General features: G+C 60.4%; 124 protein-coding genes and 8 pseudogenes (1 of these 132 cut by a window edge). 61 read left to right on the forward strand and 71 right to left on the reverse strand.

All coding sequences use genetic code 11. The annotated features are described in order from the left end of the window. Positions 1-379: 379 nt before the first annotated feature. The 11 genes from J2X43_RS00005 to ccoN all read right to left on the reverse strand — a co-directional run bounded on the left by J2X43_RS00005 (position 380) and on the right by ccoN (position 10,286). On the reverse strand, positions 380-1,069 hold the full coding sequence (locus J2X43_RS00005; protein ID WP_112389757.1) for a CBS domain-containing protein: 690 nt from the start codon (positions 1,067-1,069) through the stop codon (positions 380-382). A 114-nt stretch (positions 1,070-1,183) separates the two neighbouring features. Further along, on the reverse strand, positions 1,184-1,900 hold the full coding sequence (locus J2X43_RS00010) for a response regulator (RefSeq protein ID WP_112389758.1): 717 nt from the start codon (positions 1,898-1,900) through the stop codon (positions 1,184-1,186). Positions 1,901-2,024: 124 nt separating this feature from the next. Then, complete coding sequence (gene ccoS, locus J2X43_RS00015; RefSeq protein ID WP_112389759.1) at positions 2,025-2,183, reverse strand: cbb3-type cytochrome oxidase assembly protein CcoS; 159 nt, start codon at positions 2,181-2,183, stop codon at positions 2,025-2,027. Beyond that, entirely contained in the window at positions 2,180-4,468 is a 2,289-nt protein-coding gene (locus tag J2X43_RS00020; protein ID WP_112389760.1) for a cation-translocating P-type ATPase, read from the reverse strand. Before J2X43_RS00020 ends, ccoS begins: the two co-directional genes overlap by 4 nt. Beyond that, positions 4,465-4,950 carry a FixH family protein gene (locus tag J2X43_RS00025; RefSeq protein ID WP_112389761.1) on the reverse strand — a complete coding sequence of 162 codons (486 nt, stop codon included), beginning with the start codon at positions 4,948-4,950 and terminating at the stop codon, positions 4,465-4,467. Before J2X43_RS00025 ends, J2X43_RS00020 begins: the two co-directional genes overlap by 4 nt. Next, positions 4,947-6,515 (reverse strand): cytochrome c oxidase accessory protein CcoG, encoded by a 1,569-nt coding sequence (ccoG, locus tag J2X43_RS00030; protein WP_112389762.1) that lies wholly within the window; start codon positions 6,513-6,515, stop codon positions 4,947-4,949. Before ccoG ends, J2X43_RS00025 begins: the two co-directional genes overlap by 4 nt. A 181-nt stretch (positions 6,516-6,696) precedes the next feature. Beyond that, entirely contained in the window at positions 6,697-6,882 is a 186-nt protein-coding gene (locus J2X43_RS00035) for a hypothetical protein (RefSeq protein WP_112444340.1), read from the reverse strand. 11 nt (positions 6,883-6,893) lie between these two features. Then, positions 6,894-7,757: a cytochrome-c oxidase, cbb3-type subunit III gene (ccoP, locus tag J2X43_RS00040; protein ID WP_112389763.1), complete on the reverse strand. Its 864-nt coding sequence runs from the start codon at positions 7,755-7,757 to the stop codon at positions 6,894-6,896. A 1-nt stretch (position 7,758) separates the two neighbouring features. Next, complete coding sequence (locus J2X43_RS00045) at positions 7,759-7,911, reverse strand: cbb3-type cytochrome c oxidase subunit 3 (protein WP_112389764.1); 153 nt, start codon at positions 7,909-7,911, stop codon at positions 7,759-7,761. 9 nt (positions 7,912-7,920) lie between these two features. Then, entirely contained in the window at positions 7,921-8,655 is a 735-nt protein-coding gene (gene ccoO, locus J2X43_RS00050) for a cytochrome-c oxidase, cbb3-type subunit II (protein WP_112389765.1), read from the reverse strand. An 8-nt stretch (positions 8,656-8,663) separates the two neighbouring features. Then, on the reverse strand, positions 8,664-10,286 hold the full coding sequence (gene ccoN, locus J2X43_RS00055) for a cytochrome-c oxidase, cbb3-type subunit I (RefSeq protein WP_112444342.1): 1,623 nt from the start codon (positions 10,284-10,286) through the stop codon (positions 8,664-8,666). A gap of 240 nt (positions 10,287-10,526) precedes the next feature. Between ccoN and J2X43_RS00060 the strand changes: the two genes are divergently transcribed. From J2X43_RS00060 to J2X43_RS00090, 7 genes are all read left to right on the forward strand, one after another. After that, positions 10,527-11,258: a Crp/Fnr family transcriptional regulator gene (locus tag J2X43_RS00060; protein WP_112386738.1), complete on the forward strand. Its 732-nt coding sequence runs from the start codon at positions 10,527-10,529 to the stop codon at positions 11,256-11,258. A gap of 18 nt (positions 11,259-11,276) precedes the next feature. Then, a complete protein-coding gene (locus J2X43_RS00065) occupies positions 11,277-13,199 on the forward strand; it encodes a PAS domain S-box protein (RefSeq protein ID WP_112386737.1) in 1,923 nt (640 codons plus the stop codon). A gap of 114 nt (positions 13,200-13,313) precedes the next feature. Then, positions 13,314-13,760 carry a pseudoazurin gene (locus J2X43_RS00070; RefSeq protein WP_112386735.1) on the forward strand — a complete coding sequence of 149 codons (447 nt, stop codon included), beginning with the start codon at positions 13,314-13,316 and terminating at the stop codon, positions 13,758-13,760. A 158-nt stretch (positions 13,761-13,918) separates the two neighbouring features. After that, positions 13,919-14,356 carry an adenosylmethionine decarboxylase gene (gene speD / locus J2X43_RS00075; RefSeq protein WP_310289838.1) on the forward strand — a complete coding sequence of 146 codons (438 nt, stop codon included), beginning with the start codon at positions 13,919-13,921 and terminating at the stop codon, positions 14,354-14,356. Beyond that, positions 14,356-15,459 (forward strand): fused MFS/spermidine synthase, encoded by a 1,104-nt coding sequence (locus tag J2X43_RS00080; RefSeq protein ID WP_112386734.1) that lies wholly within the window; start codon positions 14,356-14,358, stop codon positions 15,457-15,459. The genes speD and J2X43_RS00080 overlap by 1 nt, the downstream gene beginning before the upstream one ends. A gap of 3 nt (positions 15,460-15,462) precedes the next feature. Continuing rightward, entirely contained in the window at positions 15,463-16,296 is an 834-nt protein-coding gene (locus tag J2X43_RS00085) for a hypothetical protein (RefSeq protein ID WP_112386733.1), read from the forward strand. 10 nt (positions 16,297-16,306) lie between these two features. Then, positions 16,307-16,660, forward strand: a complete 354-nt coding sequence (locus J2X43_RS00090; protein ID WP_310289844.1) for a hypothetical protein — start codon at positions 16,307-16,309, stop codon at positions 16,658-16,660. A gap of 404 nt (positions 16,661-17,064) precedes the next feature. Here the strand turns inward: J2X43_RS00090 and J2X43_RS00095 are convergent, their stop codons facing one another. Continuing rightward, complete coding sequence (locus J2X43_RS00095; protein ID WP_112386731.1) at positions 17,065-18,864, reverse strand: IlvD/Edd family dehydratase; 1,800 nt, start codon at positions 18,862-18,864, stop codon at positions 17,065-17,067. 247 nt (positions 18,865-19,111) lie between these two features. Here J2X43_RS00095 and J2X43_RS00100 point away from each other — a divergent pair, with 247 nt between their 5' ends. From J2X43_RS00100 to J2X43_RS00150, 11 genes are all read left to right on the forward strand, one after another. Continuing rightward, complete coding sequence (locus tag J2X43_RS00100; RefSeq protein WP_310289849.1) at positions 19,112-20,638, forward strand: adenylate/guanylate cyclase domain-containing protein; 1,527 nt, start codon at positions 19,112-19,114, stop codon at positions 20,636-20,638. 7 nt (positions 20,639-20,645) lie between these two features. Beyond that, entirely contained in the window at positions 20,646-21,437 is a 792-nt protein-coding gene (locus tag J2X43_RS00105) for an E2 domain-associated cysteine-rich protein (protein ID WP_310289852.1), read from the forward strand. 3 nt (positions 21,438-21,440) lie between these two features. Further along, positions 21,441-22,007 (forward strand): Pycsar system effector family protein, encoded by a 567-nt coding sequence (locus J2X43_RS00110; protein WP_310289855.1) that lies wholly within the window; start codon positions 21,441-21,443, stop codon positions 22,005-22,007. 11 nt (positions 22,008-22,018) lie between these two features. Further along, a complete protein-coding gene (locus J2X43_RS00115; protein WP_310289857.1) occupies positions 22,019-22,717 on the forward strand; it encodes an adenylate/guanylate cyclase domain-containing protein in 699 nt (232 codons plus the stop codon). A gap of 5 nt (positions 22,718-22,722) precedes the next feature. After that, positions 22,723-23,637, forward strand: a complete 915-nt coding sequence (locus tag J2X43_RS00120) for a TIR domain-containing protein (RefSeq protein WP_310291241.1) — start codon at positions 22,723-22,725, stop codon at positions 23,635-23,637. 586 nt (positions 23,638-24,223) lie between these two features. Then, positions 24,224-25,405, forward strand: a complete 1,182-nt coding sequence (locus J2X43_RS00125; RefSeq protein WP_310289859.1) for a hypothetical protein — start codon at positions 24,224-24,226, stop codon at positions 25,403-25,405. A 120-nt stretch (positions 25,406-25,525) separates the two neighbouring features. Then, the gene (locus J2X43_RS00130) at positions 25,526-25,726 is read left to right on the forward strand and encodes a DUF4238 domain-containing protein (RefSeq protein ID WP_310289862.1); all 201 of its coding nucleotides are present in this window, start codon (positions 25,526-25,528) and stop codon (positions 25,724-25,726) included. A gap of 105 nt (positions 25,727-25,831) precedes the next feature. Next, a complete protein-coding gene (locus J2X43_RS00135) occupies positions 25,832-26,047 on the forward strand; it encodes a hypothetical protein (RefSeq protein WP_310289864.1) in 216 nt (71 codons plus the stop codon). Further along, complete coding sequence (locus J2X43_RS00140; RefSeq protein WP_310289868.1) at positions 26,037-26,522, forward strand: DUF4238 domain-containing protein; 486 nt, start codon at positions 26,037-26,039, stop codon at positions 26,520-26,522. Before J2X43_RS00135 ends, J2X43_RS00140 begins: the two co-directional genes overlap by 11 nt. Before the next feature lie 93 nt (positions 26,523-26,615). Further along, positions 26,616-27,101, forward strand: a complete 486-nt coding sequence (locus J2X43_RS00145) for a hypothetical protein (protein WP_310289870.1) — start codon at positions 26,616-26,618, stop codon at positions 27,099-27,101. 97 nt (positions 27,102-27,198) lie between these two features. After that, a complete protein-coding gene (locus J2X43_RS00150) occupies positions 27,199-28,122 on the forward strand; it encodes a hypothetical protein (protein ID WP_310289873.1) in 924 nt (307 codons plus the stop codon). Here the strand turns inward: J2X43_RS00150 and J2X43_RS00155 are convergent. The 6 genes from J2X43_RS00155 to J2X43_RS00180 form a co-directional block, all read right to left on the reverse strand. Then, complete coding sequence (locus J2X43_RS00155) at positions 28,082-29,581, reverse strand: hypothetical protein (protein ID WP_310289876.1); 1,500 nt, start codon at positions 29,579-29,581, stop codon at positions 28,082-28,084. The genes J2X43_RS00150 and J2X43_RS00155 overlap by 41 nt on opposite strands. 186 nt (positions 29,582-29,767) lie before the next feature. Next, positions 29,768-30,043: a hypothetical protein gene (locus tag J2X43_RS00160; RefSeq protein ID WP_310289878.1), complete on the reverse strand. Its 276-nt coding sequence runs from the start codon at positions 30,041-30,043 to the stop codon at positions 29,768-29,770. Between the two features lie 22 nt (positions 30,044-30,065). Beyond that, a complete protein-coding gene (locus tag J2X43_RS00165) occupies positions 30,066-31,787 on the reverse strand; it encodes an AAA family ATPase (RefSeq protein WP_310289881.1) in 1,722 nt (573 codons plus the stop codon). A gap of 155 nt (positions 31,788-31,942) precedes the next feature. Then, positions 31,943-32,380 (reverse strand): hypothetical protein, encoded by a 438-nt coding sequence (locus J2X43_RS00170; RefSeq protein WP_310289885.1) that lies wholly within the window; start codon positions 32,378-32,380, stop codon positions 31,943-31,945. Positions 32,381-33,051: 671 nt separating this feature from the next. Further along, a complete protein-coding gene (locus J2X43_RS00175; protein WP_310289888.1) occupies positions 33,052-33,477 on the reverse strand; it encodes a BLUF domain-containing protein in 426 nt (141 codons plus the stop codon). 9 nt (positions 33,478-33,486) lie between these two features. Beyond that, a complete protein-coding gene (locus J2X43_RS00180) occupies positions 33,487-34,935 on the reverse strand; it encodes an EAL domain-containing protein (protein WP_310289890.1) in 1,449 nt (482 codons plus the stop codon). Between the two features lie 310 nt (positions 34,936-35,245). On the opposite strand from J2X43_RS00180, the gene J2X43_RS00185 reads away from it, so the two are divergent. Then, positions 35,246-35,488, forward strand: coding sequence for a hypothetical protein (locus J2X43_RS00185; protein WP_310289891.1), 243 nt, complete (start codon positions 35,246-35,248; stop codon positions 35,486-35,488). Here the strand turns inward: J2X43_RS00185 and J2X43_RS00190 are convergent. The 4 genes from J2X43_RS00190 to J2X43_RS00205 form a co-directional block, all read right to left on the reverse strand. Continuing rightward, on the reverse strand, positions 35,485-35,865 hold the full coding sequence (locus J2X43_RS00190; protein ID WP_310289894.1) for a response regulator: 381 nt from the start codon (positions 35,863-35,865) through the stop codon (positions 35,485-35,487). The genes J2X43_RS00185 and J2X43_RS00190 overlap by 4 nt on opposite strands. A 110-nt stretch (positions 35,866-35,975) precedes the next feature. Continuing rightward, positions 35,976-36,158, reverse strand: a complete 183-nt coding sequence (locus tag J2X43_RS00195; RefSeq protein WP_112387863.1) for a hypothetical protein — start codon at positions 36,156-36,158, stop codon at positions 35,976-35,978. A 189-nt stretch (positions 36,159-36,347) separates the two neighbouring features. Beyond that, positions 36,348-36,614 (reverse strand): hypothetical protein, encoded by a 267-nt coding sequence (locus J2X43_RS00200; RefSeq protein WP_112445199.1) that lies wholly within the window; start codon positions 36,612-36,614, stop codon positions 36,348-36,350. A gap of 57 nt (positions 36,615-36,671) precedes the next feature. After that, the gene (locus J2X43_RS00205) at positions 36,672-37,145 is read right to left on the reverse strand and encodes an Hsp20 family protein (RefSeq protein ID WP_310289899.1); all 474 of its coding nucleotides are present in this window, start codon (positions 37,143-37,145) and stop codon (positions 36,672-36,674) included. Positions 37,146-37,389: 244 nt separating this feature from the next. Between J2X43_RS00205 and J2X43_RS00210 the strand changes: the two genes are divergently transcribed. Together J2X43_RS00210 and J2X43_RS00215 are read left to right on the forward strand one after the other, a co-directional pair. Further along, positions 37,390-37,722 carry a hypothetical protein gene (locus J2X43_RS00210; RefSeq protein ID WP_310289902.1) on the forward strand — a complete coding sequence of 111 codons (333 nt, stop codon included), beginning with the start codon at positions 37,390-37,392 and terminating at the stop codon, positions 37,720-37,722. Next, on the forward strand, positions 37,719-38,021 hold the full coding sequence (locus J2X43_RS00215; RefSeq protein WP_112515526.1) for a hypothetical protein: 303 nt from the start codon (positions 37,719-37,721) through the stop codon (positions 38,019-38,021). Before J2X43_RS00210 ends, J2X43_RS00215 begins: the two co-directional genes overlap by 4 nt. A 282-nt stretch (positions 38,022-38,303) precedes the next feature. Here J2X43_RS00215 and J2X43_RS00220 read toward each other — a convergent pair whose 3' ends face one another. The 5 genes from J2X43_RS00220 to J2X43_RS00240 form a co-directional block, all read right to left on the reverse strand. After that, positions 38,304-38,942, reverse strand: coding sequence for a glutathione S-transferase (locus J2X43_RS00220; RefSeq protein WP_310289906.1), 639 nt, complete (start codon positions 38,940-38,942; stop codon positions 38,304-38,306). 91 nt (positions 38,943-39,033) lie between these two features. Next, complete coding sequence (locus J2X43_RS00225; RefSeq protein WP_310289907.1) at positions 39,034-40,197, reverse strand: zinc-dependent alcohol dehydrogenase; 1,164 nt, start codon at positions 40,195-40,197, stop codon at positions 39,034-39,036. Positions 40,198-40,240: 43 nt separating this feature from the next. Further along, complete coding sequence (locus tag J2X43_RS00230; RefSeq protein WP_310289910.1) at positions 40,241-41,116, reverse strand: SDR family oxidoreductase; 876 nt, start codon at positions 41,114-41,116, stop codon at positions 40,241-40,243. Positions 41,117-41,780: 664 nt separating this feature from the next. Beyond that, complete coding sequence (locus tag J2X43_RS31010) at positions 41,781-42,038, reverse strand: DUF2934 domain-containing protein (protein WP_405049549.1); 258 nt, start codon at positions 42,036-42,038, stop codon at positions 41,781-41,783. A gap of 137 nt (positions 42,039-42,175) precedes the next feature. Then, positions 42,176-42,388, reverse strand: a complete 213-nt coding sequence (locus J2X43_RS00240) for an acetyltransferase (protein WP_112387758.1) — start codon at positions 42,386-42,388, stop codon at positions 42,176-42,178. Between the two features lie 108 nt (positions 42,389-42,496). On the opposite strand from J2X43_RS00240, the gene J2X43_RS00245 reads away from it, so the two are divergent. Together J2X43_RS00245 and J2X43_RS00250 are read left to right on the forward strand one after the other, a co-directional pair. Continuing rightward, complete coding sequence (locus J2X43_RS00245; RefSeq protein ID WP_112387757.1) at positions 42,497-42,841, forward strand: low affinity iron permease family protein; 345 nt, start codon at positions 42,497-42,499, stop codon at positions 42,839-42,841. Between the two features lie 95 nt (positions 42,842-42,936). Beyond that, positions 42,937-43,385: pseudogene (locus J2X43_RS00250) on the forward strand (DUF421 domain-containing protein). A 118-nt stretch (positions 43,386-43,503) separates the two neighbouring features. On the opposite strand, the gene J2X43_RS00255 reads toward J2X43_RS00250, so the two are convergent. After that, positions 43,504-46,212: a response regulator gene (locus tag J2X43_RS00255; protein WP_405049561.1), complete on the reverse strand. Its 2,709-nt coding sequence runs from the start codon at positions 46,210-46,212 to the stop codon at positions 43,504-43,506. Between the two features lie 93 nt (positions 46,213-46,305). Then, a pseudogene (locus J2X43_RS00260) lies at positions 46,306-47,907 on the reverse strand (sensor histidine kinase); the annotation flags it as partial. A gap of 486 nt (positions 47,908-48,393) precedes the next feature. Between J2X43_RS00260 and J2X43_RS00265 the strand changes: the two are divergent. From J2X43_RS00265 to J2X43_RS00275, 3 genes are all read left to right on the forward strand, one after another. Further along, positions 48,394-48,894, forward strand: a complete 501-nt coding sequence (locus tag J2X43_RS00265) for a DUF3597 domain-containing protein (protein ID WP_112540683.1) — start codon at positions 48,394-48,396, stop codon at positions 48,892-48,894. A gap of 45 nt (positions 48,895-48,939) precedes the next feature. After that, complete coding sequence (locus J2X43_RS00270; protein WP_112387750.1) at positions 48,940-49,443, forward strand: ferritin-like domain-containing protein; 504 nt, start codon at positions 48,940-48,942, stop codon at positions 49,441-49,443. 74 nt (positions 49,444-49,517) lie between these two features. Next, positions 49,518-49,670, forward strand: a complete 153-nt coding sequence (locus J2X43_RS00275; protein ID WP_310291300.1) for a hypothetical protein — start codon at positions 49,518-49,520, stop codon at positions 49,668-49,670. Here the strand turns inward: J2X43_RS00275 and J2X43_RS00280 are convergent. Both J2X43_RS00280 and J2X43_RS00285 read right to left on the reverse strand, forming a co-directional pair. Beyond that, entirely contained in the window at positions 49,657-51,333 is a 1,677-nt protein-coding gene (locus J2X43_RS00280; RefSeq protein ID WP_310289918.1) for an IS200/IS605 family accessory protein TnpB-related protein, read from the reverse strand. The genes J2X43_RS00275 and J2X43_RS00280 overlap by 14 nt on opposite strands. Positions 51,334-51,712: 379 nt before the next feature. Beyond that, positions 51,713-52,252: a response regulator gene (locus tag J2X43_RS00285; protein ID WP_310289920.1), complete on the reverse strand. Its 540-nt coding sequence runs from the start codon at positions 52,250-52,252 to the stop codon at positions 51,713-51,715. Between the two features lie 328 nt (positions 52,253-52,580). On the opposite strand from J2X43_RS00285, the gene glgX reads away from it, so the two are divergent. Beyond that, positions 52,581-54,665 (forward strand): glycogen debranching protein GlgX, encoded by a 2,085-nt coding sequence (glgX, locus tag J2X43_RS00290; RefSeq protein ID WP_310289922.1) that lies wholly within the window; start codon positions 52,581-52,583, stop codon positions 54,663-54,665. 285 nt (positions 54,666-54,950) lie between these two features. Next, positions 54,951-55,289 (forward strand): DUF2934 domain-containing protein, encoded by a 339-nt coding sequence (locus J2X43_RS31015; RefSeq protein WP_405049550.1) that lies wholly within the window; start codon positions 54,951-54,953, stop codon positions 55,287-55,289. 376 nt (positions 55,290-55,665) lie between these two features. Here J2X43_RS31015 and J2X43_RS00300 read toward each other — a convergent pair whose 3' ends face one another. The 5 genes and pseudogenes from J2X43_RS00300 to J2X43_RS00320 all read right to left on the reverse strand — a co-directional run bounded on the left by J2X43_RS00300 (position 55,666) and on the right by J2X43_RS00320 (position 58,700). Further along, positions 55,666-55,926, reverse strand: a complete 261-nt coding sequence (locus J2X43_RS00300; RefSeq protein WP_112387861.1) for a DUF982 domain-containing protein — start codon at positions 55,924-55,926, stop codon at positions 55,666-55,668. A 198-nt stretch (positions 55,927-56,124) separates the two neighbouring features. After that, positions 56,125-56,304 carry a hypothetical protein gene (locus tag J2X43_RS00305; protein WP_310289925.1) on the reverse strand — a complete coding sequence of 60 codons (180 nt, stop codon included), beginning with the start codon at positions 56,302-56,304 and terminating at the stop codon, positions 56,125-56,127. A gap of 60 nt (positions 56,305-56,364) precedes the next feature. Continuing rightward, a complete protein-coding gene (locus tag J2X43_RS00310; RefSeq protein ID WP_112387743.1) occupies positions 56,365-56,724 on the reverse strand; it encodes a response regulator in 360 nt (119 codons plus the stop codon). 45 nt (positions 56,725-56,769) lie between these two features. Then, a pseudogene (locus J2X43_RS00315) lies at positions 56,770-58,403 on the reverse strand (cache domain-containing protein). 69 nt (positions 58,404-58,472) lie between these two features. Further along, on the reverse strand, positions 58,473-58,700 hold the full coding sequence (locus J2X43_RS00320) for a hypothetical protein (RefSeq protein WP_112445239.1): 228 nt from the start codon (positions 58,698-58,700) through the stop codon (positions 58,473-58,475). Here J2X43_RS00320 and J2X43_RS00325 point away from each other — a divergent pair. Continuing rightward, complete coding sequence (locus tag J2X43_RS00325) at positions 58,699-58,944, forward strand: DUF6894 family protein (RefSeq protein WP_310289932.1); 246 nt, start codon at positions 58,699-58,701, stop codon at positions 58,942-58,944. The two genes, J2X43_RS00320 and J2X43_RS00325, sit on opposite strands and share 2 nt — an antisense overlap. Positions 58,945-59,363: 419 nt before the next feature. Beyond that, positions 59,364-61,379, forward strand: coding sequence for a DNA cytosine methyltransferase (locus J2X43_RS00330; protein WP_310289937.1), 2,016 nt, complete (start codon positions 59,364-59,366; stop codon positions 61,377-61,379). Positions 61,380-61,661: 282 nt separating this feature from the next. Here J2X43_RS00330 and J2X43_RS00335 read toward each other — a convergent pair whose 3' ends face one another. After that, entirely contained in the window at positions 61,662-62,420 is a 759-nt protein-coding gene (locus tag J2X43_RS00335; protein WP_310289940.1) for a hypothetical protein, read from the reverse strand. Positions 62,421-62,537: 117 nt separating this feature from the next. Here J2X43_RS00335 and J2X43_RS00340 point away from each other — a divergent pair, with 117 nt between their 5' ends. Continuing rightward, positions 62,538-63,401, forward strand: coding sequence for an SDR family oxidoreductase (locus J2X43_RS00340; RefSeq protein ID WP_310289943.1), 864 nt, complete (start codon positions 62,538-62,540; stop codon positions 63,399-63,401). Between the two features lie 194 nt (positions 63,402-63,595). Continuing rightward, entirely contained in the window at positions 63,596-63,721 is a 126-nt protein-coding gene (locus tag J2X43_RS00345; RefSeq protein WP_112540704.1) for a DUF2177 family protein, read from the forward strand. A 236-nt stretch (positions 63,722-63,957) separates the two neighbouring features. On the opposite strand, the pseudogene J2X43_RS00350 reads toward J2X43_RS00345, so the two are convergent. From J2X43_RS00350 to J2X43_RS00365, 4 genes and pseudogenes are all read right to left on the reverse strand, one after another. Then, positions 63,958-64,175: pseudogene (locus tag J2X43_RS00350) on the reverse strand (hypothetical protein). Then, positions 64,172-64,972, reverse strand: a complete 801-nt coding sequence (xth, locus tag J2X43_RS00355; protein ID WP_112445246.1) for an exodeoxyribonuclease III — start codon at positions 64,970-64,972, stop codon at positions 64,172-64,174. The pseudogene J2X43_RS00350 and the gene xth overlap by 4 nt, the downstream one beginning before the upstream one ends. 3 nt (positions 64,973-64,975) lie before the next feature. After that, positions 64,976-65,149, reverse strand: coding sequence for a DUF3606 domain-containing protein (locus J2X43_RS00360; RefSeq protein WP_310289948.1), 174 nt, complete (start codon positions 65,147-65,149; stop codon positions 64,976-64,978). A 61-nt stretch (positions 65,150-65,210) separates the two neighbouring features. After that, positions 65,211-65,381 (reverse strand): hypothetical protein, encoded by a 171-nt coding sequence (locus tag J2X43_RS00365; protein WP_310289951.1) that lies wholly within the window; start codon positions 65,379-65,381, stop codon positions 65,211-65,213. Positions 65,382-65,503: 122 nt separating this feature from the next. Here J2X43_RS00365 and J2X43_RS00370 point away from each other — a divergent pair, with 122 nt between their 5' ends. Further along, on the forward strand, positions 65,504-65,758 hold the full coding sequence (locus J2X43_RS00370) for a hypothetical protein (protein WP_310289953.1): 255 nt from the start codon (positions 65,504-65,506) through the stop codon (positions 65,756-65,758). Here the strand turns inward: J2X43_RS00370 and ligD are convergent. Further along, positions 65,740-66,777 (reverse strand): non-homologous end-joining DNA ligase, encoded by a 1,038-nt coding sequence (ligD, locus tag J2X43_RS00375; RefSeq protein ID WP_310289954.1) that lies wholly within the window; start codon positions 66,775-66,777, stop codon positions 65,740-65,742. The genes J2X43_RS00370 and ligD overlap by 19 nt on opposite strands. A gap of 342 nt (positions 66,778-67,119) precedes the next feature. Between ligD and J2X43_RS00380 the strand changes: the two genes are divergently transcribed. Continuing rightward, positions 67,120-67,608 carry a hypothetical protein gene (locus J2X43_RS00380; RefSeq protein WP_310289957.1) on the forward strand — a complete coding sequence of 163 codons (489 nt, stop codon included), beginning with the start codon at positions 67,120-67,122 and terminating at the stop codon, positions 67,606-67,608. A gap of 62 nt (positions 67,609-67,670) precedes the next feature. Here the strand turns inward: J2X43_RS00380 and J2X43_RS00385 are convergent, their stop codons facing one another. Then, positions 67,671-69,395 (reverse strand): HAMP domain-containing sensor histidine kinase, encoded by a 1,725-nt coding sequence (locus J2X43_RS00385; RefSeq protein ID WP_310289960.1) that lies wholly within the window; start codon positions 69,393-69,395, stop codon positions 67,671-67,673. Positions 69,396-69,596: 201 nt separating this feature from the next. Between J2X43_RS00385 and J2X43_RS31020 the strand changes: the two genes are divergently transcribed. Beyond that, entirely contained in the window at positions 69,597-70,682 is a 1,086-nt protein-coding gene (locus tag J2X43_RS31020; RefSeq protein ID WP_405049551.1) for an ArsR/SmtB family transcription factor, read from the forward strand. On the opposite strand, the gene J2X43_RS00390 is transcribed toward J2X43_RS31020, so the two are convergent. Both J2X43_RS00390 and J2X43_RS00395 read right to left on the reverse strand, forming a co-directional pair. Next, a complete protein-coding gene (locus J2X43_RS00390) occupies positions 70,598-71,566 on the reverse strand; it encodes a DUF1236 domain-containing protein (RefSeq protein ID WP_310289962.1) in 969 nt (322 codons plus the stop codon). The two genes, J2X43_RS31020 and J2X43_RS00390, sit on opposite strands and share 85 nt — an antisense overlap. Positions 71,567-71,675: 109 nt before the next feature. Beyond that, positions 71,676-72,074: a DUF1236 domain-containing protein gene (locus J2X43_RS00395; protein WP_112515492.1), complete on the reverse strand. Its 399-nt coding sequence runs from the start codon at positions 72,072-72,074 to the stop codon at positions 71,676-71,678. 200 nt (positions 72,075-72,274) lie between these two features. On the opposite strand from J2X43_RS00395, the gene J2X43_RS00400 reads away from it, so the two are divergent. Together J2X43_RS00400 and J2X43_RS00405 are read left to right on the forward strand one after the other, a co-directional pair. Then, entirely contained in the window at positions 72,275-72,529 is a 255-nt protein-coding gene (locus tag J2X43_RS00400; protein WP_310289965.1) for a hypothetical protein, read from the forward strand. A gap of 298 nt (positions 72,530-72,827) precedes the next feature. After that, positions 72,828-73,052, forward strand: a complete 225-nt coding sequence (locus J2X43_RS00405; RefSeq protein ID WP_310289969.1) for a hypothetical protein — start codon at positions 72,828-72,830, stop codon at positions 73,050-73,052. Between the two features lie 4 nt (positions 73,053-73,056). On the opposite strand, the gene J2X43_RS00410 is transcribed toward J2X43_RS00405, so the two are convergent. Further along, positions 73,057-74,595, reverse strand: coding sequence for a PAS domain S-box protein (locus J2X43_RS00410; protein WP_310289972.1), 1,539 nt, complete (start codon positions 74,593-74,595; stop codon positions 73,057-73,059). 202 nt (positions 74,596-74,797) lie between these two features. Here J2X43_RS00410 and J2X43_RS00415 point away from each other — a divergent pair, with 202 nt between their 5' ends. Next, a complete protein-coding gene (locus tag J2X43_RS00415; RefSeq protein WP_112540664.1) occupies positions 74,798-75,205 on the forward strand; it encodes a helix-turn-helix domain-containing protein in 408 nt (135 codons plus the stop codon). A gap of 50 nt (positions 75,206-75,255) precedes the next feature. Here the strand turns inward: J2X43_RS00415 and J2X43_RS31025 are convergent. From J2X43_RS31025 to J2X43_RS00430, 3 genes and pseudogenes are all read right to left on the reverse strand, one after another. Next, positions 75,256-75,766: pseudogene (locus tag J2X43_RS31025) on the reverse strand (low affinity iron permease family protein). 56 nt (positions 75,767-75,822) lie between these two features. Next, positions 75,823-76,398, reverse strand: coding sequence for a cysteine hydrolase family protein (locus J2X43_RS00425; RefSeq protein ID WP_112387725.1), 576 nt, complete (start codon positions 76,396-76,398; stop codon positions 75,823-75,825). Between the two features lie 3 nt (positions 76,399-76,401). Continuing rightward, a complete protein-coding gene (locus J2X43_RS00430) occupies positions 76,402-76,710 on the reverse strand; it encodes a hypothetical protein (protein ID WP_310289977.1) in 309 nt (102 codons plus the stop codon). A gap of 90 nt (positions 76,711-76,800) precedes the next feature. On the opposite strand from J2X43_RS00430, the pseudogene J2X43_RS00435 reads away from it, so the two are divergent. Continuing rightward, positions 76,801-76,945: pseudogene (locus tag J2X43_RS00435) on the forward strand (DUF892 family protein); the annotation flags it as partial. A 145-nt stretch (positions 76,946-77,090) separates the two neighbouring features. Here the strand turns inward: J2X43_RS00435 and J2X43_RS00440 are convergent. Next, a complete protein-coding gene (locus tag J2X43_RS00440) occupies positions 77,091-78,503 on the reverse strand; it encodes a PLP-dependent aminotransferase family protein (RefSeq protein WP_310289978.1) in 1,413 nt (470 codons plus the stop codon). Between the two features lie 93 nt (positions 78,504-78,596). On the opposite strand from J2X43_RS00440, the gene J2X43_RS00445 reads away from it, so the two are divergent. The 5 genes and pseudogenes from J2X43_RS00445 (at position 78,597) to J2X43_RS00465 (ending at position 81,664) form a co-directional block, all read left to right on the forward strand. After that, the gene (locus tag J2X43_RS00445; protein WP_310289981.1) at positions 78,597-79,016 is read left to right on the forward strand and encodes a cupin domain-containing protein; all 420 of its coding nucleotides are present in this window, start codon (positions 78,597-78,599) and stop codon (positions 79,014-79,016) included. Positions 79,017-79,033: 17 nt separating this feature from the next. Next, positions 79,034-79,489: a carboxymuconolactone decarboxylase family protein gene (locus tag J2X43_RS00450; RefSeq protein WP_310289983.1), complete on the forward strand. Its 456-nt coding sequence runs from the start codon at positions 79,034-79,036 to the stop codon at positions 79,487-79,489. A gap of 13 nt (positions 79,490-79,502) precedes the next feature. Then, entirely contained in the window at positions 79,503-80,165 is a 663-nt protein-coding gene (locus J2X43_RS00455) for an HD domain-containing protein (protein WP_310289985.1), read from the forward strand. Positions 80,166-80,178: 13 nt separating this feature from the next. Beyond that, complete coding sequence (locus J2X43_RS00460) at positions 80,179-80,859, forward strand: HD domain-containing protein (RefSeq protein WP_310289987.1); 681 nt, start codon at positions 80,179-80,181, stop codon at positions 80,857-80,859. A 94-nt stretch (positions 80,860-80,953) separates the two neighbouring features. After that, positions 80,954-81,664: pseudogene (locus J2X43_RS00465) on the forward strand (SDR family oxidoreductase). Between the two features lie 161 nt (positions 81,665-81,825). On the opposite strand, the gene J2X43_RS00470 reads toward J2X43_RS00465, so the two are convergent. Then, positions 81,826-82,464: a dienelactone hydrolase family protein gene (locus tag J2X43_RS00470; RefSeq protein ID WP_310289990.1), complete on the reverse strand. Its 639-nt coding sequence runs from the start codon at positions 82,462-82,464 to the stop codon at positions 81,826-81,828. Positions 82,465-82,572: 108 nt separating this feature from the next. Next, positions 82,573-82,785: pseudogene (locus J2X43_RS00475) on the reverse strand (rubrerythrin family protein); the annotation flags it as partial. 92 nt (positions 82,786-82,877) lie between these two features. On the opposite strand from J2X43_RS00475, the gene J2X43_RS00480 reads away from it, so the two are divergent. The 4 genes from J2X43_RS00480 to J2X43_RS00495 all read left to right on the forward strand — a co-directional run bounded on the left by J2X43_RS00480 (position 82,878) and on the right by J2X43_RS00495 (position 84,318). After that, a complete protein-coding gene (locus J2X43_RS00480; RefSeq protein WP_310289993.1) occupies positions 82,878-83,102 on the forward strand; it encodes a hypothetical protein in 225 nt (74 codons plus the stop codon). A 13-nt stretch (positions 83,103-83,115) separates the two neighbouring features. Further along, positions 83,116-83,790 (forward strand): SOS response-associated peptidase, encoded by a 675-nt coding sequence (locus tag J2X43_RS00485; RefSeq protein ID WP_310289996.1) that lies wholly within the window; start codon positions 83,116-83,118, stop codon positions 83,788-83,790. Between the two features lie 95 nt (positions 83,791-83,885). Next, on the forward strand, positions 83,886-84,083 hold the full coding sequence (locus J2X43_RS00490) for a hypothetical protein (RefSeq protein ID WP_310289998.1): 198 nt from the start codon (positions 83,886-83,888) through the stop codon (positions 84,081-84,083). 61 nt (positions 84,084-84,144) lie between these two features. Beyond that, entirely contained in the window at positions 84,145-84,318 is a 174-nt protein-coding gene (locus tag J2X43_RS00495) for a hypothetical protein (RefSeq protein ID WP_310290001.1), read from the forward strand. Positions 84,319-84,498: 180 nt separating this feature from the next. Here J2X43_RS00495 and J2X43_RS00500 read toward each other — a convergent pair whose 3' ends face one another. From J2X43_RS00500 to J2X43_RS00535, 8 genes are all read right to left on the reverse strand, one after another. Further along, complete coding sequence (locus J2X43_RS00500) at positions 84,499-84,804, reverse strand: hypothetical protein (protein WP_310290004.1); 306 nt, start codon at positions 84,802-84,804, stop codon at positions 84,499-84,501. A 58-nt stretch (positions 84,805-84,862) separates the two neighbouring features. Next, positions 84,863-85,063, reverse strand: coding sequence for a hypothetical protein (locus J2X43_RS00505; protein WP_310290008.1), 201 nt, complete (start codon positions 85,061-85,063; stop codon positions 84,863-84,865). An 87-nt stretch (positions 85,064-85,150) separates the two neighbouring features. Next, positions 85,151-88,414, reverse strand: coding sequence for an error-prone DNA polymerase (locus J2X43_RS00510; RefSeq protein WP_310290010.1), 3,264 nt, complete (start codon positions 88,412-88,414; stop codon positions 85,151-85,153). Next, complete coding sequence (locus J2X43_RS00515; protein ID WP_310290013.1) at positions 88,411-89,922, reverse strand: DNA polymerase Y family protein; 1,512 nt, start codon at positions 89,920-89,922, stop codon at positions 88,411-88,413. The genes J2X43_RS00510 and J2X43_RS00515 overlap by 4 nt, the downstream gene beginning before the upstream one ends. Beyond that, a complete protein-coding gene (locus J2X43_RS00520; RefSeq protein WP_310290015.1) occupies positions 89,843-90,595 on the reverse strand; it encodes an ImuA family protein in 753 nt (250 codons plus the stop codon). The genes J2X43_RS00515 and J2X43_RS00520 overlap by 80 nt, the downstream gene beginning before the upstream one ends. Before the next feature lie 793 nt (positions 90,596-91,388). After that, positions 91,389-91,595, reverse strand: coding sequence for a hypothetical protein (locus J2X43_RS00525; protein ID WP_310290016.1), 207 nt, complete (start codon positions 91,593-91,595; stop codon positions 91,389-91,391). A 1-nt stretch (position 91,596) separates the two neighbouring features. Beyond that, on the reverse strand, positions 91,597-91,797 hold the full coding sequence (locus J2X43_RS00530) for a hypothetical protein (RefSeq protein WP_310290019.1): 201 nt from the start codon (positions 91,795-91,797) through the stop codon (positions 91,597-91,599). Positions 91,798-92,619: 822 nt separating this feature from the next. Beyond that, positions 92,620-93,468, reverse strand: a complete 849-nt coding sequence (locus J2X43_RS00535) for a hypothetical protein (protein ID WP_310290021.1) — start codon at positions 93,466-93,468, stop codon at positions 92,620-92,622. A 228-nt stretch (positions 93,469-93,696) separates the two neighbouring features. Between J2X43_RS00535 and J2X43_RS00540 the strand changes: the two genes are divergently transcribed. The 3 genes from J2X43_RS00540 to J2X43_RS00550 all read left to right on the forward strand — a co-directional run bounded on the left by J2X43_RS00540 (position 93,697) and on the right by J2X43_RS00550 (position 95,488). Continuing rightward, positions 93,697-93,897, forward strand: coding sequence for a hypothetical protein (locus tag J2X43_RS00540; protein WP_310290023.1), 201 nt, complete (start codon positions 93,697-93,699; stop codon positions 93,895-93,897). 142 nt (positions 93,898-94,039) lie between these two features. After that, complete coding sequence (locus J2X43_RS00545; protein ID WP_310291243.1) at positions 94,040-94,570, forward strand: GXWXG domain-containing protein; 531 nt, start codon at positions 94,040-94,042, stop codon at positions 94,568-94,570. 471 nt (positions 94,571-95,041) lie between these two features. Continuing rightward, the gene (locus J2X43_RS00550) at positions 95,042-95,488 is read left to right on the forward strand and encodes a pyridoxamine 5'-phosphate oxidase family protein (protein WP_112388979.1); all 447 of its coding nucleotides are present in this window, start codon (positions 95,042-95,044) and stop codon (positions 95,486-95,488) included. 555 nt (positions 95,489-96,043) lie between these two features. On the opposite strand, the gene J2X43_RS00555 is transcribed toward J2X43_RS00550, so the two are convergent. Beyond that, complete coding sequence (locus tag J2X43_RS00555) at positions 96,044-96,583, reverse strand: response regulator (protein ID WP_310290026.1); 540 nt, start codon at positions 96,581-96,583, stop codon at positions 96,044-96,046. Between the two features lie 577 nt (positions 96,584-97,160). On the opposite strand from J2X43_RS00555, the gene J2X43_RS00565 reads away from it, so the two are divergent. From J2X43_RS00565 to J2X43_RS00575, 3 genes are all read left to right on the forward strand, one after another. Further along, positions 97,161-98,078: a Ku protein gene (locus tag J2X43_RS00565; RefSeq protein ID WP_310291246.1), complete on the forward strand. Its 918-nt coding sequence runs from the start codon at positions 97,161-97,163 to the stop codon at positions 98,076-98,078. A 12-nt stretch (positions 98,079-98,090) separates the two neighbouring features. After that, positions 98,091-98,903, forward strand: a complete 813-nt coding sequence (locus J2X43_RS00570; protein WP_310290029.1) for a Ku protein — start codon at positions 98,091-98,093, stop codon at positions 98,901-98,903. 156 nt (positions 98,904-99,059) lie between these two features. Continuing rightward, positions 99,060-99,254, forward strand: coding sequence for a hypothetical protein (locus tag J2X43_RS00575; RefSeq protein ID WP_310290032.1), 195 nt, complete (start codon positions 99,060-99,062; stop codon positions 99,252-99,254). Positions 99,255-99,269: 15 nt separating this feature from the next. On the opposite strand, the gene J2X43_RS00580 is transcribed toward J2X43_RS00575, so the two are convergent. The 4 genes from J2X43_RS00580 to J2X43_RS00595 form a co-directional block, all read right to left on the reverse strand. Then, positions 99,270-99,686: a low affinity iron permease family protein gene (locus tag J2X43_RS00580; RefSeq protein ID WP_112388973.1), complete on the reverse strand. Its 417-nt coding sequence runs from the start codon at positions 99,684-99,686 to the stop codon at positions 99,270-99,272. Between the two features lie 554 nt (positions 99,687-100,240). Beyond that, positions 100,241-100,534 (reverse strand): hypothetical protein, encoded by a 294-nt coding sequence (locus tag J2X43_RS00585; protein ID WP_310290039.1) that lies wholly within the window; start codon positions 100,532-100,534, stop codon positions 100,241-100,243. Further along, a complete protein-coding gene (locus tag J2X43_RS00590; protein ID WP_310290042.1) occupies positions 100,534-100,716 on the reverse strand; it encodes a hypothetical protein in 183 nt (60 codons plus the stop codon). The genes J2X43_RS00585 and J2X43_RS00590 overlap by 1 nt, the downstream gene beginning before the upstream one ends. Positions 100,717-100,945: 229 nt before the next feature. Further along, positions 100,946-101,353, reverse strand: coding sequence for a hypothetical protein (locus J2X43_RS00595; protein ID WP_310290045.1), 408 nt, complete (start codon positions 101,351-101,353; stop codon positions 100,946-100,948). Between the two features lie 442 nt (positions 101,354-101,795). Here J2X43_RS00595 and J2X43_RS00600 point away from each other — a divergent pair, with 442 nt between their 5' ends. Then, a complete protein-coding gene (locus J2X43_RS00600; protein WP_112518528.1) occupies positions 101,796-102,047 on the forward strand; it encodes a hypothetical protein in 252 nt (83 codons plus the stop codon). Positions 102,048-102,127: 80 nt separating this feature from the next. Beyond that, complete coding sequence (locus J2X43_RS00605) at positions 102,128-102,661, forward strand: DUF4142 domain-containing protein (RefSeq protein ID WP_310290048.1); 534 nt, start codon at positions 102,128-102,130, stop codon at positions 102,659-102,661. Between the two features lie 347 nt (positions 102,662-103,008). Here J2X43_RS00605 and J2X43_RS00610 read toward each other — a convergent pair whose 3' ends face one another. The 5 genes from J2X43_RS00610 to J2X43_RS00630 form a co-directional block, all read right to left on the reverse strand. Further along, positions 103,009-103,824, reverse strand: coding sequence for a helix-turn-helix transcriptional regulator (locus J2X43_RS00610; protein ID WP_310290051.1), 816 nt, complete (start codon positions 103,822-103,824; stop codon positions 103,009-103,011). Between the two features lie 186 nt (positions 103,825-104,010). Then, on the reverse strand, positions 104,011-104,424 hold the full coding sequence (locus J2X43_RS00615) for a carboxymuconolactone decarboxylase family protein (RefSeq protein ID WP_310290053.1): 414 nt from the start codon (positions 104,422-104,424) through the stop codon (positions 104,011-104,013). Positions 104,425-104,564: 140 nt separating this feature from the next. Next, positions 104,565-105,131 (reverse strand): nucleotidyltransferase domain-containing protein, encoded by a 567-nt coding sequence (locus J2X43_RS00620; RefSeq protein ID WP_310290055.1) that lies wholly within the window; start codon positions 105,129-105,131, stop codon positions 104,565-104,567. 771 nt (positions 105,132-105,902) lie between these two features. After that, entirely contained in the window at positions 105,903-106,487 is a 585-nt protein-coding gene (locus J2X43_RS00625; protein ID WP_310290056.1) for a hypothetical protein, read from the reverse strand. An 86-nt stretch (positions 106,488-106,573) separates the two neighbouring features. Then, on the reverse strand, positions 106,574-106,765 hold the full coding sequence (locus tag J2X43_RS00630; RefSeq protein ID WP_310290059.1) for a hypothetical protein: 192 nt from the start codon (positions 106,763-106,765) through the stop codon (positions 106,574-106,576). A 108-nt stretch (positions 106,766-106,873) separates the two neighbouring features. Here J2X43_RS00630 and J2X43_RS00635 point away from each other — a divergent pair, with 108 nt between their 5' ends. Next, positions 106,874-107,485, forward strand: a complete 612-nt coding sequence (locus J2X43_RS00635) for a hypothetical protein (RefSeq protein WP_310290060.1) — start codon at positions 106,874-106,876, stop codon at positions 107,483-107,485. A gap of 148 nt (positions 107,486-107,633) precedes the next feature. On the opposite strand, the gene J2X43_RS00640 is transcribed toward J2X43_RS00635, so the two are convergent. After that, entirely contained in the window at positions 107,634-108,092 is a 459-nt protein-coding gene (locus J2X43_RS00640) for a hypothetical protein (RefSeq protein WP_310290062.1), read from the reverse strand. Between J2X43_RS00640 and J2X43_RS00645 the strand changes: the two genes are divergently transcribed. The 4 genes from J2X43_RS00645 to J2X43_RS00660 all read left to right on the forward strand — a co-directional run. After that, positions 108,091-108,549 carry a hypothetical protein gene (locus J2X43_RS00645; protein ID WP_310290063.1) on the forward strand — a complete coding sequence of 153 codons (459 nt, stop codon included), beginning with the start codon at positions 108,091-108,093 and terminating at the stop codon, positions 108,547-108,549. The genes J2X43_RS00640 and J2X43_RS00645 overlap by 2 nt on opposite strands. Before the next feature lie 11 nt (positions 108,550-108,560). Continuing rightward, positions 108,561-108,746 carry a hypothetical protein gene (locus tag J2X43_RS00650; RefSeq protein ID WP_310290067.1) on the forward strand — a complete coding sequence of 62 codons (186 nt, stop codon included), beginning with the start codon at positions 108,561-108,563 and terminating at the stop codon, positions 108,744-108,746. A 115-nt stretch (positions 108,747-108,861) separates the two neighbouring features. Further along, a complete protein-coding gene (locus J2X43_RS00655) occupies positions 108,862-109,614 on the forward strand; it encodes a hypothetical protein (RefSeq protein WP_310290069.1) in 753 nt (250 codons plus the stop codon). Continuing rightward, positions 109,611-109,630, forward strand: the 5' portion of a protein-coding gene (locus J2X43_RS00660; protein WP_310290072.1) for a hypothetical protein. 2,341 nt of this gene lie beyond the right edge of the window; only the first 20 of its 2,361 coding nucleotides appear in the window; its start codon is at positions 109,611-109,613; its stop codon lies off the right edge, out of view. The genes J2X43_RS00655 and J2X43_RS00660 overlap by 4 nt, the downstream gene beginning before the upstream one ends.

Here is a 109,630-nt window from a genome sequence, read left to right on the forward strand (position 1 = left end):
AATCCTAGAGCGAAAGACTTCGTCGCCTGCAGCGCCGCCGCCCTCGTTCAGTGACGCGGCTTATACGGCTAACCCCCGCAAACAGTCAACAGCACTCCGCAAAGAATTCCAATGTTTCTCGTAAGTAATTGTAATTGTACGATAATTCGAAATTGGTGTTCAGGAGCTCGAAGTCAGGCTGTCCGGCACCCCTTCTGGGAAAGCTGTCTCGTTGATTTCGATCAATGAAGGGGCCGGTGTCATCGCTAGGTTTGGCGCGCGGGCGAACGGTACCCGTGTCAAGTGGGGCAACTTGGCAGAGACTTGGCCGGTCCAGGGGCATAGCGCCGGGCAAGTCTCCCATGCCCTGGACCCTGACGGCACATCATCGATCCCGTTCCTAGATTGCCAGCCGCTCGGTTTCCAATATCGGCATGACGACCCGCAGCTGATCCCGGTAGGCACCGAGACCGAGGCCTTCGATCAGTGCGCGCACGGCCTTCCGCTTCAGCTCCGACTCGACCTGGCCGTTCAGGGTGATCTGGCCGTTCGTCACCGATACCTGCACCGTCTGCGGCGTCAGACCAAGATCGGACCGCAGACGCGTCCGGAGCGCAAGCCGGATCGCGCCATCCTCGCGCGGCAGCGCCGTCACAGGCGCATCGACGATCATGCCGAGAATATCCCGGCGGCTGACGATGCCGACCAGCCGGCCATCCTCGACGATCGGCAGGCGCTTGATGCGATGGGCTTGCAGGCTTTCGGCAATGTCGGAGACTTCGCTATCCGGCCGCGCGACGATCACATCGGTTGACATGACATCGCGGACTGACCAGCCATGGCTGCTGATGTAGCGTTCGAGTTCGAGCTCGGAGAGTACGCCGGAGGCACGAACCTGGTTCGGCTGCGGACGGATCTCGCGGCGCAGCAGCAGATCGCCCTCCGTCAGCATGCCGCAGATCCGGCCTTCGTCATCGACGACCGGCAGTCCGCTGATCTTGCCCTGCATCATCACCGCAACAGCGTGGCGGATGCCGGCGGCCGGGCTGATCGAAACCACGTCGGTGGTCATTATGTCTTTTGCCTGCATCGGCCTGCCTCATTCGTGCGGATAGCGACGTTCGGGGAAGGTTAGCGGTCGTCAAGCAGACACGCATTGATCTCCGTCAAAGATCGACAACCACAACGCGGCGAACGGGCAGCGCTACCGCTGCCTGCCGGTAAAGACATAGCCGACACCGCGCACCGACTGGATCAGCGCCGGTTCGCGCGGATCAGCCTCGATCTTCTTGCGCAGGCGAACGATCTGCGCGTCGATCGCGCGGTCGAACGCTTCGAGGTGACGGTTGCGGGTGAGATCCATCAACGTCTCACGCGACAAAACCCTGCCGCGATTGCGGACGAAGACCACCAGCATATCGAACTCGCCGGTCGTCATCGTCACGTCGCCGCCATCGGGAGAAGTGAGCCGCCTGCGGGAGACGTCCAGTGTCCAGCCGTCGAACAACAGGGTTTCATCGGCATCAGAGGCTGCGGATGGATGATCGGACACGGTTCGCCGCCGCAGAATGGTTCTGAGGCGGGCCAGCAGTTCGCGCAGGTGGAAGGGTTTTGCGATATAGTCGTCGGCGCCGATCTCGAGACCCACCACCTTGTCGGTGACGTCGTCCTGGCCTGTCAGCATCAGGACCGGAACGTCGGATGTGTTGCGGATTTCGCGCAGCAGTTCCAGACCGTTTTCGCCGTTCGGCAGAACGAGATCGAGGAAGACGGCAGCGTAGTGGCCCTTGGCCAGCTCGCTGCGCATCGCGGCGCCGTTTCCGACGGCATTCACCCTGTAACCATTGTCCTCGAAATAGCGAACAAGCATTTGTCTGATCCGGGCGTCGTCATCGACGACCAGAATGCGATCTGCTTCCATGTCACCCGTTCGTCCTGCTTTCTTCGTTTTCGTTAGAGATAACGCAGGTTTGTGGGCAGCGCTACCATTGCGGCCTTCGTCCACAATCTTCCGATCGAGATGATTTCGACCGGCGGCCGCCCGATCAGGAGCCTGGCGGATCCAGATCGTCATCAGCGATCGCCCGCCATGCCGCACCCTGCAGGTCATCGTACTGGCCGCTCTTCAGCGACCAGAGAAACGCTGCCAGTCCGATACCACCCATAAAAAGCGCGATCGGAATGAGATAGATCAGCATGTTCATGCCGTTCGCGCCTCGCTGGCTTTGCCGGCGGGACGCGCGATCGCGCCGGCGAGGATCGACTTGCCGAAGGCATTCAGCCTCAGCGCGTTCGAGACGACGATGATCGACGAGGTCGACATGGCGACGGCGGCAATCAACGGGGTTGCCAGCCCGGAAATGGCGATCGGAACCGCCAGAATGTTGTAGCCGATCGCCAGCGCGAAATTCTGGCGGATCAGCGCTGCCGAGCGGCGGGCGACGGCGATCGCCAGCGGCACGGCATCGAGGCGCTCGTTGAAGAACACCAGGTCTGCAGCCTGCCGGCCGATATCGGATGCAGTCGCTGGTGCCATCGACACATGGGCGGCGGCCAGCGCCGGTGCGTCGTTGATGCCATCGCCGATCATGAAGACCCGGTGGTTGCTACTGTTGAGTGCCTGGCATTGATCGACCTTCTGCTTCGGTGTCAGGGCGCCCAGCGCCCGGGGGATTCCGAGTTCGCGCGCCGTGTTGCCGGCAACGCGCTGGCGGTCGCCCGATATCATCACCGTCCAGAATCCAGCAGCATGAAGCGTAGCGACGGCCTCGCGCGCTCCCGGCCGCAGCGTGTCGTCGAAGAAGAACCGCGCGGAAACGACGCCATCCTGCGACAAGACGACTTCCGAGAACGGACAGTCCTCGGCCGGCTGAGTTGCCAGACCACGGCAGGCGAAGGATTCGCTGCCAAGGCGATAGAGCGTTCCGCAGCTGACGGCTTCGAGACCACCACCGGGGATTTCGGTGACGCGATCAAAGGGCACCGGGGTTGTACACGCGCTATGCATCATTGCCTGCGAGAGCGGGTGGCGCGAGTGGGCTGCGAGACCGGCCGCGATCGAGAGAAGGCGGCCTTCCGGCGGCTCGGCTTTCACCAACCGGGGCCTGCCCATGGTCAGGGTTCCTGTCTTGTCGAAGGCGACGGTGTCGATCTCCGCCAGCCTTTCGAGCGCCGAGCCATCCTTGACCATGATGCCGTTGCGGAACAGTTCGCCTGCCGCCACGACCTGGACGACGGGAACGGCGAGGCCGAGCGCGCAGGGGCAGGTTATGATGAGAACGGCGACCGCGACGAGCATCGCCTGCTTCCAGTCGCCGCCGATAAAACCCCAGCCGAGAAACGACGCCAGCGCCAGAAGATGAACGACCGGCGAGTAAAGGGCCGCCGCCCGGTCGGCGATCCGGCGGTAGCGCGCCCTGCCCCCTTCGGCGGCCTCCATCAGGGCGATGATTTCAGCAAGTAGCGACTCGCCTGCGCGTTTGCTGGCGCGCAGGATAAGCGAGCCGGTGAGGCTCATCGAACCCGAGCTGACCGGACTGCCGGCGTGAAGCGGAACAGTGCTGCTTTCGCCTGTGACGATCGAAAGGTCGAGATCGCTCTCGCCGCTGACGACAACGCCATCGACAGGGATACGCTCACCGGCGGCGACCGCAATCTCGTCACCGACCGAAATTTCCTCGACTGCCACATAGCGCCGCGATCCATCGGGCTGGATGAGCAGCGCGCCGCGCGGCGCGATCCGCGCCAGACCGTTGATCGCAGCCCGCGCCTTTTCACGCATGACATGATCCAGCGTCCGGCCGATCAACAGGAAGAACAGCAGCGAGACGGTGGCGTCGAACCAGGCATGTTCGCCGTGATGCATCGTCTCCCAGAGCGAGACGGCATAGGAGAGCGTCACGGCAAGCGAGATCGGCACGTCCATGTTGGTACGGCCATGCTTCACTGCATTCCACGCCGACTGAAAGAAGAAGCGGCCCGAGTAGATCAGCGCCGGGGCAGCGATCATCGCCGATATCCAATGGAACATGTCGCGCGTTGCGGCATCGGCGCCCGACCAGACGGAGACCGAGAGCAGCATGATGTTAGCCGCGGCAAAGCCGGCGACGCCGACGGCGAGCAGCAGCTGGTTGCGGGTCTTGTCGCCCTCGGCGGCAAGCGGCGCGTAGAGATGCGCGCGGTATCCCGCGCCCGCGACGGCGGCGATGATTTCGGCCGGATCCGTCGCCTGTGCGCCGATCTTTTCGTCATAGATGCAGGTGACGCGCCGCGAGGTCAGGTTGACGCGCGCCTTGCTGACGAAGGGCAATGCTGTCAGCGCCCTCTCGATCGTCGAGATACAGGCGCCGCAGTGGACATCGGGGACACTGAGATCAAGCTGATGCAAGCCGCCACCGAGCGGATGGCTGGCAAGCGCAATCTCCTCGGCACTGAAGGCCGTGGTGCTCATCGCCATCACCCCCTCGGCATCGATCGCACAGCAGGTCATCGAACGAACTCCGTAGTGTCGAACCGGATCGCCTCGTGCATGACGAGCCTGCCGGCCTTCTTCGAGATGAACTCGACGATCCAGTCGCCGGCCGGGACATGGCGATCCGTTTCAAACGCCCCCTCACCGCGATTGTCCAGCGCAACGGAAAAGTCCTCGTGGTCGCCGACCGGCCGCTTGAAAATGGCCGTCACGGTATCGACCGCCGCCGGCGATCCGTCCGGATTGGCAATCCGGTAGATGAAGCGGTCATCCTTCAGCGAGATATGCCCCGCGATGCCCGATGCGGTCATCGCCTTCATCTCGGCGGCGCGGTGATTGAACTCCTGGCTGGCGACATAGGTGTTTTCGACCACGAGGCCGCTCCAGCTTGAAGACGCGAACCAGGCCATCGTGACGTTGACGGTGATGACCACGGCAAAGAAGGAGGTGATGACGAGCAGCATGTGGCGGCCGGTGAAGCCTTGGACGCGGGTGGTCATTGCGGATCTCCAGGTGCGTTGAATGCTGCGCGATAGCTCGCCCGGTCGCTGCCGCCGGACTCCTCGATGGTGAAGAGGAATTCGTCGACAGCAGCCGTGGACGGCTTGCGGGTGACAAAGACCTTGATCGTGGTTGCCGCATCCGGTGCCGCGTCCAGCGTGAAGCTGCGGACATCGTCCTTGCTGAGTTCGGGGATGCGCATAGTGGCGCCATCGAGGCCCGACAGCGTCAGCGCGATCTGCCGCGGCCGCGGCACCATGTTGAGAATGCGGATCGTGTAGCCGTTGCGGATCGAGCCGTCGCTTTCCATGACGAATTGCGGATTGCGGTCGTGGACGACGTTCAGTTCCAGACGGCCGCGAATCGACAGATGGACGAGCATGCCGATGCCGATCACCGCCCATACGGCGGCGTAGAATACGACGCGCGGGCGAAAAATGATGCGCCAGTTGAAATGCCGGATGCCATCGACGAAGGAGCCACCCTCATCGCGCACCTTGGCCGGCTGCACCGCCGTGCGCCCGCTATCGGTGGCAATCGCCATATTGGCAGCATATTCGCTGAGCGTCGCATAGGCGATCAGGCCGCGCGTTTTGCCGATCTTGTCCATCACGCCATCGCAGGCGTCGATGCAGAGGGCGCAGGTGATGCACTCCATCTGCTGGCCATCGCGGATATCGATGCCCATGGGACAGACGGCAACGCAGGCATTGCAATCGACGCAATCGCCGACCGGAAGCCCATCCGCCTGCGCCTTCTTGCTGTGTCGCGAACGTTGCTCGCCGCGCCAGTCGTTATAGGTGACGACAAGCGAATTCTCGTCCAGCATGGCGCCCTGGATGCGCGGCCAGGGACACATGTAGGTACAGACCTGCTCGCGCAGCAGCCCGCCGAAGACGTAGGTGGTGGAGGTCAGGATGGCGACAGTGGCATAGGCGACGGCGGGTGCCGCGCCGGTTGCGAGTGCCACTGCCAGAGACGGCGCGTCGGCGAAATAGAAGATCCAGGCGCCACCCGTCGCAACGGCTATCGCCAGCCAGATGGCATGTTTCAGGGCGCGCTTCCGCAGCTTGCTCAAGCTCCACGGCGCGGCATCGAGCTTGATCCGGGCGTTGCGGTCGCCTTCTATGGCGCGTTCGACGACGAGAAAGAGATCGACCCAGACCGTCTGCGGACAGGCGTAACCGCACCAGGCCCGGCCGACCGCCGAGGTCACGAGGAACAGCCCGAACCCGGCCATGAGGAGCAGCCCAGCGACGTAGTAGAATTCCTGCGGCCAGATCTCGATGAAGAAGAAGTAGAAGCGGCGCGAGGCGAGATCGACGAGGATTGCCTGGTCCGGCGCGTAGGGTCCGCGATCCCAGCGGATCCAGGGGGCCAGATAGTAGATGCCGAGTGTAACAAGCATCACGATCCATTTGAAACGGCGGAACTGCCCCTCGGCGCGCTTTGGAAAAATCTTCGTTCGCGCCGCATAAAGCGGCTGACGGTTACGGCGGGCGTTCACAGGCTCGACATCGAGCCTCTCCACGCTCTTGGGATCGGGGGCTGTGAAAAGGTTCATAAGTAATGTCTTTCGCGTTCGATACGCCTGTTCTCCTCCGGGGGCCGTCGAGCGTCCTTGATAAAGATCAACAAGGATTAACCGGCCGCCTGCCGTAAAAAGACGGGCGGCGCTTCGAGACGAAGGCGCGGCCCCGGAAAGCAGTGGGAGAGAACGCCGCCTGGGTGTCCTCTCCCAATTTCTAGTGGCTCGACGGCTCGTCATCCCTGAGCGAGGTCAAGCTGACAATCGCGCTACCGATCTTCTCCGGCGCGTCGCCCTTGCAGCCGGGCGGCAGGGATTTGCCACGGACCGAGACACGGGAACGCACGATCGAGCGCGGCATGCCGTAAATCCGGAGGAGCGGATTGTTCCCGTGTGCCGTCACCGTCCCTCTCCTTACTGACCGCCGCCGAGCGAATGGACGAAGACCGTCAGTTCCTTGACCGTCGTATCGCCGAGGCGCGCCGACCATGCCGGCATCACGCCATGCTTGGGCGCCGTGACCTGGCGAATGATCGCCTCCTCGCCCCGGCCCTTCAGCCAGATCGCGTCGGCGAGATCGGGCGCGCCCATCTCTGCCTTGCCCTTGGCGTCCTCGCCGTGGCAGGCGGCGCAATTGTCGAGGAAGATCTGCTTGCCGGCAGTGGCCAAAGCCGGATCGGAAGGCGTGTTGGTCAGCCCCCAGACATAGGCGGCCACTTCCTTCGTTTGATCCTTGCTGAGGATATCGCCGAAGGCAGGCATCTCCGAGACATGCGTATCCGCATCCTCGTCGAAGCGGATACCGTGAGCGATCGTCGTCTGGATCGATTGCAGGTCGCCGCCCCAGAGCCAGTCGTCGTCATTCAGGTTCGGAAAGCCCGGTCCGCCGCTGGCGCCCGATCCGTGACAGGTGGCGCAGTTGACCTTGAAGGCCGAGGCACCACCGGCAATAGCGAATTCGCGCAGTGCCGGATCGGCGTCGATCTCTTCGACGCTCTTTGCCGCGATCATTTCGTGGAACTTCGCCTGGCCGGCCTTCGCGTGATCGAGATCCTGCTGCAACTCGGCGCGGCTGGAATAGCCGAAATAACCCTTCGTCGCCGAGGTTACCATAGGGATGGCGGGATAGACGACGACGTAGCCGATCGCCCAGAGGATCGTCACATAAAAGGTCCAGACCCACCATCGCGGCATCGGATTGTTCAGTTCGCGAATGCCGTCCCATTCATGCCCGGTGGTTTCGACGCCGCTGACTTCATCAATATGCTTTTCCGACATCTCAATCGTCCTTCAGGGGAATGTCAGCGGCCTCCTTGGCCGTCTGCTTGCTGCCGGGGCGGAGCGTGTAGGCGACGGCGCAGACGAAGAATGCCGCCATCGCCAGAAGCCCCCAGCTGTCGGCGAAGTGCCGCATTGCCGTGTATGTTTCCATGAGATCACCTCACCGGTAGCCGGTGGCATCGTCATAGGTCGAGAAATCGACCAGCGTGCCGAGCATCTGCAGGTAGGAGACCAGCGCATCCATCTCGGAAAGACGCTGCGGATCGCCGTCGAAATCGCCGGTCTTTGCCTTCGGGTAGCGCTGCAGCAGCGCCGAGGTGTCGGCGTTGGGATCGGCCTGCGCCTTCATGTCGGCTTCCGCATTGGCGAGCATGTCGTCCGTGTAGGGCACGCCGACATCCTCGTTGGCTTTCAGGTCCATGCCGATGTCCTTGACGGTGACCTCCTGCGTCTTCAGGAACGCGTATCTCGGCATGATCGATTCAGGCACGGCCGCCCGCGGATCGGACAGATGCTGAACATGCCACTCGTTCGAATAGCGGCCGCCGACGCGCGCGAGATCCGGCCCGGTGCGCTTCGAGCCCCATTGGAACGGGTGGTCGTACATGGATTCCGCCGCCAGCGAATAATGGCCGTAGCGCTCGACTTCATCGCGGAACGGCCGGATCATCTGGCTGTGGCAGAGGTAGCAGCCTTCGCGGATGTAGATGTTGCGGCCTGCCAGTTCGAGTGGTGTGTAGGGGCGCATCCCCTCCACTTTCTCGATGGTATTCTGCAGATAGAAGAGCGGCGCGATCTCTACGATGCCGCCGATCGAGACGACCAGCAGCGAGCCGACGAGCAGCAGCGTCGCGTTCTTTTCGAGGATCTTATGTTTGTCCAGTATCGATGCCATGGTTCACCTCACTCGGCAGGCTGTGCCTGAGGCACATAAGCGGTCGGGATAGCGGCTTCGTCGCGCAGGCGTCCGCGGATGGTCATGAAGACGTTCCAGGCCATGACGAGGCCACCGGCGAGATAGAGCGTGCCGCCCAGCGTGCGCAGCACATAATAGGGGAACATCGCCGAGACGGTTTCTGCGAAGGAATAGACGAGGAAGCCCTGCGAATTGTATTCGCGCCACATCAGGCCCTGCTGGATGCCGGCGACCCAGAGCACGGCGGCGTAGACGACGATGCCGAGCGTGGCGAGCCAGAAATGCCAGTTGACCATCCGCAGGCTGTAGAGCCGCTCGCGGCCCCAGAGCTTCGGCGTCAGGTAATAGATCGCCCCGAAGGTGATCATACCGACCCAGCCGAGCGCGCCCGAATGCACGTGACCGATGGTCCATTCGGTGTAGTGGCTCAGCGAATTGACGGTTTTCACCGACATCATCGGCCCTTCGAAGGTCGACATCCCGTAGAAAGCGATGGCGACGATCATCATGCGGATGATCGGATCGGTGCGGATCTTGTCCCAGGCGCCCGAAAGCGTCATCAACCCGTTGATCATGCCGCCCCACGACGGCATCCAGAGCATGATCGAAAACACCATGCCGAGCGTCTGGGCCCAATCGGGCAGAGCCGTGTAATGCAGGTGGTGCGGACCAGCCCAGATATACATGAAGATCAGCGCCCAGAAGTGGATGATCGACAGGCGGTAGGAATAGACCGGGCGGTTGGCCTGTTTCGGAACGAAGTAGTACATCATCCCCAGGAAGCCTGCGGTCAGGAAGAAGCCGACGGCGTTATGGCCGTACCACCACTGCGTCAGCGCATCCTGGACGCCGGAGAAGACCGAGTAGCTCTTCGATCCCAGGAACGACACGGGCACGGCGAGATTGTTGACGACGTGCAGCATGGCGATGGTGACGATGAAGCCGAGATAGAACCAGTTCGCCACATAGATATGCGGCTCGCGACGCTTCAGGATCGTGCCGAGATAGACGACGAGATAGGCGACCCAGACGATGGTCAGCCAGATATCGACATACCATTCCGGCTCGGCATATTCGCGGGCCTGAGTGATGCCGAGCACGTAGCCGGTCGCCGCCATGACGATGAACAGCTGGTAGCCCCAGAAGACGAACCAGGCGAGACTGCCGCCGAAGAGCCGCGCATGACAGGTGCGCTGTACGACATAGAACGAGGTCATGATCAGCGCATTGCCGCCGAAGGCGAAGACAACGGCCGATGTGTGAACCGGCCGCAGCCGCCCGAAATTCAGGTAGGGTGCCAGATTGAGATCGGGACATGCGAGCTGCGCGGCAATGATCACGCCGACGAGGAAGCCGACGACACCCCAGAAGACGGTGGCGATCAGCCCGTAGCGGATGACCTCATCGAAATAACCGGATGCCTCCGGCTTCGGCTGACGTCCCGCCGGCGAGAAATCGACGCGGCGTATTAAGATCACCGTTCCGGCAAACAGGCAGAAACACAGGATCCCCATATGGGCGGCAAAGAGCTGATCGTGGGCGAAGGCTGCTCCTAGCAAGGCTAGGAACGCTGCGACCGCGACCATCACGGTCTCGGTTGTGTAGTTCATGGTATCGTCCCCAGTGCGCAGCAGGCCGCGTGACGGCGCGCTTTCTCGTACTTTGCAGCAAGGACTGTCATGGAGCTCTCCGGCACTCCTTGATTTACATCAACGAACCGAACGGCTTAGCCGGTGATACCCAGCCTGTTACAAACTGTTACGCAGTCTCACCATTTGGCACCGTCCGCTCATCCTCGTGTGACGCAGCGGCTGTCTATTCCCTCGCGTGCAAACGAGGGGACTACGACGATGCTGATGCAGAACCACCAGGCGTTCGAACATGGAAAGCCCGCCGGTGAAGCGGCAAAGACGGGGCGCTCGCTGTCGTCGGTGTTTCATCTCTCGGCACTCGAACCGGTCGCCGCCGGCAAGGCGCTCTGCTGGGAAGGCGATGCGGCAAAGCATCTGTTTCAGGTGGTCGAAGGCGTTGTCCGCCTGCAACGCATCATCGGCGAGGGCCGCCGGGTGATCACCGGGTTTCATTTTGCCGGAGAAATCGTCGGCGCCTTCCTGCAGGGCGACTTCCTGTTCACTGCCGAGGCTGTCACCGATTGCAAGATCCGCCGCGTCTCGCGCAAGACCTTCCAGGACGAGGTGGCGCGCTCGGATGCGCTACGCCCCGAATATATCGCACTCCTCTGTCACGAGACGGCAGCGGCCCATGATCAGATGGTGCTCCTGTCGAAGAAGAATGCCGAGGAGCGGCTGTGCAGCTTCATCGCCACGCTCGCCGCCCGCCCCGGCGCCCAGCCGCGCCCGGGATTACTGCGCGTGCCGATGAACCGGCAGGATATCGCCGACTATCTCGGCCTGACGATCGAGACGGTTTCACGCACGATCACCAAGCTCTCGCAGCGCAACGTCGTGGTCCCCGAAGGCCGTCATGACTTGAGGATTCTCAGCAAGGGCAAGTTGATCCAGCTCTCGGGTAACGCAGATGATTTTCCGGAGAAAAACTGCCATAGGGTCAGCGTTCACTGATCGCAGCAGGAAGCAGCCATGCCCCATCGCCTGATCTCGCCGCGCACGGCCTCCCCCCAGGAACTGGACGCGCTTGTGCATGTTCTCGATGGCGCCGATATCATCGTGCATCGCCTCGAAGGCACGATCACCCATTGGTCGATCGGCTGCGAGAACATGTATGGCTGGGCGCGCGAGGAAGCGGTCGGCGAAAAGGTCGATGTACTGCTCGCCACGCGGTTTCCGGAGCCGGTCGAAGATATCCACGCACACCTGAGGTCACGCGGTTTCTGGCAGGGCGAGATCGTCCACCGCCACAAGAGCGGCTACGACCTTCACGTCGCCACCCGCTGCGTGCTCGTCAACCTTCCGGATGGTGAACCAGCTGTCATTCAGGCGAACAGCGACGTCAGCGCTCTCCGGAAAGCCGAAGAGGCCGTCAGCGCAAGAGAGGCGCATCTGAGCTCGATTCTCGAGACGGTGCCCGACGCGATGGTCGTCATCGACCAGAAGGGCAAGGTTCTCTCCTTCAGCACAGCAGCGGAAAAGCTGTTCGAGATGACCTCGGACCAGATCTGCGGCAGGAATGTCAGCAATCTCATGCCCTCGCCCTACCGCAGCGCCCATGACGGCTATATCGGCCGTTACCTGGAAACCGGCGAGAAGCGGATTATCGGCTACGGCCGCGTCGTCACCGGCCAGCGCGCCGATGGCTCGCAGTTTCCTATGGAACTGCATGTCGGCGAAGCGACCGCGAATGGCGAGCGGATTTTTACCGGTTTCGTCCGTGACCTGACCAGCCGCTTCAAGATAGAGGAAGACCTGCGCCAGGCGCAGAAAATGGAAGCGGTCGGCCAGTTGACCGGTGGCCTCGCACACGATTTCAACAACCTTTTGACTGTGATCAGCGGCAATCTCGAGATGATCGAAGACAAGCTGCCGCCGGGGCCACTGCGCGATATGCTGCGTGAAGCGCAGGGTGCGGCGACAGACGGAGCGAAGCTGACGGGACAGTTGCTTGCCTTCGGCAGGCGCCAGCCGCTCAATCCCCGGCATGCCGATCTTGGCCAGCTTCTCACCGGCTTTTCGGATCTGCTGCGGCGGACGCTCGGAGAAAATATCAAGCTCTCGACCATTCTCTCCGGATCCGAATTCAATGTGCTTGTCGATAGCTCGCAGCTCCAGAACGCCATTTTGAACATCGCTCTCAACGCCCGCGACGCGATGCCGAAGGGCGGCAGTCTGACAACCGAGATTTCGTCCGTGCATCTGGATGCCGACTACGCCAAGATGTATCCCGAAGTCCGCAGTGGAAACTTCGTGCTGATCTCGATGACCGACACCGGTTCGGGGATGACCGAAGACGTGAAGAAACGTGCCGTCGAGCCGTTCTTCACCACCAAGGAAACCGGCTCCGGCACTGGGCTCGGATTGAGCATGGTCTATGGCTTCGTCAAGCAATCCGGCGGCCATCTGCAGATCTACAGCGAGGACGGCCGGGGAACGACGATCCGCATCTACCTCCCGGCAATCGGCCCGACGCCGAAAGCATCCGCTGAGGACGGATCGGCCGTCGAAAGCCCGATGCCGCGCGGTCACGAGCAAATCCTGGTGGCCGAGGACGACATTCGCGTCAGACGCGTTGCCGTCGCAAGGCTTTCCGGCATGGGATACGCGGTGCTCGAAGCCGACAATGGCCGGCGGGCGCTTGAAATCCTCAAGGACAATCCGGAGATTGCCCTGCTCTTCAGCGATATCGTCATGCCCGGCGGAATGACCGGCGATGAGGTGGCACGCGCCGCCCGCGCTATCCGGCCCGATATCGCCGTGCTCTTCACCTCCGGCTATTCGGAGCCGGCGCTGGCGGCTAACGAGGTGATCCCCGGCGCCCAATGGCTGCGAAAACCCTATACGGCCCGCGAGCTCGCCGCGAAGATCCGCGACCTTCTCGACGCCAGATGATCCTGGGGCGAAACGCCGATTCCGCACCTGAAGTTTGACCGGCATCAAAGAGCATCTCTGGTGGATGACTTAGAACGTCTCGGGGCGAACGGCCCGCAAAACAGGAGACGTGCGATGAATTTGAAATACGGCCTGATCGCCGCAACGGCGGCCATGATCGCCTCGCCAGCACCGCTGATGGCAGCCGATCACCAGGTCCAGATGCTCAACAAAGGCACTGATGGCGCCATGGTCTTCGAGCCGGACTTCATCAAGATCGCTCCCGGCGATACCGTGACCTTCGTGCCGACCGACAAGAGCCACAATGTCGAGACCTTCAAGGGTCTGATCCCGGATGGCGCTGCGGAATTCAAGTCGAAGCCGAGCGAGCAGTTCCAGACGAAATTCGATATCCCCGGCGCATATGTCGTCAAGTGCACGCCGCATTTTGCCATGGGCATGGTAGCGCTGATTCAGGTGGGCGACCAACCCGCCAATCTCGACGCCATCAAGACGGCCAAGGTTCCGAACCTGGCACGCAAGCGCCTGGATGGCGAACTTGCGAGGGCCGCCGCGCAATAAGGCGCCGATCGTCGGACGGAGCGCGGGTTGCAATCCCTGGATGCGGCCCGCCTCTGGCTCCCGGCAATATATGTTGTCTGGCTAATATTTTGTGGCATGCTCATTACAAACTCCGTTCGATGTTGGGTTCCATGGGTGGAAGAGCGGCCGGGGACGCCATGACGGTGTCCGTTCATCGCAAGTCTGCAGCCTGCTACATGCCACCCATGCCCGTTGGCAGCGTGGTTCATGCGGGCAGGACCAATGGCGAACTTCCCGGCCGGCATCTCATCGCCGATTTCAGCGGCGCCACACAACTCGGTGACGTCGCACATATCGAGGCAGCGTTCCGCGCAGCCGTGAAAGCTGCGGGCGCCACCCTTCTCGGTATGAATTTTCACGTCTTCGACCCCGGCGGCGGCGTGACAGGAACCGTCTCGCTGGCGGAAAGCCACATGTCCATCCACACATGGCCCGAGCACGCGTATGCAGCGCTCGATATCTTCATGTGCGGCGCCTGCGATCCGCTGAATGCCCTGCCGGCACTGGTCGAGGCGCTCTCGCCTGCCCTGGTGGAACTGCGCCAGATCATTCGGAGAGAGGCAACGGATCTGTAATGGTCATTGTCATTTCGGACGATCCGGAAGAAACCGCACTGGAGCCGCTGCCAGCGATTTCGCGGCCCTACCCTCTGCCGGAGCTGCCGCCAGGCCGGGTCTTTGTCGAAGGGCTGGATACCGACGTGCCGCCGCGGAGCGGCAGCGTCTTCGTTCTCGAGGACGCCGATATCTTCGACGAGTATCACTATCGCGCCCAGTCCATCGTCTGCTCGTTTCGAACGCCGTTTCAGAACGTCACGATCGCCGATACCTACAGCTTCGGCCGTGCGCTGTTCCTCGACGGCGCCATCCAGAGCGCGGAGGACGACGAGGCGCTGTATCACGAACTGCTCGTGCATCCGGCCATGCTGATGCATGACAACCCGCGTCAGGTGCTGATCATCGGCGGCGGTGAAGGCGCAACGCTCCGCGAAGTGCTTGCCTATCGCGACGTGACGCGCGCCGTGATGGTCGATATCGACCGGGATGTGGTCGATTGCTGCCGCGAACATCTTGGCACCTGGAACTACGGCGCTTTCACCGATCCCCGGGCGGAATTGCATTATCGCGACGGCCGGGACTATTTGGAGACGACCGACGAACTCTTCGATATCATCATCATCGACGTCGTGGACATGCTGGATAACGGCCCGGCCCAGCACCTCTACACCAAGGAGTTCTATCGCTCGCTGCGCGGCTGCCTGCGCGACGGCGGCATTCTGGTCGTGCAGGCGCTCGAATTTTCGTCCTGCAACTACAAGGGCCACACCGCACTTCGCCGGACGCTGCAGACGGCCTTCACCAAGGTCAGCAGCTATCAGGTGCCGATCCCGTCGTTTCTCGCCGTGTGGGGCTTCATTCTGGCGTCAGACTGGCTCGACCCGGAAGAGGAGAATGCTGTCCGCCTTGACCAGCTGATCGATGCCAGGCTCGGCGATGACTGGCTCGATCACGCGACTGGCGCCTTCATCATGTCGCGCTTCTGCTTCGACAAGGAGACCGGCTTTCTGCTCGGCCTTGCCGGCCCGGTGCTGGAAGACGGCGTGGCATTCATCCCGCCTCCCGATGTCCATACGGTCGATGACGGCATGCGGCAGCTGCCCGCGCTGGCGGACGAGTAGCCGATGGCTGCGAACGGCGCTCAGCATTGCCGGCTGTTCCTGCTTCCTCCGGGTGAAGCCAGCCGCGCCGACGCTCCCCTCCTTTGCAGCCTCTCATATCCACGTCCGGTTTCGCTGCATGCATCGATCACGCCGATCGAGAGCGAGACCGTTCCGGGTGCGCCATTTCCCGATACCAATGATCAGCAGTTTGAAGTCATCTTGCTGCCGAGCGGCTCCCAGACCTCCTTTGCTCTACAGGAAGCGGCAGCAGACTGGCTGCGCAACGCAGCCGCGCAAGACCGATTCGAAAGCCTGTCCGCCGATCTCAAACTTCGCAACGGGCAGATCAGCATCCGCGGTCACCGCGTCGTCATCCAGTCCGCGCCGGAGCTTTTCAGAGACCTGCTCATAGGCATCGGGGCATTCGGCTGGCTCTGGCTTGGTATCGAGGATACCGAGCGGGCATTCGAGACCGCCTGGGATGGGCAATATCGCGATGCCGCGCTTCTTGAGCGCCGTACCTACAGCCGCCAGATCAGCCGTGAGCTCTCCGCCAAGGCGGCTGAAACCGCACGGCTTCGGCAGTGGTTTCTGAAGACCACGCTGCTTCTGGAGCGCGGCGACCGCGGCCTTCCAGCCGCCTCCCGCCGCAGCTTCTTCGAACTTTGCCAGCAGATGGACTTCGGCCGCCGGCTTCAGTTGATCGGCGAGGCGGTCGAAGCGCGGGAGACGCTCTACGGAACCGCTGCCGAACGCAGTTTCGAATACCGCATGTTCCTGGTGTCATGCGTGATCGAAGCGGCCATCCTGGCCGGTATCCTGATCGAAATCGCAATCATGCTCTACGATCTTTGAGGAGGGGTAGATGAGATTCCGCATAGTCCTGGCCGCCATGGCCATAGCAACGCCGGCGCTTGCCCAGGAGGCATCGCTGTCCGGGGCGCAGATCAAGGCCGCCTTCGCCGGCAGGACGGTCTCTGGAACGGAAGATGGCGCAGCCTATCAGGAGAAACTTCTTGCCAACGGTTCGATTCAGGGGCGCTCCAGCCTTGACGGGAGCTATACCGGGGAATGGGAAGTCGATGGCAACGAGATCTGCTTCTACTACGACGATGATGACGAAGACGACGATGAGGATTGCTCGCGCGTCATCCTGAAGGGAGCCAGTGTCACCTTTATCAACGAGGACGGATCCCGTTCGAGGGCGACCTTGCGATAGAGCGGCTGGGCGGCTCAGACGGGCACGGTTTCGCCTTTCCTCTCAAGCTTTTGCACCGCCGGGGCCGTGTCACGCCGATGTCACGCGACGATGATCCGAGGTTGTGATTAGCTTTTTTCCGAGGGGCTGGGGGGCCGCTCATGAAACGGCTTCGCCAGAGTTCGAGTAGCGAAGCGTCCTGTTCAGGAGACCCGCCTTTTTAGGCGGGTCTTTCAATTCGAGGGACCTAAATTGACCAAAATCCATATTTCATTCGGAATAGCTTTTCTCGTGGCGCTGACATCGCTGATCCTGGCACTTCTCGGCTCGCCACTGCCTTTCTGAGCGGCCGCCGCCTGGCCGCCAAAACAAAAATGGCACGGGCGAGCCCGTGCCATTTTTGTTTCATCGCAGCTGATTTCAGCTCAGTGGTTGTCGCGCGGCACGCCCTTGGTCTGGGCAATGCGCTGATACTTGACCGCCGGTTCGAGCACCGCGCCGGTTTCCAGCTGGCCGACGACCGAGCGCTGGATTTCCTGCCATGGCGTCTGGTGGTCGGGATAGCGGTAGCCACCATCGGCCTTGAGAGTCGCATGCCGCTCGGCAAGCTCGGCGTCCGAGATCAGAATATCGGCGCGGCCCTGGCCAACGTCGATACGCACCCGGTCGCCAGTCTTCAGAACCGCGAGCCCGCCGCCCGCGGCGGCTTCCGGCGAAGCGTTGAGGATCGACGGGCTGCCTGATGTGCCAGACTGGCGTCCGTCGCCGATGCAGGGCAGCGACGAGACGCCCTGCTTCAAGAGGTAGTCGGGCGCACGCATGTTGACGACCTCTGCGGCACCCGGATAGCCGATCGGACCGGCGCCGCGCATGAAGAGGATGGTATAGGCATCGATCCCGAGCGACGGATCGTCGATCCGCTTGTGATAATCTTCGGGACCATCGAAGACGACCGCCCTGCCCTCGAAAGCTTCCGGATCCTTGGGATTGGAGAGGTAGCGTTCGCGGAACTCCGGCGAGATGACGCTGGTCTTCATGATCGCCGAGGAGAACAGATTGCCGCGCAGCACGCGGAAACCGGCACGTGGCTTCAGCGGTGTCTCGTAGCGGCGGATGACCTTTTCGTCCTGGATCGTCTGCCCGCGACAGTTGTCGCCCATCGACTTGCCGTTGACCGTCAGCGCGTCTTCCTTGATCAGGCCCTGGCCCATCAGCTCATTCACCACGGCGGGAACGCCGCCAGCGTGATAATAGTCTTCGCCGAGATATTCACCGGCCGGCTGCAGGTTGACGAGCAGCGGCACTTCCTCGCCATAGGTCTGCCAGTCGTCGACCGTCAGCTCGACGCCGATATGGCGGGCCAGCGCGTTGAGATGGATCGGTGCATTGGTCGATCCGCCGATCGCCGAATTGACGCGGATGGCGTTGATGAAGGCATCCTTCGTCAGGATATCCGATGGCTTGAGGTCTTCGCGGACCATATCGACGATGCGCAGGCCGGTGCGATAGGAAATCTCCTGACGGTCGCGATACGGCGCCGGAATGGCGGCCGAACCCGGAAGCTGCATGCCGAGGGCTTCGGCCAGCGAATTCATCGTCGTCGCCGTGCCCATGGTGTTGCAATAGCCGGTCGAAGGGGCCGACGACGCAACAAGCTTCACAAAGCCCGCATAATCGATCTCGCCCTTTGCCAGTAGCTCGCGGGCCTTCCAGACGATGGTGCCGGAGCCGGTGCGCTCGCCGCGGAACCAGCCGTTCAGCATCGGCCCGACGGAGAGCGCGATCGCCGGAATATTGACGGTGGCCGCCGCCATCAGACAGGCCGGCGTGGTCTTGTCGCAGCCGATGGTCAGCACCACGCCATCGAGCGGATAGCCGTAGAGCACTTCGACGAGGCCGAGATAGGCAAGGTTGCGGTCAAGGCCCGCGGTCGGACGCTTGCCGGTTTCCTGGATCGGATGAACCGGAAACTCGATGGCGATGCCGCCGGCTTCGCGAATGCCTTCGCGCAGGCGATTGGCGAGCTCAAGATGATGCCGGTTGCAAGGCGACAGATCGGAGCCTGTCTGGGCAATGCCGATGATCGGCTTGTCCGACTGCAGCTCTTCCTGGCTGAGGCCGAAATTCATGTAGCGCTCGAGATAAAGCGCCGTCATGTCGGCATTATCAGGATTGTCGAACCAGGCGCGGGAACGAAGGCGGGGCTTGCTGTCGTGTTGGGTCATTGCGCTATCCACGTTGTTTATTGACATGCAAATATCCTAAGGCAGGCGGATTGTATAATACCGTTCTTGTGAGATGACAGTCATTTTGTCATCTCGACACTCAGTGTGTCGTAAAACGGCATCGGCAGACCATAAGCGAAAAATCCGGGCACCAAGGTGCCCGGAAAATGCCTGAAGGAACAAATAGTGAAACAATCGCATCGGTGGACTGAGGCCCTCGACGCACCAGTTTGGAGTTGAAACGCACATGGCGAATGAATGGAAGCATGATCGGGCGAAGGCAGCGATCGACGCACGCATCAAAGATGTTGAAACCGTTACGGTCGTCGACTACACGCGCGACACCTCACTGACGTCCATTCCGACGAACAAGGCGTACCGCGTGGATGGCGTTCATATCTATGTAGAGATCGTCAACTTCGACGATATGCTCTGGTCGACCGAAACCGAAGGCGAGACCTGTCACAAGCGAGCGCTCCGGTTTCTGAACTTGCACTATCGCGCTGTCCATCGGATCCTGGCCGATGCCAATGCCATCCGGGTCGACTTCCATAATCAGCGCCTTCACGCAGTGGTCGCGAAGCCTTATGGCGCGGATTCCGCTGACGACCGTGTGAATCGAGCTGTCGCGATCGCCAAGCTGATCGCAGATGTCCTCGCAGAGACAGGCGACGACGACGAAAAAATTCCGAACGCGCGAGTGCGAGTTGGCATCGATACCGGAAAGACGCTTGCGGTGAACAATGGCCGGAGTGGCAATCGTGAGCCGCTCTTCCTCGGCCGCCCCGCAAACATTGCGGCGAAGCTGGCGTCTAACAACAAGGCTGTTGGGATCTATCTGAGCAACGAAGCCCGTGAGGCGATTGATCTTGATGCAGCGGACGATCCCGCGAAAACCAAGTTGACCGATGAAGAGATCAAGGACTGCGAGGCGTCGGCAGACCTCGGGCTTAGCAAAGATAAGATCGTTGCAGACTGGCGGAAGGATAATGAAGCGAATCCCATCGGGGCATTCGCTTTCTCGCGTACGACGCCGCCGCTTAAGAACCTGGACATTTCCGTTCTTACGCCGGGTAACTCCAGGCGAATGGAGATGGTCTCCATCTATGCCGACGTCGACAACTTCACGGCTTACGTAAACGCCCACATCGACGACGCCCCTGAGGATGTCGTCCGGTGCCTTCATATTATCCGTGCCGAGCTCGACAGGGTCATCAGTGCAGACTTCTCCGGCCGCAGGATCCGCTTCATCGGCGATTGTATCCATGGCCACATCCTCGAAGGAACGGCCTATAACACCGATACCGATGAGACCGTGTCTACCGCGGTCCTCTGTGCCGGCGCTCTTCGCAGCAGCTTCGATCTCGCGCTCGAACAGCTCGAAGCGAACGATGTCGACACCGACGATCTCGGTCTCGCCATTGGTTTCGAGTTCGGGCCTGGGGCGATCACGCGGCTGGGCATGCAGGGCAACCGCATTCGCTGCTCTACCGGCCGATCAGTCCTTGATTCAGAGAAAGAGCAGAAGCGCTGCAACGGTGAGCAGACAGCGATCGGCCAGAAAGCTTATGACGACGGCCCCGCCTCTGTCCGGAAGCTTTTCGGATCAACGCGCCGGATCTCGAAATTGACCTACGACGTCGCTCTGGAATCCTTGGCCGCCGAGAACAACGCCGTCGCGAAGGTTGCTCGGGCAGCAGTATACGCGACGAGTAGCCCCGCGATCGTCAAGGCTGCCGAAGTCCCGTTCCGTCCCTACGTGAAGTTCGATTGAGACCGTCTTGTCACCGATCGAATATCTCAACGGCGTAGCCCAAGCACACCATGCCCGCCTGATTTCATCGGCGGGCGTGGTGGCCGTCTATGGCGTTCGACCACCCAGTCCATCTGGCGCTCCGGTCCCTGAAATCATTCTTGAGGTCAGCCGACTGGCGGACACGGTAACGGTGAAGGAGCGTCTTCCAATACTCCTGCCCGCCTTCTGCGCCGAGCGGCATATCAACACCGACGGCTCGTTCTGCCTTTATTGGGGAGAAGTCGAACCGTCGGGGATCACGAGCACCGAAGACGCGGAAGCGTGGTGGGGCAAGGTTTTGACGTTCATCCTGAGACAGCGATCGGCATCGGCTCTCCGGCGATGGCCCGGCAAAGCCGACGCTCGCGCGCACGGCTCGACAGCGGCGCGTTTTCAAGCTCTGGCTGAAGAGAATGCCGCTGCACTCGGGCCACGGTTCCTGACCACTCTGCGGGACGATCGCCTTCGGTTGAAAAAGCGCGGACCCAATCGGATCGCACTTATTCGCGACGGTCGGCGGATGTTTACCGTTCTGAAGAGTGAGAAGCGGGTGATGTCGTTGCGGCAACGTTGCAAGTGCGACGAGGCTGACAATCTGCGCCTTCCGATGGCGTCGTGCGGCAGTCACAGGCGCGAGCTCGCTGACCTCGTCATCAACCTCGAAGGATGGAGCCGGTCGGAGAAAGCGTTCTACGACTATCTGCGTTCAATCGATCAGGCCTGCTGTGGGACAATGGACGACTGCCCGCTTGCGATGCCGCAAAAGGGAAAAGTTTGAGCCATGGCGAAGAACGACCAGCAGGAAGCGTACGAGAAGCTGATGTCTGCCAATCACGGCCGGATGATCGATTTTGTCAAATTTGCCGAGACCAAGAACGCAGCTCTGCTGACCTTTTCATCGGTATGGATTGGAGCACTCATCAATCTGCTGAAGTCCCCGGAGGATCTTCCGTTCAATTACGGGAACGCTCTGGTGGTCGCCCTTATCCTTCTGTTTCTTGCAGCCGCAACTTGTCTGATCTCACTGCTGCCGAGGTTTCTGAAGCATGTCTACAAGCGCGAGGACGAACGCAAAAACCTTTTGTACTTTGGCGATATCGACGACAGCGGGGTCAAGGACTATCCCGCCATGGCAGAGAAGGAATACCGGCCGCTAGAAGGGGATTCCGCCTCCCCCACATATTTACACGACCTCGCCGTGCAGACCGCAATCCAGGCGTCGATCGCTCATAGAAAGTTCAAGTTTTTCCACTGGGCCGCCTCACTTGTCCTTTTGGCATTCATAGTCATGGCAATTCCGCCGGTGATTGCAGCCGCTCGGTGGGCAATCTCCAATCTTTCCTGCTGACTGGGGCCCAAATGACGATTGCCGAAGATATCAGGGCCAGCGCGAAAACAACCTTCGTTGAGAAGTGGACGGTGCGCGACGGAACGACGGTTCCGGAGCCTGCTGCCCTAAAGCTTTCGAACGACGCCATCCACTTCAAACGGGCGACGATCCTCTATGCAGACCTCGATGGCTCAACTGATCTCGTCGAGAAGAAGAAGTGGACCTTCTCGGGAGAGGTCTACAAAGCGTTTCTATACGCCACATCTCGATTAATCCGCCGCCCTGGCGGCTCCATCGTATCGTACGATGGCGATCGTACGATGGGGATCTTCATCTCCGACAACCAGTCGAACGAGGCCGTCTCGTGCGCACTCGAGATCAACTACGCGATCAAGAACATCGTTCAGGCCGAGATGTCGAAGGGTTGGAACACTGATTTCAAGATTCGCCATGTTGTCGGCATCGACACCTCTGAAATCTACGCCGCCAGGACCGGCGTTCGCGGTGACAACGACATCGTCTGGATTGGGAACGCAGCGAATCTCGCTGCAAAGGTCACAGCACTGAGTGCGGACCATCCGACGTGGATCACAAAAAAGGTCTACGACTTATTGAACGATAATCAGAAGCTCGGTCCGAACAGGGAAAGCATCTGGAAAAAATGGAAATGGACACAGCACAAGGACGAGGACGTCTACTCGACCACCTACTGGAGATCAATCACGTGAGTAAAATGCTCGAACGCTTCCAGGGAGACATAGGGAAGGACCTGCGGATCGAATCCTTCAGCGCTCAAACGATGGTCGGTGGCGACGTCAAACTCGCCGAAGCGCTGGCAGAAATCGCGGAAATTCTCGAAGTCGACGCGGGAGCGACCCTCATCGAACAGAATGGTGAGGATGACGATATCTTCTTCATCTTCTCCGGTGCGCTTAGCATACATATCAATGGGCGTCGGCTTGGCGCCCGCGGCCGAGGCGAGCACGTTGGTGAAATGGCGGCCATAGAACCAACGCAGCGTCGTTCCGCGACTGTGATCGCAGAGGACCGATCCATCGTCGCCAAGCTTACTGCACAGCAGTTCTCGACCCTCGCGAAAACGTATCCGGACATGTATCGGCAGATCGCACGGTCGCTCTCCAGACGTCTGCTCGAAAGAAACAAGCACGTCGGTACGTTACGAGAAAAAGTCCGCGTCTTCATTATTTCTTCGGCAGAAGCTCTGCCGGTTGCTCGGCTCGTCCGGAACGCGTTCGAGCATGACCCCTTCATCACTACGATCTGGACCGACGGCGTCTTTCGTGTCGCGAACTATACACTGACGAGTCTTGAAGCCGAGATCGATGACTCCGACTTCGCCGTCGCAATCGCGCACGCCGACGACTTAACAGAGAGCAGAGGCAAGGATTGGCCGAGCCCACGCGACAACGTCGTCTTCGAACTGGGATTGTTCATGGGCCGACTTGGTCGGCAGCGCGCGATCCTGATGGAACCACGCGAGGAAAAGGTGAAGCTACCGAGCGACCTAAGCGGTATCACGACGATACCCTACCGCTTCGAGAACGGCAGGGACGCGGCGGCGCAAATCGCGCCGGCCTGCGACAAGCTCCGCCAGCACATTTTGGATCTGGGGCCGTTCAATGGCTAGGCTTCCGGTCCGTCGCTGATATCAATGCGACGCCTTGCGGCTCGATCGCATGACCTTGTCGTAGATTCTGAGCTAAATCGGCCTGCGGGTTCGACCGAGATCCTCTCCCGGCTGGCATGCCAGATTTCGTTAGGGAATTTTGAGAGTAGCTCAGGGAGTACAGCACGTCAGCCTCGCGGCAAATTTCGCAAGCACGGCAGCGTTGGAACAGCTCAGAAGGCTTCTTATCGACACTCCAGTCCAATCACTACACGTCACGGCCAGATCGCTTTCTCGGGCTGCAGAGCAAATCGATAGTCCGGAGGGGCCAGTCATCGAGCAGCTACAGCGCGATCCTTGGATGCCTTCCATAATCCGCCGTCGCGTCTTCGGCACCCCGCCCTCTCCGGGGAGCGCCCCCACGTTCGACCGTCAGCTCCAGTAACCACTATCTTCTCGCGACTTTATTGGCCCCATTGCCAGGCCCTAACTCTAGGAGCGTCGCCGGGTTGGGTTGACGCTCTAGTTGTCATCTAAAGCTCGATTGTAACGTTTTTTCCAAAACGTTACAACCGAGCTTCCACAGCGCGCTCTAGCAGGCACTTCGATGGCAATTAGGACTTCCGGCACCGCCCGCATTCGACATGCAGCCACGGGCGTAATCTACCAGATCGACGCCGGTGAGCTCGAGTGGAATGCTTCAGCCGGCGACGAGCGCCAGATGGGTCCCGAGATCGAGTATATTGCCGAGGTGGCTCATCCGGAGCTGGGTCCTCTTTCTTGGCACCTTTGGGAGTACCCGGTCGGCGTCGAGAATTTCCAGAACGAAGAGATGAACGGCCACGAGCTTGTCGATAATTTCAACATATCGCTCGAGGCAGAGCCGGACACGGAGGACCAAGTCGAGGCCGTGGCCGACGAGATGAAGGAGTGGTTCTACGCTCACTATGAAGACCCGGCTCAATCTCTTCCGCACTCGAGCGCCGACGGCGGCTATCAGTGGATAAATGGAGGCCCCTACGAACCTACTGAAGTCTTGGAAGAAGAATTCGGCAGTCGCTACCCTTTTTCGCTGATCGAGCAGGTCGGAAAGATTATAACGGACGAAACTGGTCTCTTCGACTGGTCGCCGGTTCGCGATGACGACTTCTTCGAGGACGCGGCCGATCCCTCTGCGGCGAGCCCCGCCGAAGACTCCGGCGCTGACGGCCTCGTAAAACAGGTATCTGATTTCACTCTTCTGATCGCTCCGCTGCTGGAGATCGAAGAAACCGCTCCAGACCGGCCGTCGGTCGCTGGCATCGGACACAATGGTCCGCCGAACCCAATCGAGGAGCTTGGACTCGAGCAGGGGTTCTTCCGTGCCCTCGACGCCCGAAGCCGTAACCTCGCTGATTTGGCCAGGCGAGTGGACGCCATTCTGCAGAATTTGCCCGCGGAAACCGCTGTGCCAGTTCCAGCGGTGACAGCCGGCCCCGATGGAAGTTCTGACCTTCAGGAGCTTGCATCGGCAATCCGCGAGAACACCGAAGCGATCAGGCTCCAATCGACCGCACTTCAGTCAACGATCAAGGGGTTCGGCGCAGTCGCCATCGGCGGCTACGTTTTGGATAAGATGTTCGACGGCGTCCTTGGGAAGGTTGGCGAACTGCTGTTCGAAAAAGGCGCCGTCATGGCGCCGCCGCTTGCGGCCGCGGCTGCGGATTATCTGCATATAGTAGCTGTCAAGCTTGATGGTGTTCTCGATGCGGCGATGCATTTTATCCATGCCCTCCCCGCAATCTTCTGAACTGTCACCAAGTTGATCACCTCAGCTCGTGTCTCGGAGAGCGAGCGACAATGGGTACGATTGGCGCCTTCGAGAGGTTCGCGCTTGCGATCTATAAAGCCGTGTTGAGGAGAGACCGCAATGAACGATCCGATGAAGCATCATTTCCTACCGGTCTTTTATCTCAAGAACTGGCGTGGCGAGGACGGGAGGCTTGTTCAGTTCAGTCGGCCTTATGGTACCAAGGTCAAGGCCCTAAGAAAGCATCCCGACGCGACAGGCTTCATCAAGAAGCTTTACGCTATCGAAGGATCGAGCGGCGCTGTATCGGTCGAGATCTAAAAGACGTTTCTCTCGCCAGTGGACAGCCAGGCGGCCGAGGCCTTACGTACTATGATTGGAGAAGGAGCGCTTAAGGAAACTCAACGCCGCGCTTGGGCTAACTTCATGATGACCCTGCTTCTGCGGATGCCCGCGGAAATATCGCTGCTTAAGCAATTCATTCGAAAGCTGGAAATAGAACTGACCCAGTGGATCGAGACCATGGCACGCGACGTCGTGCCATCGGAACATCATCCCGCCATCGAGCGTGGAATGGTCGATCTTCGGGATTCGATGTTGCCGCGAAACGTATCACAGGTTCTCCGTGTTAATGTCGCATGAAGACATCATCGGCCGCTTGCTGGAATTGAATTGGGGCGTCGTTGATGTCCGATTGTCTGCGATTGAGCTCCTCACCTCCGATCGACCTGTCGTCATTGATAACGATCAGCAAAGCGGCGACACATCTTTCGTCCTGCCCGTCGGTCCCGAGAAACTCTTCATCGCGACAACCTCGAAGTCGCTCCACGACAGATTGAGGTCGGCAGACAACAAGAAACTTGTGGAAGCTGTTAATCGGAAAATTTTCGGGTGTGCGAGCCAGTATGTCTTCGCCCGCACGGAGCGGCAGATGCGATTTATCGAGAATCGCTTCGGCTCCGAAAGCGAGCCATCTCTTGCAGAGAAGATACTACGGGACGCAAACCTGATGGCAGACAATTTCCATTCGATGCTGCCCCCGATAGATCCGACGGAGTACAGGCAAAAAATTGTGGAGGCGATCGCGCGGCATGAGGCGACCGCGCTTTCGACGTGACGCGGCTCTCCTCCGGGCGGGACGTATCCAACTACCCGCGAAAGACCTTGGTAACGCGTGGCGGCTACAACCAAACGGCGGTAGGAGTTCGACATGACGAGAATAACCAATTACGGACGTTACCTCTCCGAAACAGACAAGGTGAACAACCTTATAAAGCTCATCCGCAGTCGGTTAGCAGCGCGCGCCTTGGCGAAAGACCCCGATCTTATAAAGCATGCATACGGCTCCTTGGATGAGGTCAACCGCCTTTGGGGCTGGGTTCCTTCCCACGACGAATGGCGAGAGCTGCTTGCTCGACCAGTCGCGGACATCCGGCTTGAGTTGACGGCGCGCAATCAAAGGATGGACAGGCTCCGAATTGACTGCCCCTTCTTCCGGCTTTCTGACCATGGGCTCGACTTCACGGATGAAGCTCAGCGACGACGTATCTGGTGGATAGCGAAGCGGCTGGCCGGCATCTCGACCCGAGACGAGCTTTTTGTTCGATCTGACGAGTATGAACAGAAGCGACGATCCTGGTACGGATATCTCAGACCCTCTTCCGGCGCCGCCTGCCGTGCTGGCGGCGCGACGTGATCATTCGGGGCTGAACGAATAAGTGCCATCGGCCGCGCAGGTGATTTTCGGGTTGCAAGCCGGCGAGAGATGATCTTCTCAAACAGGAGATCTCGAAATGCTGATGACACTGAAAGACGGGTACGAAGCCTATATCGACAGGTGCGTTTTCAAGAGCGAGGATGACTTCCGCGCCGACGGGCCAGTGCTCGGATGGCTTGGTTCGGACGATCGGCCGGTAGAAAGTGTCGCAGACCGGCTCACAGCTCAGATCATCAGTCGGCGCCCGAACGGACACCTCGATGTCTGGGGCCCGTTGTCGGAGACCGGTTTCGAGCATCTTTCTCTCGATGACGCTCTAACCCTCGGTTTTACGACTACCGAGTATCAGGCCGGCCTGCGTCATCGCCTTCTGCGCGGCCTCCTTCTTCAGAACGAAGAGGAGCTTTCTGCAGAGACAGAGCCACCTGCAGACGAGTGGGAGGCAGCTTCGCGCGAAGGCCTTGGCGACTGGACCGAGTGGAACCCGGTAAGGCGGGTTCCGTACCCACTTGAAGCTGGATTCGAACGAAACGAAGTTATCGGTTGGGCCGCCGCCAATATGCTGGGCGGGGAGGACTTTGCAGAGGATCGCTTCCACCGCGAAACCATCGTACGCGATCGCGATACCGGCGCCGTCTCCAGGAGCGGAGTACGGCTTAAGGAGTGCGGGATCGAAAGCCTGTCGCTTCGCGACGCTCTGGTTCTCGGTTTCACAACATCCGACTACCAGACTGCGTTGCGCGTTCGCATACTGGAACGCCGCCACATCGTCGACGAGGCAGACCTCGAAACGTCCCGGCTGCCTCCAATGGCCGTCAGGCACGGTCTCGAAACTTACGGCCGGGATTGCTCGTACCGTATAGGCAAAGGCTTCCTCTGGACGCGCGAAAACTGGGAAAAGGAACGAGCTCTACGCGAATGGGTATCTCGCGTAGAGCGACCGAGAACAATGAAACCGATCAGCCGGCCTTGGGAAGATCTGCCGACGCTTTCCTTCTAGCATTGAACCTCAGGCTGAAAGCCTGGAGCTGACGCCGGGAGTACTCCAATTCTTCAGGGTCCGGTTCCGGGTTCGCCCACTCGGGAATTAGCCAGTCGGGCTCAGCTTTGAGGTAATGTTCGAAGAAATCGTCTGGCGACGGGCCTGTGTCGTCGTCGTCGGTGTCCAGGATACGCCATGCATCATGTTCATTTTCGCGGAGATACTTGATTGCCTTCGCTCTGATGTCGGGTATGTAAGCGCAGCCCCTATTGATGAGCTTCGAGCAACGTTCCTTTCCCGCTTCGCCAGCAAGGCAGAGATTGACGACGAGCACTAGCGCCGACCTCTCCGTGAGATACTTGGCGAAGAACGTTTCCTCACCGATCTCCCACTTCGTGTAGATGTGTTCCAGCAGGAGCTCTGCGGCGGCTTGATCACTGGTGCGGTCCAATAAAGTCCTTTCCACCAAGTCCCGCACCCTCCCCTCCTTTGCGAGCCCGTCTGACATTACCGGGCGCATCCACAACTTCGAGCACAAGGCCAATATGGTGTGTTCATAGCGCTCGCGAAGTGCTGCCTCGGAATTTCCCGCGATCAAATCCTTGAAGACCACCTCGAGCTGCTCGAGCCGATCTTCGTCATCAGGAGCATTTTTTATAATCGCGCTGAGGGCAGCGTCCGCGGCGCTTACGTTTTTGGCCTTACGTGCGAGTATGGCCGTATCGGCAACGATGACGTCGATCAACCAAGTGCTGCTCGGCGGCAGTGTGCGATCATTGATGAGCTTCTCGAACAGATGACGCTGCATCTTCGGATCTTTTCGTTCCGCGAAGCACTCAAATAGGATCCGAGCATTCTTGTCATAAACGGCGCCGTACGCTCCGATGCCGTCGATCATTCGCGAGATCATCTTGCCGTGCACTCTAGGATCAAGGCTTTCAAGCTCGTCGTCAGCGACGTAGGAGCGGCCTCGGACTAACGCCGGAAACATGTCGATTCGCTGCATGCGCTCCAGCAGTTCGGAAACTCCCTGCTCGGCCCACAACAGTTTCTTACCAAGGAATCGAGTGACGCCCTCTAAAATAAAACGTGCGGCGCTAGCCTGAGTAGTAGCTAGACCGGAGGCGTGCGCCGCCCGGTTCCGCGCGGTCAGCAGTTCAAGCAGATAGCGCTTGTTCTCCGGTTCCCCCAGCATACTTGACTCCTTGAGCTGACGGAAGACTTCGGCCTCATAGCTCTTCTGCTGGTCGAACGCCTTTTCGATCGCCTGACTGACAATCTTGGCGGGGTCGTCGAAAGGAGCAAAATCGCGAAGTTTCAACCTGAGATCTTCAAAAACCGCACAAGCCGTCATCACGACGGACGCCCGGTATGCACCCGCCTCGTAACAATCTATCGCTTCAGAGAGGTACCCTTTTGAATCTTCGTTATGCACTCTTTGAAGCAACTGCTCTTTATCGATAAAGTCTTCGGACATGCCTTGCCTGCCTTCGTTGGTACGTCCTCGAGCTAAGCGTCCAACAGTAAAGGCCGAGTTTAAAGATCACATCCCTAGCGTGTTCCACCAAAATAGATTTCGACGAATTCGCGAGCAAGGTTACCGCGCGATGAAGACAGCCAACCGCATTCTTGTAGCGCGGGATCCACGGAGCTCGATCGTCAGTTATCGAGGCCGCAATTTTTTTCGCGGCATTTTCTTCCGGTCCTCGACGAACTTGGTCAGCGACAAGTCAAGAAGGATCCCCTCAATGTCGGTCAACGACATCAGTATCGTCTCAGCGCCGTCGATCGAGACCAGACACGGGCGCCCGGCCAGCGCGTCTGTCGTAAGCAGATAAAGCCGCGAGCGGGCTTCGCGCACCGTCAATGGACGCCCGCAATCCTTAGCGATGAATGCTCGGAACGAACTGGCCCGCTCGTGCGGCGGCAACGATCGCATGCGCTTGATATCCCCCGACCATCTATTCGTCATCGCTAGGCACCAGTTCGTCGAACAGCTCCCTTGCCCGGTCGCCGGTCACGTTGCCCTCAGCGTTCAGAATAGCTGCCAGCTCACAGATAAAAAGCGCCTTCCGGGCTACGAGCTTCCTGGCATCGTCTAGTGCATCGGAAAGAATTCGTTCCACGCGTCCATTGATCTCGGGCATCGTCCGCCGAATCTTTTCCAGATCTTCGGCAGAGTTTGCCGAAAGGAAGGTGGTGACGCCGCCCATACCGAGCTGGGCGACCATGCACGTTGCGATGTCGGCAGCTTTCTGCAAATCAGAACCGGCGCCTCCTCCCGCACCCTCGAGGTGATCGCCAAAGAACAGCCTCTCTGCCGCCATGCCTGCGAGTTGCACCACAATTCCCGACCTGAAGAACTTAGAGTCATGCACGCGGTCATGAGGGTCGAAATGCGCCCCGCCGCCTACACCGATGCCGTTACGGAAGCTGTCCAGCACCACTACGCCTTCGATGCTTCCCAGGTCTAATGCGATAATGGCAGCGGCGTGGCCCGCCTCATGAATGCAGATGTGATCGCGAAGCTCGCCGGCGATAGGCTCGGCGGCGGGAAGGCACGACAACATGTCAGAGACCGTGATTTCTCGCGACTGCATGCGTGCCCGCCGGCGGGAGTCCTTCACGAGCTGCTCAATGTCGGCACCGGAGAATCCGACCGTCTCTTTGGCCAGCCTCCGGACGTCAGCCGGCGAGATCGCGTCACCAAGGTAGGTCCTTAGGATACCCGCCCGCGCCTCCGTGTTCGGAATTGAGAGAACGTACTGCTTACCGAGACGACCCGGACGCAGGAATGCCTTGTCAATCCGACCAGGATGATTGCAAGCGCCGACCACGACGACCCCTTCTCGCCTCAAGGCGCCGTCGAGACATTCCAACAGACCAGCGACAACTTCCGTCGAATACTGCGCGTTCTGCCCCGAAAACGCCGAACGATCTCCGATTGCGTCGAACTCGTCGAGAAGCAGGACCGTGGGCGCCCGCTCCGCGGCAATCCGGAAAGTCTCGCGCATGGCCTTTAGGAGGTCGCCTAAATGACCTGCCGCCTGCCACTGGGCCAGAGACGATGCTACGAACGAGCACCCACAGCTTCGGGCCAGCGCCCTCGCAAACAACGTTTTCCCGACGCCAGGCGGGCCGCTTAACAGGACGCCGGAGTCGACGTCCCTCCAGGAGATCTCGCCCTGTCTCCAGGCAGCGACGTCGGCGATGACAGATTTTGCCCAGTCGGCGATTTCGCCGTACCCCGAGAGACTTTCTACCGGCACGGTTCCCACGTCCATCGTGGAAGCCCTCGCGGCCGCGAGCCTTTTAAGGGCCTCCAAAGTTGAACGTCCGGGCCTTAATGCGGAAAGGACATCCTCGATCGGGAATTTTAGAAGGTCCTCTGCTTCACAGACGGGAAGCTCCCAATCAAGGGCTGCTCGCACGGCGCCTGAGAGCAGCGGGCCATCGATCGGTGCCACTCTGGTCACTCGATCGACGGCGGCGGTCAAAAAAGACGGAAGGCCGTCGCCCTTGTCGAGTAACACGAGGACCTTGTCGCTAAACCGCAGCAACGTGCCAACCTCGCTGAAGTCTCGTCGCCCTCTCGTCTTTGAAGCCACCACCGAAAGCTCAATCTCGGCGAGGACGGGTTCAGTCTGCTGGAGGTTTCTAAATGCGGCGACATATTCGCTCATTAAAGAATCCGGCACCACGACAGCCAGAGTGAACGGAACCTCGCCATAAACTGGACCGTGCTCCTTCAGCGTTTTGTTGAGTGAAAGGAGGCAGGCTGTTCGGGATAGTCTCCTAGATGGTTTTGGTTCGGTTGATCTGGGGCGCGTCATGTTGGTTACCTCACAAAAACGCGAACGACGGTATGCGGCGATAGCAGGCCCGCATCGAGGTCGACGGCAATAAATCTGTTTAGGATGAGTGATGAGAGCCCGGCCATCGGGGCAATTTCCTTGAAGGCGGAAAGGCACTCAGCGACGGTCGCCGAACCTTCTTGCTCCAGCGCAGCCAACAGCCTTATTCGATCCCCAAGCGGCGTCCGATAGTTGGCGTACCGAAGGAGATCCTTGGCGTTTTGCAGTCGATGGCCGGCAGCACGGATTTCCGCCTCCGGGACGAACCGATGCCAGAGCTGCCGACATGCTGCCGCCTCCGTCACCTCAGGATCCCCGTTAGCTTCCGTAACGTGAAGGTAGACTTCCCTGCCGCCGAAATAGGTCGCCATGAAGTCGGGAGGCGGACCTTCCCAGCCGATGTCCTTAAGTGCCGCGTCCATGCCGAAAGGGCGGCAGCACCACGCTGCTACATCGTCGTCAACGTCAAGAAGGCATCCCAGATCGCGCGCTAGCTGACTTCGGAAGTATGAAGGATTGGAGCACCGAACCGTCCCATATGGGCGGAAACGCTCGCCGTCAGTGCGCACGACGTCTCGGGTCGAACGACCCTCTGCTCTCGAAGGATTCATCGTCGTCTCCACAACAACACCAAAAGGATCCGCCGCGGTGCGGCAGCTCGATCAGAGTTGTTGCGGTTGTCGATGGGTCGTGAACATGATGGAACAAATAAAGAACGACATGTCGGGCGTCAAGGCGCCCAGCACGAAATTATTCGTCGCGAGATCGTCGGCACATTGTAATTGAACAAGAGTGCGCAAATATCGTGTGCGCGAAGGAGGGAAGACAGAGATGCTGTAAAGGGCGGCGACAGGCCCGAGCCGCCGTCATAGGACTTCTCATCGTCACCATCTTGGCGCTCGGTCTGAGCAGTTAGGTATCTCAGGCGACGACGGCGCCTGTCCAACCGGCCGATCGCAACCGATCCGACCAAAAACCTTCGGGCCTGCTCACAATGAGGAACCAGGGAAAGCAAATGCCAACTCATGGTACGAACTCGATCTGCCGTCAGCACTGGTCGGTCTCCGGCCGGTTCACTCCGAGAGTATCGCGGTCACGCCGCCTGCACTGCCGACGCAACCATGGACCTCAGCTTCTCAAACAGAGCGTTTGCTGTGAATATGCCACCATCGAAACTTGAACTACCGATCCATCCATCGAAGGCTTGGGAGTGATCGCCAACATAGGCCATTGACCAGTTTTCGAAGGCACGCTTAGACACGGGGCCGAAATCGAGAACGCACACTTCGCCGTGGCGCGCATCCTGCTGGATCCGTTCGAATGTTGCTTCGAGAGCGCCCTGACGTCCCTCGAGGATCTGTCCGAAATAGCCGGCGCTGAACATCAATGCGCCCGATACGCCTACCAATGCGTTGTTGCGGCGGCTCTTTGCAAGGATGTCGTCCATTGCCGACCGGAGGCCTTGGTCGGCAAGTGGAACCCTGTTTTCGCTACAGTATACCAGGCGGAAGTCTGTCATAGCCGGTCCTCAATGTTGGGTCTTTATCAGCGTGGCCGCATCGGCAGGGCTCAGCGGCTTTCCGGTGAGATATCCTTGAACCTGTCCACAGCCTTCTTCGGCGATCTGCCGAAGTTGGTTCTCCGTCTCGACGCCCTCGGCGATCGTCATAATTCCCAAGCTTTTGCCAAGCGCGGTTACGGCCCTGACAATTGCGACGCTGTCTGGGCTGCTTTCCAGACTACGGACGAACGACTGGTCGATTTTTATCTTGTCGAACGGAAACTTTTGGAGGTAGCTGAGCGACGAATACCCGGTACCGAAGTCGTCCAGCGAAACCTTCATTCCCAGCTTTTTGATTTCTTCGAGCATCGCTACGACGGTATCGGTATCGTCCATCAACGCGCCTTCGGTGATTTCGAGGTCGAGCCGGGAGGCGGGCAGCCCGGCGTTGGACAGGGCGGATACGATCGTGTCGACCAGCTTTGGGTTCTTGAACTGCAGCGGTGAAAGATTCACCGAGACCGAGAGCGGTGCCGGCCACGACGCCGCCTCGGCGCAGGCGGTCCGTAATACCCACTCTCCAAGTTGTCCGATCATCCCGATTTCCTCGGCGAGCGGTATGAAAGCGGCTGGTGAAACGTGACCTCGATCTGGCGTCGACCAGCGTATGAGAGCTTCAAATCCTACAAGACGGCTCCCCTCGATTTCAAACTGCGGCTGGTAAACGAGGGAGAACTCCTTCATGACCATCGCCCGACGCAGCTCGATCTCCATCGCTCTCCTCGCCTGGCTCTCGCGGTCCATCGCATCGGTGAAAAACCGGTACGTTGCGCGCCCGCCGGTCTTCGCTTTGAACAGTGCCAAATCGGCGTTCTTAACGAGCTCGGTCACGTTCTCGCCATCGACCCCAATCAGAGCAATGCCGACGCTTGCTCCGATTTGCACAGTGTGCCCGTGAACGAGATAGGTCCGGCCAACGATGTCGATAAGCTTTCGTGCGAGAGTTTCTGCCGCGAGAGGCTGCTCTTCGGACGACTGAAGAATTACAAATTCGTCGCCGCCGACACGGGCGAGCAGATCGTGCGGGCCCAGAAGCCGGGAGATCCTCTCCGCCACTAACTTCAGCAGCGCATCGCCGACGGGGTGCCCCAGCGTGTCGTTGACGAATTTGAACCGGTCGAGATCGATGTAGATCACTGCCCCACGGGATCGTGAGACGACGTATTCGTTCAGCCGCGTCATCAGTGCAGATCGGTTGGCAAGCCCCGTTAGTACGTCAAGCTGTCGGCTGAGCGCCGTTTCCACTGCGAACGAAACGTCGCAGAACTCAATGACTGCGTGATCGCCGGCAGACCAATCCGCGGACATCAAAATGCTCTTGCCGTCGAGCGTTTCAAACAGATGCCGTTTTCGCTTCTCCTGCATCGCTGAGGTCAGCCTCGTGGCGGCTCCGGATGAAAGCACGCCGGACTTCATCGCTTCTTCCCACAAATCGCCAAACCGCATTCCCGGCCGGGGAGCGACCCCGAACAAGTATTGCGCGGACGGACTTGCACGGCTGATCTCGCCGTCCTCTCGAACGGTGACAACCGAGCACAGAACGGGCTCGTCGGAACGGTGACTCTCAAGATGCTCTCTGGCTACTACGCGTGGTGTAATCATCTCATCTGATGCCTGTGTGAAGCATCTGAGTACCGAAATCGCCTTTATTTTCTATGACCGCCCCCGGCCAGAACCTACTGCGTACTATAGCGGACCGAGGACTTTGGCGGATCGGCTTGAGCCAATGCCAGGAGCGTTCACATCGATCAGCATATTCGCTTTAGACCTCAATGACCACGGGCAGCACGTTCTGATCTGGGAGACGGTCGTCGACGGCGACGAGCCGGGAGCCGTCGAGGAAGCGAAGGAGCTCGCCAAGGACTACGCGGGAAATCTCGCAGTCAAACGCGAAGGACGACCCGCGGTCGGCAAGGAAAGCGATCCTATCGTCGTCTTTCAGACCGGTCGTGTCGGAAACTTCGACTAGCCGGCCAGCCGTCGTCCTTCTCCTGCGGTCATGTTTCCGACCATCGCAGCGATGACATCCAGCCCATATGGCTTCGGGACGAACACGGCGTCGCCAGGAAGTTCTTCCGGCCGGAGGCGGCGTCCGCCGGATGCGATGATGACCGGCACGTGCATGTGGGTTACCGAAATCATTTTTGCGAGATCGAGGCCGTTCAGGCTGCCGGGCATGTCAACGTCCGTGACGACGGCGTCGATGTTCCGCTGTCCGAGGACGGCCAGGGCTTCGAGGACGTTCGCCGCCTCGACCACGTCGTAGCCTTCGTCAAGAAGCGTGTCGGCAAGCATCATCCGGATCAGGATTTCGTCTTCGACGATGAGAACCGTACGCTGGTACATGGCAGTCTCCGCTCCGTTGCTCGCGAGATGAACTCGCTCAGCCAAGATTAGATGCCCCTCGGAGTGGAGTATTCGCTGTCATATTTAATAAAATGCGAACAAATGGGCCGTCAAAGCTGCTTGGCCCGCTGTTCCGCCTGCAGTCTTGCGGCTCTCAAACGCGCGGTCTTCGCCTCGCGCTGGCGGCGCTCCTCGTCGATCGCTCCTTGCGCTGTCCGATCAGTCCGCTCACGGATTTCCTCCCGTTCCTGCGTAGTGAGGGAATTCCGACGCCGTGCCGAGTTCTCGGTCATCATGCTTCCTCCATATTGAACGAGGGTAACGAGCAACGAGGCCAAAGGTCTCCGTCCGAAACAGGACAGAAGATATCCGTCGCTGCCTGCTATCCCTCACCGCGAAAGGCTCCTGGACCGCTACAATCAAGCCGGCTTGGCCCCCTCGGCCAAGCCGGAGTGCGATCGGCGGGTCGTGCCGCTCGGGGCTCAGATGGTTTCAGACACGGAAGCATTCGCCTCGGCGGTCATCCTGGACATGAAAAGTCCACGCGCGGCCGTCACCATCGACGCAAGGTGGGATCGATCACGAACCCCCTGACGGTAAAGCTCTACCAGGATCGTCGCAATCCTGGTCGCTTCCTCGGTATCCTTCGCGATACCGCCTTTGGCCAGAAGTTCATCGAACACCTCCTGACACTGCGAAAGATCGCGCACGTCGAAGGCGTCCAAGCGTTGGGGGGTGATGTGCCTCATAAATCCTCCTCATGGAAGCGCCGCGGCGCGACGCTTCCACTTTTCCCTGCGATCTGTTTATGCGACCTGCTTTTCAGCTTCGATCTGAAGCGGAGCGGGTTGCGGGTCGGCAGCGCCGATCGCGATCTTCCTGGGCTTCATCGCCTCGGGAATTTCGCGCTTCAGCGCGATGCTGAGCAGCCCGTTCTTCAGGCTCGCGTTCTCTACCTTAACATGGTCGGCGAGTTCGAAACGGCGCTCAAAGGCGCGGGCGGCAATGCCGCGATGCAGGTATTCGCCCGCGTTCGGTTCCTCGGCCTTCTGCGCCTTCACGACAAGGACATTGCGCTCCTGCGTGATTTCGAGATCATCTTCCGCAAAGCCCGCGACCGCCATCAGAATGCGATAGCCGTCTTCGGCGGTCTTGACGATGTCGTATGGCGGCCAGGTCTCGATCGCCTGAAGGCGCTGCGAGTTGGCGAGCAGGTTGAAGACCCGGTCGAAGCCGATGCTGGACCGGAACAGGGGGGCGAAGTCGAATTCGTTTCTCATAACCAAAACCTCCGTAAAGCGAGTTGGGAGAGACGCGGAACCAGCGTCTCCGTTGCTTGCCGGACCCTCTCTGGCGACCGACGCGAAATGATCTGGTTTTGCGTTTTTCCGGCTTCAAGAGCGGCGCTCGAAATTTTTTCGCGAGTTCCGCGCGCACATCTTGAACACGGGGAACGGGCGAACAATCTCATTGGGCACCTCGAGATTTTCGCACCATTGCTGAAGGTTTTCAGGAGACAAGACAATGACGATCGAAAGGAACGAATTCCAGAATTTAACAGCCCTCCACGCGCTGTCCGTAGGGCGAATACTTCGACGGCGACAGCGCTACGACCACCCGCGCGACGTGCTGGCCACCGCGCTCCCCGTCGACGAAAAGCGGTCGATCCTGGCCGCATGGGCCTCCGACCTCTTCGCGGTCGATTCTCGCCCGGACCTCAGGAAGCCGCCGGGCTTCCGTCGTCCGATCCGCTGCCAGGACATCCTCGACGCTCTTCGTAGTCTCGACGACCGTTGGGACGCTGAGGCGGGCGACGCTCCCCGTGATGGACAGCCACCGCCAGGGAGGCGGTCATGAGTAGGAGCGACAAGGAGATTTCCGCCCTCCGCGACGCCGGAGCATCACGAGCTGGCGCACGTTTGATGGTCGCCTCGCGCTACGCCGAGTGTCTGCACCGGCTGGCGAGACAGGCTAGCCATCTCGATCTCGGTGATCTTGGAGAGCGTCTGACGGAAGTCGCTAGCCTCATCGAAGAGATGGCGGACGAGCTCGTCGTAGATGAGCGTGGCGACATCCTGCTCAGAAAGGCCGGCCGGCTGATCGGGACGGTCGAGGCGGCGGTGGACAAAGTCGCCCGTCGGGAAACGCTTCATTGAGTTCTTAAGTCGCTTGGAGCCGCTAGGCGTGACGCTGCCTACGCCGCTCGACCTTAGCCGCCGGACGCGTGGGCGACGTCGATCCAAGCTTCGCAGGAGGTCAGTGCATGTCAATGACTTCCGGCTTTTGTTTAGACCCGACATGGGTAGTGCGTCATTGCCTTGAGCCGGGACAATCGTGTCGATGCGCGGCGCTCACAACGGGACGCCGCGCATCTCCCCGACCACAGGAGCACATCCTGGAAATTTTCCTGGTCTCTACTTGTCGTTTCGGGTCAACTGCTATTCCTTCGCGAAGGCATAGGGACCGCCCTTTTCCAGTGCCTTTCTGTAGGCTGGGAGGGCGTGGATCCGATCGATCCAGGCCATGGTCGCCGGACGCTCCCTCCCAAGTCCGGCCCGCGCCTTCGCGGCCTCGAGCGGAAAACTCATCATCACGTCGGCGGCGGTCATGGTCTCGCCGGCAAACCATTTCCTTGATTCCAGCTCGCTCTCGATGAAGTCGAGGTGCACGTCGATCATCTTCCTGACCTTCCGCGCGGCGAGCCGGCCGAGTAGCGGAACCTTCGACGCCACCAGGGCCGCGAATAGGACCGGCATTACCGATCCCTCCGCGTAATGAAGAAACTGCCGATAGGGCAAGCGCTCGGCCGGGTTCGACGGTCCCATCCTCCCTCCGGCCCTGTCGACCAGATACTCGCAGATCGCGCCTGCCTCCACGAGGACGATGCGTTTGCCAAGTTCGTCCTGATCTTCGACGATCGGAGACTTTCCGAGAGGATGTATCCGGCGTAGGTCCGCCGGAGCAGACATGTCCGCGCTGCGCTTGTAGAACCGGATCTCGTATTCGAACCCGAGTTCTTCGAGCATCCACAGAATACGCTGAGAGCGGCTGTTGTTCAGGTGATGGACGACGATCACGGATCGATCATTCCTTTGCTTGGGACTGCCCAAACGGAGGCCGCCGCTAGTCGGCAGCCTCCGTTGGTGTCTTGGGAAAAGTTACGGCAATTTATCCATTGGGGCGGATGACGACCTTCACGCAACCGTCTTCCTTGTCGCGGAAGGTCTTGTAGGCATCTGGCCCTTCTTCGAGACCGATGCGGTGCGTGATCAAGAACGACGGATCGATCTTTCCGTCGACGATAAGCTTCATCAGCGGTTCGAGGTAGCGTTGAACATGCGTCTGACCGGTCTTCAGCGTAAGGCCCTTGCCTACAAACGCGCCGAGCGGCGCCGGGACCGCGGGGCCAACGAACACGCCCGGCAAGGACACGACCCCGCCCGGACGGCACGCCATGATCGCCTGGCTGAGGGCGTAAGGTCGCTCCGTCGAGGTGAGTTTTGTCTGCATGGTCTCCATGACTCCGCCAGCGCCGTGGCTCTCCATGCCGACGGCCTCGATCACCGCGTCGGGTCCCTTCCCGCCGGTCATATCGAGGATTCGTTGCTGGAGATCCTCGTCGGTGTAGTCGAGGGTCTCGGCGCCGGACTGCTGCGCCAGTGCAAGGCGTTCGGGCACTGTGTCGATCGCGATGACGCGTTCCGCCCCCAGTAGGAAAGCCGACTTTATGGCGAAGAGTCCGACAGGACCGCAGCCGAAGACGGCGACGGTCTGTCCCTGCTTGATGTCGCAGTTTTCCGCCGCCATGTAGCCGGTCGGAAAGATATCGGAGAGGAAGAGGACCTGCTCGTCCGAAAGCCCATCCGGAACCTTGATGGGACCGACGTCCGCGTAGGGAACGCGTAGATATTGCGCCTGCCCGCCTGGGAAGCGGCCATACAGTTCCGAATAGCCGAAGAGGCCCGCCGTTGGATAGCCCACCTGCTTGGCCTGTTCCGCGCCGTTTGGATTCGAGCGTTCGCAGAGCGAGAACTGGCCCCATTGGCACTGGCGGCACTCGCCGCAGGAAATGGTAAACGGGACGACGACGCGGTCGCCGACCTTGAGCTTGGAATTGCCTCGGCCGACTTCCACCACCTCGCCCATGGTTTCATGCCCCATGACGTCACCAGCATGCATTCCAGGAACGAAGCCTCCGTACAGGTGGAGGTCGGAACCGCAGATCGCGCAACTCGTCACCTTGATGATGGCGTCGCGGTCGTCCTGAATGATCGGATCGTCGACCTCCTCGCATCGAATGTCGCCGCTACCGTGCCAGGTCAAAGCTTTCATTTGATATCTCCTAGTGAATGTTCCGTCTGAAAGAGATGGACGGTTACGGCTGTCCGCCGCCGCCGGCCGCACCGTAGACCTGTCCAGTCGCGTAACTCGCCTGCGGGTCGGCGAGCTGTACGTAGATCGACGCGAGTTCCACCGGCTGGCCTGGCCGGCCCATCGGAGTATCGCCCCCGAACTTCTCGAGCTTCTCCATCGTCGCTCCGCCGCTGACCTGAAGCGGCGTCCAAATCGGACCTGGCGCAACGCCGTTTACACGGATGCCTTTGGGCCCAAGCTGCTTGGCCATCGACTTAGTGAAATTCATCACCGCCGCTTTCGTCATCGCGTAATCGACGAGGTTCTCCGACGGATCGTAGGCCTGCTCGGACGTCGTCTGGATAATGGAGGAGCCCGGTTTCATGTGCTTGAGAGCGGCCTTCGTCAGAAGAAATGTCGCGTAGATATTCGTCTTCATGGTCGCGTCGAAGGCGTCGTAGGTGATGTCGCCGATCGACTGCGCCTGCTGCTGCCGGCCGGCGTTGTTAACGAGGATGTCGAGACCGCCAAGGGCCTCCACCGCGTCGTCGACTAGCTTCTCGCAGAAGGCGGCATCGCGAAGATCGCCGGGCAGTGCTACGCCCTTGCGGCCTTCCTTCTCGATGAGAGCGATCACTTCCTTCGCGTCCGGCTCTTCGTTCGGCAGATAATTGATGGCGACGTCCGCACCTTCGCGCGCGTAGGCGATAGCAGCGGCCCGGCCCATGCCGGAATCGCCGCCAGTGATCAGCGCCTTGCGCCCGGCGAGACGGCCTGAACCCTTGTAGGATGTCTCTCCGTGATCGGGCCTGGGGTTCATCTTTCCGGCAAGACCAGGGAACGGTTGGCTCTGCTTCTGAAACGGCGGCTTCGGGTACTTGGTCGTTGGATCTTCCATATGCGCGTTCTCCTGCGTGTTCGAAGCGGACCAGACCGTCCGGGGAAAGACCGACGCCCCAAGCGTCGCGCTTGCCGCGGCCAGTGCGGAGCGTCGGCTCATAGGAAATGAGTGTTGGGATGTCATCGATGCCCCTTCGGCGTTGCGCGTTCGTGCCCGGAGCACAAACTTCGCTGACGCTTCGATGTTCCCTTCTCCGGGGAGCGACAACCTGGTGTCACCTCGTCGAAACAGGAGGCCGCTCACCCGTTGGAACGGGGGCCGCCATACCCGGCGCCGAATCCTCGGGGGCTCCAAAAGGGAACACGAGACCGAACGCGGCGTTCTCCTTGCTCCATCCAGGGAGCCGTCATGGCCAATTCCATCCGACGCCGACCTCGTTCCACGCCAGGGCAGCCCGAGCCTTCGTCTTCCGTAAAACGGACTCAAGCCCAGATTCATTAACCCGTTCCAAGACCTGCCTACGAGGCGTTACCGGCCGAGCTGGCGAGGATTGCTGGCCGCCTGGGCACGCCTCAAAAACTTCCGCAAGAGCCGAAAATTGGAAAGGCCGGCCCCGAGCTCAAGGAGCAAGATAGACCTCTCGGTCGACTGGCTGGCCGCCCACGACGCCATCCGGCGGCGCAACGGCGACGAGACGATCCGAAGGTCCAATGCAGTTTGACTATTTGTTTTCGGATGCCAACTCGCCGGGCTTGAAACTGCCAGGTTCGTTTGACGAAACAGCGTCGGATCCCGCCTCATCGTCGGCGGATGGAGGAGCCACTCCTTCCGTGTGATCGGATGACCACGTCTGCGTGCCCGTAGACGTACGCTTCAGTTCCGCTTCCGCTTCATGCCAGTGCCGCTCGTGCTGTCCTTCTGGGCGGCCCTCGGCCTCCCATCTGCGGTATGCGGCTTTCCTAATTTCTTCGTCGTCCATCGTCTTTTCCAATCCTGGGGTAGGCGCCGTTAGACCGTCGCGTCTTACCGCTGGCGTCCGCCGTGCGGCGCTTCGCGAACTCCGTGCGATCCGGCCCCGTCGATGCTCCTCCGTCACGCCACCGTCGGTTCCGCGCCTCAGTTGCGCGAATTCAGCAATTCGCGGAGGCGGTTCTTGTCGTTGACGCCGATTTGAAACCAACGCAACAACTCCTTCGCCGCGTCCCGCGCTTCCTGGCAATCCGGCGTGACGGCCCTCGCCTCGCAGAACTCCTTGACGAGACCTTGCACCATCGAGACTTCATCTGGTCCCAGCGGCTGACTGCCTCGACTGTCGAACGCCTGAAACATCGCATCCTCCTTTGCATCAGCATCCACGCATATAAGAGCCTACGCCGATCTGACGACAAAGCAACGACTTCGCGTGGAACCCGCCCCACGTTTGAGCATTTCGGAGGCATGAGATTCTCATTCCTCGTGTTGTCCGAAGCGGTCGTCCGGGTTGCCGGTCACCGGATCACGGTCGCAGCGACATTCCTGCTCGTAACGCTGTGGTGCGCGGCCGGAATGATGTTCGGCCTGCCAACGCAATGGTTCCTGCTTTCGAACATGATCGGCACGAGCGTTGCCCTGTTCGTCCTTTTGATCATGCAGCATTCGCAAAACCGGGACATGGCCGCGCTGCAGGTGAAGGTGGACGAACTGATCAGGTCAAGCGAAGCCGGTAACCACATGATCGGCGTCGAGCGGCTCGAGGCAGAGGAGCTGTCGCGGCTCGCATCGGAGCGTCAGGCCGGGGTTTGACTGCAGACGCAGCAGCCGGGCCTGCGCTCTTTCCTCGTCGGGATTGGAGACGACGTCGACGAGCACTCCACCTTCATACTGCCCTAGGAGCCACCATGGACGCCGCCGTTCGCGGCCTCGCGATCTACTTTACGCTGCTCGTCACATTCGTCTCTCAGGACGGCGCACCCTCGCGCAGATGACGCCCTTCGATCTCGTCATCGTCCTAGTGATATCGGAGACGACGCAGCAGGCCATGCTCGGCGAGGACTTCTCGATCACGAACGCCATCCTGGTGATCCTGACGCTTTTCGTCACCGATATCGGCCTTTCCTACATCAAGCGGTGGTCGCCCAAAGCGGGACATGTGATCGACGGCCTGCCGACCGTGCTGGTGACTGACGGAAGATACGACGAACGAGCGCTTCGCGGCTGTCGACTCGACAAGGAGGACGTCATGGAAGCGGCAAGAGCCCAGGAAGGTATCGAACGTGTCGCCGATATCAAGTTCGCCATACTCGAGGTGAGCCGCAACATCAGCGTGATCCCAAAGAAGGATTCCTGACGCGCCGGAAGATCCCGGCCGCTTTACAGGTCTATTAGGCGCATACCTCAGCCGACTTGCAAAGAAACAGCGGGCGAGCGGTCAAGAAGGTGCTCCCACGACGATTTCACACTTCCAGCTATGTATTGGCCACTTCGAGCAGCGCCCTCGCCAACTCCTCGACGCCGTGAGGCTTCCGCAGAAGCGCCGTCCTGCTCTCATCCTCCAGAACCGGCCCATTGTCCTGACCGGTCGCGAAGATGATCGCGACGTGCGGCCAACGCCGCCGAATCTCGCGGCATAAGTCCTCGCCTGACATTCCGGGAAGGCCGAGATCGGAGATGAGGATGTCGATGGCGCCTCGCTCCAATATCGGCAAGGCGGCTTCGGCGGATTCCGCCTCAAAGACCTCGCATCCCAGCTCCGCCAGCATGTCGGCCTCCGACATCCTGATCAGGTCGTTGTCCTCGACGAGAAGTACGCGGCGCTTGTTCCCGTGCCCTTTAAGCACGGCACTCGCCGAGAGCTGCCGGTCGCCTGCGAATTCGTCCTGGGTCGTATAAGTGTCCCCCGCGGTTTCCTGCATGGAAGCCGCCTTCGTCTGGCGGGAGTTGTTGAGGATGTGTCTGATCTTCCTTGCCATAGCCTCTCGGCTGTACGGCTTCGATAGAAGCTCGACGCCGACGTCGAGCTTTCCGCCGTGGACGATCGAGTTCTCGGTGTAGCCGGACGTGAACAGGACGGCGAGGTCGGGCATCCGCTCCCTCGCCTGCCTTGCCATCTCAGACGACTTCAACGGGCCGGGCATGACGACGTCGGTGAACAGCAGATCGATGGGGATGCCGCTCTCGACAATCGTGAGCGCGGCCGCCGCATCCTTGGCCTTCAGGACGCGGTAGCCCAGGTCCGTCAGCATCGCCACGACCGTCTCGCGAACCTTTTCATCGTCCTCTGCGACGAGAATGGTCTCCGTGCCGCCGACGACCGGGCCATGATCAGCAACGACCGGCATGTCCTCCTGCTGATGACTTCTGGGGAAGTAGATCTTGACCGAGGTTCCCTCACCAATTTCGCTGTAGATCTTCACGTGGCCGCCGGACTGCTTGACGAACCCATGCACCATCGAAAGACCGAGACCCGTTCCCTTGCCCACCGGCTTTGTGGTGAAGAACGGCTCGAACACCCTGGCGACGACTTCCGGCGGCATGCCGGTGCCTGTGTCCGTGAGGGCAAGCATGACGTACTGGCCCGCCTCGACATCGTCGTGCTGCCCGGCGTAGGTGTCGTCGAGGAACGCGTTGCCGACCTCGATCGTCAGTTTCCCCGTGCCTTCCATTGCGTCTCGCGCGTTGATCGCCAGGTTCAGGATTGCATTCTCGACCTGGACGATGTCGACGAACGTATTCCAGAGACCACCGCTTCTAATGATCTCGATCTCGATCGCTTCTCCAAGCGTCCGCTGCAGCATGTTTTCCATGCCGGCGACGAAGCGCCCGATATTGACGACCTTCGGCTCAAGCGGCTGTCTGCGGCCGAAGGACAGAAGCTGGCTTGCGAGCTTCGAGCCGCGGGCGACGCCTTCGAGCGCGTTCGCAACCTTCTTCTGAGCCACCGGACTTCCCGCAACGTCCTTGCCGAGGAGCTGGAGATTGCCCGAGACGACCTGCAGGAGGTTGTTGAAGTCATGAGCGATCCCGCCCGTCAACTGGCCGATGGCCTCCATTTTCTGAGACTGGAGCAGCGCCTGCTCCGCAGTCTTCGCGCGTACCACCGCCTCGTCGATCAGCTCCTGCAGCCGGGCGTTCAACCTTTCGAGCTGCTCTTCGGTCGCCTTGCGCTGCTCGATTTCCTTTTGCGCGGTCTTGAACAGGCGCGCGTTCTCGAAGGCGACTGCCGCCTGCCTGGCGACGGCCTCGACGAGAGCTTCATGATCCTGTGTGAACCGGCCGGTCTCTGCATGACCGAAAAACAGACCGCCCACGACGCTCTTGTCCCCCGCCATCACCGGGAGTGCCAGATAGCTCCGCACTGGGAGGTGGCCCTTCGGCATGCCCCGGTGGGGTTCGTTCTGACCGTAGCGGTGGTCGGCGGTGATGTCGTCGGATCGGACGACGCCCGTGCCTTCGAACGTCGGCGCGAAGACCTTCGTGTTGCGGGGCATTGGAAACTTCGAGAACTCCGAGCGTGGGACGCCGGAGAGGGTGTAGAGCATGTAGCTCTCGCCGTTGTCATCCGTCACGTTGTAGAAGAACGCACCGAACTGGGCGCCCGTTAGCTCCACTCCGGAATCGGTGACTGTCTGCACGAGCTGGTCGAGATCGAGCTCCCCGGCCAGCAGCCCGGCTGTCTTGTTGAGGCTCTCCAGTCGTTCGGCCTGCCGACGAAGACCTATCGTCGCCTCGTGCCGGATCCTTGCGAGCTCGAGATTCGAACGAACGGTCGCTGCCAGTTCGCGGGCGGAGAACGGCTTCACAAGATAGTCGTCGGCACCGGTCTCCAGACCGTCGACGCGTTCCTCTTCGCCCGCGCGGGCGGAGAGCGCGATGACCGCGAGATCGCGAAGCCCCGCATCCTCGCGGATTGCCTTGATGAGGCCGATACCGTCGAGGCGCGGCATCATGATGTCGGTCAGGAGAAGGTCAGGCCGGCTTTCGCGGATGCTGTCGAGGGCTGCCTGGCCGTCCTCCACGACGTCCACCCGATAGCTGCCCGACAAAAGCCTGCGGACGTAGTCACGCATGTCGGCGTTGTCGTCGGCCACGAGAATTCGCGGCGCGCCCTGCGGGGCGGAAGATACGGGTTCTTCGGAGTCCGAACGGACGGAGCCGCCTTCTGGAAGCCATCGCATGGCTTCCTCGACGTAAGCTTGCGCACGCACGGCCGTCGCCCTTGCAGGTTCCTCGACCTTTCGTGGCACCGCGCCAGTACGGTCCAGGGGAATGGAGACGGTGAAGCAAGTTCCCTCGCCCTCGCGGCTCTCGACTTGCACCTCTCCGCCGTGGAACCGGACAAGCTCCTGCACCAGGGCAAGGCCGATGCCGCTGCCCTCGATGGAGCGGCCTCGCGCCCCTTCAACACGGTGGAAGCGCTCGAAGAGCTTCGGCAGTTCCGCAGCGGCTATCCCTGTTCCCGTATCGCGGACGGAAAGGAGCGCCATGCTGCCTCGCTCCGTAAGATCGACGGAGACTTCGCCTTCCAGGGTGAACTTGAAGGCGTTGGAGAGCAAATTAAGGACGATCTTTTCCCACATGTCGCGGTCGACGAGCACAGGCGCCGACAGCGGCCGGCAGTCGACATGAAAGCGGAGCCCAGCCTTGTCCATCGCAGATCGGAAGTTGCTTGCGAGATCGGCCGTGACTCTTGCCAGATCGACGGCCTCCAGGTTCGCCTGCGTCTTGCCTGCTTCGATACGAGAGAAGTCAAGAAGCGAGTTGACAAGCTTGAGCAGCCTTAAACCGTTGCGATGGACGATCTCGACCCTTTCACGCTCGCGCGTTGGCAGGTGCGGATCAGCCAACGCGTCTTCGACCGGTCCGAGCATCAGGGTGAGCGGGGTTCTGAACTCGTGGCTGACGTTGGAGAAGAACGCGGTCTTCGCCCTGTCGATTTCCGCCAGCGTCTCCGCTCTTCGACGCTCCTCCTCGAAGGCGCGCACGTTGGCGATCGCCGTTCCCAGGTGGGCTGCCGCGCGGGCCACAAAGTTCTCGTAGTCGTTGTCCAGAGCGCGCCGGGGGCTGATGCCCGCCACGACGAAGCCGGCTGGCGACCCTCCGTGCGCCGCTCCGCCGAACGGCGCGAGCAGCGCGCGTTCGACAGGTTCGGGCCAAACCCGACTCGGGATCTCGACGCCCACCTGCGCGGAAAGGTTCTCAACGACGAGGGGCCCCTTGTTCCCGAGAAGCAGTTCCACAGGCCAGTTGAAAGACGGCGCCTCCATTCCTGCCGTACCGACGAGTTGCGGCCCGGCATGATCCGAGTGAAGTCGGTACATGAGGAAGAACGGGATGTCGTTTGCATTTGACCCGAGGACTTCGACCGCGGCGCTATAAACCTCGTGCTCCGTCCGGACGCCGGCGACGCGTTCGGCGAGCTCGCGCAGTGTGCGCTCGCGCCGCTCGCCGATGACGCGGAAGGTCGTCTCGACGACCGCGTTGAAGATTCCTTCGACAGCGCCGTTCTCGCCGCGGATGGGGCTGAAGGTGAAGTTGAAGTAGCATTCCTCCGTGTAGCCGTGCCGATGCATGGGCAGGAGCTGGTCCTCCTGCCAAACTCCCTCGCCCGTCGTCTGCACGCTCTCAAAGAGCGGCCCGATCGCGTCCCAGATCTCCGGCCAGACTTCGCGGCCGGCCCGTCCGAGCGCCCACGGATGCTTTTCTCCGGGAATATCGCTCCAGGCGTCGTTGTAAAGGAGCGCCAGTTCCGGGCCCCAGTATATCGCTATCGGGTAATTCGCGCCCAGACAAATGCCGGCGGCAGACCGCAGGCTTTGCGGCCAGGTCTCTGGCGACCCCAGCGGTGTTGTCGACCAGTCAAGCGAACGCATTAGCGCCCCCGCCTCGCCGCCGCCTGATAGGAATATGTCCGCATGTTCCCGGCGGGGTGGATGTTCAGGCGACTGCTGGTTCACGGCTACCTCTGGATACAAGATTCGCTGGCGCGTGTCAGAAACGCTTGTTTAGCGGAACATTTCCATCTTGTCAGCAGGCCGGACGCGGCACGCGTGTGGATCGAAACAGCGGCAATCATAGACAACGCAGGCGGGCATGCGTGGTGGCGCCGGCAGCATTGAACCGGAACGCAGATGACCCGCGTTCATCGTGACATTAGTCGGAACCGCCCCGCGCCGACGCATTTTGTCACTATGCGTCTTCGATATGGAACCGCGGCGCAGCGTCCGCGTTAAACAGGCACTCACGGACACGTGATCGTCGGTGCGCAGCTCACGAATCCTTCCCAGCCCGCTAGTTGAGTACGTACCGCGGATTCTTGACGGATCAAACGCCCCGGCCTGTTCGAAAGGAGGAATTGATTGAGCATCTTCGACCGTATCAAACACGCGATCTTTGGCGAAGCCCACCCTGCGCCCGCGTCCGAATCTTCCAGCCCGTCAGCCCCGTCGGCTTCGGCACCTGCGGCCGCCCCTGGATCTTCAGTGTCTGCATCGCCAGCTCCGGCCACTCCCGCTTCGTCGGCGACCACATCGGCCCCCGCCGCATCGCAGCCAGCAAGCCCGACGACTGCGCCGACATCTTCTTCGGCAGTCATTACTACCTCCGTCGATGTCGAAAGCATTTTGAACGCGGCCGTGAAGAAGTCCGGCCAGAAGCTCGACTGGCGGCACTCCATTGTCGATCTGATGAAGGCGCTTGGCATGGACGCGAGCCTGGACGAGCGGAAGGAGCTGGCCCAGGAACTCGGCTACTCGGGCGACGCTCATGATAGCGCGAAGATGAACATCTTCCTTCACAAGGCACTCATGAAGAAGCTTTCCGAAAACGGCGGCAAGGTGCCGGCCGACCTGCTCGACTGACAGCGAACACTCAGACCTCAACCTCAACCATAATGGAGAGATAAAATGGCGACCACCAAGACACTGGACGATCTGTTCCTCGACACGCTCAAGGACATCTACTTCGCCGAGAAGCAAATACTGAAGGCCCTTCCGAAGATGGCGCGTGCCGCCCAGTCGGAAGAAGGCAAGGCGGGCTTCCTTCAGCATCGCGACGAAACCCAAGGCCAGATCGAACGCCTGGAGCAGGTCTTCGAACTGCTCGGCAAGCCGGCACGCGGCAAGACCTGCGAGGCAATCCAGGGCATCATCTCCGAAGGTGAGGAGATCATCGAGGAGTTCAAGGACTCCCCGGCTCTCGACGCTGGCCTGATTTCTTCGGCGCAGGCGGTAGAGCACTACGAGATCGCCCGCTACGGCACGCTGATCGCATGGGCGAACCAGCTCGGGCTGAAGGACGCCGTTCCGCTTCTCCAGGCGAACCTCGCCGAAGAGGAGGCTACCGACCAGAAGCTCACGAAGCTCGCTCAGGCGTCCGCGAACGCCAAGGGCAAGAGCAAGGCTGCCTGAAGCCGCTGAATTTTCGGGAAGGCCGTCCATGGGGCGGCCTTTTTGATATCTGGCAACTTATCTCGGGGACAACCATGGCAAAGCGTACGACACGGGCTTCGAGCTCGACCTCACAGACCGACACGGTCACCATCCACGACCAGCAGCTTCATCGCGGCGCTGGCGGCGAGCTTCGCCAGATCGCAGAAGACGGCCACGATGTACGGGTATTCGTCACGCATGGTTAAAACACGAATGTTCGACCTGATGACGACTTTCATTGCAGGAACCTTTTCCTGGCACGCGACCAACCCCTGGATCGCGTGACTGAAGCGGCGTCCAGCGGGAACGTCCCGCCTCCGCCGAAGGACCATGAAGCGGTTCTCCGCCTCGCCCGGACGACGTCTTGGGTCGCCATCCGGGTCGGGACCTGCGTCCCGACAATCCTCGCGCTGCAAGCGCCTTCTTCTGATACTCCTTGTTCAGTCCGTTCCACTCCGTCCATACATGCCTCGAACCATTCCTCACGGGTAGGTCAAGGGTGACATGGACAGAGCCGTTCGTCGGCGCCGTGACGGTGCCATCGTCGGAACGGGGCAGTCTCTCAGAGCAGCCCATCGCCCGGCGGGCGATGGTGACGGATGCGGCCTCATGGACGCTCAGGCCGTAGCGCCGAGCAAACTTCACGCGACCGATGATCGAGGTATAGGCGGGATTGACCCGCCGATGGCTGACGCCGCCGCGCAGGCAGGCGGACGCCAGCGCGGCTTCGAAGGCGCTGTAGGCGAACGAAGACAGCATGCGGGCGTAGCGCGCATCGTCGGAATCCTTCAGAGTGGCCTTCTTCCGTGCGAAGTCGAGTTTCTCCGAAACGACCGGCACGCCAAGGCGGTCGGCAAGCGCCGCGATCTGCGCGGCGACCTTCCGGATCGTATCCTTCCCCTGGTCCGACGATCTGCCGTAGGTCACGCATGGGAAGGTAAAGGACTCGACCGGATTGCCGTCGGCGTCGACGAGCGCCGCGGAGACATGGCCCGCATTGAGGTCGACGCCGAGAGCGCCGCAGGAGAAGTCGACCATCGCAGGCTCGATACGGTCGTCGACGGACACGGAAATGCGCCACGACGTGTCGTCGCGGCGGAACTTCAAGGTCACCGGACGCCTTGCGTCGATCGCCTGCTGGATCACCTCGTCGCCATGATTGAAGCATAGCCCTGTGAAGTCGACGCAGTCGACGTCATGCCCGGCGGACTTGAACGACCGGGTCGAAAGGTGCGCCAACGCCTTCGGCAGCCGGAGTTCAAGATCGTAGCGGCCGCCCTTGCGACGCCGAAGCCGCGCAAACTGGTTGCCGCACTCTTTCGAGGCATTGCCGTCGATCGTCATCTGTGCCGAGCGCGACGACTGCCAGTCCTTCCGCCATGCGTCGACGTCGCCATAGCCGTTCTCGGCAAGCGCGAACTGCGCCAAGAACAGCTTGCGCGACCCGAAGCACATCGTCGGATCGGCAGCCTGCCGCTGGGCTTCGGCCTTGCGATGTTCAAGGATTTCGAGACGTCGCCTGTGCTGGTGGAGCGCAGCGCGAAGAGCATGAATGCTACGTCGGATCGCATCCTTGGCCGCCGTCTTCGCGTGCCACTGCTCGAGGTGTTGCTTCAGCACGAAGAGATGCTTCACGCGCATCGAATCCTTCACCGTGGCCAGCGACGCGCGCCACTTGGCGATCTTGCCCTGGAGGACCTGAAGCTCCTCCGGCAGCTTCGATCGCTCGGCTATAGCTTTCGCAAGAGCCTTGTCCTTGCGCATTATGTCGGTGCGCTTGCTGGCAATCTTGCCCGTCAGTTGCTTGACCCGGTCCGACGCGAGCTCCGCGACCGACTTGAGCTTCGCCTGAAGCTGCCGGTAGGCCATGTCGAGATGCGTCGAAGACAGTCCGAGGTGCTGGTAGAACGAAACCTTGAGGTCTCCGGTCCAGACCCGACCGGCCTTCAGCCTGCCGAGCAGGAGGCGCTCCGCACGGCTCATCAACGCGGAATATTGGTCGAGGACGCAGGCGAGCGCAGGGCCGTCGCCCTCGCGCAAGTCCAATCTCGTATCGAATGTCCTGATCAACCGCCGCAGCCTTGAAAACCAATCCTGAGAGAATGGTCCGGGCAAAGCCGATCGGCCGCAAGCGCCTCAGGTAGGAATCTTTTCAGCGGAAGAAAAATTGCGTTTCAACCATTCGTGACGAATAGCCGTTGCTCCGCCGAATGCCGGCGGAGCGCGAAATCGTTAGCGCGGGCGCACGTTATGCTGACTGAGCAATCAGATTGAGTAGTTCGAGGCCGCCTGCCGGCTTCGACACGAAAGCCACTCCGTCTTCGAGGTCGCGGTGCGAGAGCTTTATCAGACCAGATGTAACGATTATCCGCGTGGCTGGCCAGCGGCTGCGTACGGTGGAGACAAGACCAAGACCGTCCATCGATCCGGGCATGTCGATGTCCGTGAAGAGGACGTCGATGTCATTGTTCTTCATCTGAACCATCGCCTCGTCGGCGTTCGCGGCTTCCAAAGTGCGGAAGCCGGCCCGTTCCAGGAAGTCCATCGTATCGAATCTTAGCTGTGGCTCGTCTTCTACGATGAGAACGTTTCCCTCGCCCGCGGACGCAGGCTTGTCTCGTCGCATCTCGATGACTTCCCTGCCGTCGCTGGAGGCGCGTGTCGCTTCCAGGAAGTCGTGCTCCATCGCTGCCTGGCTCCAGTGCTGCTCGTCTTGTCCAAACGGACGCCCCGCCTGCTCCCACAACGCGTAGGCCCGCTTAGCAATCCAGTCGTTCCGATTGTCCACTTCCAGCTCCTTTCGATTTTCACTAACAACTTAAACCGCGACCTCTTGTCAGGACGGATCGCCGCGTACATGGCGTCGCCTTCCTCGGAGTTGAAACGGCGTCAACTCGCAGGATCACGCTGCGCCCAGAACCGGAAAGTTATGCTTCCACCTTCCAAGAGTGGACCAAACGATAGCTGTGTCACGTGGCTTCAATCCTTGGCAGAAATCCCAAACTGCGGAACTTAGTTTCGGTGGTTAGGTTCCGTTTGCTCCATGTTCGAAAAAGTACCGGAACGAAATCGACGCCTCCGAGTTTCCACGGCGCCAAATCTCTCCGAGGACTCACATGAAAACTCCCCACAAAGGTAGACAGGTGCTTGCAGGCGACTGGACGCGTCTTGGCGCGAACTTCGACGGCGACGGCGTTAACTTCGCAATTTTCAGTGCGCACGCCGAGCGCGTCGAGCTCTGCCTCTTCGACGAGACGGGCAAAACCGAAACGGACCGTATCACGCTTCCGGAATTCACCAACGAGATCTGGCACGGCTACGTGCCCGGCCTCAAGCCTAACGCGCTTTACGGCTACCGGGTCCACGGACCGTACGATCCCGAGAACGGCCACCGCTTCAATCCGAACAAGTTGCTTGTAGATCCTTACGCGCGCGAGCTCGTCGGCGATATCGACTGGGGTCAGCCGCAGTTTGCCTACAAGATGGACGCCGAAGACAAGGACTTGTCTTTCGACGAGACGGACAGCGCGCAGTCGATGCCAAAATGCCGGGTGATCGATCCGGCAGGCTACGAATGGAAGAGCGACGCGAAGCCGGGAATTCCTTGGTCCAAAACGATCTTCTATGAGACGCACGTGAAGGGTTTCACGAAACTCCATCCAGCTATTCCGGAGGAACTACGGGGGTCCTTTGAAGGATTGGGACACTCGAAGATCGTCGAATATATCCGCAGCCTGGGCGTAACGTCCGTCGAGCTCCTTCCGATCCACTGGTTTCCGGACGACGCCCATCTCCTCGACAAGGGACTGAAGAACTACTGGGGATACAACTCGCTCGCCTTCTTCGCTCCGGCCTCGCGTTACTATGGACCCAAGGGTATGGACGGCTTTCGCGACATGGTTCGCGCGTTCCATGACGGCGGGATCGAGGTCATTCTCGACGTGGTCTATAACCACACGGCCGAAGGCAACGAACTCGGCCCGACGTTGTCGTTCAAGGGCATAGACAACTTTTCCTACTACCGGACGATGCCCGACCAGCCTCGCTACTACATCAACGACACAGGAACCGGGAACACGGTCAACACCTCCCACCCGCGCGTCCTCCAGATGGTGACTGACAGCCTGCGCTATTGGGCGCAGGAGATGCACGTAGATGGCTTCCGTTTCGATCTGGGCACCATCCTCGGCCGCGAGCCCGAAGGATTCGATCAACGTGGCGGGTTCTTCGACGCCGTCGGACAGGATCCGGTGCTGTCGAAGCTGAAGCTGGTCGGGGAGCCATGGGATATCGGCCCCGGCGGCTACCAGGTCGGCGGCTTTCCGCCAGGCTGGGCCGAGTGGAACGACAAGTACCGCGACACGGTACGCGACTACTGGAAGGACACGGACGGCACCACCGGGGACTTTGCAGCGCGTGTGCTGGGCTCCGGTGACGTATATGATCTCCGCGGCCGCAGACCGTGGGCCGGCGTGAACTTCATAACCGCACATGACGGGTTCACATTGAACGACGTCGTTTCCTACGACGAAAAGCACAACGACGCCAACGGCGAGGACAACAAGGACGGCCACAGCGACAATCGCAGCTACAATTATGGGGTCGAGGGTCCAACGGACGACGAAGGCGTCAACGACGTCCGGGACCGGCAGAAACGGAATTTCCTTTCGACTTTGTTTCTATCGCACGGAACGCCCATGCTGCTGGCCGGAGACGAATTCGGCCGGAGCCAGATGGGCAACAACAACGGCTACTGCCAGGATAGCGAGTTGAGCTGGGTGCATTGGGAGAACCTGCCGGAATCGGCGGATCAACTTCGCCATTTCGTCACGAGGCTTATCGAACTCCGTCAGGGGAATTCCATTCTCCGTCGCGATAGCTGGCGCGACGGCACCACGGTGACCTGGCTGAATCCGGGCGGTGGCGAGCAGACAGAAGAGCAATGGGCCGACCAGGGCAGTACGACAATCGGGCTGCGCCTGACAGCGGAGAGTTCGTCGACGGAGGGCATGACCGACGTGCTCATCTTGTTTAACCCCCACGACGGCGTCGTCGAGTTCAGTTTGCCCGAAGGTCCCGAGGAAGGATGGGTCGCAAAGCTGACGACGGCAGATCCTGCGAGGGAGAGCGAAGAACTCAAGGACGCTCAAACCTACGGGCTGGCCCCGCGCAGTCTTGTGCTGCTGTCGACGGGCGCATGAACCCGTGCCAATCGCGATAGGCGTGATGAGGAAGGCGGGCTCCGCCTTCAGACCGGGGCGCGTTGGCTGAGAATAGATTGTACGGTTTCGGGAACGGTGACTTTCACGAGTTGCGGCCAACGTCACCGCCGCCGCATGGAACAAGAGATGATCGCCGAGGTTCATGGGTATCAGCGATGCGAGAAAACGACCCGCCCCCAGAGCACGAGGGTAACGCTCAAAACAACCGTCGGTCGTCATCGATCGCATGTTAACCGCAAGCAATAGAACACCTGCGAGGACATCATGACTAAAGTACAAGCGTCTTTAGACACACCGAACCAGCATCCGGGCCTGGAGCCACCAATCAACGAGTCGAGCGAGCAGCAAGGCATGGCACCTGCGCCCGACGACATGGATAGGCTGATGCCGATAGGCAATCCCGGCGTGCGCGTTAGTGACAGTCGAACCCTCACCGACGATGAGCGCAATGAATGGATAAGCAAACGCGCGTACTCACTATGGGAGCATGCGGGCCGACCTGAAGGCCGGGACGCCGAACATTGGGAACAAGCGATCTCGGATTACGACGCAAGGGATGGGGCTGCCAACGTCGGATCACCCGAAACTTCCCGCGATACCTAGTCGTCCCATTCAGCGGTTATTCTCTGCCCGCCCGTGTCTTGCATCGCGTAGTGGCGGAAAGCTTATCATCTACCCATGGAGACATATGGATGAATTACATCTGGCTTTTAGTGGTCGCGGGCGGCGCCGGCCTTCTAGGATTCGCGCTAGCCTTCGGAATGATGAAAGAGGACCCGAGGCGGACTGCATTCGCGCTCCTTGGCGCGGCTTTCTTCGCCATCGTTGCGGTCGGAGTTTCCTCACTTGTGACGTCCCTCGCGACAGCGCCGATCCAAGCTGCCGACAGGGCGCATTCCGAAGAAAAGCTTCCCGCTGGTCCGGCGCATACCGAGGAGCTGCCTGGCAAGTGACAGTTCGTTGATCGCTACTGCGGCAGTTAGGCTAAGACCTTCGCGACGATCGCTGCCTCGATAAATGCGCTTCGAGCGAGAGCCGGACTGCCGCGGTTGGTGATCGCGTCCACGCACCGCCTCTTTGCCACGACAAACTCTGGATAGCAATTTGATGGCCAGCGATGAAGAAGTTCTGAGAGCGCCGCGTCTGGACCATCGATCCGCTCGCGGAACCCTTCGCCTGTCCGCACAAAAACGGGATGCTCCCAGATAACGTGAAAGTTGACGTCGATGACCTTCTCCACATCGGACCCCCGTTTTACGCACCGCACTAACAACGCCAACCGCGCAAAGTTCCTCACTTTGGGGCTCGCCAACGCGCGAGACGTCGGGCGGACTGCCTAGTTCCCCAGGGTATCAGTACTACCGAAGCTCCTAGTGTCGAGTGGCAGGTGCTACCGAATTGCGCACTAATGGTCGGCCGGTAGCATTCTAATCGTCCGTCAGGCATTCGCCGTGAGCGCGTCGCGCAACTGCGACTGAGTGAACTGCATTGGACGCCGCATGACGCCTGGATCGGCACCTGAGGAAAGCTCGGCGTACCCGGTCGCGAGAACGTGTCCAACTCCGGGATGGCGTTCGGCGAGCTCGCGGATCAGGTCGGCGCCGAGCAGGCGGGACATGGCATGGGGACGGCTGCCCGGCTCGCGTCGAGCATCGATATGTCTGGCGAAAAAGTCCTGTCAGGCAGCAAGCATATCCTGCATTGTTCGACATAGTCTGGCGAGGTCGTACGGCTTAGAGAAGAAGACGCCGCGGTCTGGGATTTCCGTTTTGGATGGGCGCTGCTTGCCCGACACGACGATGATCTGGATCTGCGTCCAGCGGTCATGAACCGCAGCCGCGAGGCGTAGACCGTTCATCGAGCCGGGCATGTCGATGTCCGTGAATAGCAGCCGGATATCCGGAACCTTTTCGAGAAGCTCAAGGGCCTCGTCTGCGTTGCCCGCTTCGACTGCTTCGAACCCCGCTTGCTCGACCACGTCAACGGCAACCATTCTCACAAATGGTTCGTCTTCCACTACGAGCACTTTATGCGACATAAGTGTTCCTGTCCTCGTCCAGTCGCACCAAACGAGGAAAACAGGTCATGGTTCCTCGTACCCGAAATTAATTTCGAAGTGGAGGCCGTCGGGTCGGTACTCGAAGACAGATCGTGGAGCAGCCGTCGCCGGAAACGCGCGCTCGATCAGGACGCTGCCAAATCCTTTCCTCGTCGGCGCCGTCACCGGCGGCCCGTCAGCTTCCACTCATTGCAGGTCTATCCGTCCGTTCTTGGCAGTCCACGTTATGACGACCGTTCCCTGGTCGACACCGAGACTTCCATATTTGATGGCGTTCGTGGCAAGCTCGTGGATAACGAGCGATAGAGGCAGGGCAACGTCGGCAGACAGGACGACGTCCGGCCCGTCGAACGAAATCCGTCCAGCATCCAAGGCGTGCGCCTTCAAGGTGCCTGCACGACGTCCTTGATCGAGGAGGCCGTTCCTTCCTTTGCGAGAATGAGGTCGTACGTGCCCGCAAGAGCCGTCAAGCGTTCCGAGAACGAACGAAATCGTTCGGGGTCGGAGCGGGCGAACGTCTGGCGGGATATCGCCTGGACAAGCGCGAACCCGTTTTTTACCCGGTGGGCTAGCTCCCGGACGAGTAGCATCCGCTCTTCCTCGGAGCGTTCGGCCTCCGAGCGTCGCGCGTCGAGCTGATCGAGGAGGTCGTCGAGGTCCGCGCCGACGGCGTGGAGTTCGTCGGAAGGATTCATTCCGGTGCGGGCGCCGCTCTCGCCCGCCTTCCAACGGCGCATGACCTCGCCGATACGCGAGATGGGCGCGAGGATGACCCGGTTGCCGACGTAGAAGGACAGGACGAGAGCTGCCAGCGCGCCCCAGGCGATGCCGAGCGCGTTGATGATCGTCGACCTGTTGATGGGGGCGAAGGCTTCGACGGTGGAGAAGCCAGCGCTGACGTACAACGGGCTGCTCGGCAGAGCGGTCGGGCGGTAGCCGAGCACGCGTTCAGTGCCGTCCTGGCTTCGGACTTCCACGACGCCCGGTTGGTCAGCATGGATGAGCTTGAGGAAGCTGTCAGGGATCACCGTTCCGACGAAGCGTTCCGGAAGCGGAACCCGTGCGACGATCGTCCCCTCGCTGTCCGCGAGCGTCACAGCATTGCCAGGCGCGACGCCGCGCTCGGTGATGCGATTCTGGAGCCAGTCGAGGCGGATGCCGCTCACCACGACACCTATGACAGCGTCGCCCTCCAGAAGCGGCATCGCCAGCGGCAGCACCGCCTCGCCTGTCAGCTTGCTCTTGGTATACGTGCCAACGACGAACGCTTTCGTCTCGACCGCCTGGTGGAGGTACTCGCGGTCGGCGAACGTCGTACCAGCCGGGATCTCCATGCTGCCGCACACGGAGCTGCCGTCGGGCCGGAGCACGAAGATGGTACGAATGTTCGGCACGTTTCCAGCCAGCGAGTGCAGAGCCTCGTTGCATGTCGGCGCGTCGAGATGCCGGACGGACGGCATCGACGTCACGGCGAGAAGAAGAGAGCGGAGCCCTTCGACGATGCGGTCGACCTCCGAAGACGCCTGTCTGGCCGCCTGCGCGGCCTGCGCGCGCACTTCCTCGCCGCGTTCCTGTCGGATGGCGTACTCGCCGTAGCCCAGCATTGCGACCACGGGGACAAGCGCTGCAACCGCAACCGCTACAAGCTTGAACTTCATCTGGAATCCCCTTCTCCGGCCTAGTTAGCATGTAGGTTCCGGCCTGAGTAGAGGGAGTAGACGGAACGCTTAGATGAGCCGTCCCCCTGCCAAGCAGTCGATGCGGTCGTACATCTCTCGAAAGAGACCAATCTGCAAATCCAGCGCATTGCGGAGAATGGTGCGACAAGCTTCGCGGACGTCGTCGTCCGCGCCGACGAGGCCCTCCTCCAGACTTTCGATGCCTTGACCGAACGTGATTTTGGTCTCCGGGAACCGCAGCGGTTTCTCGGGGTTAGCGGCCGAGGAGATGAACATGGCCCGCTACTACTTCAACATCAGGCACGGAAACACCGTCCTTGACGATCCCGATGGCACGGAGCTTCCGTCGCTCGACCATGCTCTCGTGGAAGCCGAAGACGGCCTCCGGGAGCTGGTAAGCAGCGCTCTCCTCGCCCGCACGCTCGCGCCAGATGCAGTGGAAATCGTATCCGAAGACGGCAGTCTCCTGTCGCAAGTCACGCTCAGGGATACCTTGGGCGATCTGACGCGGCGCTCGTAAATCAAGCCGCACGCTATTCCTGGCGGAAATGCCGGGTATTCGTCACCAATGGTTGAAAGACGTTTTCACGCGACCTGTGCCCGGACCATTCTTGCAGGGATTGGTTTTTGGAATGTGGCGGTTGATCAGGACATTCGATACGAGATTGGACTTGCGCGAGGGCGACGGCACTGCGCTCGCCTGCGTCCTCGATCAGTATGCCGCATTGATGAGCCGTGCCGAGCGTGTCTTGCTCGGCAGGCTAACGGGTCGGGTCTGGACCGGAGGCCTCAAGGTTTCCGACGTCACTCTTTCGGAGCAAGCTCCGAACATAAAGCCGGCATTTTAACTTTGTAATTTTCTCGCCCTCAACATCTGTATCGTAATGCAACATGCTGACGTGGGACGATCCGCGGCGATACCTGCATTGGGACAGTACTATGAAGCGGTTGCGCTCGCCTGAGGACTTGCTGAAGCACGAAACTGTAGCGAAGGCCAGAGAGGCCATTCGGAAGCTTCAGGAGCAGATCGCCGACAAGTTGCTCAAGATCACGGCTCAGGTTGAGGCGGTGGGCGAACATCTGACCCCACGGGAGACCGTGCACTTCGTTCACGCGGCTTGCGAGCTTGACCTTGCCGACGCGGTCGTGTTCGTGAAGGCTTCGACACGCCTCAAGGGACGCGAGGACCTTCTACGCGAGAAGCGTGTGAGCTTCTCCCTGCTGCGCTCGCTCGCCACGACCGACGACGAGACGCGCTTCGAATCCTTGGCGCGGATGGAGGCGGGCGCCACGCTCGGTTCGAAGGATGTCGCTGCCATCAGAACCGAATTCAGACGGCAGAAGATGTCGTTCTCGGAGATGCAGTCGAAGATCGGGATGCGGCATGCCAAGTCGGCCGCCACGCGCCGCGTGTCCGAATCCTTGAAGCTGATGGACAGACAGGTCGGCGAAGTCCTGACTAAGGTCGACCTGCTGCAGTCGCGGCTCGCGGACGACGTCCGTGTCCAATTGATGGCGGACGCGCGCGCACTTGCCACGGAAGTGCTTCCTCGCTTCGCCGAGCTCTGGGGTCCGCAGCCGTCGTCGCTCGAAGAAGTCCTCGCGCTTCAGAACGGCAGCAACGAGCGCTCCGTCGCCCTCGCCCATCTCGCCCTTGTCCGCGTTGCAGCAGGCGAATTTGGCGGGATCCACGGTTTTGCGCTCGACAATACCAACGAATTCACCCGCGTCCACACGGCCCTGATCGACTGCTTGCAAAACGTCACCAGCGCGAAGCCTCCTCTCGACTTCGACACGCCCGTCTCCAGGAAGAACCTCGCCAGCGTGCCGAGACCCCTTCTTTCCGTAGTCGAGCTGTGCGCCGGCGCAGGGGGTCTCGCGATCGGCTTAGAGAGGGCCGGCTACCACCCGCTCGCGCTCGTCGAGTTCGACAAGAACGCCGCCGCGACGCTCCGGAAGAACAGACCGTTCTGGCCGGTCGTCGAGGCCGACATGCGGACAGTCGACTTCAAGCCGTATAGGTCGGAAGGCGTCGACCTTCTCGTCGGCGGTCTGCCCTGTCAGCCCTATTCCATCGAAGGCCAAGGCCTCGGCGGGGATGATCCTCGCGACCTCCTTATGGAAGGCGCCCGCGCCGTAGACGAGATGAGACCTCGGGCGTTCGCGTTTGAAAACGTATTCGGCCTCCTGAATGCAAGGCACGCCGCCCATCTCGGCGACTTCATGAAGAAGCTGCGAAAATCGGGATACGCCGTCCAGATCATCCGGATGCAGGCCGAGGACTACGGCGTGCCTCAGGAACGGACGCGTATCCTCATTGTCGGGATGAGCAGGTCCGCGATGGGCGCCTTCCGAGCTCCGCCGAAGTTACCCGAGTGGCGCACGAACATGGGCGACGCCCTGATAGATCTCATGAGCGAAAACGGCTGGGCGGGTGCGCCGGCCTGGGCGGAAGCGCTGAGGACTCAGATCGTCGAAAGAAACGGAGTTCTTCATCGCGGCGCAACCGCGTCGACCGTCGTCGGCCGAAAAGGCGGCAGCCGGGACAAGGAGAAGGCACGCTGGGCGGCGAAGGGAATCGACATCCGCAACGTCGCCGACGCCGCGCCGACACAGGAGGAAGCCGATGCGGCCGGCGCCGACTTCCTGCCTTCCTTGACTATTAGGATGCGTGCCAGGCTGCAGGCGTTTCCGGACTACTGGTCGTTCGTCGGCGGCAAGGACTCGGCGGCTCGCCAGGTGGGTAATGCGGTGCCGCCGCCGATCGGACTGGCGATCGGCCTCGCCGTCCGCTCGGCTCTGACGGGAGCTGCCTTCGACTACGCGACCCTGCTACGTCCAGGCGCGGTACACCCGCCGGAAGAGAGCGCGCGGGAGCTTACCTGGGCGCCGTCACTGGTGCCAGACCTCGACGCCGAAGATGCCCGACGTCGCCAGATGGATCCGGCGGTCTAAAACCCGATCATTAGGGCGGCTTCAGGGTTCGTTCGCTAGCTCATGGATGCGATGCTCGCGTTCTGATTCGACGGGGCTACGGGATGCCCACAGTCTCGCGACTCTCGCGTCCGTGAGCTTCGGTGCAGGAAGCGACATCCTCGGAGGCGATCGTACTTGCCAAGTTAAGAGTGAGCCGCCTTGAAAGGCTTAGCTCGTCGAGCGTCGCCGGCCAGCCGGCCCGGACATGTTCATTGTTCCTCGCCGGCTCGGCCTGGCACATGTCTTATGCCAAGCGTCCTACTAATCAACCTCCTCGATTGAAAGATCATCGGTTGGAAATTCCTCATTCGACACGACGGTTCTGAACCTGGCGGCCACATCAGGAGAGTAAAGGGTCAGGTCGGAGCGGAGGCGAAGAAGCGCTAGGTCCTTCCCCTTCACCTCGAGCATGACGTCGAAGTCGAACTCGTCGACGACCCTCATAAATGTCGCGAACTCGAACGGATGACAAAAGTCGGCGTGCCGCGTCGTCACGGTGACGACGAGCTTCGTGGCCTTCTTCTTCGTGACCCGATCGACAACGAGCTTTTCCTGGAAGTCGGTCCTCGGCGACGAAAAATGGATTTTTGGTTGCTGCCCGTCCGGCCATGTCTTCATGAAGCGAGAGAACGTTTCCTTCAGATCGGCTTGCTCGGGATTCAGACACCAGAGATGGTGATGATCGAAGATCAGCCGGACGCCTGTCTGCTCATGGATCAAAAGCGTGTCGGCCGCAGAGAACCGAATGTCGTCATGTTCGAGAACCAGCCGTCTCCGTACGGGCTCTGGGAGCTTGTGCCACGTCTGCACCCATCGCTCACGGCCTGAGATCACGTCGCCGTAGGCGCCGCCGACATGGATGACGACGACGGCCTCGGGTCCAAGCTGCAGCGCGAGGCTCGTCGGGACGCAGGTCCCGACCCGGATGGCGACCCAAGACAGCGTCCGGGCGGAGTGGAGCACCGCTTCATGGTCCTTCGGAGGAGGCGGGACGTTCCCACCAGAAGCCGCTTCAGTCACGCGATCCAGGGGTTGGTCACGTGCCAGGAAAAGGTTCCTGCAATGAAGTCGTCATCGGGTCGAACATTCGTGACGAATACCCGTTTAAGCGGCGCAACCTACACGAAGGAGATTATCATGACTGAAGCACGCCGTCCCACTCCCCCGCATCCCGAACAGCACCAGGAGCCGCCGGGCAAGACCGCGCTGATGGAACCGGTGCCGGATCATGGCGAGCGAACCTACCGCGGCGACGGCAAGCTCAAAGGAAAGGTCGCACTGATCACCGGGGCTGATTCCGGCATTGGCAAGGCGGTCGCCATTGCCTTCGCCCGCGAAGGCGCCGACGTGGTGATCTCATATTTGTCCGAGGACGAGGATGCGCAGGACACGGCACGATGGGTCGAGGAGGCTGGCCGTCGGGCGGTCGTCGCACCGGGCGACATCAAGTCCGAAGATCACTGCAAGGCTCTCGTGAAGCGTGCAGTCGACGAGCTTGGCGGGATCGACATCCTAGTCAACAATGCCGCCTTCCAGCGCACATACGCCGACATCGGCGACATCACTGCCGAGGAATGGGACGAGACCTTCCGGACCAACATCTACGCCCCGTTCTTCCTGACAAAGGCCGCTGTGCCGCACATGAAGGCGGGTAGCTCGATCATCAACACGACTTCGATACAGTCGCGCCAGCCCTCTCCTCAGCTACTAGCCTATGCCTCGACCAAGGGGGCGATTTCCAACTTTACTGCAGGTCTCGCCGAGATGCTCGCCGACAAGGGCATCCGCGTCAACGCCGTCGCTCCAGGCCCGATCTGGACCCCGCTGATCCCTTCCACGATGCCAGCCGAAAAGGCGGCGAAATTCGGCGAGCAGACATTGATGAAACGCGCAGGACAGCCAGCCGAACTTGCGGGCGCCTATGTTCTGCTGGCATCCGAATTGGGAAGCTACATGACCGGTGCCGTCATCCCGGTGACCGGCGGCGAGATTATGATCTGACGCGAAGAGGCGGCGTTGACGACAGCGCCGCGAAACTATCGTCGCTACTAGGTCACAGAAGAGCAAAAGGGCGCTCACCCCGGAGCGCCCGAACCCTCTCGGCTAGGATTGCGGCGGAGGCGAAGAGTGGTTTTCGCAATGTCGACCGAGTCGCGGCGGGCTCCTCATGAACGGACGCAGACAGACTTTGCGACATCACGAACCTCTCTACCCTCAAGGCGTGGCCCGTCTCGTTAAGTTTCGTGGACATGATCTGGGGAACGGTTCTCACAAGCCTCGCAAGCGCGTGCGGCTACGCGGCAGTAAGATTGCTCGGGTGAGGACACCCAGTAATCTAGCGTTGCGACGTCATTGCAGCCCGGACGAACCGACGCAGCTAGAGCCGAAAGTTTGTACGAAGCTGGCCGGGATGGTCGGCCGGCCAATCAAGAGCCGAAAACGTCTCCGGAGCCTGACGACCTGCGCCGTCCAATGTGGGGAATGGGGGATCTCCTCACGATCCTGCGTGGTGAGGGATTTTCGACCTCTTCCCGGATTCCCGGTCATGATGCCTTCGTTAGCCCTTGTCCGCAGACGGCCAGTCGTTCGCAGGTTCCTCGACCGCCACGCTGTTGTCGTCGGCCGGATCGGGGTCGCGATCAAGCGCGACCTTAAGGTTTTCAACTCCTCGACGATGGCGTCGAAGACGTCTTCCTGTTTCGCTCCGGCGACAACGAACGTGTCGACGAAGTCTTCCAACTTGTCGCGCAGGCGCGCTCTCCAGTCATCGGTCATCGCTTCCTCCCCTTCTTGACGGGCTTATCGTCGAGTTCGATCCACACCGGAGCATGGTCGCTGGTGTGCTCCCAGCCACGAACATGCTTGTCGACCTCCGCCTTGGACAACCTCTCGGCAGCCTCCGAACTCAACAGGAAATGGTCGATACGCAGCCCGGCGTCGCGTCCGTATGCGTTCCTAAAGTAGTCCCAGAAGGTATAGATGCGCTCGTCCGGATGCAGATGACGCAGCGCATCAGTCCAGCCCTGGTCGACCAGCTTTTTGTAAGCCTCACGCACCTCCACCCTGAACAGAGCGTCGTCCGTCCACCGCTCGGGCTTGTAGACGTCAAGCTCGGTCGGCATGACGTTGTAGTCGCCCGCAAGGATGACAGGCACCTCCAGCTCCAGCAGCTCGGCGGCATAGTCTTGAAGACGCTTGAACCAGCGAAGCTTGTAGTCGAACTTCGGGCCTGGATAGGGATTGCCGTTCGGCAGGTACAGGCCGCCGATGACGATCCCGTCGACGATCGCCTCGATATAGCGACTGTGCTCGTCTTCCGGTTCACCCGGAAGTCCTTTCCGTGTGAGATGAGGCTGCTGACCCTTGGCGAGGATCGCGACGCCGTTCCAAGCCTTCTGCCCCTGCCAGACCGCGCCGTAGCCTGCGGCCTCGATCGCCTTGATCGGGAACTTTTCCTGCGGCGCCTTCAGCTCCTGCAGGCAGACGACGTCCGGCTCGGCCTCCCCCAGCCATCGAAGGAGGATTTCGAGCCGGCCGTTGACGCCGTTTACGTTGTAGGTCGCAAGCTTCACGGCCTATTGCCGGATTTCCGCCTCGACCTTCTTGCGCGAGTTCCCGGCCGACTTGACGGCCTTCTTGATCGCGCCCTTGGAGACGCCTTCCTTCTTGGCCTCGTAGCGGACTTCGTGATCTTGACCGGCGGCGACCTTTGCGCGATCCTGCGCTCTGCCTCGGGACGTGGTAGACATTCGGTCCTCCTGATGTTTTCGATCATCGAAAAACGGCCGTCGAATCAAGAAGTTCCATGTCCTACGGCGCGAGGCACTCCTCGCAGATGCCGCAGCCGTCGTCGTCCAGGAAGGACGGCGAGCGCCCACAACAAAGACAGGAACGCGCGCCCTCGCCATTCAAGTCGCCATGCTCCGGCGGCAGGATTTCAATTTCGGCGATAGCGATGGTTTCGAGGGCGTCGTCTTCCAACTCGAGTGCTCCAGGTTCGAGGACTCTTTTGAGATGGTGACGCTTTCGACCGAAACAAGAAGGCCCTTCTCTCGCCCGGCGATTGCCGGTATGTCGGCTCGATGAGCGACGGAACAGACCAGATGAAGACGCGATATCTATGGACGCTTGAGCGTGCGGGCCGGGAGACCAGGAGCGGCCTTGATACGCTTGACGGCCTGGCGGTCACCTTAACGGGCGAACACCTTCCGGGAGTGATGCCAACCGACTGGATCGTGGCGACCTTGGGGATCGACGAAGACGACGCGGGGATTGCGGAACATGTGTCGGCGCACGGATGGTCGCTGCGCGTAAGACGGCTGCTGCATACTGCCGATGATCATTCCTCAATCTCGTAGACGGCCGCATTGTCCTGCACTTCGCGCAGGCCTTTGTAAGACGCGTGTCTGAGTTTGCCGTCGTCGGTCCAGGCGCGGTACTCGATCTCGGCAATCAGAGTAGGCTGCGCCCACACGACGTTCTTCCGACGGCCAACGTAGTCGATTGGCGCCTTCCGCGTCACAAGCTTGTCGAGCATCTCGCGCAGCTCCACCGCGTCCTTGTATTTGAACCCCGTGCCAACGGAACCGACGTACTGAAGGGCGTCGCCCCTGCGCGCGGCCAGGAGAAGGCTCCCGACGCCGCCGCGCGCTACTGCCGACTTCTCGTAGCCGACGACGAAGAAGCTCTCGGACTGGATGCACTTCACCTTTATCCAGTCGCCCGTCCGGCCGGAGCGATACGGGCTGTCCGGGTCTTTGAAGATCACGCCTTCCAGCCCGTGCTCGCATGCAGCGTCGAAAATCGAGACGGCGTCGCCATCGATCTGCTCGGAGAACCGTATCGCCCCTTCCCCGCCGTCGAGCAGCTCTTCTAACAGGTGTCGGCGGCTAGAAAGCTCCATGTTTCGAAGATCGTGGCCGTCGAGGTAGAGGAGGTCGAATGCGTAGAAAATTGAACTGCGCGACGCCAGCTTGCCACCTCGACCGCCAAGGGAGCGCTGCAGTGCGCCGAAATCCGACCGGCCGTGCTCGTCGAGGACGACGGCTTCGCCGTCCATGATGGCACTCGCGACACCGAGCTCGCGCGCGGTGTCGGCGACGGACGGGAAACGCGCTGTCCAATCGTGTCCGCCCCTCGTCAGGAACCGGACTCCTGAAGGCTCGATGTGGATTGAACCGCGGTATCCGTCGAACTTGAGCTCCGCGACATAGCGGGGATCGCTCGGAGGTTTCGGCTTCAGGAGCGCCAAGGCTGGCTCGACACGGACCGGCATCGGATCGAGGAGGAGATTGGGCTGCGCCGGGTCGCGCCGCTTTCGCGTCCGGCCACGCAGCGGTTTGTCGTCGGCTAGAAGAGGCTGTGAACGCTTGCTCATTTTCCAAACTTTGTGAGGAGAAACTAATGAATGAATTGCCCGCTGCCGCGGGGATGCTACAATGACCGAGTGTCGTCTTACCGGGATGTGCCACTCTCCAACTGCCCCGCTCCGGCGGGGCCTTCTTTTGTGGTCAACCGGCTTTCCGCATGTCTGCCATGACGTCGGGGAACACGTGCATGCCAGCCATGTGGGCCACGCGCACGAATGCCTCGCGGCGGTCCTTCGGATCGATATCCAGCTCCTTGCGACGTGCTACTTTGCTTCATCGCTCGCCACTTTTAAGGGTGCGAGCGGCTGGGAGACCATTCCCCCCCCTGCATTCGAGAGGAGGTTCCAGCCATGAACGGCAGTAGCGCCGCAGGCTTCAGCAGCAATCGTATACTCAACATCCTTTCAGAAGAAGACTTCGCAGCGATCGGCTCGTCCCTTGAAGAGGTCGACATGCCTCAGAGTTTCATCATGGCCCGTGCCGAGCGTCCGATCGACTACGTCTACTTCCCGTCGTCCGGCTTCGGTTCCGTAATGGTGGTCGGTGAAAATGGCAGGCGGGCGGAAGCCGGCATGTTCGGACGGGAAGGATTCACGCCGGTTGCAGCCGGGGTCGGCGACGACCGGAGCATCTACGAAATCGTCATGCAGGCGCATGGGGGCGGCCATCGCGTACCGATCAGGACGTTGTCCAACGCCGTAGTCGCTCGACCGAAGTTTGCGGCGGTTCTGGCTAGGTTCACACACGTCTTTGCGGCGCAGGTCGCCTACACCGCCCTCTCGAATGCCACTGGCCACGTCGACCGGCGGCTCGGGCAGTTCGACGAAGATCGAACTTAACGGTGTCTTGAACTGGCGCAGCGCCCAATTCGCTTCCATCGTGACACGGCACCAGATTCTCCCTAGCTTGCGGGAGGCATCCAGAAGGTGAAGCACGTTCCGATATCATCGGAGGACACGTCGATCGTGCCGCCATGGGCTTTTGCGATCTCCAGCGCGATATAGAGGCCGAGGCCCAGCCCCTGCCCGCCGCGGGATGCGGCGCCGCGCTTAAACGGCATGAACAATTTTTCGATGTCGTCCTTAGGGATTGCAGTGCCGGCGTTGTGCACGCTGACCTCCAGGCCATCCGGGCCGTTCCGCCCCGTGATCCTCACGGGATGGTCTTCCAGTCCGTGGGTTACCGCATTCGATACCAGGTTCGAGAACAACTGCGCGATCCGGGGTCGGTCGATGACGGCGGGCTGCGGAAAGTCCAGTTCGAGATGGATCGCCCGGCCGGGATGCGCCGAGCGGATCTCGTCCGCCACGATCTCCAGCGTCTGGACCAGATCGTCTTCCTTTAGGTCGAGTGAGATGCCGCCGCCAAGACGGGCGCGGGCGAGGTCCATGATGTTATCGACAAGACCGGTCATCCGGGAAATGCTTGCCTTCATCAGGTTCAGGACGAGCGGGCTGCGGTCGGTCCAGCCCTCCTTGAGAAGGCGGTTCGTTCCGGCGTCGACCGCGGCGAGAGGATTCCGTAGATCGTGGCCGAGGACCGCGATGAACTGCTCTCGAAGCTCCGAGAGCTCGCGCTCGCGATCCAGGGACGCCTCGGTCGCACGGAGCCGGTCAGCCGCGTCGAGATGGTGTGCGATGAGCTCTGCAAACAGCTTGAAGGTGCCAATAACCTGCGGATTATCCACCTTCGCCGGGTTCGGATCGATCGCGCACAAGGTGCCCCAGAAGCTGCCGTCCGCCCGGATGATCGGCATAGAGATGTAGCTTCTCAAGCCATAGATCCGAGGCGTGTGGTGATCACTGTAACGGTCGTCCACCGTCGCGTCGTCGAAGACGATCGGCTGGCGGTGATCGCGGATCTCGTTGCACAACGTGCTTTCGATGGGAAGCTCGTCGCCGGGCTTCAGCCCGAACCCGACATGATCGAGAGAGCTGCAGGTGATCCAACGCGTCTCGGTGACGCGCGCGATGGCCGCGAAGCCCATCTTCGTCATGCGAAGCGCGACGTCGAGCATCGTGGGGACAGCGGCAATCCCGGCAATAGCCTCGATGTCGGCTCGATGATCGACGGAAGGCAGGTCCGATGACGCCGAAGCGGCTGTTGTCTCCAACTTCACGCCTGCTGCGAAGCCGATGTTCTCGATGGCCGTCGCCGCCGCCTCAGCGAGCGCCTCCAGCGTCTCAACTTCCCACCGGGTTGGCTCGTAGGGCTGCGACCAGTATGCGCCGATCGCCCCGACCGGCTCTTCCTGAAGGATGGGCACCATCGCCACGGCCCGTACGAACGTGCCGGCATAGAGCTCGAGCGGAATTCGATCGTCCTGCCGGACGTCCGGAACGACGACAGTCTGCCGGTTGATCATTGACCAGCCGGAAATGCATGCGGACGCGGGAAACTTCTCGCCCTTCCACATCGGCCCGATCGCGTCTTCCTCGACGTAGTGACAGAAGTCACCCTCGCGCCGAACGACCGTGATCCCTTCGCATCCCACGAGAGAACGGGCGCTCGCGCGTATCGTGGCGACAACGTCGTCAAAGGTGCGTGCACGCGAGATCGCGGAAGTCGCTCTCGTCAGGCTAGCGAGCGGGGTATTGAACGTGGCGGGATGATCCAACAGCGCCATTGTCGTCCTTTCGGTTGCGAGACGATGGCCTCATACATGGAAGGGACCTTCGCACAGTCCGGGACGATATGAAAGCGGAATGCGAACTTAAGCAGAACATCGTACAGCCGGCCGCGGTTTTCGACGAACTAGGACTGGTGACCGAGGTTTATTCGGCCGCCGCGCGCGTCCTGTACGCCACGTCCTTCGCCAGAACCAAGCTTGCTGGAGGCAGACGACCCTCCTCTCCGCGCACCACCGCGCGATGTAGGAGAGCGCATTCGCCATGCCGTTCATCGTTTATGGCTTCTCGATCCCACCAAGTGCTCCGGCGAAGTCCGGCGGCTGAGCGACCAAACGTTCGACACTGACCGCGCGTTAGAGGTCCTGCAGTGTCTCGGCGACCCACACAGGATGAAGATCATGATCATGCTGCTGCAACGAGAGATGGATGTAACATCGATCGCTTCCGGGGTTGGGCTTGCCCAGTCATCGGTCTCTCAGCATCTTAAGAAGCTTCGAGAAGCTCGCACTGCTGCTACGAGACGGCTCGCTCAGACAATTTTCTACACGATTGCAGACGATAGCGCGGCGCGTCTGCTAAGAACTGTTCTGGTCGTCACGGCAGGCCGGCAAGACAAAGCGCGATGCACCTCCTTCGCAAGCAAATGTGCGGCGGACAAGGAGGCGGGGGACAGCCTGCCGCCGTTGCGCGCAGTTCGGCCCATCTGTAAAAGCGTCGACAGCTCACTCGGATCTTCAATGAAGCCGTCCAGAGCGTTCTCTACTTCTCTCGATAAGAAAGTCATGGTCCCGTCGGGTGCAAGCAGGCCTCTATCAATCAAAACCTGTTCCACCGAACTCATCCACCCGCCGAGCTCATGCCGCAGATCCTGTGCCAAACAAACCACTCTAAGGTCTCCTTCCCGGCAGGGACACCAATGCCGAAGGCCTGTGACGACCAGATGTCATGCCTGCCTTCTCGTGCACCGTGCGTTTACCTATCTTGCTACGGTCAGGCTCGCGCCGCTATTTTCGCGAACGAACACTCTACCCTCGCGGCGAGTTCCCGTATCCAGGGTCGATATCAGCATGAGAACCATCCCGATCATCGCGAGAAGAATCGCGATGATCGGTACCGCAAAGCTCGGCGCCTTCCTGTGCTCGTGGATCAATGGTTTCCCTCCAGCGGAGGGCGGCACAACGTGCCGCCCAGTCAGCAATCAAGCCGTGATGATGAAGACGATCGTGTATTCGGTCGGGTCCACGATCACGATGCGGCCGTCGGCCAAAATAAAGAACCGGTAGCTTTCGTACTGCGGGACAATCTTGATGATCCGCGGCGGAAGCGGTTCCAGGCGAATCTTCTTCGGAATGGTAGTTCCAACCGAGACCGTGAAGTTGACTTCGCGAACAGGCTCGACGTGGACCTCCTTCACGACCTGACGGACCTCCGTCTGCTGTTCGACCGAGATGTTGAAGCTAGTCCTATTCTCGGTCTTGTTCACCGTCGTACCGTTGTTTTCGACGTTGGTCTTGACATTGACGGTGGTGTCGTTCGTACCGGCGGCGTTCGTCTTGTTGGTCTGCGTCTCTGTCGAGCCACTGGTGGAATTGGCGCCGGTCCCGGATTTCTTGGGGTCGGTCTCGGCCTTCGTCTGATCGCTATCCGATTTCATTGTGTCGGATGGTTTCGAACTGTCCGTTGTCGGCTTCTGAGCCTCGGACGATAACTTCGACTTCGTTTCGCCCTCACCCGCCGTTGCAGCACCGTCCTTCGTAGTCTTCGAAGCATCGGTCTTTGAACCGCTTCCAGTTTGGCTCAACGTGCCGGTCTGGCCTGACGATTTCGAGGCATTGGTCGTGTTCGACCCATTTGAGCCGGACTGTTTGCCGGTGCTTGTGTCTGGTGTTCCCGAACCTGCAGTCCCACTCCCACTCTCGGTGGCGCCGGGCTGTGGCGCCTTTGTCTCATCTTGTGTGCCTGCTTCGCCAGAACCGGAAGTGCTGCTGCCGGCGGAAGTGCCACCTTGCGAGGACTGCTGTTGAGCGCTGCTGCCGGATTGGTCAGTTTCGCCGCTTCCCTTCTTCTTGATGATCGGTGCATCCTGGGCAGAGGCCGTGATCAGGCTGACAGGCGAAACGCCGATGGCGAGTGCCGTCATCAGAACAGTAAGGGTCTTGTTTTTCATTTTCGTACTCCATCTGCGGCCGCGCGAGTGCGAGGCGCGCTCGCGGCGGCTCTCGTTCAGTTATGGATAAGGCGAAAGGACGCAGCTCAGGCCGCGTCATGATCTCTGATCAGTTGATGATCTGGATGACTTTCCGCGATGAGGGCTCGACGATTACCCGCTCGTCATTGACAATCGCGTAGGAGTACTTCGGGCTCTCCGGAACAGGCGTGACCACGACCGTTTCGGGAAGCGCCTGACCAACGACAACTTTTTCCTTGACGACGACTTTCGCCGAAGGCGCGGGCGCTTCACGAACATAGGTCACAACTTTCTCAGGCGGCGGATCGATCGCGGTACCGACCACGGCACCAGCGACACCACCAACCGCCGCGCCAACCGGGCCGCCGACAATCGCGCCGGTTACTGCGCCACCGGCTGCTCCGTTCACAGTTGAAGACTGGGCGAATGCCGCGCCCGACAGAAGAGCTGCGGCTGTTGCCGCGCCGACGATGACTCTAGCGTTCATAGTGTCCTCCTTGGATTTTCATACGGCCCGTCGGACCGTCGGCATATTGAACGACACTGACCAGTTCCTGTTCCAGACCTCGGACTTCAGTCGCAGCAGGCATGCGACCATGGTCCAGGGTGAATGAGCGTAAATGATGCTAGGTTGCCGCGATGCATTCGCGCCTACACCGCAGAGAACTAGGAAGACGTCGCCTCGCAATGCGCTTGCCCAATGTGCGCGGCGCGATCATGGGCGCGTCCCACCCTCGGCAGCTCGAACTCTTCGAGGCGTACGAATTCGCATTGGAGTGTCGCGAGATAATGAGATTCAACCCTGCGGAACAAGATCTGTTCGACGACTATGCAAAGGCATGTCTCGACATCGAACGCGATGTTTGCCGGGCTGTGTCCGATGCCCGCCTGAGCGCGCGAATGCTGCCCGCTCGTCTTGATGACCCCAAACGTACACTTTGAACCTACTACCGACTGCCGTCATTGACGACCACCCGCTGCTCCGGGAGGGCGTCTCCAGCGCTTCATCGCGATACACGACCAAACTTGAACGGCGGCAAACAACGTCCCCGTCATCTACAGACGAAGATCTGTGCACCCGAAGCTTGGCCCGCTTTGGCGGCTTCGATAAACCTAGGCCGGGCAGTATTGGCGTTGACGCGGCCGGTAATGCCATACCGTGCGTTTCCTGGCTTCAATCTAATGTTGCGCTGCGCCCTTCGGACAGCCAGCCGTCAGTCGAATGGATAAAGGGACTCGAATGGTCCGGACACGGTATCGCGTTGGGCTGCGTTTTGGCTTCACCGGCCACACCAAGTCTCGCGCGTCGTTCGCCGAGTGGGTCATGATGATCTATGAGCACATTGAACGCGGCGCCATCCGGATGGTGCATGATGAGGAACGGATCGATCACATGAGGAAATCGCGGACGACCAGGGAGCATCTAGGATCGGTCTTCTTCAGCGAGGCGGTCAATTTCGGCTAAAATTTTAGAAGCACCGCCCACTCTGACAGGCTTCCGCCAACGCTCGCGACAACTGCGCCTGAGTGAACGGCTTCGACAAGCGGACGACACCGCTGAGATCGCCGACGCCTTCCGGAAGCTCCGCGTACCCTGTGGCGAGAATGATGGGGAGCGTCGGATATCGCACTTGGATTTCCTGACAGAGCCGCGCTCCCGTCATGTTCGGCATGGCATGATCAGTGATCACCACGTCCGGGAGGTCGCCCGTCTGAAGCGTTGCCAGAGCTTCCTCTCCGGAAGACGCCTGAATAGTGTCCATTCCCAGGTCTTCGAGCAGGAGAACCGTGTTCATGAGAACGAGGGCGTCGTCGTCGACAGCGAGAACGGTCAACGCCGTCGGAGCTGGGTCTAGCGCCACCTCGGGCGCCGCCTGCGCCTTGGTCTCCGCCTCGCCCTTGGCGGCAACGGGGAGCCACAGTTCGGCAGTCGTTCCCTCGCCGACGGTTGACCTTAGAATCAGTTCGCCGCCCGACTGTGCCATCAGGCCATGCACCATGGGAAGGCCGAGACCCGTCCCCTTGCCGACGCCCTTCGTCGTAAAAAACGGGGTAGTGGCGTTCGCCAGCGTCTCCGCGTTCATCCCCTCGCCTCGATCGCGAACCGAAAGACACACGTACTCGCCGGGCGACAGCGTGTGGCGCCTCCCAGAGGTAACATTTTCCAGCGAGGCGGCAATCGTGATTTCTCCGCCGTCCGGCATGGCGTCGCGGGCGTTGACGACGAGGTTTAGAAGCGCGCTCTCAAGCTGGTTGGAGTCGGTGCGAACTTTTGGAAGGTCGGCGGCGAAGTCGACACTGATCACAACCTCCGGGCCGATTGTCCGGCGCATCAACTCCGTCATACCACCAACGAGGTCGCCGACGTCCACAGGACCGAGCTGGAGTTCCTGGCGGCGGGCAAACGCAAGTAGTCGCTGCGTGAGCGTTGCGCCTCGCTGCGCGCCTTGAATAGCGTTGTCGATGAGGTCCTTCACGTCGTCCCGGATCGCCCGCTTCCTGGCGATTTGGAGGCTGCCAAGTATGGCCGTCAGAAGATTGTTGAAGTCGTGTGCAAGGCCGCCGGTCAACTGTCCAACTGCTTCCATCTTCTGCGCCTGGAAGATCGCTTCCTGCGCAGCACGCTTCTCGCTAATGTCACGTGTGATCTTCGCGAAGCCGATCAAGCCTCCTTGGGCGTCCCGGATGGGGTCGATGATGACGTTCGCCCAGAAGCGGGTGCCGTCCTTGCGAAGCCGCCATCCTTCGCGTTCGAAACGACCGTCCCTCGCAGCCGCCTCCAAGGCGCGAGCCGGAAGGTCGTTCGCCCGATCTTCTTCCGAATAGAAGGTTGAAAAATGCCGTCCGACGATCTCTTGCTCGGTGTAGCCCTTTAGACGTTCCGCGCCTGGGTTCCAGCTCGTGATCCGACCCTCCGGGTCGAGCATGTAGATAGCGTAGTCGGTGATGGCCTCGATGAGGATCCGATACCGCGCTTCGTCAGTATTGTTGTGCGTCCCGTCGTCCATGTCGCCTCCCGATATCGAACCGTCAGCCAAATGACGCCTACTCACTAGCCCGAAGCTATCCTTTCTCTTACCGCGATATCACGGTGATGCAAGGATTCGATTGAGATTCCACCACCCTGGACTTTGGTCCGTGGTGATGCGCGGACCATGGACATCTTCACATTTCGGTGCGAGGCTGCCTGCAACCGCAAGAGGAAATCACATGCCACGCAATCAAGGAGCCGCCGCCAACGCGATCGACGTCGAGGTCGGCGCCCGCATCAGAAGTCGGCGCAAGATTCTCGGCATCTCGCAATCGGCCCTCGGCGAGGGGCTTGGCATCACGTTCCAGCAAATCCAGAAGTACGAAAAGGGTTCGAACCGTGTCGGCGCAAGCAGATTGCAAGGAATCGCGAACCTGCTCGGTACGACGCCGGCCGCGCTTCTTGGCGAGGAGGAAGGTGGGAGCGCCCAGAAGTCGCCCGAACTCGAAGCCATCGAGAAGATGGTCGGAACCTCGGAAGGCGCCGCTCTGAACCGGGCCTTCGCAAGAATTGCGGACGCAGGCGTCCGAAGATCGATCATTAGCCTCGTCAAAGCCTTGGCAACGGATGTTGAAGAAGCTGATTAGGCCCTCCCAACGACCAGAGAGGCGCCTGAAGGCGCCTTCTGGTGCGATCACTAAGCAGCCAGCTTTTCACCTTCGATCTGAAGCTGGGCAATTGTCGCCGCGGCGCCACAGCACCCCCGCTCGTCGGGGGGGTGCGCCTCGCCCGCCGCCGCCGTACCCTCTCGGGTCCTCGGGCAGGCCGTTCCTGAGGCTCGCGTCTCCACGCGAATGCCCTGATTCAGGACCGTAGAGCGGACGCCTGACCGGCTTCGCTCGCCCTGGCCTCGTTGTGGCGACGTCTTCGTTCCGACTTCTCGAAGCTGGGCTTCGTCAAGCTTCGCCTGCAACGCCTTGCCGTCTCGGTTCTGCGAGTTCTGCAGGACGACACCATCAGAAAGGTGGTAATCGTGGTGCTTGTGTTGATGACGCGCTGGCAGTTCTCGGAGTAGTCGAAGATCGGGCCGGAGACCGCCCATATCAGGACGAGCGTAACCGCGATCACGAATGTTGCGGCTTCCCGGACAGGTCTGCGACGGTGGTTGCGAATTTGGAGGAAAACTTGGAGGCGGCGTTGTCGCTCATGGCTAGAACGATTGCATTCCTCGTCAATTCGTAAGCGGCCGTCTGACGCACCTACCCTATAGGCGTCGCAGAAATTCTTCGGTTGTCAGCACCTCCGCCTGAACAGAGAACCTGTCGCCAAGCAGCCTGAGGGTGGCGTCGTGCGTTTCATCTGCGCCACTGCACACGGCGTCGCTCAGAAGTTTCACCTCGTATCCAAGATCGATCGCTCCGAGCACGGCCGCGAGGACACAGACGTCTGTCTCCCCTCCCGTGAACGCCAGCGTACCCACCGCTTCGGACTGAAGGATTCGGTGAAGTCGTCCATCGATCCAGGGCGAGTAAGTCATCTTGTCGAAGGTGCGGGCGGGCGGGACGAACCGGACCAGTTCCGGAACGACGTCCACGAGCCGCCGATTAATCTGCCCCAGCGTCATCGCCTCCCATTTCCGGTAGTAGGCTTTCCACATACCCGTCGCCTCGGCGGCACTGGCTGGAGGAACGAAGCGTGTGAAGATTGTCCTTTCGGGATGGCGAGCAGCCACCTCGGTAACCGCAGGCGAGATACTAGACATCCACGGCACGTGCCAGGGCGTGTCTTCCGCGAACATCGACTGCATGTCGATGCAGAGATGGATCCACTTGCCCGGCATGTGTCAGACGGCTGAGGACGTTGCCTCGCCACCAGGCGAGACGGCCGGAAGCTCAGCTCTATCTTCAGTGAGTCGGGGACCTTGATCTTCGCTGTCGCCGTCTGAACGGCTCCAGTCGTCCTGCGCAGGATCGCGGTCCTCGGCAAAGGTGGTGAGCTGGACCATCATGGCCTTGGCGCGATTGATGGTGGTATCGCCTTCTGTGGTGTCGGCCGCCATCGTGACCGAAACCAGCTCGCCGCCCTCGCCTCTGAACTCGACAGTCGTCATTCCATCGTTGGTATCGCCGACATGCGTATCTATGAGCTGCATTGAAGCCTCCATCTTCCTAGCGCCTATAAGCGTCGTCCCGCGCGTAAGTTCCGGTCCGAAAACCGACGGGAACAAAAATTCATGATGCGCAAGGTGGCGCGCGCCGCGCAGTCGGAAAAAGGCAAAACAGGATTCCTGCTACGCCGGGACGAGACGCAGGGCCAGATCGAACGCCTTGGAACAGGTCTTTGAGATTCTCGGCAAGTCGGCTCGTGGCAAGACCTGCGAAGCAATTCATCGATTGCCTAGACGCCTGCAAAAACGACGACGGCTACCGAACGCATGCAAAACTCCTGCCGCAGAATTCTAAATCTATCATCGCTGCTCCGCTGTCCGATCGGCATCGCCACCCCATTGAAGAACCGTAGAAACCAGCGGCACTACGAACATCGTGCGATGACCGCAGTCAGACGTTCGCAGATCCGGACCACGTTCTTCACAGGTGCTGTCGCAACTCCGAGAAGCAACCCTGCCTCTGCCGCTTGAGCGGACGAGTACCAGGGCGAGAGCGGTGCGGGAAACGTGCCGAAGGTCAGCGCCTCTCTGGCGATCGCCACATCGGGGGCACCTTTCGGCAGCTTAAGTAGTACTGAAAGCCCAGGGGCCGAGACATTTTCAGGGCCCAGAGCGTCGCGGAAATAGTCGAGAACCGGCTGGCGCGTCGCTGCGTAGGCTCGTTTGATCCGCCTAAGATGCCGCAGGTAATGCCCTTCCCGTATGAACTCAGAGATGGCCAACTGAACCGACGGACCGGGAGGTGGAGACAGGCAGGCAGCCACCTCGCCGAACAGGCTTGCGAGTTCGATGGGAGCTATGACGAACCCAAGTCTCAGCGCCGGACTGATTGTCTTGCTGAACGACCCAACGTGAATGACGCGCCCGTGATTATCGATGGAGGCAAGGGCCGGAGCAGCCCGCCCGGTCAACTGGAGCTCGCTGAGGTAGTCGTCCTCGATGATCCAGGCTCCAAGTCGTTCCGCCCATTCAATAAGTTGCAGGCGTCTCTGCAACGACAGTGTCGCTCCCAGCGGCGCTTGCTGCCCCGGTGTCAGGACGGCGAGCCTCGCCTCGGGGTGGTGACGTACCGCGTGGTCGAATTCAAACCCTTCGCCATCTACCGGAACCGGAACCGGGAGCACGCGGGCAAGCTCCAAGGCCCGCCTCGTCCATGGAAAACCCGGCTCCTCGAACCACGCGCTTCTGCCCTGGAGCCCCAAGACGTTGAGCGCTAGTCCCAGCCCTCCCGCGAAGCCGCCGGTGATGATGACCTGCGAGGGCGAGCAGTTTATGCCCCTCGCTACAGCCAGATAGGCCGCGATTTCGCGTCTCAATTCGAGTTCTCCGCGAGGATCCGGGTACAGAGGCGGCGCACTAAGCTCCGAACGGACGGCGCTTGCTCGCATTCGCGCGAGCAACGTGGATGGCATCGTAGAAGATGACGGAACACCCATCTGGAAGAGTGCCGGCCCCTGGGTCATCTCCAGATAGGTTTCGATGAACGATCCTGCGATCGACGACCGTTCTGTCTTAGGAGATGATCGGGGGCGATCGGCCACGTGGGTGCCAGCGGCTCTCGATCCAATGATCAACTGAGCCGCGGCGAGCTTTTCGTAGGCCGTGCGCACGGTCCCGCGCGCGACGCCAAGCTGGGCCGCGAGATCCTGCCACGACGGAAGTCGCGCCCCTGGCTCAAGCACCCCATCCTGTATCGCTTTCCCAATTCCCCTTCGGATTTGCTCCGACAAGGTAACTTTTTCCGACCTGTCCACGGTCAGTTTCAGCAGATCACTCATGCGATCATGGTACACTACTTCTTCGGCTTCTTGGTTCTTTTTTCTGCATCACGGAGAGCGCATTTTGAGTGCGTCTCTGAAGGAGAATAGACCATGAAACGATCGATGAATTCAGCCTTGGCCGCACTAGCGATTACCGTCTCGCTTGCCGCCCCTGCGCCGGCCCACGATGCCGAGCGGGAGAGCGTCACACCGAAGTTCGCCCAGGCAATCGGCAACATCCCAGGCAAGATCATGCGCGTCGTCGAGGTGGATTACGCGCCCGGCGCCGCGTCCGTCGCCCACACGCACGCGCCGTCCGCTTTCGTCTACGCCTACGTCCTCTCCGGTGAGGTGGAATCGAAGGTCAACGACGGCGACATCCGCCGCTACAAAGCAGGCGATAGCTGGTTCGAAGTGCCCGGAGCAATTCACGCCGTCAGCCGCAACGCCAGTGAGACGGCTCCTGCGAAACTGCTCGCCGTATTCGTTGTCGACTCCAGCGAAACGAAGCTCACCACCTCCGTCAAGTAACTGAAGGAATCCGAACAATGACAAGAAGACTCGACTACAATCAGGTTGCTCCGAACGGCGCCAAGGCGCTTGGTGGAGTCTACGGCTATGTCCTGCAGAGCGGCCTACCCGGCGAGCTGGTAGATCTCGTATATCTGCGCATTTCCCAGATCAACAACTGCGCCTACTGCCTCGACATGCACACCCGCGAACTCATCAAGAGGGGCGTCAAGATCGAGAAGTTGGCCCTGGTCCAGGCTTGGGAGGAAGGCGGAAGCCTCTTCAGCGCCGAAGAACGTGCAGCGCTTGCATGGGCAGAAACCGTGACGCTCGTTGCCGATACCGGCGTACCGGACGATGCATACAAGGCGGCGCGCCAGGTCTTCGACGAGAAGCAGCTTGTCGATCTGACGATCGCGATCAGCCTGATGAACAGCTACAATCGCATGGCGATCAGCTTCCGCAACACGCCTCAAGCGCTTCTCGAGGCCTGAGGGAGGACCGAACATGGCCGTTGCTGAAATTTCTGGAATACGAATACCGGACAGCAGGCTCGCCCGCGAGGCGAGCGAGTTCATCCGGGAAACCGAAAGCACGCTGTTGTTCGACCATTCCACGCGCGTCTATCTATGGGGCGCAATGGCCGGGCACCGCATTGGTGTGAACTTCGATCCGGAACTGCTGTACACGGCGGCCATGTTTCACGACGTCGGCCTGACTGCAGGCTTCGGGAAGAGCAAACTGCGTTTCGAAGTCGATGGCGCGAACGCAGCCCGTGATTTCCTTCGCAGCCACGGCTTGACGGAAGAAAACATGCAGAAGGTCTGGCTCGCGATCGCGCTGCACACGACGCCCGGCATTTCCGCGCATCTGGACCCGATAGCCGCTCTTACCGCCGAGGGCGTAATGATGGACCTCGTCGGCGCCGGATACGACCGGTTCACCGAAGACCAGCGAACCGCCGTAGAAACTGCATATCCACGCGGAGCCGACTTCGCCGAACACCTGCTCAAAGCACTCTACGATGGCCTTGAGCATCGGCCCGAGGTCACGCAGGGAACAGGTCTCGCCGACATCATGGCGGACAAGAACCCTCATTTCCATCGCCGCAATTTCTGCTGCCTGATGAGGACTTCTCCTTGGGCATGCGACGACTGCAGCAACAACTGAGAAGGACGCCCCCATGCCTGCGAGACTAGAAGGAGTTTCTGTTCCCGACAGCCGGATTGCCCGCGAGGTCACCGAATTCATCCGCGACACCGAAAGCGATCTGCTGTTCAACCATTCCGCCAGAGTATTCTTCTGGGGAGCAATGGCCGGACACAAGAAGGGCATGACCTTCGACCCAGAATTGCTCTACACGGCCTCCATGTTTCACGACCTCGGGCTGACAGGGAAGTACGGCGATAGTCAGCTCCGCTTCGAAGTCGATGGTGCAAATGCCGCAGCCGACTTCCTTCGGAGCCATGGGATCGGGCCAGAGCAGATCGAGATTGTCTGGAACGCTGTAGCACTTCACACTACTCCTGGCATTCCGGAATTCATGCGCCCGGAGATCGCGTTGGTCCAGGCAGGCGCCGGAATGGACGTCGTCGGACGTGGTTTCGACGAGTTCTCGCGTGCGGAACGTGAGGCTGTAATCAAGGCATACCCACGCGAAGCTGACTTCGCGGAAGGCATCGTCGATGCCTTCTATGACGGGATGAAGCACCGCCCTCAAACCACGTTCGGCACCTTCAACGACGACATCTTGGCGTTCAAGGATCCCGTGTTCGAGCGGGTCGACATCTGTAAGGCGATCTTCAGTTCTAAATGGAAACTCCACGCCCACCGCTGCGGACAGGGCTGCGATCACGCTCACTGAGAAGCGGATGGCGCATGGGCGACGTCGCCTTTGCCGGCTGCTGGGAATACTCGGTCAGTGGACGTCCCGTGATCTACAAGGGAATGATAGAAACATGAAGACCCGAACATTTCTCGTCACCGGCGCTAGCAAAGGCATCGGCAGAGCGCTCTCCCACCGCCTGGTCGACACGGGTCACCGGGTCGTCGGTATAGCACGCGGCAAGGACTCGACCTTCCCCGGTGAACTGGTCACCGTTGATCTGGATGACGATCGCGCTGCCGCCGAGGCGTTAGCAGATATGGCGAAGAAGCACTCGTTCGACGGCGCGGTGAACAATGTCGGGATGGCAAAGCTTCACCGTATCGGCGAGATTAATCTGGCCGATGTCGAAGACATGCTCCGCTTGAACATCCACCCGACCATCCTGACTACCCAAGTCATACTGCCGGCTTTGTTAGAGAAGAAGTGAGGAAGGATCGTCAACGTGACGAGCCTCGTCACGACCGGCACTACACTCAGGAGCGGATATGCGGCTGCGAAGGCTGCGGTCAATAGCCTTACGAGAACATGGGCGCTGGAACTCGCAGAGACCGGGGTGACCGTCAACGCTGTTGCGCCTGGCCCCACCGAGACCGAATTGTTTCGGCAAAACACCCCCGCCGGCAGCGATGCAGAAGCTCGATTCATTTCGATGATCCCTATGCGTCGCCTTGGAAAGCCAGAAGAGATCGCCGCTGCCATCGCCTTTCTGCTCTCCGAGGACATCACCGGACAAATACTTATTCGCGGACGGGGCGGCTCTGTCGGACGAGCCTCGCTCTGAAGATCGGAAAAGATTGCGGCTTCCTACTTCCCGGAAGCGGGAGATGGTCATCCTGTCGAACGCGAAGGAGACCGTCTCTTGGGGCGGGTCGACTGCTTCGCTGTCTTCGTGGCAATTATCGGTCATGGCCGGAAAACGGTCAGATGATCGTCGGGTTTCGGCTACAGAAGCGATTTTTGCAGGAAGGATAAGGCCGTCCGCGCGCCGGTGCTGGAAATCGTATGTCCGACGCCGGGTTCGATATCGAGCTCAACTTTGAAGCCTGCCGCTCCAAGCTGCGCCGCGGCAAGCGTCGAGGCGGCGGCGGGAATCGTCGTGTCGGCCCGACCGTGTACGAGGAGGACCGGCGTGTCCTTGCTGGACGGCGAGATGGGCTGTGGCGGGAGAAGCCCCGCGAAAGAGACGAGCGCCCCGACCTTCCATCGGCCTGAAGCGACGGCGTCGAGGGCCACGATCGCACCCTGCGAGACGCCGACGAAAGCAATCCTATCGTGGGCGTCGGCGAATCCCTCGCGACGGACGACATCGTTGACCAGGCTGTCGAACGCTTTCCGGGCCGCAATGACTTTTGCCGGAGCGAGCGGGTTGCCTTCCGTCGAAAACCATTGATGCCCGTAGCGGTGATGCATGGGAGCGTCCGGCGCGGCGAACCGGGTGTTCGGCAAGCCGGTGCGCCACGAGGAAGCCAGCGGCATTAGCTGGGCGCCGGACGCGCCGATACCATGAAAGAAGATGACGAGCGACTTTTCGACCATTAATACCTTGCCGTAAAACACACGGAGGGCGCTCGACGTCTTCATGACGGAGCGCCCTCATCACCGCGCGACCGCGGACGGCGACGGTCATGTCGCGTTACCCGGTCAAGCGTTTCGGTGGTGACCCTTAGATGCGATCGCGGACCGTCGTTTTCAAGACAGCGTGTCGGCAGTCGTGCTCATCCACGCCCGGTGGCGCTCTTCGTCCTGATGCGCCTTCATGAAGAACGCCTTCGACTCGGGGATCGCGTCCTCGTGGCGGGACGCGCGCTCGTAGGCGGTGACAGTGTCGTCCTTGTTGGTCTTCATGGCTTTGAGAATGGCCGCGTCGCCCATAAGGTCGGCGAGCGCGATCTTGCCCGTCGTCCATAACCTGTCTTCGGTAGACAGGCCAACGACTCCGGCAGCAATCGAAGCCGGCGCCTTGACGGTCGATAGACGAACGACATCTCTCCGTTATGAACCGCATTACCGCCCCGCCGTCCGCCGGACATCCCGACCGCTTTCTGAAGTGTCAGGAAGCGATGGAAGACGCGCTGGAGACGGTCGCGGCATCCGCCACTTCGGCGGGATGGTCTCCAGAAGAGGTCGCTGCCGCACTGGTCGAACTGGCCGACAACCATATGCTTGCGCTGCTTGCAAATCGTGATCTGGCGCGCGATCTTGCCGCCCTCAAGAGATAGGAGATCGGGCTGCATGTGCGGCAGGTTTACGTTCGAGCATGAATGGCCAGCCTTCATCGACTTGTACGATCTCCCGTGGGACGTCGAACGCGGACGGAACACGGCTTCTCGTTTCAACATCGCTCCTACCCAGACGGTCCTGATTGTCCACGACGGCGGCGACGGCAAGCAGATGGCAGAGGAGGCCCGCTGGTGGCTGGTCCCCTTCTGGGCGAAGGAGCTGCCGAAGGCGGCGATGTTCAACGCAAGGATAGAAACGGTAGACACCGCGCCGGCTTTCCGCGAGGCGTTTAAGAGCAAGCGCTGCCTCATCCCGGCATCGGCGTTCTATGAATGGACGCTCAACGAGTCAGACGGCAAGAAGGATCCCTGGCATATCCATCTTCCGGGTGACGCGCCTTTCTCGTTCGCGGGGATATGGGCGCACAACTCGGCGCTTGGCGTTACGAGCTGCTCGATCATCACCGCGCCGGCCGGCAATCCGATGTCGCAACTCCATGACCGCCAGCCGGTCATCCTCGACCCGGACGTCTACAGGGAGTGGCTCGATCCCGCGACGCCCGGCACGAAGGCGAAGGAGCTGTTGAAGGCGAACCTCGACGCGCGGCTGGAATTTCACCGCGTCAGCAGAGACGTGAACTCCAGCCGCTTCGAAGGAAAACCTGCCCCGGAGGTGAACTCGCTTTGACAGTGACAACGAATCTGGTTGCCGAGTTCGTGCGCGCGGTGAACAGCCTTCTGAAGCTTCCGGCTGCCTAGCGACGACGACTTCTTGAGCGTGGCGTGACGGCGTCCGGCGCGCTGCGCGGACTGCTTCTCAAGACGGGCAAGGCGGCTTCTCTCGACGGGTCCACGGAAGTGGAAATCGTCGAAAACCTGGAGGAGAGGTCCGACGAGACGGTGGCGAACGCGCTCCTGGCACTCGTCAGCCAGATCAGAACGCTGCGGATCTTGAACAGAGAGCCTGCCGCCTTAATTTGACCATGCCAGCTACATCGAGACGTAACATAGGAGCGTTATAGCTGTCTTAGAGGAGACTGTTATGACCGAGCTGACAATGAGCGAAGCACTCAAGGACCCGTTGATCCGTCTTCTTCTACGTGCGGACAGGATCAGCATGGGCGAGTTCGCGCAGATCCTGGAGACGGCCGCGAGCCGCCGGAACCGCGATATCTCCAGGCTCGGTCCGGCGGACCGGAAACAGGTTGCGGCCTGAACGAATGCGACCGTGGATCCAACACAAGCGATGGCTACATATTGGTCATCGGTTCGCTGGTGAGTGCTCTCGAGAGCGTTCGCGAAGCCGAAGTCGCCAATCTACTTTTGACCACGGATGTACTGGCACTGGTGTGAGGGCGATATTGAGAAGGTTGGTGCGATTTCGCCCCGGCCTTTTTTATTGCGCGCCCGGCCGTCGCCTTTCTAGGAATAGGACAGCATGGATGAACGGCTGCCCATTGTTGATGTGACGCGACGGATCGATGCCGACGATGTCGTCGGTGTAAAGGTACACGGGATCCGCCGTCGGCGTCGGCACGTAGGCCTTTCTCATTCGAAAGACAGGCCATGGCCAAAGGCCGAGGAAATCTTCGCGCGGAACTTGAGCGAACGCTTCCGCGACCCGCTCGTCGTCCACCTTGAGAGCCGCGGTGATCTGCCTCGCGTATGCTCGGCGCACGATCTCCAGTTCTTCTGGTGTCATCAATGGTGAAACTCCGACACATCAGTCGCCGATGACGAGTTGTTGACGGCCGTTGGGCCTAGCCGTCCCTCGCCCTTCGCCATTTCACGAGATAGCCGAAACCCGGTCCGATCAGGATTCCGCCGATCACCCATTCGACGAGCGTAAGAGGACTCTCGTCCGGATCGTGGCCCGTCACGAAGAGGAAGAGAAAGAACGCGGCGACGCCCGCGACAATCATTGCCAGTGCGACGATCAGGCCTTTGCGGGAATCCTGCATGAGCTCTCTCCGAATTCGCGTTGGAAGCTAGTGGATTCCGCTATTGCTTCAAGCCCGATGAGCTTGCGACGCAGGCCGCACGGATCGTCAATGAAAATTGCGCGCTTTGACCTTCAAAGCGTCGATGTGAAGATCCCTGACGAAAATATCCCTCGCCTCCGGCACCGGCCTGGGTCGATCTCTGGAATCCGGGCTGCCAGGCGAACCGTGCGCGAACTCGTCGCCCCTCCCCGTTGGGGGCCTAAAGTCGGTGTCGCGGTCCGCCAGCCCGGAGAGGTCGCCCGACAGGTCGAAGAGCTGCTGGGCGACGAGGTGGACGACGTCGCCCTCCCGCTGAATCCTTCCATTGATCGCCATCATCGACGCGCCGAGGACGACGCGGCGCCGCTTCTCGAACAATGACGGCCAGACCACGACGTTCGCCGGCCCGGTTTCGTCCTCGATGGTTATGAACATTACGCCCTTGGCCGAACCCGGCTTCTGACGCACCAACACCAAGCCCGCGGCGTAGACCCAGCGGCTGTCGCAGGAGTTCATCGCTTCCGCGCAGGTGATGATGTTCCGCGCCTGAAGGTCGCGGCGCAGGAACGCAAGCGGGTGCTCGCGAAGTGTAAGGCCGACGTGGCCGTAGTCTTCGACGACGTTGTGGCCCTCCGTCATCTGCCTTAGTTCGACCTCCGGCTCCTGCTGCTCGGGGATGACCACAGCTTCGCGTTCTGCGGCGGCCGCGAAAAGCGGCAAGGGTTCGTCGCGAAGCGCTTTGATCGCCCAGAGCGCGTCGCGACGCTCCAGGTTAAGCGATGGCCGGAAGGCGTCGGCCTCGGCGAGCTGCACGAGCGCCTCCGTCGGGACGTCGGAACGTCGCCAGACGTCGTCGACGCTCTCGAACTGTTTGTTCATGCGCGCGGCAACGATACGTGCGGCATCGGCGACGGCCAGACCCTTGACCATGCGCATGCCGAGACGGACAGCGTGCCGGTCGGTGTCGCCGATGCGCTCCAGCGTGCAGTCCCAGCGGGAGCGGTTGATGCAGACCGGCCGGATCTCGACGTTATGCTTGGCGGCGTCGCCGACGATCTGCGCGGGCGCGTAGAAGCCCATCGGCTGGCTGTTCAACAGCGCCGCGCAGAAGACGTCCGGATGGTGGCACTTCACGTAGTTGCTGGCGTAGGCAATCAATGCAAATGAGGCCGCGTGGCTCTCAGGAAACCCGTAGGAGCCGAAGCCCTCTAGCTGGCTGAACGTCTTCTCCGCGAACTCTGCCGAGTAGCCGTTCTTGATCATGCCGCTAACGAGCTTGTCTTTGAAGCGGGAGACGCCGCCCGTGAACTTGAAGGTCGCCATCGACTTGCGGAGCTGGTCGGCCTCGCCCCCGGTGAACCCGGCGCAGACCATCGCGACTTTCATGGCAGACTCTTGAAAAAGAGGCACGCCCAGCGTCTTGCCGAGGACGGCCTCCAGCTCCGGCGTCGGGTACTCCACCTTCTCCTTGCCTTCGCGGCGCCGAAGATACGGGTGGACCATGTCGCCCTGAATCGGCCCCGGTCGGACGATCGCCACCTGGACCACCAAGTCATAGAAGGTCCGAGGCTTCATGCGCGGAAGCATGGCCATCTGGGCGCGGGACTCGATCTGGAACGTGCCGAGCGTGTCCGCCTTCCGGATCATTGCATAGGTCGCCGCGTCCTCCTGCTTGATCGTCGCGAGGTCGAGATCGTCGTTCTTGTGCGCCTTGATGAGGTCGAAGGCCTTCTGCATGCAAGTAAGCATGCCCAGCGCGAGCACGTCGACCTTCATGAATTTGAGGGCTTCGACGTCGTCCTTGTCCCACTCGATGATCTGCCGGTCCTTCATCGACGCCGGCTCGATCGGGACGAGGTCGTCGAGGCGATCGTGGGTGAGGACGAAGCCGCCGGGATGCTGGCCCAGGTGACGCGGCGCGCCCATGAGCTGCTGTGCAAGCTTGAGCGTCAGGACGAGACGACGGTCTTCAGGATTGAGGTTGAGCTCCCGGACGTTGCGGTCGCTGACTTCCTCGGACCAGGACCACATGCCGGACGACAGCGCCTTGATGACGTCCTCCGGAAGGCCGAGCGCCTTCCCGACGTCACGGATGGCCCCCTTGGCCCGGTAGCGGGTCACGGTCGCGCAAAGGGCTGCTTTGTCCTTGCCGTAGGTCTGGTAGATCCACTGGATGACCTGCTCTCGGCGCTCGTGTTCGAAGTCGACGTCGATGTCCGGCGGCTCGTCGCGTTCCTTGGAGACGAACCTCTCGAACAGGAGGTCGTTGGTCTCGGGATCGATGCTGGTAACCCCGAGGATGTAGCAGATGGCCGAGTTGGCGGCCGACCCGCGACCCTGGCACAGGATGCCTTGGCTTCGGGCGAACTTGACGATCGAGTAGACGGTCAGGAAGTAAGGCGCGTACCGCATCTCCTTGATCAGCTCGAGTTCATGCTTGACGGCGCGGAGAACTTTTTGCGGCAGCCCCTCTGGATACCGGTTCGGGATGCATTCGCGCACGTAGTGCTCCAGAGACTGCTGGGCGTCCATACCGGGAACGATGGCTTCCTCGGGGTACTGGTAGGTCAGCTCCTCTAGGCTGAACCTGCAGCGCTCGACGATCTCCATCGTCCGGGCGAGCGCTTCCTGGTAGCGGGGAAACAGGCGCTCCATCTCATGCGGCGGCTTCAGGTAGCGGTCGGCGTGGCGCTCGCGTTCGAAGCCGACGGCGTCGATCGTGGTGTTTTTACGGATGCAGGTGACGACGTCCTGGAGCTGACGGCGGCCGGGTTCGTGGAAGAGGACGTCGTTGGTGACGACGGTACGGACTTTGTGCCTGAACGCCAGTTCGGACAGCTCGTAGAGCCGCATCTGGTCGTTCGGCCGGCGGCGCAGGCATAGCGAGACGTATGCGCAGTTGCCGAAAATCTCGTGCATCTTCCGAAGCTGCACCGCGCAGGTCTCGTCCGGAAGATCGGGCACGAGGATGCCGATCAATCCCTCGGAATAGAGTGCGACGTCGTCGAGATGGAGGATGCAGTTGTTCTTCCCGCCCCTGCTCTTGCCCAACGTGATGAGGCGGGTCAGCCGGGAATATGCGGAACGGTCCGTGGGATAGACGAGGATCGACATGCCGTCCAGCAGATCGACACGGCAGCCGACCACAAGCCGGACGCCCGTCGCGCGCGACGCCTCGAGTGCACGCACGATCCCGGCGAGCGAATTGCGGTCGACGACGCCGATCGCCTCGATGCCGAGTTCCTTGGCGGTCGCGAACAGCTCGTCCGCAGACGAAGCGCCGCGGAGGAAGCTGAAATGCGTGGTGACCTGCAGCTCCGCGTACTTCATGCGAATATCCCGTGCATGTACCATTGGCGGTCGCCCGTCTCCGGATCGACGCCGTCGCCGGAGCGGTACACCCAGAACCTCTCGCCGATTTCGTTCTCGACCATGTAGTAGTCGCGCACCGCCTCCAGCTCGCTGTCTCGCATCCACCACTCTCCGAAAATGCGCTCTGGCCCGTCCGCGCGCTTCACCGCATGCCGCCTGCCCCGCCAGGTGATCGCACGCGGCGGATGGTCGGGGGTGAGCGCGATCGCGGTGATGCGGTCGGGCCGGTCGAGGAGACGGGCCGGTCTCTTCCAATGGCCCACCCACGTCTGCCCGACGTCGTCGGCGGCAGCATCGATCCTTTGCACGCATCTCTCCGGGACGTCGGAGGCGACGGGCGCGACGCGGTAGACACGCTGACCGCGGTTGCCCAGGATGTCGATGAGGGGCGTGATGTCGGTCGTCTCCTCTTCGACAAGGCTGGACGAACGCTGCGCCTCGTCCAGAGGCTGCGTCATCACTGCGACGAGCGTCAGCTTCTCGATACCGAACCCCGGCTCGATCTTCTCCGTTCTGTCCTTGAACAGCTTCGTCAACCAGGCAACGTCGCGCGCAGGCTTCGCGGTGCCCGCACGGATGGCCTGGCGCGTGCCGTCGACCTTCTCGACGAGCAGATCGGTCCGGCGCACGCCCAGCCCGCGGCGCTGCAGTTCGCCGACAAGCTGGACGACCAATCTCCCGACGTACTTGTCGATCGTTTCGGCAGCGCCGATGGGCTCTGCAAACGCGCGGGAGACTTCGATCCATTCCGGCGCGCGGATCGGCTCGATCGGTTCGGACATCCGGCCAAATATCTGATCAAGGCGACGCCCGATTTCCGGACCGAAGCGGAGCGCCAACGGCGCGCGCGCTGTGTTTCCCAGCTCCCCTATAGATTGGAAGCCCAGCGTCCGGAGGTCGCCGACGATCTTCTCCGGGAGCCGCAGCAAGCGAAGCGGTAGCTTCTCCACGGCCCGGACGATCTCGCCTTTCGGCACGATCACGGTTTCCCGCGTGATCGCCCGCGCGCAGGCATGCGCCGCGCCCCAGGTGTCCGCGATGGCGACGCGCGCGGTCAGGCCCTTCGCCCGAAACTGGTTGGCGACTTTTTCCAGCATCGGCTGCTCCCCGCCTTGGAGGTGGTCGGCGCCTTCCGTGTCCATGACAATGCCGTCGGTCCCGTCGACGGCGACGATCGGCGAATAGAAGGTCAGCGCCCAGAGAGCGATCCGCTCGAGCGCGGCGGCATCGGCAGCGGGGTCGGCGTCGATAATCATCAGGTCGCGGAAGATCGCCTGCGCCTTTGCGGCCGGCATCCCGACCCGCACGCCGACCTTCCGGGCAGCGGCGTCGGCGGCGGAGACCCAGCGCTTCGAGCCGGACCTCGCGATCACGGCGATGGCCTGCTCAGCCGAAATGGAAGGATCGGCTCGACGTATCCTGTCGGTCGGCAGATCGGGAAGATAGATGGATACTACCCTTGTCATCGCAGGCTCCGATTTCAAACTCAGCACACTCGCCCGCACGCGATCTCATCAGTTCAAGCAGCCACCTCGCCCGTCCCAGTCCCGGAACCGGAAGCTCTTCCGAAGGTAGGACGCTGACGCGCCACCTTGTCGTCGACGCCGTCGGCTGGCCGAAGTCGTTCGCCTCCGTCTGACGTCTCCACCGCCGGACGGCGATGGCCATCGTCCCGGTTCGCTCCGCCGCAAGCTGAAGCCGTCGCGACGCCGTCATCGGCAGACGGACCAGTTCGCCGACGACCACGCCCAGTCCGCCGAAGGACAGACATTCCTCCATCGACGCCAAGACGTCCTCCTCCTTGTCGCCCTCGATGAAGACGACCCGGTCGGGATGAACGCCGGCCTGCGCGAGCGCCGGAAAGAAGAGATCGGGCCGCGTCAGACACCACGCGATCTTTCCCTTCGTTCGAGCGGCTATCCCGGCGGCGAAAAGAGCGGCGGCTGCTCCGTCGACCGTTCCCGACCCGCCGCCCGCGATCTCGTGAAGGGCGCCGTAAGCGAGACCGCCGCCCGGCAGAACGCGGTCGATTTCCGGGACGCCGAACGGTAGACAGCCGGCTGCCCTGGCGACGCCCCCCGCGAGAGCGGAGATGCGTTCGCGCAGGTCTGCGAGGACTGTCTCTCGGCCAGCCGACATCGGTCACGAATCCTTTCGTAATCGCGGTGGAACAGGGACGACATCATGTCGTGATAACTTGCGTGTTCTCTATCTGTTCCTTATCGTGCGCGGCGTCAAGATGGTCGGAAGAGCAGGAATCTAGTCCTAAGATTAGCGAGAGCGTAGATTCAATGAGTGGAATCAAAACCGTAGGCAAATCTCGTAAGTCGGCGTCGTCATTGAAATATTTTCGTCAACGTCGGCGGCTTGCATGTGGATATCAATTTGAGTAGCAGCGGCCGATCCGGCGTGAGGCCGAGGGGATTGGACATCAGATGACGAGAAGACGGCAACACCTCGGCGGCGGCGACGGGCCGACGATAAACGACATTCGAGGCGCCGTCATCGTACTGGAATGCGCCGCCTGCCAACGTCGCGACAGCTTTGAACGGAAGGTCCTCGTGGCCCAGTTCGGCGCGGGGGCGTGTCTTGCAAAGCTTCGTCGCCGCCTGGCGATGGGCTGCGAGCGAATGGTCGGGCCCGAAGGAGATCGATGCCAGACGCGTTTTCCGGCCCTTGATCGCGGTTAGGCCTTCTTGAACGTTGCGTTGCGCCTGAGACGCGGGTTTCGACGCGGCTCCGGTCGATCTCGGTGGGAACGTGAAGACGTGCGCGGCGCAGACTTTGTGGGGCTTCCTCGCGGGCCGGCCGGGCCTTCTGAAGGCGGTTCTCGGCAAGACGCCGAATGGGACACCCTCAGCAGACCAGCTTCACGACAATCGTGCTCAAGGGTCGCAACGTCTCGGGCGATCAGTTTATTCGGCGGCCGCGGTCAACGCATCCGCCCCTCGTTTTCATCCGCCGGGTCGAAATTGATGTCCCAGTCCTTGACGGGCTTCTTACCTGGTGGGGTCTTGTGTTCGGTAGCGTCCTCCGAACCGGTGATGACGGTCGGCTTGGCACTGTGGACGCCGGTTGACTTCGGATCTGCGATCGACTTGGCAAATTGGCCCCTGGCATCCTTCTCAACGTCCGACATCTCATTCGCCTTTCTGTTTGAGGCCGTCCAAGACTTTCTTGACCTCGGGATCGCTGTTGGTTTCACCATTCGCGTCCTTCGTCCGGTCAGGATCGTCTCTCGCTGGCAAGTAGCCCGGCGGCGTGTTCTCCTGCGGACCTTCCCATCTCGGCGACTGGTCGGTTGTCCCTGGGGCGCCGTCTTTCGGTTTGTCCATTCCCATGCTCGAACCTCCTGTTGATCACGACTAATCTTGTCGGCGGCTGCTTGTTCCGTCTTGCAACTATCAACGCTCGGAACCATCCCGACACTTCCACATTCCTTTTCCGAGCGCGAGCCGTGTCAAACGGACGCGACAGGGATGGTGAACATCGCGGTTTTTCCGTTTTCTCGCGATGGCCAACGAAATGACAGACGAGCGCCCACCTGTCCGGCATCGCCCTCACCCCCACGCAGGAGTTGGAATGTCGGACGACCCGTAGGCGAATAGGTTGTCTGGTTCGCCTCGATCCTGTGCTGCCCAGTGAATGATCGGAATCAGGCGGGGGCGGAGGTAATCCGTCCCCACGGTTCGATGGAGTGCTCGAAAACCTGCATTGGCCTGGCAGGAGATTTCACGCCGACCTGAACGCAGACGCCCGTCGCTTCCAGTGACGGCCCGGAATGCTCGTGCCGATCAAGCAGCCGTCGTCCCGCTCCGGCTCGCCATGCGTCTGGCGTCGTTCGGGCGAACATTCCTGGCACGCGACTGGTTCTCTTACCTTCGTCCGCCCCCGAACTCTGACGCCGGCTCTGCGGCCGCGGATGGTCGACGGTGCGGAGACGGCGGCCTCCACGGCCGCCAGCCGATCGTCGACTTCATCAGAAGGATCTTGCAAGACGAGTTCGTCGGACGGCCGTTACATCGTCGTCCACGGGCGTCTATGGCGTGACGGACGGAGCGCCGGATTTCAATCGGCACATGGTGCGGACGACACCCTATGCGGATTGGTTTGCTGCTCGACGCCTCTCATGACAAATAGCGGGAGACCCCGTAATTCCTCGTTCAAGAGCTTGCAGCGGACTTTAGTTTCTCAAGCGGTACGGGCACGGCTGCCCAGACGGCCGGAAATGTCGAAAGATTCTGAGCCATTGCCTTCGTCGGAGAGCAGACGAGCCCGAGCACTTCGAGCGTCCTCTCGTAGTTTTCAACGACCGGCTTGAAAACAATGTTCTTATGATGGGCCACGTTGTTGCGGAAGGTGCGCACGAATTCGACGCCGTCATGTAGGTCGACAATCGTCTTTCCGCGAGGAAATCCGGGAAGTACGCTATGAAGCGGCGCATGCCAGAGGTCCGGGTAGAAAGTCTTCGTAAAGACGTTCACCCAGAAGCCGAACGTCAACTCACTGGTGACGTAGTCCGACAAGTTTCCTCGTCGACCGAGATCGAGCTCACGCTGAGTGGCATCGCGGACTTCGTTGGAAAGTTTTTTCGAAAGACGGTAGTCGAGCAGGGTCGAGTTGCTGTACCAGTGTTTTCCATATTTGGCGATGAGACGCTTCAGCGCGAAGTTCCGGATCGCCACCTCCGTCAGGTGGAGCGTCGGAAGCAGCGAGCCTGCAACGGCAGCATTCCACGCGTGGAGGCGCATGGCGGTTCGGAGGTCGTTATCCGCGGCCACCAGATACCGCTTCAGTCGAGCGGCGGACATCGTCTGTCGACCCGCTTCGATGGATTTCTGTGCGTGAATTTTTTCATCTTGAAGGAATTGATCAGCCGCGGTATATGTTCTGCATGCGCTAGCGGGTTTAATCCCTGTCGTAACAGACAAATCCCCGCCAGACACAGTCATGAGGGTCGGACCTACGGGTGCCGGCCCTCCTTTGTTTTCAGCGACGCTCACGTTAGTCAATTCTGCCTCCCGCAGATTGGTCCGAACGCATATAGCTCGTTTACGGACCAACTTCCAGTAGTGCGGATTGACCGGTAGTTCTTCGAAGCAAGGTGAGACTGGGCGAAGTCTATCTCGCGACCGCTCGGGACGAGAAACCCAGCGTCCAGTACGCAATTCCGTCGACACACAATGCTTTGCGGCCGTTCTGGAAGACCGGCCAAGTGATCGCGGGAGGTCTGATGGACGATGAAACGCGGATATCCTACGCCGCGTGGCGTTGAAAAGTTTGATGACGGCGAGGCTTGGTGGTTGATGTCGAAGCCTGGAGATCGTCGCCTTTCTGAAAGTGGGCCAGTCTGCGAACCTCTGAGCGTCACTAAGCTGGCACGCGGGCAGATCAAGGAGCATATTGAACATCTCGACATGCTGAAGTCGAAGATGGGCTGATGGCAGGTGGGGGCTGGATGCCGCCGGCCCTCACCCCTCGATCGCCTCGGCAACGTTGCCGGCTTGCTCACGGACCGATAGAACTTGCTTCACATTCGAGTTGAAGGCTGAAAAAAGCAGCCCGTATTGAAGAGGATGACCCATAGTCGACGACCTGCAGAAAAAGACGACGGACTGGTTCAGCAACCTGCCGCCCGTTTTGCCGGCGGAGATGATCGGCACCTGGCGCGGTGAAGGCGTTCCATCGGGGCATCCGCTCGACGGCGTGCTCGAAAACCTGCAGTGGTTCGGTAAGAGGTTCCATCACGATCTAAGAGCCGACGCCCTGCTCTTCCAGTGGCGGCCAGGGAGGCTCGTGCCGATCGATCCGACTTTCTTCCCTCCCCGGCTTGCTATCCGGTTCGCAGCCTTCGGCAGGACATCAATTGCCAGAAACTGGTTCTCGTACGTGCAGAGAGCGTTCCGTGCCAGAAGCACGACCGCATCGTTGAAGCTGAGGAGCGCCAGCCACGACGAGACTGCGGCCATGGTCTACGACAAGCAGCCAATCGTCGACTACTTCAGGCGGATCGGCGACGGCGAACTGGCGGGCATGATGGTCGTCCGTGGCGACGACCGTCGATACTTCTTCCGTCTGCGGCGCGTCCACGGGCCGGGTCAAGTGCGCCCTTGACGATGGTCGTTCCTAAGTCTGCGTTGGCCCGCTTAGAGAGTGCGATATCCAGCTCCGCCGGGAAATCGACAATGTTATATCGGAGCTGCGGCTCGCCTTCCACGACGAGGACACCCCCCGCGCTCGGGACGCCCTTTCACATCACGTCGCGCAACGCAAGTCATCGCTTCGGCGCCGTCGTTCGACGCTCGCGCCTGTTCAGCAGAGCGCGCTCCAGTACTGCCTGTTGCCATGGATCACGTCCGGCAATAGGGCCTGCCAGCTTGCTCCTACAGCAAATAGGCTGTCGCCCTATCCATCGTTTCGGTCTTCCATGAAGCACGATCCATGTCTGAAAGCTTTGAGATGGACGATCTGGCCCGCCAAACTAGAGTCGACATTTCTTTTTGCGAGAAGAGCGAGCCACCAAGGTTTCATCAGGGAACGATTAGCCATCGCGGACGCTATGCTTCATCAACAATGGAGACTGCGATGACATCCCTTTCGCTTGAAGACATCTCGTCCAAACTCAAGAAGATCGACTTCTGCATGCTTTCGACAAACGGCGGCTCAGGCCGCATCTCCTCACGACCGATGAGCAATAACGGCGACGTGGAATATGACGGCGACACCTGGTTCTTCTCTTTCGAAGACACGCAGAAGGTGACGGAAATCGAGGGTATCGACAGCGTTTCGCTTACCTTTACGGCGCCGGCCAGCCTCCTGGGGAAGCCCGGCATCTTCATCGCGATCGAAGGCTCAGCAACTCTGATCCGTGAAAAAAGCGCATTCGAGGAACATTGGGTCGCGGATCTCGAACGCTGGTTTCCGGAAGGAATCGACACACCTGGACTCGTTCTCATCAAAGTCCGTGCGTCGACTATCGAATATTGGGATGGCGAAGAGAACGGCGTAATCACACCTCGATTTACCGCTTAGACCTGACCAAGGGTTCGCTACTTCGCTCTAAAGGCGTCAGCGGTCGTGTATAGGATAGAGAAGGAAATGGACAAGATGCTGAAGTTCGTCCTCGTTGGACTGTCCGCGATGACAGGATGCACGATTGCCCCGACGATCGCGGCTACGCGGGACATGCAATCACGGTTCAGTCGCGAACCGGCGAACGGGCGCTTGAGCTTGGAGCAAGCGAACACATCTTGCCTCGTCCACAGGATCGCATTGGCCGATCGACGAGACCGAAGCATAGCTTGTAGTGAGCGGCACCGGCGGTGGTTGTAGATATCAAATGTCGCCCCTCTCCGCAGCCTTTCTCCGGGCGCCAAGGGCACCGGGAACGTATACGGGCTCGGGGCGATCGATCCTTCGAATGAGCCTCCAGGTCGAAGCTGGAGCGGGCGGGCGTTAAGGCCGAAGAACGTTCGAGGAGAGTTGCCCGCCAACGCGTCCTCTGCAATCCAGCGAGGGCGACCCGCGTCGTCGTGGAGGTCGCCCTCGTGCTCGTGCTAGTCTCAGGCATGCCGTCGCCAACGCCGCCTAAGCGGCTTCCAGCAGTTCAAGTCTCGTTGGCACCGCGGGATTCCCGCCCTGACGGCGTCCGACAGCAAACTTTACGACGCTCTCGATCTCCGCCAGGCGAAAGGGCTTCTGCAGTACTCCGATCGCTGCCTTGTTTTGCCGTACGGCTTCGGGATTTCCCGTGATGAACACGACAGTGACTCCATACTGGAAATGAAGGTGGTTCCCGACCTCGGGCCCGGTAACTCCATCCTTGAGCCGGACGTCGACAAGTGCAACGTCCGCTTCCCCCGCAAGCTCCATCGCCTCCTGCAAGCTGCCTACGGGTCCGACGACGTCGTAGCCCAGGGCGCGAACAGCTTCCTCTATGTCCATAGCGATGAGAAATTCGTCTTCGACGATCAGGATGCGCATATGTATCTCTTCCAGCGTAGTCTGTTCACTATGTAAGAGATGGCTAAGTTGGCAAGGGAAAGGCGGCGTCAACCTTAACGGCCAAGCGTACGCAAACGGACGCTCGGCCGGCCCCGAAGCCAGCGAAGCTGGTTGAGCGCGCAATGCCCTGTCTCAGAAGACCATGCTTTCTCCGAGTAGCTACGAATGGCTTGCTGGAAAAGGCTTACAGAAAGCGGGAACGCCGAACCGTGTCGGCCTCAGTGAACTGCTCCGGACGATGGAGCGTTGACACGCGTTCCCGCTATCCCGACGTAGTTCGAGATCAAAGTGGCGGCAAGCATTTCTGAGGACCGGCAGCCGCTCGCGTAGAGTTCGATAGCAGCGTCGCACAGGAACGAGGACGCATGATCGTCCCAGTTAACATCATAGTGCCGATACCAAGCGCTGACGGCCTTCGAGATCATGATGTGATCTTCCGGGACATTGGACATGGGGGCCTCGACGATGCTGATGCGATTGCGGGGGAACGTACGAGGCTTTCGCTGGTTCCGGCAACCTGCCAGCGGCGATCGAGGCTACCCAATACCGCTCCGCGATTTCGCGGCCGCCAGGGACTTAAGACCCTGAATCAATATGTCAGCGAGATTCCGTAAGCCTTTGAAAAATGATTCGTTTCGACTCGGAACGAATCACCCGTTCCGGACTTGAGTCGCCAATGAGTGATTCGGAGTATGGCGTCATGGCGAGTGGCCAGCGTGCCCAGTGGAAAGGCTTCCTGAAGTTTGGCGAGGTGTCCTGCGGCGTCGCCCTCTACACCGCGGCCAGCACCTCGGACAGGATCTCGTTCAACATGATCAACAAGGCGTCCGGCAACAAGGTCAACCGCATCTATGTGGACAGCGAGACTGAAGATCCGGTGCCGCGCGAGGAACAGATCAAGGGCTTCGAGATCGAGAACGGTCAATATCTCCAGATCGATCCGGAAGAGATCGCCGCCACCATTCCCGAAAGCAACAAGACGCTTTCGGTAGAGGCCTTCATACCGTGCGATGAGATCGACGATGTCTACTTCGACAAGCCTTACTATCTCACGCCCGACAAGATGGGGAGCGACGCGTTCGTCGCGCTGCGTGACGGAATGAGAAAGTCGAAGGTTGCGGCCGTCGCCCGTGCGGTCCTATGCAGAAGGATGAGGACCGTCCTCATACGTCCCCATGGCAAGGGCCTCATCGCCACCACCCTGAACTACGACTACGAGGTGCGATCGAGCGCCAAGGCGTTCGAGGAGATGCCCAGGCTGAAGATCGAGGGCGAGATGCTCGATCTCGCCAAGCACATAATCTCCACAAAGAAAGGCGAGTTCGACCCCGCGGCTTTCGACGACAGGTACGAAACCGCTCTTGCCGAACTGGTCAAGGCCAAGATCGAGGGCAAGGCGCTGCCCAAGCCAAAGAAGGTCGAAGTCTCCAAACCTAACGATTTGCTTGCGGCTCTTCGCGAGAGCGCGGGATTGCTGAAGGGCGGCGCCAGCGGAAAAAGCGAGTCGACGCGCACGGCGGCCAATGCCAACCAGGGAACAGCCGGGAGGGCTGGACGTGGAACGGCCTCGAAGGTCGCATCGTCAGCGAGATCCATCTCGCACCGGAAGGCAAGCTGAGGAGGATCGACCATGGCTCCGTATCGCTGGAAGGGTTATCTGAAACTTTCGCTAGTCACATGCCCCGTATCGATGACCCCTGCGACATCGGAATCGGAAAAAGTCCGGTTTCATACGCTCAACAAGTCGACCGGAAATCGCGTCGTCTCACAGTATGTCGACAGCGTGACCGGGAAGCCTGTGAAGGACGAGAACGAAGCCAAGGGGTACGCCCGCGGGGAAAACGACTACGTGATCCTGACGGACGACGATCTGGATCGCGTGGCGCTCGATACGGTCAAGACGATCGACATCGAAAAGTTTGTCCCCGCCGAATCTATTAAATGGGTCTATCTCGAGAAGCCGAACTACCTGATGCCTGACGACCCGGTCGGCAACGAAGCGTTCGCCGTCATTCGCGACGCCATGAAGTCCGATGGCGTCGTCGGCGTCTCCAAACTGGTCATGGGGCGCCGCGAGCGCGCCGTCATCCTGGAGCCCCGCGGCGAAGGGATCGTTCTCTGGTCGCTTCGGTTCGGTGACGAGGTCCGCCCGGAAGAGAACTACTTCGAAGACATCGCGGACGAAAGCGATCCCGACTTGGTGCCGCTCGTGCAGAAGCTGATCAAGCAGCATACGTCGCACTGGTCGCCCGAAATGGTCAGCGATCCAATCCAGGAAAGTCTTCTCAAGCTTATCGAAGAAAAGAAGAAGGCGCTAAAGCCGAAAAAGACGGCAAAGGGTGGAAAGGGCGCAGAAGCTCCTCCGAAGTCAAACGTCGTAAACATCATGGATGCCTTGAAGAAATCCGTGGCGGCGGAATTGAAGAACAGGAAGGCGAGCTAGGACCGTTGCTTTCCGCGGAGCAGCTCGCCGACGAAAGTCTCGCGCGACACCGGGCGCACGATGGCGTCGAAAGGACGCGCCACGAAATGCGGCATCTCGACATGCTAAAAGGCGCGGTGGGCGGCTTTGAACCAATATCGCATTCAGGATTCGCAGATGCAGAAGATCGCGGTATCGGCAGCGTGTGCCGTCCTCATCCTAGAGGGGATGGTCATCCTCCAATTATACGACCTTGACGCCGCCTCGAGCGCGCTGGCGGGAGCCACGGCCGGTGGCCTCGGCATGGCCATCGCCAAGATTCGCCGCTCGGCGACACGGCGAAACATCCTCCAAAAGCGACGGCGTCCTTAACGCAGGTTCGAGCCGTTATGCAGGCCTGCGCTCGCCCTGCTCAGCCTTGTCCTCGGCGACCTCCTCGACGCATTGAGCTTTCTCCGCAAGCTTCTGGCTCATTTCCCTGAGTTGCTGCTCGTCGAGCTTCTCGATGCCGACGAACTTGTTCTGTGCCTGTGATGTCAGGATCAGTTCATCGAGCTTAGCCTGCAAAGCCTTGCCGTCGCGGTTTTGCGAGTTCTGCAGCACGAACACCATCAGGAAGGTGATGATAGTGGTGCTCGTATTGATCACCAACTGCCAGTTCTCGCTGTAATCAAAGACCGGACCGGAGGCGGCCCACACGATGACGAGAACGACGGCAAGCACGAATGTCGCCGGCTTTCCAGAGAGATCGGCGATGGTCGTGGCAAATTTCGAAAAGCCTTTAGAAATAACGTTGTCGCTCATGGAAGCCTCGCTTTGCCCGGCGAAATGATAACGCAAACAGCGGGCAGCCGGTTCCCGTTGAAGCACAAGGCGGGACCTTGGTCCGGGGTTAAGTCCTATCGAAAGCATCCCAAAGTGCGTGGCGCGGGTTCGAGGCGTCTCTCAAATGCGATCCTTTTGCCGATCATTTCGACATTGTTAATATGGCTCGCGCGGAGGTGACCGTGGAGCGCTGCCTGTCGAAGATCCGGAAGATGCCTCACCGGGGGATGGTCGTTCCGCGCTGCGGCGTCCCTCGGCAAGCTCGGACGTAGCGCGGAGGCTGCTGTCGAGGCAGCAAAAGTTTGTGCTGCGAACAACGACTTTTCCGTATCCGTCTTCATGAGCTCGACCATCCTCCTGGAACGCAAGGAAGATCGAGAGAATCTGCGGCAAGGCCTTCTTCTCGCAGGACTGCTCGAGTAGCAGCGTTTCGACATCCGGCTAGCCGCCCAACCGTCGGCACCTTCCACAGCCGCCTCGTCGGCGCGACGCTGAACACGACGAGAGCAATGAGCAACGAACGGGTTGGACATCTAGTGTAATGTCGGGCCGACCGGGTACTCGGGGTGCCTCGCATGGAAGGTAGTGATCAGGCCGACGGCCCGGCCCGCAACATCCTCGGCGAGCGCGGTCTCTGTGTTCGCGAGATCGGCCGCGACCGAAAGCAAGGCGGTGCCAACTGATCGCATCACCATGCCGAGAGCGTCGTCGCCCTCCGCATCAGCCCAGGCGGCGTTCCTCTCAAGCGTCACGGCAAGCCGTTCGAGGACGGCCTGCCGCTCCGCGGGCGGAAGTTCGTTGAACGACGGTCCTGTCGGGATCGACATCAGTGTTTCGCGTGGTGGTCGCCGCGATCGCCTTCGCCGCGCTTCGCTTCCGTCGTGGACTTATGGCGCTTGTCGGCCGAGAGCGACCGGCCGACGTCCGTCGACTCCTGGAACTGGCCCATCTCGTCGCGGCGCACGTAGCGCTTGTCGGTCCCGGTGTCGATGAGTTCGCGTTTTGACATGGGTATCTCCTTGTTCGGGGAGGTTTAACGCACAGGATTTCAGAATGTTACGATGATATCCGCGCCGGATGGAGCCCCGCTTATCGGAACTCTGGGAGCGACGTAGTCCGGGATCAGCAAGAGCCAACTTTTGCCTAAACAACTCGCGCTCGCAGTGCGCCGACATCTCAAGTCAGTGCGCCGACATCTCAAGTCAAGGTGGAAACCGCGAGGTCTGATGCAAATCTGACTAAAGGCGGTCTCTCACTCTCTCATACAATTCGCGGAGATCGTCCATCGTCCGGTCGTAGTGCGAGCGGAAGGGGCTTGTTCTGAGACCCGCAACGGCGAAGGCAAACGCGCCGGCGAGAGCGGCTACGGTGACCAGCGTCGACACCGGGTAAAGCTTCACCGTCCCCTCAGTCTGGCGTGCCACCTGCCGCGCGCCGCCCTTGACCGCGCCCGCAGCGTTCGCGAGCTGCCGGCGAACGACCTCCAACTCACTGCGAAGCGCGCCGATCTCTTCCTGAACATCAAAATCGGCGCCGGACTGCACGGCGGCAAACGTGGCGGTAGTATCAACCACCCCGCGGGGAATGGGCTCGCCAATCTTTGGGCTATCGTCGCCAGAGATCTTGTTTTCCTTGTCGGTTGCCATCGACAGCTCCTTTCACGTACCGCGAAAATTGAAATCTGCCCGGATATGTCTCTCAGCGGTCTTTTGTTCCGCGATGGCAGACCTTCGTTGCAGGGAATGGTGATGAGACAACGGTTTCATCTGCCAGGTGGGGTCGAGGCAGGCGTCGGGGCGGCCACCACAAAAGGGAATCAAGCCTACCGCCCTCGCTGCTGACCTGCAAAAACTGGTTCGCTTCCCTGGCCCCACGTGCAACGAAAAACGGCGCCTCCGCATCTATACGTCGCTTGATCAAGACCTCGCTCTGCGGCACCCGTTGTCTTCAGACAAATGGAGGCTTCAAGAGAGCGCGTCGAGGGGCGATTGCAAGAACGACAGTAATTGCTGCATTGCAACGAAAGCTACGGAACAAGTGCCAGTGGTGAGGGTTCTTTCGGAACACAGGCAACTAAGGAAACGAACCATGCCAGAACTTTCAATTGGAGCGCCGATCCCAGTCGGCATCATAGGAACACAGGAAAGCAATGACCTGCTAGCCCTCCCGGCTCCTGCAGAGACCGCGCCCCATCTGTCGGATCATGCAACTGCGGCAGACGCCTTCATGCTTGGGCCGATGAAAGTCGGACTGGCGACGATGCTTGCGAGCTGGGCGTTCGCCTTGAACCCGTTCTTTGCCTGGTCCGGCTCTAAGCTTTCGGCAACGGACGTCGCATAGGCGTCGGTTCTCGAACTGTTTGGAACCAATCGAGCTTGCGACGGTTTATGGTGCTCTCACCTAGCCACAGGAGCTTTCTTATGAAAAGAGCCCTCGCCCTCGCAGGCCTTGCCGTCATGCTTGCCTCACCCGTCTTCGCCCAGTCCGCCGCCGAGAAGACCGGTGTCAACTCAGTAATGGGCGTCGCGCCGAAGACGGAAGACTTTGTCACCGAAGCTGCTTCCTCCGACATGTTCGAAATCGAATCCAGCAAGCTTGCCGTCGAGCGTTCTTCGGACGCGGCGACGAAGACCTTCGCCCAGCAGATGATCACCGATCATACCAAGACTTCGGAAGAGCTGAAGGCGCTAGTCTCCGGCGGTAAAGTGAAGGCAACAATCCCCGCGGCGATGAGCTCTTCGCAGCAGTCGATGCTCGACGATCTCAAGAAGCTGAAGGGCGACGACTTCACGAAGCAATATCATTCCGATCAGGCGGACGTGCATGAGGACGCCGTCGACCTGTTCAAGCGCTATGGGGACGAAGGCGAGAATGCGGACCTCAAGGCTTGGGCCGCAAAGACCCGACCGGCGCTGGAACATCATCTGATGATGGCGAACGACATGAACAAGTAAGTCTATCGAAGGTGCGTGGCGGATCCGCTACGCACCTTTGGTATCCCATGTTCCTTACCTTCGTTAAGTTCGCCCTACACCTACAGCGCGCGCGTACGTACGCGTTCACGTCGTGCGAGGAGATCTGCCGACGTACAGGTTCGCCGCAAACCCTGACTTGTACGCCGCCGCACTGGCATTTTGCCATTACCAGACGAGGACGCAGCTCCTTCACCTTGTTCCAGTGAGAACGCCGTGCGCCATCCATGGTAGCTCTCACAGATTATCCGTTAGACCTCGATAGCGAGTCGGACACGAAACGCATGGCACCGGAGCGGTCCCAGTCATGGGTTCCGTGTAGATCGCTCCTAGCCATCGACAAATTCTAGGTAGGCTGCTTCCGAGGCTGTGTCGGCCAGAAACATGGATTCGAGCCGGATTTCTTCCGCTGTGATAGTCGATGGCGCACCGGCAATAGTAACGAGAGAAAACAACGAAATGACTTTCTCGCCTTCCCGAAACGTTAGGGGAACCACAGACCTCGCCGCACCCTCGCCGGAAATTTCCTCTGTGGGCATAGGCCCATATGCCGCGAGATGGTCCAGAAGCTTACGGGCTTCGCTATCGAGGACGCCTCCGATGGCCTCGCGTCTGACACGCCAGAGCAGAGCTCGTGCAGACTCAGCGAAATTGACCATAAATGGCCGCAATCCATTGGGGTCGAACACCAGGTGCAATAGATTCCTGGGCGTAGGTCTGCTCTGAAGATCGACGAACTTTCCGAAGAACCTGGGCGCGGCCTCGTTGGTCTCGACGACGTTCCAATAGCGGTCGAGAACCAGAGCCGGGTATGGCTCCTGTTGCCGCAGCATTCGCTGAAGCGCCCCGTCGAGCTCCGGAGAAACAGCCGACGTATCCCTGGGGTGAAAAACCGGTGCGTAACCGGCCGCGAGCAGGATATCGTCGCGGTCTCGTAGAGGGACAGCGAGAGCATCGGAAAGGTCGATCACCATTTGCCTGCTGGGGATCGACCGACCTGTTTCAACGAAGCTGACATGCTTCTGCGAAACGCCGGTATCCATGGCCAGCTCAAGCTGCGATTTCCCTCTTATCCCACGCCAGTGCCGAAGCAATACGCCGAGGGCCGGCCGGGAGTTAGGAGCGGTCTCGATCTTCATGGCCATGGTGTTTCTCCGCGAACATGGGCCGGCGCCGACCGCGCCGGCAACGGTTCACACTTTAGGCCAAGCATACTGCCGGAAGCGCTCTTCCAACGGAGGCCGCGCAACGTTGACGGTATAATTCGTTATTGTGGACGCCGCCCACAACCGCAATAACCTCCAACAGATGACGTTGATCGAATCCGGCCTTTAGGAATTGCGCACGTCCTCCTCATCGAGCTGGCCCCTCTTAGAGATGAGCGCGCGTGCTAGGCCAGAGAGCGCTGCATTGCTCGGTTCCGACGGTAGCCCGCCCGCGCGAATAGCCTCGACGTCGGCGGTTCCAACCCCCGCGTTCAACACGAGGAAGCTGTGGAACGCAATCGCCCATTCGGCCGCGTTCGTTACGGCATTGGTCAGCAGCAGGATCTGGATCTGACGCTCGCTGAAGCTTCCACCGTGGACATTGGCAAACACTGCGGCAAGAGAGCTGAGAAGAACCGGGGAGCCGGCCATGGCGCCCGCGACGTTCGGCAGGAAACCAAAGGCTTGTTCGAGGCCACCAAGAGGCTGTTTCGATTCCTCGGGAGCATTTTCTTTCGAGTATATTGGGAAGTGCATCATCTGATTTCTCCGTGCGTATCGGGGTACGGTTTGAATTGACCGGCCCAAAACATGCCGACAGAGAGGAATGCCTTCAATTACATGCGAGGTAGTTAGGCAGCGAGTGTCGCCCTGGGCCTCGGGTCCGCCACGAGGCAAAATCAGCCATTCGGCGATTCCAGCAAAATAAGCCTTTTGCCAAGCATGATCTTCTTTATCACTCGGTCATTTGCGAGACTGCTCCATTCGCCTGGCGTATGCAGATTAAGATCAATGCGCCTGCCTAGGACGGCTTCCAGGCGTTCGGCCACCTCGCCAAGCTCAAAAAGATCAAGGTCGGCGACCACCATCAAATCCACATCGCTGTCGGGTCTTACCGATCCGCCGGCTAGCGAACCGAAGATGAAAGCCAGTGATATCTTCTCCTTGAAGGGTAGCAAGGCATCTGTGACAACATCGGTCAGTCCGAACGTTTTCAAGCAGATTGACCGAAGCTCAGAGTAGATCGGATTTGCTTGGTTGATCGAATAGATGACCTGATTTCCCTGTCGCCGCTTGACCACGATCCCGCATCGGTCCAACTCCTTGATGACGTTGGTACCAGCTCCGACGCCGGGTCCACCGAGGGAAATCAGCTCGTTGGTGCCGAACTCTTTTCCCGGATGCAGCAGCATTGGGGCCAACATTCGCTGCTGGCGTTTCGAGAGCATGAAATCAACTATCGACATAACGCACCATTTTTTGGCTCGATCGAACCATAAACTGGTACCTCTGCGCTAACAACAGTCCAAGCCGCGACCCTGAAAGGACTGCGTTCCATTTGAGCGTCTCACACGATCTGGACAGTCGCGTTTCTCATCCGCACCGATCAGCAAATTTGGGCGCGCCGTTGAAGTCGACCTTCGTCGGATGCCATCGGTTGGAAGTGGGCTGTATGGTGGTAGTTTGTCGGCCTGACAGTTCCGGTATGGGCGATCAGCGGCTACCGCCGGTCTCGGCAACGCGGGTTTGATAAGACATTATCGCCAGGAGAATTCGAACGCGGCATCCGGCGGTGACGGACCATATTGGAAACGCAGCCGCGCCAGTCGTCGGTCAGGCCGCCGGGCTTGCGATATTCACGCTATTGCGGCTGATGCAGTTCGATCGGATAAGCGCTGCTTTTCGGGCGACTGACCAGTAGCCATCGCGCCCGTTCGGGACAGCAAAAACGCAGTTATGCCTTCAACTCGGCTGGTCTGTTGGGCTGCCTGACAGGCACACAGCAGTGTGATGTCTCGCGGGCCGCTGTGCGATTTCGTTGATATCGTCAACGAGCCGCAATAAATCGCTTTGCGTCAGATCTGACATCGTGGTCCCGGCGAAGCGGTCGCGAAGCACGCTCGTCAAGCGATCTACCTCCTCAGGGGCCACCGCACGTGGATCGCGTGTCGCGCATATACTATTCATTGGTGCGGCCTCCGCAAGATTAGGTTCATTCAGCGGCCTGGGCGAACGGATTATTGTCTGCCCACCAGCTTGGGTACGGCTGCAGCTCGCGATACAGCTTTCACATCACGGAACAAACGGTTCTGCCAACTAAAGCGGGATTCGTATGCGACGCCTCTTACACTCTTTTCCGGTGGGCAACGGTCACCCCAGTCCGCAATAGCTTCACCCGTCGCGGTCTCCACAACCTCGCGAATAAGCAGCGGAGAAAGGCGGCCGAAATAAATATACCAAGTCTTGGCAGACTGACCATTCGCGACGACCAGCCGCCGGCGAGTGTCAGCGCTTATGTTTTCTTCTGCCCACGAATTCCAGTAGACCAAGCGGTCATCTTCCGGAACGTCGAGCTCCAAACGAAATGCCGTTTTATCCATGGCTGCGCCCTCGAGGCCATGGCCGAGGAAACTGGACGAAGACGTCAGCCAAACTCCCACTCGCCCCTCCACCCTCTCAATGCTGGTGACAACGTCCCCGACGGTTAGTCCATGCTCATGGATCCCGCGAAGATGCGCCAGCGAAGTAAAGTGATATAGCCGCATGCCGTATTCCTCCAATCTCTGAGGAATCGTGGCGCCGGGATCTTTCGGCGTCAACATCGGCGTGTTTCTAACCAAGGATGTTCGATGCGCTATCGAGGTTGCGACGCACGCCAAGCATCGCCAGACACGCCCGTGGACACTCCTTATTCGTCGGACGGGCCGCCGGCCGCAAGGAACTCCTGAGCGCTACCTTCGTTGCCGCGCTTTGCATAGGACACAGTGAAAACACCGTCGGCATCGAACACCTGCTGAGGAGTCTCCTTTTTTGCGGCCGTGAAGACGCGATGGAAGTCTTCGCCGTTCTCCGGATACTGCCAACGATTGTCGCGGGTCATGCGGGTGCTCCTACTCATGCGAATCCTTATAACCCGACGTTAGCAATTTGATAACCATGATCGGCGTCGAATCCACCATATTGAAGCAACCGCGAAGGGGCGTCGCGGATGGCAGTGGATTTCATTCTTGTCGACACCAGTGTGCTTAGCGAGGCGCGCAAGGTGGCCGGCGAGCTTAACGAGGACATCGTTTTCTTCCTGCGGCAAATCCCAGCGGGCGCGCTTGCTGTTCCGCTGGCTGCGGTCTTCGAGCTTCAACGAGGCGCTTCCATGATAGCACGAACGAAGCCGTCGCGCGGCCGGGCTTACGGCGAATGGCTGGATAAGCTTCTCCGCACCGACATCTGGCTGCCGCCCGTGGACGTCGGTGTCAGGAGGCTTCTTGCGCAAATGACGATGGAGCCCGAACTTTCGCGGTTCTGGATGGATCCTGGCGACGAGCCCAAGATGAGGTTTGGGTGCGATCCAGAGATAGCGGCGACTGCGATCGTTCACGGCCTTCCCGTCGCATCGACCGACGTTGGCGATTTCTTGAAGATACACAGGCACTTTCCCCTTCCGGGGCTTTACTGCCCGATCGGCGGCAGGTGGCATGTGGAGCCACCCGCCGGCTGGTCGCTCGGTGAGACATTTGGCGCGTCCGAAAGGGACTGGCGTAAGCTCATCGGGCCGCTGGACCATGATGACGAGGACGCGCCGCCGCTCGCTCCACAGGTCTGATGTTGGCAACGAGGAAGGTCACCAGATCATGCCCGCCGAGCGCGCGTCTTGGACACTTGGACGCTCCCAGAATAGTTGACAATAGCGCAAAGTTTTGCGCAACATTTTTCTAAAAGTTTAGGATTCAACCTCGTCAGACGCCGACGGTTCACCCGCGTCGAGAATGAGCGACGCCGATCACGGAAAATTCCGAACAAATTTTCCGTTTGACAATGTCGTTAATTTCTGGCCCATTGCGGCACCGTTCGAATATGAACGGCGTCAAACTGAGACAGGAAGTCATGTTTTCGAAGGTACCAGCACATTGGCAACAACGTTGCCGGCAAGCGTCGTAAGGCGCCGTGGTATCTCTGCCGCGGTGAACTGACGCCCCGGCTACCCTCTGAGTTTTTCCAGTAGTTAGGAAATGAGGATCGACATGACCAAGTTCTCGAAAGACATCCACCTCCAACAACGTTTCGCCGCGATCGACGCAGGCTGACGCCGGGGCTTTTTTCCCGTCATCCGCCACGTCGAACGTCATCGAAGTCGCGTGAACCTCAGGTTCGCGGTCGCGCAGTCGCGTGTCGACGCCGCCGGAACCGCCAGTTGGATGGATGGCAGACATGAACAACTTTATCGACAACAAGCAGTTCCTTACGAACCGTGCTCTCGAACGTGTTGAAGCGCTGATCGCCTGCGGCACTCCCCGCGTAGATTACGGAGCGAACTTGGACATGGAGTATCGCGACGAGCTTGCTCTCTGGTTCGAGCGTCAGTGCGGCCGTTATTTTACTCGCAACGAGATCACGCTGCAGTGCGTGGTTGCGCTTCGCTATGCGGACGTGACCCGCCCCACCGTGCGTGAACTCTGGCAGTATCTTCAGGCCCTGATCCTGAAGGACGCCCGCTTCATGGCGGACGGGCGTGCAATGCGCTTCCCCTCCTACAGCACTTTCCGTGGCCGTATCGCTGATCTTCCTCGCAACTTCGTTTGGAAGGCCCGCATGGGAGCCGACGACGGACGTCCGTCGTTAGCTTCCTTGGCCTCGCGCTTCGACGCAGCCGTCGCGCGCCAGGCATAAGGAGGCAGGCCATGAATATCGTAATCACCAAGGCGGAATATGAGTTCCTCGAATCGAAACTCCTCGCCGCGTACGCGCCGAAGAGCTTGGCGGCCAACGGAGGGGACGATCCGAAATCTGAGGACGAGGTCAATCTCGCGGTCCGTTGCCTAAGGCGCGTTCGTGATCTCGACGCTGCGCCCTCTGTTTCGGGCTAGGAGGACAGAAAAATGATTCAGGTTTTGAACCAGATCGAGGCCCTCTACTTCCTGCGCGCCGGCTACAACCCGTACGCGCGCCCGTATGAGCGCAAGACTTACGTGGCCTCGCCGGATGCGGAATATCGCGGTGGCCCTGTGTCAACAAACGATCGAGGCGCGCAAATATGAGCCGACGATCGAGGAGTTGGCGGGCTTCACAGTCTACGAAGACATCGTTCCCGCCCCCTCCGCTCGCAAGATCACGATGAAATCGAGCGCGTCCTGCCGCCTCCTGATCTGTGCGCCAGGCACCAACCAGTACCTGGTTTTCGAAAGCCTGTTCGAAGCGGACTGTGCTCGTTTTTTCTGGGCGATGAAATGCGTACGTTCGGTCCAGGCGCAGTACGGACCGATCCGGTACTACGACGAGAACGGCGTTCAGCGCTGGCACTATGTCGACCTTCGCATCGAGTTCACCAACGGTGAAGTCGTTCTTTTCTGCGTTCGCCCAGAAGAAAAGGACGAGCGGGGAAAGCTCGCATTTCTGGTGGAACAGATTCGTAACCGTGAATTGAAATATCACGCAAACCGGATCGAAATCCTGACGGAGCGCGACGTCACGAAAGCCGATATTTACCGGGCTTGTGAAATCTTGGCCGCGCGGCGCCTGAAGAACTCCCCCGACTGCGTACGTCTCCTTGAGCTGCTCAAGACGAAGGATGCTCCGATCCGAGGTTTTGAGCTTCTCGATGAGTTCGGCTGTCAGGGTGCGGGGTCGATCGCACTGTGGAACTTGATGGGGGACGGGGTCGTGGAACACCTGACGAGCAAGGAGTCTTTGATTTACACCCCGATATCATACGTACGTGCGCGGAGCCTCTCATGAGGACCGGTCAGGAACG

The organism is Rhizobium sp. BE258, from assembly GCF_031457345.1.
Lineage (GTDB): Bacteria > Pseudomonadota > Alphaproteobacteria > Rhizobiales > Rhizobiaceae > Rhizobium.

Bases quoted from the DNA above. Each gene is read 5' to 3' on its own strand.
- J2X43_RS00020 (WP_112389760.1), bottom strand. From the start codon at position 4,468: ATGACCTGCTGTGCGATCGATGCCGAGGGGGTGATGGCGATGAGCACC.
- J2X43_RS00225 (WP_310289907.1), bottom strand. From the start codon at position 40,197: ATGAAAGCTTTGACCTGGCACGGTAGCGGCGACATTCGATGCGAGGAG.
- J2X43_RS00505 (WP_310290008.1), bottom strand. From the start codon at position 85,063: ATGCAGGATTCCCGCAAAGGCCTGATCGTCGCACTGGCAATGATTGTC.
- J2X43_RS00080 (WP_112386734.1), top strand. From the start codon at position 14,356: ATGGTCATTGTCATTTCGGACGATCCGGAAGAAACCGCACTGGAGCCG.
- J2X43_RS00110 (WP_310289855.1), top strand. From the start codon at position 21,441: ATGGCGAAGAACGACCAGCAGGAAGCGTACGAGAAGCTGATGTCTGCC.
- J2X43_RS00410 (WP_310289972.1), bottom strand. From the start codon at position 74,595: ATGGACGACGGGACGCACAACAATACTGACGAAGCGCGGTATCGGATC.
- J2X43_RS00270 (WP_112387750.1), top strand. From the start codon at position 48,940: ATGGCGACCACCAAGACACTGGACGATCTGTTCCTCGACACGCTCAAG.
- J2X43_RS00130 (WP_310289862.1), top strand. From the start codon at position 25,526: ATGAACGATCCGATGAAGCATCATTTCCTACCGGTCTTTTATCTCAAG.
- J2X43_RS00460 (WP_310289987.1), top strand. From the start codon at position 80,179: ATGCCTGCGAGACTAGAAGGAGTTTCTGTTCCCGACAGCCGGATTGCC.
- ligD (WP_310289954.1), bottom strand. From the start codon at position 66,777: ATGAGCAAGCGTTCACAGCCTCTTCTAGCCGACGACAAACCGCTGCGT.
- J2X43_RS00275 (WP_310291300.1), top strand. From the start codon at position 49,518: ATGGCAAAGCGTACGACACGGGCTTCGAGCTCGACCTCACAGACCGAC.
- J2X43_RS00360 (WP_310289948.1), bottom strand. From the start codon at position 65,149: ATGTCTACCACGTCCCGAGGCAGAGCGCAGGATCGCGCAAAGGTCGCC.
- J2X43_RS00590 (WP_310290042.1), bottom strand. From the start codon at position 100,716: ATGTCAAAACGCGAACTCATCGACACCGGGACCGACAAGCGCTACGTG.
- J2X43_RS00280 (WP_310289918.1), bottom strand. From the start codon at position 51,333: ATGGCCTACCGGCAGCTTCAGGCGAAGCTCAAGTCGGTCGCGGAGCTC.
- J2X43_RS00140 (WP_310289868.1), top strand. From the start codon at position 26,037: ATGTCGCATGAAGACATCATCGGCCGCTTGCTGGAATTGAATTGGGGC.
- J2X43_RS00645 (WP_310290063.1), top strand. From the start codon at position 108,091: ATGAACAACTTTATCGACAACAAGCAGTTCCTTACGAACCGTGCTCTC.
- J2X43_RS00480 (WP_310289993.1), top strand. From the start codon at position 82,878: ATGAACCGCATTACCGCCCCGCCGTCCGCCGGACATCCCGACCGCTTT.
- J2X43_RS00530 (WP_310290019.1), bottom strand. From the start codon at position 91,797: ATGGGAATGGACAAACCGAAAGACGGCGCCCCAGGGACAACCGACCAG.
- J2X43_RS00005 (WP_112389757.1), bottom strand. From the start codon at position 1,069: ATGCAGGCAAAAGACATAATGACCACCGACGTGGTTTCGATCAGCCCG.
- J2X43_RS00430 (WP_310289977.1), bottom strand. From the start codon at position 76,710: ATGCAGCTCATAGATACGCATGTCGGCGATACCAACGATGGAATGACG.
- ccoP (WP_112389763.1), bottom strand. From the start codon at position 7,757: ATGTCGGAAAAGCATATTGATGAAGTCAGCGGCGTCGAAACCACCGGG.
- J2X43_RS00010 (WP_112389758.1), bottom strand. From the start codon at position 1,900: ATGGAAGCAGATCGCATTCTGGTCGTCGATGACGACGCCCGGATCAGA.
- J2X43_RS00540 (WP_310290023.1), top strand. From the start codon at position 93,697: ATGAAACGCGGATATCCTACGCCGCGTGGCGTTGAAAAGTTTGATGAC.
- J2X43_RS00120 (WP_310291241.1), top strand. From the start codon at position 22,723: ATGCTCGAACGCTTCCAGGGAGACATAGGGAAGGACCTGCGGATCGAA.
- J2X43_RS00125 (WP_310289859.1), top strand. From the start codon at position 24,224: ATGGCAATTAGGACTTCCGGCACCGCCCGCATTCGACATGCAGCCACG.
- J2X43_RS00385 (WP_310289960.1), bottom strand. From the start codon at position 69,395: ATGGCGCTGTTGGATCATCCCGCCACGTTCAATACCCCGCTCGCTAGC.
- ccoO (WP_112389765.1), bottom strand. From the start codon at position 8,655: ATGGCATCGATACTGGACAAACATAAGATCCTCGAAAAGAACGCGACG.
- J2X43_RS00595 (WP_310290045.1), bottom strand. From the start codon at position 101,353: ATGGCAACCGACAAGGAAAACAAGATCTCTGGCGACGATAGCCCAAAG.
- J2X43_RS00605 (WP_310290048.1), top strand. From the start codon at position 102,128: ATGAAAAGAGCCCTCGCCCTCGCAGGCCTTGCCGTCATGCTTGCCTCA.
- J2X43_RS31010 (WP_405049549.1), bottom strand. From the start codon at position 42,038: ATGGACGACGAAGAAATTAGGAAAGCCGCATACCGCAGATGGGAGGCC.
- J2X43_RS00190 (WP_310289894.1), bottom strand. From the start codon at position 35,865: ATGTACCAGCGTACGGTTCTCATCGTCGAAGACGAAATCCTGATCCGG.
- J2X43_RS00450 (WP_310289983.1), top strand. From the start codon at position 79,034: ATGACAAGAAGACTCGACTACAATCAGGTTGCTCCGAACGGCGCCAAG.
- glgX (WP_310289922.1), top strand. From the start codon at position 52,581: ATGAAAACTCCCCACAAAGGTAGACAGGTGCTTGCAGGCGACTGGACG.
- J2X43_RS00510 (WP_310290010.1), bottom strand. From the start codon at position 88,414: ATGAAGTACGCGGAGCTGCAGGTCACCACGCATTTCAGCTTCCTCCGC.
- J2X43_RS00090 (WP_310289844.1), top strand. From the start codon at position 16,307: ATGAGATTCCGCATAGTCCTGGCCGCCATGGCCATAGCAACGCCGGCG.
- J2X43_RS00180 (WP_310289890.1), bottom strand. From the start codon at position 34,935: ATGAAGTCCGGCGTGCTTTCATCCGGAGCCGCCACGAGGCTGACCTCA.
- J2X43_RS00100 (WP_310289849.1), top strand. From the start codon at position 19,112: ATGGCGAATGAATGGAAGCATGATCGGGCGAAGGCAGCGATCGACGCA.
- J2X43_RS00655 (WP_310290069.1), top strand. From the start codon at position 108,862: ATGCGGAATATCGCGGTGGCCCTGTGTCAACAAACGATCGAGGCGCGC.
- J2X43_RS00195 (WP_112387863.1), bottom strand. From the start codon at position 36,158: ATGACCGAGAACTCGGCACGGCGTCGGAATTCCCTCACTACGCAGGAA.
- J2X43_RS00405 (WP_310289969.1), top strand. From the start codon at position 72,828: ATGGTCCGGACACGGTATCGCGTTGGGCTGCGTTTTGGCTTCACCGGC.
- J2X43_RS00330 (WP_310289937.1), top strand. From the start codon at position 59,364: ATGAAGCGGTTGCGCTCGCCTGAGGACTTGCTGAAGCACGAAACTGTA.
- J2X43_RS00470 (WP_310289990.1), bottom strand. From the start codon at position 82,464: ATGAAGACGTCGAGCGCCCTCCGTGTGTTTTACGGCAAGGTATTAATG.
- J2X43_RS00065 (WP_112386737.1), top strand. From the start codon at position 11,277: ATGCCCCATCGCCTGATCTCGCCGCGCACGGCCTCCCCCCAGGAACTG.
- J2X43_RS00230 (WP_310289910.1), bottom strand. From the start codon at position 41,116: ATGGAAGATCCAACGACCAAGTACCCGAAGCCGCCGTTTCAGAAGCAG.
- J2X43_RS00550 (WP_112388979.1), top strand. From the start codon at position 95,042: ATGACATCCCTTTCGCTTGAAGACATCTCGTCCAAACTCAAGAAGATC.
- J2X43_RS00495 (WP_310290001.1), top strand. From the start codon at position 84,145: ATGACCGAGCTGACAATGAGCGAAGCACTCAAGGACCCGTTGATCCGT.
- J2X43_RS00205 (WP_310289899.1), bottom strand. From the start codon at position 37,145: ATGAGAAACGAATTCGACTTCGCCCCCCTGTTCCGGTCCAGCATCGGC.
- J2X43_RS00305 (WP_310289925.1), bottom strand. From the start codon at position 56,304: ATGTCCCGCCTGCTCGGCGCCGACCTGATCCGCGAGCTCGCCGAACGC.
- J2X43_RS00610 (WP_310290051.1), bottom strand. From the start codon at position 103,824: ATGGCCATGAAGATCGAGACCGCTCCTAACTCCCGGCCGGCCCTCGGC.
- J2X43_RS00060 (WP_112386738.1), top strand. From the start codon at position 10,527: ATGCTGATGCAGAACCACCAGGCGTTCGAACATGGAAAGCCCGCCGGT.
- J2X43_RS00115 (WP_310289857.1), top strand. From the start codon at position 22,019: ATGACGATTGCCGAAGATATCAGGGCCAGCGCGAAAACAACCTTCGTT.
- J2X43_RS00440 (WP_310289978.1), bottom strand. From the start codon at position 78,503: ATGAGTGATCTGCTGAAACTGACCGTGGACAGGTCGGAAAAAGTTACC.
- J2X43_RS00515 (WP_310290013.1), bottom strand. From the start codon at position 89,922: ATGACAAGGGTAGTATCCATCTATCTTCCCGATCTGCCGACCGACAGG.
- J2X43_RS00215 (WP_112515526.1), top strand. From the start codon at position 37,719: ATGAGTAGGAGCGACAAGGAGATTTCCGCCCTCCGCGACGCCGGAGCA.
- J2X43_RS00025 (WP_112389761.1), bottom strand. From the start codon at position 4,950: ATGACCACCCGCGTCCAAGGCTTCACCGGCCGCCACATGCTGCTCGTC.
- J2X43_RS00045 (WP_112389764.1), bottom strand. From the start codon at position 7,911: ATGGAAACATACACGGCAATGCGGCACTTCGCCGACAGCTGGGGGCTT.
- J2X43_RS00390 (WP_310289962.1), bottom strand. From the start codon at position 71,566: ATGAAAAACAAGACCCTTACTGTTCTGATGACGGCACTCGCCATCGGC.
- J2X43_RS00160 (WP_310289878.1), bottom strand. From the start codon at position 30,043: ATGCGATCGTTGCCGCCGCACGAGCGGGCCAGTTCGTTCCGAGCATTC.
- J2X43_RS00155 (WP_310289876.1), bottom strand. From the start codon at position 29,581: ATGTCCGAAGACTTTATCGATAAAGAGCAGTTGCTTCAAAGAGTGCAT.
- J2X43_RS00525 (WP_310290016.1), bottom strand. From the start codon at position 91,595: ATGTCGGACGTTGAGAAGGATGCCAGGGGCCAATTTGCCAAGTCGATC.
- J2X43_RS00640 (WP_310290062.1), bottom strand. From the start codon at position 108,092: ATGTCTGCCATCCATCCAACTGGCGGTTCCGGCGGCGTCGACACGCGA.
- J2X43_RS00340 (WP_310289943.1), top strand. From the start codon at position 62,538: ATGACTGAAGCACGCCGTCCCACTCCCCCGCATCCCGAACAGCACCAG.
- J2X43_RS00615 (WP_310290053.1), bottom strand. From the start codon at position 104,424: ATGATGCACTTCCCAATATACTCGAAAGAAAATGCTCCCGAGGAATCG.
- J2X43_RS31015 (WP_405049550.1), top strand. From the start codon at position 54,951: ATGACTAAAGTACAAGCGTCTTTAGACACACCGAACCAGCATCCGGGC.
- J2X43_RS00415 (WP_112540664.1), top strand. From the start codon at position 74,798: ATGCCACGCAATCAAGGAGCCGCCGCCAACGCGATCGACGTCGAGGTC.
- J2X43_RS00630 (WP_310290059.1), bottom strand. From the start codon at position 106,765: ATGACCCGCGACAATCGTTGGCAGTATCCGGAGAACGGCGAAGACTTC.
- J2X43_RS00200 (WP_112445199.1), bottom strand. From the start codon at position 36,614: ATGAGGCACATCACCCCCCAACGCTTGGACGCCTTCGACGTGCGCGAT.
- J2X43_RS00650 (WP_310290067.1), top strand. From the start codon at position 108,561: ATGAATATCGTAATCACCAAGGCGGAATATGAGTTCCTCGAATCGAAA.
- J2X43_RS00070 (WP_112386735.1), top strand. From the start codon at position 13,314: ATGAATTTGAAATACGGCCTGATCGCCGCAACGGCGGCCATGATCGCC.
- J2X43_RS00325 (WP_310289932.1), top strand. From the start codon at position 58,699: ATGGCCCGCTACTACTTCAACATCAGGCACGGAAACACCGTCCTTGAC.
- ccoG (WP_112389762.1), bottom strand. From the start codon at position 6,515: ATGAACCTTTTCACAGCCCCCGATCCCAAGAGCGTGGAGAGGCTCGAT.
- J2X43_RS00580 (WP_112388973.1), bottom strand. From the start codon at position 99,686: ATGAGCGACAACGTTATTTCTAAAGGCTTTTCGAAATTTGCCACGACC.
- J2X43_RS00150 (WP_310289873.1), top strand. From the start codon at position 27,199: ATGCTGATGACACTGAAAGACGGGTACGAAGCCTATATCGACAGGTGC.
- J2X43_RS00520 (WP_310290015.1), bottom strand. From the start codon at position 90,595: ATGTCGGCTGGCCGAGAGACAGTCCTCGCAGACCTGCGCGAACGCATC.
- J2X43_RS00635 (WP_310290060.1), top strand. From the start codon at position 106,874: ATGGCAGTGGATTTCATTCTTGTCGACACCAGTGTGCTTAGCGAGGCG.
- J2X43_RS00320 (WP_112445239.1), bottom strand. From the start codon at position 58,700: ATGTTCATCTCCTCGGCCGCTAACCCCGAGAAACCGCTGCGGTTCCCG.
- J2X43_RS00485 (WP_310289996.1), top strand. From the start codon at position 83,116: ATGTGCGGCAGGTTTACGTTCGAGCATGAATGGCCAGCCTTCATCGAC.
- J2X43_RS00380 (WP_310289957.1), top strand. From the start codon at position 67,120: ATGAACGGCAGTAGCGCCGCAGGCTTCAGCAGCAATCGTATACTCAAC.
- J2X43_RS00400 (WP_310289965.1), top strand. From the start codon at position 72,275: ATGCGCTTGCCCAATGTGCGCGGCGCGATCATGGGCGCGTCCCACCCT.
- J2X43_RS00620 (WP_310290055.1), bottom strand. From the start codon at position 105,131: ATGTCGATAGTTGATTTCATGCTCTCGAAACGCCAGCAGCGAATGTTG.
- J2X43_RS00585 (WP_310290039.1), bottom strand. From the start codon at position 100,534: ATGTCGATCCCGACAGGACCGTCGTTCAACGAACTTCCGCCCGCGGAG.
- J2X43_RS00170 (WP_310289885.1), bottom strand. From the start codon at position 32,380: ATGGACGCGGCACTTAAGGACATCGGCTGGGAAGGTCCGCCTCCCGAC.
- speD (WP_310289838.1), top strand. From the start codon at position 13,919: ATGACGGTGTCCGTTCATCGCAAGTCTGCAGCCTGCTACATGCCACCC.
- J2X43_RS00210 (WP_310289902.1), top strand. From the start codon at position 37,390: ATGACGATCGAAAGGAACGAATTCCAGAATTTAACAGCCCTCCACGCG.
- J2X43_RS00255 (WP_405049561.1), bottom strand. From the start codon at position 46,212: ATGCGATGGCTTCCAGAAGGCGGCTCCGTCCGTTCGGACTCCGAAGAA.
- J2X43_RS00445 (WP_310289981.1), top strand. From the start codon at position 78,597: ATGAAACGATCGATGAATTCAGCCTTGGCCGCACTAGCGATTACCGTC.
- ccoS (WP_112389759.1), bottom strand. From the start codon at position 2,183: ATGAACATGCTGATCTATCTCATTCCGATCGCGCTTTTTATGGGTGGT.
- J2X43_RS00395 (WP_112515492.1), bottom strand. From the start codon at position 72,074: ATGAACGCTAGAGTCATCGTCGGCGCGGCAACAGCCGCAGCTCTTCTG.
- J2X43_RS00310 (WP_112387743.1), bottom strand. From the start codon at position 56,724: ATGTCGCATAAAGTGCTCGTAGTGGAAGACGAACCATTTGTGAGAATG.
- J2X43_RS00600 (WP_112518528.1), top strand. From the start codon at position 101,796: ATGCCAGAACTTTCAATTGGAGCGCCGATCCCAGTCGGCATCATAGGA.
- J2X43_RS00455 (WP_310289985.1), top strand. From the start codon at position 79,503: ATGGCCGTTGCTGAAATTTCTGGAATACGAATACCGGACAGCAGGCTC.
- J2X43_RS00625 (WP_310290056.1), bottom strand. From the start codon at position 106,487: ATGTTGACGCCGAAAGATCCCGGCGCCACGATTCCTCAGAGATTGGAG.
- J2X43_RS00425 (WP_112387725.1), bottom strand. From the start codon at position 76,398: ATGCCGGGCAAGTGGATCCATCTCTGCATCGACATGCAGTCGATGTTC.
- J2X43_RS00135 (WP_310289864.1), top strand. From the start codon at position 25,832: ATGATGACCCTGCTTCTGCGGATGCCCGCGGAAATATCGCTGCTTAAG.
- J2X43_RS00500 (WP_310290004.1), bottom strand. From the start codon at position 84,804: ATGACACCAGAAGAACTGGAGATCGTGCGCCGAGCATACGCGAGGCAG.
- J2X43_RS00575 (WP_310290032.1), top strand. From the start codon at position 99,060: ATGCAGAAGATCGCGGTATCGGCAGCGTGTGCCGTCCTCATCCTAGAG.
- J2X43_RS00565 (WP_310291246.1), top strand. From the start codon at position 97,161: ATGGCGAGTGGCCAGCGTGCCCAGTGGAAAGGCTTCCTGAAGTTTGGC.
- ccoN (WP_112444342.1), bottom strand. From the start codon at position 10,286: ATGAACTACACAACCGAGACCGTGATGGTCGCGGTCGCAGCGTTCCTA.
- J2X43_RS00175 (WP_310289888.1), bottom strand. From the start codon at position 33,477: ATGACAGACTTCCGCCTGGTATACTGTAGCGAAAACAGGGTTCCACTT.
- J2X43_RS00095 (WP_112386731.1), bottom strand. From the start codon at position 18,864: ATGACCCAACACGACAGCAAGCCCCGCCTTCGTTCCCGCGCCTGGTTC.
- J2X43_RS00370 (WP_310289953.1), top strand. From the start codon at position 65,504: ATGAAGACGCGATATCTATGGACGCTTGAGCGTGCGGGCCGGGAGACC.
- J2X43_RS00240 (WP_112387758.1), bottom strand. From the start codon at position 42,388: ATGTTTCAGGCGTTCGACAGTCGAGGCAGTCAGCCGCTGGGACCAGAT.
- J2X43_RS00085 (WP_112386733.1), top strand. From the start codon at position 15,463: ATGGCTGCGAACGGCGCTCAGCATTGCCGGCTGTTCCTGCTTCCTCCG.
- J2X43_RS00245 (WP_112387757.1), top strand. From the start codon at position 42,497: ATGAGATTCTCATTCCTCGTGTTGTCCGAAGCGGTCGTCCGGGTTGCC.
- J2X43_RS00165 (WP_310289881.1), bottom strand. From the start codon at position 31,787: ATGAGCGAATATGTCGCCGCATTTAGAAACCTCCAGCAGACTGAACCC.
- J2X43_RS00185 (WP_310289891.1), top strand. From the start codon at position 35,246: ATGCCAGGAGCGTTCACATCGATCAGCATATTCGCTTTAGACCTCAAT.
- J2X43_RS00145 (WP_310289870.1), top strand. From the start codon at position 26,616: ATGACGAGAATAACCAATTACGGACGTTACCTCTCCGAAACAGACAAG.
- J2X43_RS00570 (WP_310290029.1), top strand. From the start codon at position 98,091: ATGGCTCCGTATCGCTGGAAGGGTTATCTGAAACTTTCGCTAGTCACA.